A 91,672-nucleotide genomic window follows, 5' to 3' on the forward strand; every position below is an offset into this window, starting at 1 on the left:
CTTTCGTGTCCTAAGAGAGCTTCAATGCCATAGTTGTCCCAATTTTTATTATAACGCAACAACTGATTGAAAGTCAATACTGTGTTATCCGATTTGTACTTAGTAGCTGATCCGCCATAGTTTTTGCCAGCTCCGCCTAAAGGGGTAGTGAAATAGTTCACATCGTAGAAGTTGGCATAGAAATTACCATTTACCGAGAAAGTGAAGTTTTTGAGCAATTTTGCATCTAACGAAAGAGACTGGTTGAAATAATAATCGCGATTGTAGTTTAAGTTCTCGCGTTGTGTTGCGACGGGATTGGTATTATTGTTGAATTTTCGGGTAATTCCATAGTCGTAAGTATTCAAGCGATTGCCATTGGCATCGTGTTCATAGATAGGGTAAATAGGAGCGATAGTGCGTGTCCAAGAGAAAGGGTTGTCGTAGCCATTATCTTCTGTACTTCCTTGTTGTTCAGTATAAGTAATCATAGAGGAAGCATTGGTTTTAAGCCAAGAAGTGATATCCCCCTTATAAGAAAAACGAGTTGCATAGCGATTGAAATAAGTATTCATATTATACCCTTCATCGCCTAAATAACCAAAAGAAAAATAGAAACTATTGTATTCTGTGCCTTTGGTCATACTCAGGTTGTGTTCTTTGCGCACACGGCTGTTGAAGAGCGCTTTCTCCCATTGATTGAAAGTCGCTGCATCGGAATATTTGATAGTAGCCGCAGGGTTGAGTTTGCCGTTAGAGAGTACCACTTGATCATCAGCAACATTGTAGATGTTATAACCTGTACCTACATTGTTAATAAGCGACTGACTCGCATTGGTACGCGCTAAGGCGTCGGCTTGGTTTTGGGCATAGCGGTTTTGGTTGTAAAGAGCAGACCAAAGGGTTTCGTAATATTCCCCTGGACTGCTGATGATATCGTACTCAGGGATACCGCGATAGTTGAAGCCCAGCTTACTGTCTAAAGTGATGGATAAGCGTCCTTTAGAACCACTTTTGGTAGTGATGAGTACCACCCCGTTAGCACCGCGTGCCCCATAAAGTGCTGAAGAAGAAGCGTCTTTTAGTACGTTTACACTCTCTATATCGCTGTTGTTGATAGCGTTGAGCGTTCCTTCAAAAGGTACACCATCTAAGATGATAAGTGGAGCACTTGAGGCGTTGATAGAGCCAATCCCCCTAATGCGAATAGCCGAATTACTCCCAGGTTGCCCCGATGAAGTGGAGATTTGTACCCCTGCTACAGCGCCTTCTAAGGTTTTAGCTACGTCGGAAGATTGTTTAGCTTGAATAGTTTCAGCTTTGATAGTAGCCATAGAGCCAGTAAACGATTTTTTATCGGTAGTACCATAGGCTACTGCTACCACCTCAGTACCTTCGAGCTGAAGTACATCAACAGATAGAACGATGTTTAGGTTGCGTTCCTTACCTACTTTTACCTCTTTAGGAGCATAGCCGATAGTTGAGAATACTAAAATATCCCCTTGATGAGCTTTAATTTCAAAGGCTCCATTTCCATCGGTAGCTATACCTTTGTTAGTACCTTTGATAACGATAGCTGCTCCAGGCAATTCGAGACCGTCCTGATCTTTTACGGTACCTTTGATAGTTATTTCCTGTGCTACAAGCCAAAAAGGGAAAAGACAACAGAAGATAAACGAAGCGATTTTACGTGTATTATTCATACTTTTATTTGTTTTAACGGCTCAAAAGTATCAATATCTTTCGTAATGAACAAGAGAAAGTTTAAATATTAACAAAGATTAACCTTTTAACATTTTTTTGTAACATTCTTGATTTTTAAGAGAATATCAAAATAGAACCCGCTGTAAGGATATTTTTTGAAAGATTGTTAGTTTTAGATGTTTTTTTACTGAAGAAAACGCAAAATTAATGACAAAAACCGAATGACGAAGAATGACCTTTGAAAAAAACAGTAAAATATAGGGAAGTAATTTAAACTTATAAAAAATGAGTAATCCAAATATTTTATATGATATTGTACTAAAAATCAAAAATATATGGATTACTCAATTAGAATTGGTAAATAAAAGGATTCTACGTCCAAATTTCTACCTCATTTATTTCTACTAACAAAAGAAGTTTTATATCTAATTTTGATATAATAGCATCTTTAAATGAGTCAACTTTGGCAAAAGTATGTAACAATTATTAATCATTATTTGAACATTCCTTTAATCTCTTCTAACATTTTAATTTGTTTTTTTACAGATTCAGTTTGGTTTAAGCCGCGTTTGATAGTAATACCTTCATCTAATACGCTTTTTAGCATTTCTTTAGCTGCAGGATTTTCCATATCTTTAGCGATTTCTTTGAGTGATTTAGTTAATAATTCTACGTGTGAAGTATTATCTAAATGCATTGCCCATTCATAGCCTTTTTTAAAGTTGGCAGCTGTGTCGGGAGTGTCTTTTTCAAAGAAAGGATAGTATACAAAATAAGGAAGTATTGCGGGGAGATATTGCTCCATTTGGTTATCGACAATAACGCCTGATAATCCCGCTAATTGATCGGTATCGAAATCTTTGATGTTTCCTTTTTCAAGAATACTCTTAGCACGTGCGGGATCAGTACGAGCTATCCCATTGATAGCTGCATTTTTAATAGCCCCTGAAGGAGATTCAAGGTTTTTCTCGAATATAGGAGTATATTTATTTTTGTCCTTAGAAGTTGCTAATACCCACATTGCTGCCGATTTAGCTAAGTTTTGAGGATCGGAAGAGGCAATTTTTTCTACCATAGCCATTTCTTTGGCGTTGAGATCGTAGTTAGCGAGTTTTTGCAAGGCTTGTACGCGTATTTGGAAGAAAGGATCTTTGAGAGCTGCAATTAGAATATCTTTACCTTCAGATTCGGTAGGAGCACTTACCGCTTGTAATCTGCTTTTAAGTGATTTAGCGCGTTGTATTTGGAACAAGTACTCTGCCCACGATTTATGGTATTGTTCATTCATCAATATCACTCCTTCAGGGTTGATATCTATGAGGGTAGGCATTTTTCTCATTGGGAAGGTGAAAACGTTTTCTTTGCGAGCATCTACCCAAACGGTGTGTCTCATCACGCGATTGTTGATGTACAAATCTATATCCAATGGGAATTGGAACAAGAGGTCTTCACTTTGTGTTTGTATCACTTTTAGGGTGAGTTTACCTCTTTTGAAGTTCTTTTCTATATTTACAGTAGGGTTACCATTGCCGAAATACCATTGGTTGAAGAACCAGTTGAGGTCTTTACCACTCACTTTTTCTAATGAAAGGCGTAATTGGTGAGCTTCGCCAGTACCGTATTCATTGGTTTTGAGATAATCGGTAAGTCCTGCAAAGAAAGCTGCATCGCCCAAATAATTGCGCAACATATGCAAGATAGCTCCCCCTTTGTTGTAGGAAACTAAATCAAACATATCTTCGCGGGAGTTGTAACCAAAACGCACTAAATCTTTTACAAAATCGTTGGGGCGGTGCTGGTATTGGAGGGTGTTGTTGCTCAAGTGGTATTCAGCGACATCTTTGCCATATTTGTGCATCAACCACAAGTACTCGCTATAGTTAGCAAACGACTCGTTTACAGTGAGGTTTGACCAGCTTTCGGTAGTTACCAAATCGCCAAACCAGTGGTGCGCCAACTCGTGAGCGATGATAGGCTCCCAATAATTTTGGTCGGCTAAAGCACCTGCAGTTTGATAAGCGCTTTCGGCGTGGCTTACAGCTGTAGTGTTTTCCATTGCCCCACTCACAAATTCGCGTACTACCATTTGGGCATATTTAGACCAAGGGAAATCGTAGCCAAAACGTTCGGAGAAGAAAGTAATCATCTCGCTTGTATTGCCAAATATCTGTTTAGCAACAGATTCATATTCTTTTTCTACATAGTATTCAATAGGCACTGTACCACGCCAAGGGGTATCTTTAACCACGGCAAATTCTCCTGCTCCCATAAAGAAGAGGTAAGGAGCGTGAGGTTTATCCATCACCCAATAGTCGGTGCGCATATTGCCTTTCTTGTCACTGCTTTTTAGCAGACCATTAGAAAGGGTGACAAAGCTCTCGGGCACCGTGATTTCAATTTCTTGGGTTGTTTTTTGGTTAGGCTTGTCGATAGTGGGGAACCAGCAGGAAGAACCTTCGGTTTCACCTTGTGTCCACACTTGGCGCATAGGCTTATCGGCTTCTCCTTTAGGGTTGATAAAGTAGAGCCCTTTGGCATCGGTAATTGCTTCTCCTCCTTTTTCAGTTACTTTCTCAGGCTGAGCAGTGTAGCGAATATAGATGGTATAGGCTTCGTCTTTCTGGTAGGTTTTGTTGAGTTTTATTTTTAGCAAATTGTTTTTATAGCTATAAGAAAGCCCCCGTTGTTTGCCATTCTGGTCTAAGGCTACCTTGTGAATGAGCATAGCCTTGGCATCGAGTATAAGGCTATCGGTAGCATAAAAATAAGGGGCAGCGGTGAGCCATTCTTCTCCGCTGAGGGTTTGGTTGTTGAAGTTGAAACTTACCTTTAACTTGGTGTGCTTCAAGGCAGTTTTCTTCTCAGGAGTTGCACGGTAAAGACTTCTACCTGAAGTATCGGTCTGTGCAAAAGTGTAGCCCGTGAGCAATAGGGCAATGATGGTAAAAAGTGTTCTTTTCATCGGTTTATCTTATTTGCTTGAAATATACTGATAATTTATTTTTCAAGGGATGATTTCAACCGCAAAGATATATCTTTTTACCATTATACCGAAATAAAACACTAAAAAATTATAATCGCTCTACTTCTTCAAGTTCGTTTGTATGGACTTCTTTGGCTTTTCCAAACTGATAAGTGAGGTTTAGTTTGACTTGCCGGCTTTCGCTATTGCCATAAGCATAAAGGTCTAAGTTAGGCAAATGGCTTTCGCTATCCCAGCGTTGGGTGTGGAAAATATCGGTAAAACTAAGGGTAGCTGTAAGGCGATTGTTTAAGAAAATACGCTGTAACCCAAGGTCTATACCTCCTGAAGATTTAGCTATCTCGTTGATGCCTGCTAATCTGCGCGAATTGTAAACCGCTGTGAGTTCGCCTTTGAGTTGCCAAGGCAAACGAAAGTAATTTTGTATTGTTAGGCTATACTGCCAACGATTGAGGTGTAATTCGCTACCTTCTAATACAGTGCCTTTGTTCTCTATATAACTGAGATTAGGGGTAAGGGTCGTTTGGCAGCCGTTGCCCCAATTCAGTTCTTGATAGAGTGAAAAGAGCAAATGGTGCTGACTGCCTATATTTTTAGGAATTGAAATGATTTTGTTGCTTTGAAAAGGCTCACTGATACTGCTAAAAAAGTCGGTAGAGTAACTGTAAGTCATTGTGAAAGAAGTCTTTTTATACGAAGCTGAAAGAGTGGCTTTTTGTATTTTTTCGGGAGCTAAAAACGGATTTCCTTTCCAATACGACAATTCATCTAAAAGGTATTCAAACGGGTTGAGATTTTGGTATTCAGGTCGGTTGATGCGTGTGCTATAGCCTGCAAACAGCTGTAAGTCATCGTTGTATTGGTATTGCAAACTCAGGGTAGGGAAGAAGTTAGTATAGTGTTTTTTATGCTCTTGTTGGCTATTTCCACTACCTTCAATAGGCAATAAAAGTCCGTTAGAAAAAGTAGTTTCGTTGCGTACCCCTACCTCAGCAGACAAACGGTTGGTAAGAGGGTAGTGATATTGAGCATAAACGGCAAAAATACGCTCTTTGAAGTCGAATGCATTAGAGCGGTTTACATCTATAATGTTATGGGGAGCCAAGTGTCTGTAAAACTGAAAGCTATTATCCGAAAACACTTGTGAGTACTTAGCTCCTGCTGTAAGGCTGCCTCCCCATAGCGGTAATTCCGAACGAAAAGAAGTAGCGAAGATATGTATTTTGCGGTCGTTTTCGGAAAGATATAACTCGTGAGAAAGCACATTACCCGCAGGTGAACGGTAAGTATTAGGTTGCCAATTCCCTGAACCACCATCGAAAAAAGCGTAATCAATATCCAACTGGTAACGTTCGTTATCGGAAGGAGCAAAAGTGTAATAAGCATTGGCACTGTAGCGGTTCGCTTTTTGCATAAAGTAATCGTTGTAGCCCGACAATGTTTTTTCCAATACATTAGCAGCATTGAAAAAGCGAGTGGTTGTGCTGGTCGTTCCTTTGCCAAATAGCGTGTTGGCAGAGAGTTGCACGCCTAAAGTATGTTGTTCATCAGGCAAATAGTCATAGCCAATATGTCCTGCAATAGTTTTGCGTTTTTCGGTATCATCGGTGGGACTTTCATAACGCAAGCCATTTTGTAGGCGCTCGCTGCCGTAATCCATTGCGTAATGCCCTAACTGATGATTGTAACCCAAGCGCAATATGCCTTTTTTTACGCTGTGTTGCAGTTGGAGTTCCGTATTTTGGCGCAGATTCCACCAATACGACAGCCCATTGTTCAATGAGAAGAAGGTACCTTCCACCGTTTTTTTATCTAATACGATGTTCACCGCACCTGCTCCCCCTTGAGCCTCATACTCGGCAGGAGGGTTGAGCAATAATTCCGTTTTTTTGATTTGCGCCATTGGGATAGATTTCAGATAACTCGCCAAATCATCGGGTTGCATATAGGTAGGTTTCCCATTGATAAGCACCAACACATTGCTTTTTCCGCCAATGCTCAGGTGATTTTTGCTGTCTACTACTACATTTGGGGTGCTTTTTAGCGCATCGAGAGCCGTTCCAGAGGCGTGTGTTAGGCTGTTTTTAGGTGAAAACACAATCTTGCCCTGTTCCATATATACAGCAGCTTTCTTTTGAGGAGCTGTAATGACTACTTCTTCTAAAGCAACTGATGTTTTTAGTTCGATAGCAAGCATTTCAATAGACTTGTTCAGCTGAAAAGGTTCGCCTGTATACGACAGATAGTCGTTAGTACCTTCAATATAAATACGCAATTTGCGAGGGGAAGAAGTAAAGCTAAAGAGTCCGTTAGCCTCGGTAATAGGTTCACTTACAATAAAGTTTGTGTCGGCATCTAATACTTTGATAGCCACATTGGCAATGCCTTCGAGTGAAGCGTTATGCACAAAACCTTTTACGGTGTACTGTGTTTGTGCAGAAAGGGTTGTGAGCGTGCATAGCAGGCACAATAAGAAACTCAATCTTTTCATTGTACAATAGTTGTTGGTGAATAATGGTGCAAATGTAAAAAAAAAACACACTCTACAAAATAAATGTGTTTTTATTGTGATTCAATGGTTTTTATAATATGCACTAATAGTCGCAAAAATACTTTTCTATCAAAATTATTGTTTAGAATAGTGCTGCCTACAGTGTTGTACCACCATTGTTCCTCAATGGCAGTTTGCATTGCTTTGAGTTGTGTTACAATAGTTTCGGCAGAGAGTCCTACAAGCGCCTTGTGAACATCCTCAGGTATAAACGAAAACGCCTGAATACCACAACACTCTCTAACACATTCTACCTCTAACTTATCAAAAAATATATTTAGCGGTGCAATATAAAGGTCGAGATCTAATAGTTTCCCATTGTAATCTACTGGGAGTTCTTCGATAAAGAGGTTATTTCCGATGAGGATGGGCATAGGATTTACAATCTTTATATAGTTTTATGAATTTTCTATTTAGGCGGAAATATCAACCCCAGTCTTATTAACTCATTTGCATCTTCTTTAGAAAGATCATTCATATCTATGATTCCTAAAAAACAAGAGGGAAGAAATTCTATTATTTCAAAATGTGATTTTTTAGATTTTGAATTGATTTCAGCAATTAAATCTATCACTTTCTCTTCTTTGGCGTGACGAAAATAAAAATTTGAAGGTACTAAATCAGCTATATGCTTTTCTTTTCTTGTTAAGTATTCAATAAATGTTTTGTTAGAAAAATCTTCATAATTTGAAAGAAAATACGAATGTTTTTCACTTAAATAAGTTCGTAAATCAATATTAGGAACTACACATTTAGGTACGTATTCAATAATATTATATGAATGAAAATTTTCTTCTACCCACAAGTAATAGCTGTCATCATCCCTTGTTACCAATATTTCACTCATATTAATTTCTCCAAATAACTCATTTAAAGAATTAGCAATTTTTACAAGCCTATAATCAGCTTTCATAAATGATTTATAAAACACCTCACCAGTATCTTTGGTATAGTAAATACATCCCCTTTCTTCCCAATCAGCATTAACATTGTCTAAGGCAAAACAGTTCATATCCTTATAATAGGCAGACTCTTTTTCATCACAGATATAGAAAAAGCCAAAATTGGCATAATGAAAACATCTTTTTCCTTCTCTAAATTCTTTACTTTTTCGGATAGAGTTCACTATAGCATCATTACTTTTATTTGATTTCTTGCCTTTACTAAATAAATTTTTAAATAAATTCACAGCTTTTTGATAATTATTGGTTTATTGGCAGATTCAAGCCATAAAGATTACTTTCTTTCTCGTTCTAAAAGATATTTAGCAATTTCCTCTTTGAAGTTGGCTATTTTTATCAGAGTTGTAGAATAAGCTAAATACATATCTTTTCCTTTAATAGATATAGCATCTACATTAAAAATTACATCATTATACCCCAGTCCGCTTTTAGGAGTTTTCATTTCAATGTATTTACCTGATAAGTAGTCTTCTAATTGGTTAGTAGTTGGGTTAAATTTCAAAATACCTTGATTATGAGCAACTACATAAATTACTCCATTATCATCAGTAGCTAAATCTTTTATGGTTTCAGGATAGTTTCTGAGCAAAGTAGTAACTTTAAAAGATGTGCCTTCTGGTTCTATTTTACGAATACTATTTTCTCCATCAATAACATATATATTTTTTTCAAACACAGTCATTTGGGAAATACCCCGAAAACTTGCGTTTATGCCAGTCCCATCAGAAATTTCATCTCTTCCTGACCCTATTACATCAACAATAGTTCCTAAATTATGAAAATATCTTTTGATTGTTTTTGATACAAAATCAAAAAACATAAATTCATTGCTATTGTAACGAGTTAGCGCAAGGATACCTTCACGTCCTTCAAAATATGAGGGATTGTATTTTACTTTAATTTCTGTAGTTTGTTGAGTGCTTGGTGTATATTTAAAAATCTTATGAGGACCTAAAAGACCTTTTGTATAATAAACATCTCCACTGTCAGACAAAGCAACGCTTGAACCATCATTATTGAAATTAAAATTATCAGATTTTGTAACGGTTACAGAAGAAGTATTTCCTTTTGAATCCATTTTTCCAATAAAAGGGTCTTGCCTTATGAAATAAAGGTCTTCATTATGTAGTGCTATATTCTTTACCCAACCCTTTGCTTCTTCTATATATGTAACTTTTAATTTACCTTTGTAAGGGTCTTCTAAGTAACCATCTTCTTTCTTTTGACAAGAGAAAAATGTTCCAATCAATAAAAATAATAATCCTAATTTTTTCATTTGTATATATGTATTAAAAATGTTACTTGTCTAAAATATAAAGTATAGTGTATTCTTAATCATTCAGTTTCAGCACCGCCATAAACGCACTTTGTGGTATCTCTACGTTACCTACTTGGCGCATACGTTTCTTACCTGCTTTCTGTTTCTCTAAGAGCTTACGCTTACGCGAGATATCACCCCCGTAACACTTGGCAGTAACGTCTTTGCGGAGGGCTTTGATAGTCTCTCGCGAGATGATTTTAGCCCCAATAGCAGCTTGGATAGGAATGTCAAACTGCTGGCGCGGGATCAGTTCGCGGAGTTTCTCACACATCTTCTTGCCTATGTTATAAGCATTATCGGCGTGGATAAGGGCAGAGAGGGCATCTACCGATTGTGAGTTGATAAGGATATCCACTTTCACAAGGTTAGAAGCGCGCATCCCAATAGGCGAATAGTCGAATGAGGCATAGCCTTTACTCACTGTTTTAAGGCGGTCGTAGAAGTCGAATACAATTTCAGCAAGAGGCATATCAAAGTTCAGCTCTACACGCTCAGGGGTGAGGTAGTGCTGGTTGGTGATGACACCGCGTTTTTCAATACATAGCGACATCACCTGACCTATAAAATCTGATTTGGTGATGATGCTCGCCTTGATATACGGCTCTTCCACGCGGTCTAATTTCGACGGGTCAGGGAGGTCAGAAGGGTTATTTACGATAATCGCTTTTTCAGGTTCTTTTTTGGTAAAGGCGTGGTAACTTACGTTGGGCACGGTGGTAATCACGGTCATACCAAACTCGCGTTCCAAGCGCTCTTGCACAATTTCTAAGTGCAACATCCCCAAGAATCCACAGCGGAAGCCAAAGCCCAAAGCGGCAGAACTTTCGGGGGTAAACACTAAGGAAGCATCGTTCAGTTGGAGTTTTTCCATTGAAGCGCGTAACTCTTCGTAATCTTCGGTGTCTACCGGATAAATTCCCGCAAATACCATCGGTTTTACATTCTCAAAACCATCAATAGCTTCTGTACAACCGTCTACTGCCGAGGTAATCGTGTCACCCACTTTCACCTCACGCGCATCTTTGATACCAGTGATAAGGTACCCCACATCACCAGTGCTAATTACCTGCTTGGGTACTTGGTTGAGTTTGAGGGTTCCCACCTCATCGGCATCATAGATTTTGCCATTGGACATAAACTTGATTTTCTGTCCTTTGCGTATTTCGCCGTTCATCACGCGGAAGTAGGTTTCCACCCCGCGGAAAGAGTTGTACACCGAGTCGAAAATCAACGCTTGTAGCGGTGCTTTAGGGTCGCCAGTAGGGGCAGGAATACGCTCAATAATCGCCTCCAAAATTGCCTCTACGCCCAAGCCTGTTTTACCACTGGCAGGGATAATGTCATCGGGCGAGCAACCGAGCAGATCTACAATATCGTCTTTCACCTCCTCGGGGTTAGCACTCGGTAGGTCTATTTTGTTGAGTACGGGAATGATTTCAAGGTCGTTTTCGAGCGCCAAGTAGAGGTTAGAAATCGTTTGTGCCTGAATGCTTTGAGCGGCATCTACGATGAGGAGAGCCCCCTCGCAAGCAGCGATGGAACGCGATACCTCATAAGAGAAATCCACGTGACCTGGGGTATCTATAAGGTTGAGAATATATTTTTCGCCTTTGTACACATATTCCATTTGGATAGCGTGGCTTTTGATAGTAATACCACGCTCGCGCTCCAAGTCCATATTGTCCAAAAGTTGGTCTTGTTTTTCGCGTTCAGTAACGGTTTGGGTAAAGTCGAGCAAACGGTCGGCTAAAGTACTCTTGCCGTGGTCGATATGTGCAATAATGCAGAAATTACGTATGTTTTTCATCGTATAAATTAGTCGTTAGCTATTTAGTTGATAGTTGTTATTACGAGGCGATATGCCGCAACTATCAGTAATTAAGGGCGCAAAGGTAGTAAATAATTAGTGAATTAACAAATTTAGAAGAAGATAGGATTTCAGAGAAGTCTGAGCTTTGACAACTAAAAATTGTTCGTTGTTATTTGTCTATTGTTTTTTATTTTGTAATTTTGCCGCCAATTAATAACAAAGAGGACAAATTTGTACTGATTGCAACCTCTTGGGGTATTTCCCAAAAAATGCTAAAACAGTTCTTCTTTACAATGGCGTCCCCTGCTAAATCATAATTATCAATGGGATATTTATTTACCTCTGAGTCCGTTTCAGAAGGACATCCAGACAAAATCGCTGACCAAATTAGCGATGCGCTTATCGACAACTTCCTCGCTTTCGACCCCCACTCTAAAGTGGCTTGCGAGACATTAGTAACTACCGGTCAGGTTATATTGGCTGGTGAAGTAAAATCAAACACCTACATCGATGTACAACAAATCGCGCGCAACGTGATTGAGAAAATTGGCTATACCAAAAGCGACTATATGTTTGAAGCCAAATCGTGTGGAGTGCTTTCGGCTATTCACGAACAATCACCCGACATCAATCAAGGAGTAGATCGCGGAAAACCTGAAGAACAAGGTGCTGGCGACCAAGGTATGATGTTTGGCTATGCGGTAAACGAAACCGAAAATTATATGCCACTCGCTTTAGACCTTTCACACGCTTTGTTGAGAGAATTGGCCGCATTACGCCGTGAAAACAAGGAGATTACCTATTTGCGCCCCGATGCTAAAAGTCAGGTAACTCTTGAGTATAGCGATGACAACAAGCCGGTGCGTGTGAACACGATTGTGATTTCAACCCAGCACGACGACTTTGATACCGAAAAGAAAATGCTCCAGAAAATTAAAGAGGATATCGTGAAAATTCTCATTCCGCGTGTGATTAAAAAGTATCCTCAATACGCACCTTTTTTTGACGATAAAATTATTTACCACATCAACCCTACAGGTATTTTTGTGATTGGAGGTCCTCACGGCGATACAGGGCTTACTGGTCGCAAAATCATCGTGGATACTTATGGTGGTAAAGGAGCGCACGGTGGCGGTGCATTCTCTGGTAAGGATCCGAGCAAGGTAGACCGCAGTGCGGCGTATGCTATGCGTCACATCGCCAAAAACTTAGTAGCAGCAGGCGTTGCCGATGAAATATTGGTACAAGTGAGTTATGCCATAGGGGTAGCTGAGCCTACAGGTGTGTATGTAAATACTTATGGTACTGCCAAAGTAAACCTCACTGATGGTGAAATAGCGAAGAAGATACAAGAAATCTTCCCTTTGCGTCCGTATGATATAGAACAACGCCTAAAATTGCGTAATCCTATCTACAGCGAGACTGCTTCTTATGGACACATGGGGCGTACTCCTGAGGTTGTAACCAAAGTATTCTCATCTCCCTATCACAAAACAAAAACGATAGAAGTAGAACTCTTTACTTGGGAAAAATTAGATTTCGTAGAAAAAGTAAAAGCAGCATTTTTTTAATGACGAGTTACGAATTACGAGTTACGAATGATGAACTTTGCTAAAGTTGAAACTTTGGCAAAGTTTTTTATTCTTTTCATTGTCAATTGTTATTTTTTTCTTACTTTTGTGCCATCAAATAAAAAAAATAGTATGAAGTCTTTTTTACCAACTATGTTTTATTACGGGTTTCCTGTAGTACTTCTTACTACTACCGATAAAGATGGAAACGCCGATGTAACGCCTATTTCAAGCACCTTTACTTTAGGTGCGAATGCTGTGATAGCGCTTGTAAAACTAAACAAGGCTTATCATAATGTGATGGAAGTGCCCGAGGTAGTTTTTAACCTCCCTACGGCAGCTATGTGGGAAAAAGTAGAGGCAATTGCCCCTTATACCGCTCAAAACCCTGTGCCCCCTCAAAAAATGGGTAAATACACTTATACTGATGACAAGTTTAGTATTGGAGGATTTACTCAATTACCTTCAGAAAAAGTACGCCCTCCGCGTATTGCCGAATGTCCTATTCAGGCAGAAGCTAAAGTGAAAAACGTGAATGACCGCGATGCTTATGTACTTGTAGAATTGGAATTTGTGCAAGTACACGCTGAAGACCATTTGGTAATGGAAGGTAATAAAATCAATCCATTAGAGTGGGAACCTCTTATCTATAACTTTAAACATTATTACGGATTGGGAGAACACAAAGGTTTGAATTTCAGTATTAAGTAATGGCTTATCTGAGGTAAGAAAAAAGAAAGCTTTGCTAAAACTCTTACAAGGTTTAGCAAAGCTTTTTTTATATTCTTTATTGTTAATTGCTAATTATTTTTTACCTTTGCTTCATTAAACAAAAACATTATACAAGATGATGAGAAAAACAGTAAAAACCGCACTGTTGTTTTCGTCGGCAGCACTCATCGTTGCTTGTGGCGGAAATAACAAAAAATCAGAAAATGCAATGATAGACAAAAATGCTGACAAGGGGCTTTCCCTTGCTGAAATGGACACTACGGTGCGTCCGCAAGATGATTTTTACAACTATGTGAACGGCACTTGGGCTAAAACTGCCAAAATACCAGCCGATAAACCTACGTGGGGCTCTTTCCATATCCTCCGCGAGAAAACCGATGAGAATTGCTTGCTCATCTTGGATAATCTCCTCAAGGAAAACTTCGCTCAAGGTACTGAAGGTCAGAAAATAAAAGACCTCTACGAATCGTTTATCGATTGGAAAAAGCGCGATGCCGAAGGGCTTAAACCTATTGAAGGTTATTTGAATAAGATTGAGGCTATTAAAAACCTCACAGACCTTCAAAAGTATTTGGAAGAGGTAACTCGCGAGGGCGAAAACCCTATCTGTGCTTGGGGAGTATATGCCGATATGAAGGATTCTAATATGAATACTGTGTATCTCGGCAACTTTAGCATCGGTATGGGGCGCGATTACTATCAAAAAGACAACAAGGAGAATACTGAGGCTTTACAAAAGTATCAAGATTATGTAAAGGCTATCTTCAAAGTGCTTAAAGACGATAAAGCTGCTGAGAAAGCTAAACAAATGGTAGATTTTGAGCGCTCTATAGCCAAACTAATGCTCACCAATGAGGAAGACCGCAATCCTAACCTTAGCTATAACCCTCAAACAATGGCTGAGCTCAGCAAATTAGTGAAGAACCTCAATCTACCTCAGTTTCTTAAAAACGTAGGGGTGAACACTGATAAAGTAGTTGTTTCTGAAATTCGTTTGTACAAACAATACGATAAGTTTATCAACGAAAAGAACTTGCCTCTTATCAAAGATTACCTCAAATATCAATTAGTAGCTGATAACGCGAGCAACCTTACCAAAGAACTCGATGAGCTTTCTTTTAACTTCTATAGCAAAGAGTTACAAGGACAACAAGAACAACGTCCGATGAACAAACGCGCTCTAAGCGTTATCAATGGTATTTTGGGTGAAGCCTTTGGTAAATTGTATGTAGAAAAGTATTTTCCACCTAAAGCTAAAGAAGAAATGGTTACTTTGGTAGACTATCTCAAAAAGAGTTTTGCACAACACATCAAAGATGTAACTTGGATGTCAGAGGCTACTAAGGAAAAGGCTTTGACAAAACTGAATAAATTTACTGTGAAGGTAGGTTACCCCGATAAGTGGGAAGACTACTCTAAACTGACTATTGAACCGGCTGCTAAAACAGTGTATTTTGCTAACTTGCAACGCGTGAGTGAATGGGCTTACCAAAAGAGTTTGGAGAAAGTAGGCAAGCCTGTAGATAAAACTAAATGGGGTATGTCGCCTCAAACAGTGAATGCGTATTACAATCCGTTGTATAATGAAATTGTGTTCCCTGCGGCTATCTTACAACCTCCTTTCTTCAATTTCGAAGCCGACCCTGCGGTGAACTTCGGGGGTATTGGTGCTGTAATAGGTCACGAAATGACACACGGATTTGACGATAGTGGCGCTGAATTTGACGGCGATGGTAATCTAAAAAATTGGTGGACTACTGAAGATAAAAAGAACTTTGAGAACGCTACCAAAGCCCTTGCTAAACAATACGACCAATACGAACCTGTAAAAGGAGTCTTTGTAAATGGTACTTTCACCAGTGGTGAAAACATTGCCGACCTCGGTGGGGTAAACATCGCTTTTGATGCTTTGCAAATGTACTTAAAAGACAAAGGTAATATAGGTAAAATAAGCAATTTCACTCAAGATCAACGTTTCTTTATCTCTTGGGGTACTGTATGGCGTACGCTTTCTACTGATAAATACCTTACAAACCAAGTAAAAACTGACCCTCACAGCCCAGGATATTTCCGTTCATTTGGACCGCTTGTGAATGTAGATGCTTGGTATAAAGCCTTTGATGTAAAAGAAGGTGATAAACTCTATAAAAAACCTGAAGACCGCATCAAAATTTGGTAGGTAAGCACCGCACTGATAGTAACTCCTACTAATCCGTGCATTGCAACACTCTGCCCTGTAACATACAAATTTTTGATGTGAGTTTGTGGCATAAAAACGCTTTCCATTATATGGTTAGCGTTTTTTTTGTAGCCGTACAATGCTCCCGTAGGGTTGCCTATATAATCGCGGTAAGTAAGCGGTGTAGAGGTGTAGTAATGAGCAATAGCACTTTTGAGTGTAGGAAATTGTTGAGCGACTACATCTAATAAATCCATAGCACGTTGTTGCTTGAAAACTTCATACTGGTTGCCTCTTGGGTTGCCCTCGGTGTTGGTCGTGAAACTATCTTGCCAGCGTTGCAGTTCATCAGTGTTCATATAGGTGAGGATAGTAACATTATCAGTATACTCTCTGCTGTCCTTTGGTGGATTCATAGAGAGCATATACGAAATCGGGAAGTTGTTAGTAGGGTAGTTAGTAGCGTGGTAAACACTGTTATTATCCTTAAACCAATACACATTATAAGGAAAGTAGCGAAAAGAATTTGGCTTGAGTACTAAATGTAATGAAAAGGCAGCAACCGTAGGTTGTAAGCCCTGCACGCGTTTGCAAAAAGAAGGTTTAAAAGGCGTTTTGCCTGTGATGTTGAGTAGTTGCTTTACATCTATAGCCGAGATGATTTGTTTTGCAACAAACTGCTCTCCTTGCTTGGTGAGTACTGTGTTGATAGTATTCCCCTCACTGTATTCAAAGCCTATGACCTCTCTTTGGTTGAAGAGGTCAGCACCGTACTGGAGTAGTTTTTCAATGAGCAAGTTGGTGATTTGGCTACCCCCTTGTGTGAGTCGCCAAGCACTTTCTATATACGAATTGACCGAAAGTGCGTGTACGTATAAAGGTGTCTGTTCGTCAGTACCTCCATAGAGAAAGCTAGAGCCCAAGAGCACTGCTTTGAGTCGGTCGTTAGTAGTGATACCGTTGAGGAAATCTAAGAGTTTCAAAGAAAGTGTATACACATCGTAATCGGCTACTGCTTGTTTATGGCGGTAGAGAGGAAACTTATCGCAAATAGATTGCATCGTGTGGGCGTACTCTTCTAAGGCTTTCTTTTCATTAGGGAAATAGGAGAGGAGTTGTTTTACGAAGTTCTCATAGCCCTGAGCGTGAGGATACATCACGTTAGGTGTATCGCCAAAACAAATACGGTCGTAGCCGTTTATATCAAGACGTTCTAAGGAAAGATGAGTGGCAATACCTACATCTTTAAAATACTCATATAGTACCTGACCTTCTGCGAGACTTCCTATATAATGCACTCCTGTATCAAACAGCGTATTATTGCGCACAAAAGTTTGCAGGTTACCCCCATACTGCTCATTTTTCTCCAATACACACACGCTCTTTCCTGCTTTTGCCAAGAGCAAAGCCGAAAAGAGCCCCGAGAGTCCGCTACCTATCACCAAAACATCGTATTGCTTCATTGTCTATATACCAAAACTCGTCAAAAACTTATCAATATACAACTGTTTTTCTTTTGATTTATACTGTTGGATAAAGCGAGGGTGCTCTAATACTACCATTTCACCAAATAAAGTAGCTTCTTTATTCAATTTTTGTAAGAAAGTAGCGTTCTTTTTGCCTAACACAAATACCTTTTGAGTATCTACTCCTAAGGCGATGTGCTTTTTGAGAGTTGCTATCATATAGTCCTTTACCGATTTAAAAAGCGTATCCTCATCGTAATAATTAGCATTGAGCCATTTGCCGTCAGAGGCTTTTCGCACAATAGCCAAAGGGAAAGGAGAGTTGATATAAAAATCATTGTAGAATTTAGCTACTCCACCATATTGCTGTATCATATCATACATAAAAACAGATGATACTTCGTGGGTATGTGCTGAAGTCATTGCAATGCCACACTCGCTTTCTAATCGCTTGGTATCAGTAAAAGGAACGCCTGTGACCCCTGCTCCGTGTCGGCTGGGATTGATACCTATAATGAATTTCCGCTGGCGGTTATCGTTGTAGAACTTGTGATAAAAAGCACGCATTACCTCCATAGTTTCAGGGTTATCCATATAAGGATTCAACACATCAAAACCCTTAGGCAGGGCATCGTTGTATGCCAAATGTGTGTTGAAGTTAATAACTCTATCGGCAAAAGTATTATTTTTCATTATGTTTTTTAACATTATTCATTTATTCCAATACAACATTAGAGTATTCTAAATATTCACTTTTACGGATTGTCCCCCTTCCCTTCGGGGAGGGGGAACGGGGGAGAGGTTTTTAAATGAGGAGGTTCTTAATTATCTAAAGCCTCTTTACTAATCATAACTATTATTTCTCAAATTTCACTGCTACCCAATTGTTGCGTTCTAAGTTCTCGATGTATTGCAGAGCGTATGCTTCCGCTTTTTCGCGGATAAGAGGTATATCTTCCTTGTAAAAACCACTGAGCAAGAGAGTGCCTCCTGCTTTGAGAGCTGGCACATACTGCGGTATATCGTTTAAGAGAATATTGCGGTTGATATTCGCAATAATAAGGTCGAAGTTTTTTTCATTAGCCAGTGAGGAAGCATCTCCCAGCTGTACTTTGATGTGATCGCAACCATTGCGTTCTACGTTTTCAATGGAGTTCTCTACGCACCATTCGTCTACATCAATGGCGAGTACCTCAGTAGCACCGCGTTTGGCTGCCATAATAGCGAGTACGCTCGTGCCACAACCCATATCGAGCACCTTTTTGCCTTTGAGTTCTTCCTTTAAAAGGAATTGCAACATCATATAAGTAGTTTCGTGATGACCAGTACCGAAACTCATCTTAGGGTCGATAACAATTTCATAAGGGGTATGTGCTTCGGGGTGAAAGGTAGCACGTACAGTACACTTATCGTCTACGGTGATAGGCTCGAAGTGTTTTTCCCATTCCTCATTCCAATTCACCTGTTCAATAGTTTGATGTGTGTAGGTAATTTGGAACTCCTCGCTGTGAAGTATCTGTATATCAGAGAGTATATTAGCATTCCAAAAGGGTTCTTGTATATAAGCCTGCAAACCGGCTTCGGTATCTACAAAGCTCTCAAAGCCTACTTCGGCGAGTTCAGCTACTAATATTTCAGAAGCAACCCCCATAGGGGCAATGGTAAAAGTGTATTCTATGTAATTCATTCAATGAGAGGTAAAATCCATTTAGAGCGCAAAAATAAGAAATAATTGCAAATAGAATGTGATAAATAAGAAAAAAGTTATATCTTTGCGGGGTGTATGATAAACTTTAACCCAATACATAAATATGAAAAAGATAGTATTTTTGTTTTTAGTGACTTTATGGATGGTAATGCCTGCTTCGGCTCAGTTGTTACGTCATAATTTCGACGACGAGGGCAATACTTTCATTCAAGGTATTGCTCGTGCTCAGTTTTGGGCGCGTTATACCGAAACCAACCCTGGTACCGCTGTGAATGGTGAAGTGGTGAACAATGTGTTTGACTTTTCAGTGCGCCGTGTCCGTTTAGGAGTCTATGCCCAAGTAGAAAAGAAATGGTTGTTCTATGTGTTGTTAGGAAATAACAACTTCAACCAGAGCACCCTTCGCACTGCTAATTTGCGCCTCCTCGATGCTCTTGCTCAGTATACTTTTAGCGAAAAATTAAGTATTGGTATAGCCAAAACTACTTTCCTCGGTGCAGGGCGTTATTCTAACGGATTTTCTAATGCATCTATGCTTACCATCGACCCTTCAGTTTATTACCTCAATACACTCAATCACCTAGATGATATTGGGCGTAGAATAGGCGTTTATGCCAAAGGTCAGTTAGGTAAATTCGAGTATTTTGCTGCTTTACAAAATTCAACTACACCTCCTGCTTCTCTCAATTACAGTAAGGGGCATCCTCAACCCTTTACATCGGCTTACTTAAAATACGAATTTTGGGATAATGAGGGAAATCTTTTGCCTTCTAGTGGTGGAAATGGCACTTATATAGGTAATAAACATATTATGAATCTCGGTTTGGGGTATGAATATCAAGCTAAAGCCAGAACTTTTACCAATACAACTGATACTTCTTATCGCGATTATTTCAATTTAGGAGTCGATTTCTTTATGGATACCCCTATTTCCGAACGAAATGATGCTATTACAGCTTATGTAGGTTTTAATAATATCTATTTTGGTAATGATTATGTGAGATTTGTAGGAGCAAATAGCATTTTTGAAGGGGGAACTTCACTCAATGGTGCCGGTAATGCCTCTCCTGCAGTAGGTACAGGCAGTAGCTTGTTCTTGCAATTGGGGTATCTGCTTCCTAAATGGGAAAATTCTGACATCCGTCTACAGCCTAATGCAAGTTGGCGTTTTGCAAGTTATAAAGCTCTTAATAACAATATAAATATATATTCTGTTGGTGTAAATACTTATTTCAAAGGACAAAAAAGCAAACTTTCTTTAGCGTATGAGAACCGTCCTGTTTTTAGTGCTACTGACAAAAAGGTGAGTACCCGCTTAGGTACCTTTGTATTGCAATACCAAATAGAATTGTAAAAAAAACTAATTGACAAATAAATATCAACTATTATGAAAATGTACGACATCGTTATCATCGGTTCTGGTCCAGGAGGCTATGTGGCTGCAATTCGCGCCGGACAATTGGGCTTCAAAACTGCCCTTGTAGAAAAATACAACACTTTGGGGGGTACTTGTCTCAATGTAGGCTGTATTCCATCTAAAGCCTTACTTGACTCCTCTCATCATTACGAGGAAGCAACACAACATCTTGAGGCTCACGGCATCGAAATTACAGGTGAAGTGAAGTTCAACTTAGAGAAAATGATTGAACGCAAAGCGGCTGTGGTTGAACAAACTTGTACCGGAGTAAAATTCTTAATGGAAAAAAACAAAGTAGATGTTTTTACAGGCGTAGCTAGTTTTGAATCTCCTACTCAAATTAAAATTACTCCTAAAGAAGGTACTCCCGAAATTATCGAAGCTAAATATACCATCATAGCTACAGGCTCTAAACCCGCAACTTTACCTTTTATCAAACTCGATAAAGAACGTGTGATTACCTCTACCGAAGCTCTTAAACTCAGCGAAGTACCTAAACATCTTATTGTAATAGGGGGCGGTGTGATTGGCTTAGAATTAGGACAAGTGTACAGCCGTCTCGGGGCTAAAGTATCCGTAGTGGAATATACCGATAGTATTATCCCTACAATGGATAGAGGTTTAGGACGTGAGCTTACTAAAGTGCTAAAAAAACAAGGATTTAATCTCTATACAAGCCATAAAGTAACCGAAGTAACTCGCGACGGTAATATAGTGACTGTAAAAGCAAACTCTCCTAAAGGAGAAACTATCAGCTTAGAAGGTGATTACTGTTTGGTAGCCGTTGGACGTCTTCCTTATACACGTGGACTCAATCTCGAAGCTGCTGGTGTACAAAAAGATGAACGGGGTAGGGTAGTGGTAAACGACCGCTTGCAAACTAATGTGCCTAATATCTATGCTATAGGCGATGTGGTACGTGGCGCTATGCTCGCTCATAAAGCCGAAGAAGAAGGGGTATTAGTAGTAGAACAACTCGCTGGTCAAAAACCTCATATTGATTACAATCTCATACCAGGGGTGGTCTATACGTGGCCTGAAGTTGCCTCAGTAGGAAAATCTGAAGAACAGCTCAAAGCCGATGGAGTTGCTTATAAAGTAGGTCAGTTTGCATTTCGTGCCTTAGGGCGTGCGCGTGCTAGTATGGATACCGATGGCTTTGTGAAAATCTTAGCAGATTCCCAAACCGATGAAGTATTAGGAGTACATATCATTGGAGCTCGTGCTGCCGATATGATAGCCGAAGCCGTTACAGCTATGGAGTTCCGTGCTAGTGCCGAAGATATTGCTCGTATTTGCCACGCACACCCCACTTTCACCGAAGCTGTAAAAGAAGCCGCCTTAGCAGCTACCGAAAATCGTGCTATCCACGCGTAAAATAATAATAACACAAAATTTTGCCAAAGTTCTATCACCCATTATGATGCGAACTTTGGCAAAATTGAATTGTAACCATCTCACCTTTTTTTATTTTTATATCCCAATTTTGTTATTTTGGCACAATCTTGGTAGCAAACTCTTGCAGTGCGATTTTTTGTAAAGGAGTAGTTTTTTGTTTGTATGTATTTAACAATCAGTTATATAACTGTATTTTTTAAAGAATTATAAATGTTAAATAAAACAAAAAAATAATAAATGATGAGTGTTATGTCGCATAAAACACCTATATTTGCGCCTTGCATAGAATAGTATATATGTACAAAAAGTTATACATCGTATTTATAGTATTGGTGGCGCAACTCGCCTCAGCACAGCGATATGAGTTAGGGGTCTTCTTAGGAGGAAGTAACCCTATTGCTGATATTGGTCGCACTCACTACGTCTACCCTAATGAATTTGCTTTCGGAGGATTGTTCAAATGGAACTTCCACGAACGTATGTCTGCTCGTGTGCAGATTACTAAAACAGTTATCAGTGGTAATGATGCTCAATCAGATATCCCAGGGAAACGCAATCGTCAGTTTGCCTTCCGTACCGATGTTACCGATATGACCGCTGGTGTCGAATGGCATTTCTTTAGCTACAAAATCAAAAACCTGCTCGATCGCCCCATTACCCCCTATATCTTTGGAGGAATTACAGGATTTTGGCACGACGATTTGTATTTTGATCCTGCTTACCCTAAACCTACAGACGCTATTGATACCTCACGACGAGATTTTGATTTTGCCGTACCTGTAGCTTTTGGCGTAAAAGCTAAAATTACAAACCGATTGGTCTTGGCAGGTGAGGTGATGTTCCACTTTACCCTTACCAACAACTTAGATGGTACAGCGCCTAAAAACCGCCCCTTTGTTTTTGGCAATATAGGTAGAAGTTATGATTGGTATACCCTTTCAGGACTCACTCTTACCTATACTTTTGGAGAATGGCCTTGTTATTGTAGAAATTAGTAAAAATCCAATGGAAATAACCAAATACCCGAAACACTTGGCTATTATAATGGATGGCAATGGGCGCTGGGCAAAAAAACAAGGTTTGCTCAGAGCTTTCGGTCACGAAAAAGGTGTACAAACAGTAAGGCAAGTAGTGGAATATTGTGTTGAACATCAAATCCCTTATCTTACCTTATACGCTTTCTCTACTGAAAATTGGAACCGCCCCGCCTTAGAAGTAAAAGCCTTAATGGAACTATTAGTGAAGTTCTTAAAAAAAGAGATGGATAACCTACTGAAAAACAATGTGAAATTGAATACAATAGGCAATTTAGACCGCTTTCCACCCAAAGCCCGTGAAACATTGCTCGCTACTATTGATAAACTAAAAAACAACACGGGGGTTACCCTTACCTTAGCCCTTAGCTATGGAGCACGAGAGGAATTGCTCACCGCTGTTAAACAGATTGCCACTGAGGTGAAAAATGGTACCCTAACCTCTAATGAAATCACTGAGCAAACTATACAACAACATTTGTATACTAATAATCTACCCGATGTAGATTTGCTCATCCGTACCAGTGGTGAATACCGCATTAGTAACTTTTTGTTATGGCAAATAGCCTACGCCGAACTCTATTTTGCTGAGGTTCTATGGCCAGACTTTACTAAAAAACACTTAGAGGAAGCGCTCCTTAATTATCAAAATAGAGAAAGACGATTTGGAAAAACAAGCGAACAACTTACGTAAAACTATGCTGAAAAAAATTATATTACTCGCCTTTTTGGCTTTGGTAAGCCTTGTGAATGCACAAGAAGAAGAAAGAATATCATTAGGACAAGGAAAAAAATATACCATAGGTGGCATCGAAGTTACTGGTGCTAAACGTTATAACGAACAAACCATCCTCACTACTTCTGGCTTGAAAGTGGGCGATGTAATCGAAATTCCCAGTGAAAAATTTAGCGCTATTATCCATAAACTATGGAGCTATAAGTTGTTTAGCGATATCAATATCTATATTAAAAAGGTAGAAGGTGATACCGTATTTTTGGAATTAGCTATTAGAGAAACTCCTTCTCTTGTTGATGTGAAAATATCTGGTGTTAGTCAGAAAAAAGGTGAAACTCTCCTCAAAGATGCCGATATTAAAAAAGGTGTGAAAGTAAATGAGAGTTTGATTGCAAATACCCGAAACTATATCACCAATAAATACCGAAAAGACGGTTACCTAAATACTAAAGTAACTATTGATACTAAAATAGATACTACCGATGCAAACGGAGTCGATATGCTTATACATATCGATAAAGGTAACAAAGTAAAAATAGACAAAATCGTTTTCGAAGGCAACCAGCAATTCACTTCTGCTAAGTTGCGCAAAAAACTCAAAAAAACTAAACAAATACAGTTCGGTCGTTTCTGGAAACGCTCTAAATATGTTAAAAAGAATTACGATGAAGACCTCGTGAATCTTATCGATTTCTATAAAGAAAAAGGATACCGAGATGCCCGTGTGGTAAGTGATTCTCTTATTAAAGAAAAAGACGGTAATGTGAGTTTAAATATTGCTGTGGAAGAAGGAAAACGTTACTATTTTGGTGATATCCGCTTTCTTGGAAACTCCGTTTACAACGACCGTGTACTTAACCAAATTTTAGGAATCAAAAAAGGCGATGTGTATAATGGAGTCTTACTTAAAAAACGTGTGCAGGACAATACCAAACCCGATGCCGAAGATATTACCAACTTATACCAAAATAGTGGTTATCTTTTCTCTCAAGTACACCCCGTAGAAACCTCAGTGGTCAACGATACTATCAATTTTGAAATTCGTATCGTAGAAGGAAAACCTGCTTATTTCAATAAGATAACAGTAAAAGGTAACGAAAAAACTAACGACTATGTGATTTATCGCGAATTGCGTACCCGCCCTGGTTACTTATATAGTAAGGATGCTGTTGTGCGTACCGTACGTGAGTTAGGACAGTTGCAACTCTTCGATGCACAAAATATCAACCCCGAATTTAAAAACGCCGATCCTAATGCAGGAACAGTAGATATTGAGTATAACCTCACCGAAACAGGTTCAAGTCAAGTACAATTACAAGGTGGTTATGGGGGAGGCTCTTTCATCGGAACGGTAGCTCTGTCATTCAACAACTTCTCTATCAAAAATATATTTAATAGAAAAGCTTACCGACCTGTACCTATGGGCGATGGTCAAAGCTTATCACTTAGCTTACAAGTGAGTAGATACTATCGCACTTATGGATTCTCTTTTACCGAACCTTGGATGGGAGGTAAACAGCCAGTGCAGTTCTCAGTATCCTTTAGCCGTACTGAACAATTTGGCTATAGTTACAGAAGTTATAATGTCGATAAAAGCCGCCGCGTATACATCACCGAGTTTAACGTCGGTTTGGCAAAACGACTTAGAGTCCCCGACGACTATTTCCAAATAGCTCACACTCTCACCTATAAACACTACGACTTGAAAGACTATCCTAATTTAGGACTCTTTACTTTCAAAGATGGTTCGTCTAACTCATTTGCTTACACTATTGCTCTATCGCGTAACTCTAGTGGCCCTAACCCTATCTACCCTATGACGGGAAGTAGTTTCAACATCAGTGCAAAGGTTACTCCTCCTTACTCTCTGTTCAATGGAGTGGATTATGCTAAATTGTTAGACGAACGTACACAAGCTATTGCTAACAACGATAGTGATAAGATAGCCTCTATAGACCAACAACGTTTCCGTTGGTTGGAATTCTATAAACTCAAATTCACTTCAGCTTGGTACACTAATTTGTATAGTAAGTTTGTATTGAAATTTGGTGCCGATTTTGGTTATCTCGGTGCTTATAACAACAATCGCGGTATAGTACCTTTTGAACGCTTCTTTATGGGAGGCGACGGCTTAGGTTATTATTCTATGGATGGACGTGAGAACATACAAATGCGCGGTTATGAGAATTATGCTCTCTCCTCTGATAATGGTGAAACTGTATTCAATAAATTCTCATTAGAGTTGCGTTACCCTATCACCCTAAAACCTATGGCTTCTATCTATGGGTTAGCTTTCGCCGAAGGTGGTAATGTACACGATGGTCTCTCAAACTTTAATCCTTTCCAACTCAAGCGTTCTGCTGGTTTAGGATTGAGACTCTTTATGCCTCAATTCGGTATGTTAGGTATTGATTTTGGCTATGGTTTTGATAATCCGGTCAATAGTACAAACCGCAGTGGTTGGCAAACCCATTTCATTTTTGGACAACAATTCTAATTTTTGGCACGATATTTTCTATGAAAAAGTTACCAGTTCTTTTTGTAGTGCTATTGGCAACAATAACACTTTCATTCGCACAGAAGCCTTCACGTATAGGCTATGTGGATATGGACTATATTTTGGCTAATTTGGAAGACTACAAGGTTGCAAACCAACAGTTTGCATTGCAAGTAGAACAATGGCAGGCAGAAATAGAAAAACGACAAACTAAAATACAAGCTGAAAAAGATAAGTTAGAAGCTGAAAAAGCTTTGCTCACCCCCGAATTAATAAAAGATAAGGAAGAGGAAATCGCTTTGATGGAATATAATCTCAATGCTTATAAACAACAGAAATTTGACGCTAAAAATGGAGAGTATATCAATCAAAAGTTCTTGCTCGCCAAACCTATTCAAGACCAAGTGTTCAATATAGTCCAAGAAATAGGAAAAATGCGTAAGTACGACTTTATATTTGAAAAAAGCGATGCGACTATGTTGTTCTCTAATGAACAACACAATCTTAGCAAAGTAGTACTCCGTGCCTTGAAGAAAAAAGATAATGCTGCCGACCGTAATAAGGATATGGCAGAACTCTTGAAAGAAAGTTATGATTTTGAGTTTGTGGAAGAACGTGTGAAAAAACGCAAAGAAGCCGAAAAAGCACGTGAAGAACGCCGCGTACAGTATGAACAAGAGCGTTTGCGCAAAACAGAGGAAATGAAACAACAACGCGAAGCCTTTAGAACACAACGCGCTAAAGAACAAGCGGAACGCCAGCAAAAAGCACAACAAGAGCGTGAAGCTTTAAAAACTCAACGCGAAAAAGAACAAGCAGAACGTGTACAGAAAATGCAACAAGAACGTGAAGCACTAAAAGCACAACGCGAAAAAGAACAAGCAGAACGCGTACAGAAAATGCAACAAGAGCGTGAAGCTTTAAAAACTCAACGCGAAAAAGAACAAGCTGAGCGTGTACAGAAAATGCAACAAGAACGTGAAGCACTAAAAGCACAACGCGAAAAAGAACAAGCAGAACGCTTGCAAAAACAACAAGAAGTGCGAACTCAAACGCGCACTACAAACTAAGTAAAAATTTTAAAATAACTAATATTACAAACAAGATGATGAGAAACATTAGAACATTGATGATTGCATTGGCTCTATTTTTCGGAGCTACTACAATGCTCACTGCACAAGTGAAAGTTGCCCATATAAATGTGCAAAAACTCTTGGAAGAAATGCCTGAAAGAAAGTCAGTTGAAGCTCAGTTAAAAAAATTAGAGCAAGGCTATATGAACGACATTCAAGCTGCTATCAAAGAATTGCAAGCTAAAGCTCAAAAATACGACAATGAGTACGCTGCTCTCTCCGAAGCTCAAAGAAAAGCAAGAGAGGCTGAGTTCCTTAAAAAATCTGAGGAAATAAAAACAATGGAAGAAAATATCCGTAAAACTCAACAAACAGCTGCTGAAAGCTTGCAAAAAAAACAACAAGAACTCGTAGAACCATTGCTTAAAAAAGTAAAAACTGCTATCGAAAATATCGCTAAAGAAAAAGGCTTGCAATATGTGTTAGATTCAAGTGCTGGTTCAAGCGTGATTGTTGCTACTGGTGAAGACCTCTACAGCAGTGTGAAAAAGAAATTAGGCTTCTAATTGAAGAATTACATATTACAAATGGTTTTATTTTACAGAAAAAAGTGTTCCCTATCTGAACACTTTTTTCTATTTTTGCACTATCATAGATATAAAATAATAGAAAAATGAATGAGATTACATTTCGTACTGCTCCCATAGGTTTGTTTGATTCAGGGGTAGGAGGAACTACTATTTGGAAGGAAGTTAATGCCCTAATGCCTAATGAAAGTACTCTCTTTTTAGCTGATAATAAGAATGCTCCTTATGGAGAAAAAACTAAGGAAGAAATCATAGCACTCTGTGATGCCAATACTCAATTTTTGTTGGCTCAAAAAGCTAAAATTATAGTAGTAGCTTGTAATACTGGTACTACTAATGCAATTTCATATTTGAGGAATAAGTATAAGGATGTGCCTTTTATTGGTATCGAACCTGCTATCAAACCAGCAAGTTTACAGAGTGTAACAAAAAAAATAGGGGTTTTAGCTACCCGTAGCACTCTTGCGAGCGATCTTTTTGCCAAAACAAGCGAGCATCTAAAACAAGAAGAACAAGTCGAAATTATAGAACAAGTAGGCGAGGGTCTGGTAGACCTTATAGAAGCAGGACGTATAGAAAGCCCCGAAATGACTCAATTGTTGCGCCGCCACCTTTTGCCAATGGTCGCCTTAGGAATTGATTATTTAGTATTGGGCTGTACCCATTATCCCTATTTGTTACCACAGATACAACAACTCATTCCAGCTCATATCAAAGTTATAGATTCGGGCTATGCTGTTGCTAAACAAACGAGAAATATACTGTTGCAACACCATTTGCTCAACGAAGATACAACAGCAATACCACAACACCTTTGGCTTGCCAATGGTAATACAGAAGTATTAAAACAATTTGCCCCCAAAGAAAAAGGATTAGAAAACTTGCAAATTTCTAATTTCTAATTTTCAGCTCCTAACTCCTAATTCCTATCTCCTAATCCCTATCTCTTAGGAATCCTGATGTAATAGGTTTTGCCATCTTTGTTGTCAAGTTTTCTATCACGTAGCCAAGGATTGTAATTTTTTAACTCTTTGTAAGTTACGTTTTGGCTTTTAGCAAAATCAGTAAGATTTTCTATGGTGCTATCTACCATTACATTATAAGTAGGAAATTCGTTGTATAAGTGTTTTTTATCAAAAATGAATCCATACTTTTTGGGGTGTTTCATTATTTCCTTAACTGCCAAAATACGGAATACATAGCGCGAAGTCTCACTGTTTAAGTACAAATCGTAGTAGTTGTTTGTTTGCTGAAAAGTAGTCTGTTTATTCATTCCTGCTACACCAGCGTTGTAGGCAGCTGCCGCCATTGTCCACGAACCCGTACTACGTTTAGCTTTATTCAGGTAATCACAAGCTGCTTGTGTCGCTTTTTCTAGGTGGTAACGTTCATCTACTTGATCGCTTACCTCTAAACTGTACTCTTGGGCGGCAGCTTTCATAAACTGCCAAAAACCACTAGCTCCTGAGGGCGATACAGCATTGGTGAGCCCGCTTTCTATAACAGCTAAGTATTTAAAATCATCGGGAATATTATTGCGTTTGAGTATAGGCTCTATAATGGGGAAATATTTGTTAGCGCGCTTGAATAACAATAAACTGTTGGACTGCCAATAAACATTCACGAGAAATTCTCGGTCTAATCGTTCGTATACATCAGGGTCATCCATAGGCACTTTTTCACCTGCAAAATCTAACTTTTCAGGTAAGTCAATAGCGTAAACTCTATAATTATCAAAAAAATCATCTTTGTGGTGAGCAGCATCTTCAATAGCAAGAGGATTTTCTGTTAGTTCAGCTTCAGCTTGCTCAAAAATATTCTGGTCTTCTTTCTTAACCGACATAGCGTTTACTAAGAACCCTGAAAGCAGTACTACACCACCACTGATAAGAATGTATTGTAAAGTTTTTTTCATTATTGTTTTCTTTTTTAAATTAAAACTTTGCTAAAGGCAGATTATGACTTTAGCAAAGTGAAATTACGCTAAGGCGTTGAGTTTTCCAATCAAGATAGCTGCTTTTTCTTCAAACTCTCTTCTTACTTGTTTGAGATGAGCTCCTCTGTTTTCTACTGATTTATCAGCTACTTTATCAATAAGTGAGTCAAAATCATTTAGTATTTCTCCTACAAGAGCTTTACCTTCTTCAGTGCCCATCTTGCCAGTGAAATACACAGCGTCAATGATATCTCCCAACACATAGTTGATCTCTTTTTTTAAAATGCGAATGCTTGCCATACATTTTTAATTTATTGGTGATTTGCCGGCAAAGTTACAAATTAATTCTTATCTTTGCAAAAAATAAATCAGTTATGTATGTATACAATTTAACGATGGTAGTGAATGATGAAGTGTTTTTACTTTGGCAAGACTGGCTGCAATCTGTTTATTTACCAATAGTAAAAACCTCAGGAACTATAGAAAAAGTACGAGTATTCAAATTGTTAGACGCTCCCGAAAAACATTATGCAGTACATTGCGAAACCTCATCTCCCGCTCAGTTAATGCATTTTATTGAAAATACTATCCCTCAACTTTTACAACAAGCTGCCGAAACTTTTGGAGAGAAAGTTCTTTTTTGGGGAACTCAGCTCAAAGAAGTGAAAACTGAATACTAAAAAGTGAAAAGAATTTGGCATAAAAATTGATTTGTGACTATAAACTATTAACTCATCTCTATTAACTAAAATAAAAATGACTATGAAAAAGAATGCAAAACTTACAAGTGTAGTGAAACAACTTGTCTTGGCAATCGTAGTTTCATTCACATTCACTTCTTGCGTTGGCTATTACTATGCCGATGGCATTTATAACGACCCCGTGCCCGAAAGACCACGTTATGTAGAGAGAGAAATGCCTCCTCAACGTTATGATTATCCACCCGAAAATCGCTATGCCGACAATGGTTATAATAGCTATTTTAGAGATAAAGCCAAACAGTATGAAAATCCTGCTGTTGATAGCAGTTTTACCCATTTTACCGATGTAAATAGCTACCGTTCTAATGCCTATGCTTCAGGAACTTCTTCTTATGGCGGTTGGGGTTCTAACCCTTCACAAGTGAATGTAAATGTCTACAATCACAGTTGGACAAATCCTTACTATGGATATTATAATTATCCATACTACCGTCCTTATCGTTCTGGTTGGAGTATATCCTTAGGCTGGGGCTGGGGTAACTATTATGATCCTTATTGGGATAATTACTACTACTATGGTGGCTACTATCCTTACTATGGCTACTACCCTTATTATGGTTATTATCCTTATTATGGGTATAGTTATGGCTATTATCCTTATTATGGCTATCCTTACGGTTATTATCCTTATTACAGAGGATATTATGATTACTATTACCGTCCAAGAGATTACTATTATGAACCTGGAGGCTCTTATGGAAGAGAATATAGTGGTAGAGGGCGCGCTATTATAAGAGATGACAATTACAGAAGCAATGCTAATCGTTATGAAGAAGGTAGGGGCTCTTATAATCGCTCACAAAGTCAAGGTTACTACAATAACAATAATAATTATAGCGGACGACCCTCTTACCAAAATCAACAACAATACAATACACCTCCTACAGGTTATGAAAACAGAAGAAATTACGACTCTATGAACTCAGGAATGAATTCTGGTAGAAGTTCTAACTATGGTAACTCGGGAAGTGGTAATTACAGTAGTGGAGGAGGTAATTATAGTAGTGGCTCTTCTTCTAATGAAGGATACAGAAGTTCTAACCGTCGATAAATACTATTAAACAAATGAAAAGAATTAATTACATATTATTTTTAGGAGCTTCTTTGTTAGTAGCTAATGTAAAAGCACAAGAATATACCGATATCTTTCGTTATGGAACAGAAGATCTTACAGGAACAGCTCGTTTTAAAGCTATGAGTGGTGCTTTTGGAGCATTAGGAGGTGATTTTTCAGCTATTAATGTCAATCCTGCTGGGAGTGCTATTTTTAGTGGATCAGAAATTTCATTTTCTTTAACTAATAATAATCACAAGAGAAATATTACTTTTCTTGATAGAAGTAGTAAACAAACAAAAAATGATTTTAATCTAAATCATTTTGGAATAGTGCTTGTACTACCTAATGTTTCAGAAACTTGGAAAAAAATAAGCTTCGGATTTAATTATCTACAAACAAAAGTGTTAGATAATGATAAATTCTCTTATTCAGCCTATAATCGTCGAGGAATAGATAACTACTTTTTTGATTATGCTACAAATGGCAACAACGGGAATCCTTTTCCTTTAGGCACTTTTTCTGGTGGTCCCGACCGCGTTACAGCAAATAATCAAAGAGATATAGGAGAATTCTTCGCTACATTAGGTAAACGACAAGGTTATGCAGCTCAAATGGCTTATTTAGGAATTTTAAGTCAGGTGATATCGCCTAACTCTGGAGCTGCTACTGAAACTGCCTATCACGCAAATGGCGATGCTTTAGAACGATTACAGCTCTATGAAGTAGAGCGTTCTGGTTATGCTAATAAGTATAATTTCAACTTTGCCTCACAGTTGGGTGATTTTATTAACTTAGGGTTAAACTTGAATTTTCACAATATCAATGAAAAAGCTTTTTATAGTTTAAGAGATAATGATTTTCAAGCAGCTAATCCATTTTTGCGCTATGCAAATCATCAACAATATATCAATACAAAAGGAGAGGGCTTTTCATTACAATTAGGAACAATTATAAAAGCTACTGAAAATTTGCGTTTAGGAGTTAGTTACCAATCACCTACGTGGTATACAATGAAAGAAGAATCTCACCAAGAATTGAAAGCAACAGTACTCAATACAAATACTGGGAAGGAAATGGATACCGATATAGACCTTATAAATCGCTATGGTGATGAAATTTGGTACGAACGAGAATATAAATTCCGCACCCCCAGCGCTTGGACGGGAAGTATTGCTTATACTATAATGAAAAGAGCTATCCTGAGTGTAGATTATACTTATAAAGCTTATGAAAACCTGAAATACACAAGTAATAATATGAAAGGCTATAACACAGCTTTCAATAATGATTTAGGTGACACTTCTACTTTGCGCATAGGAGGAGAGTTCCGTATTCCTTTCCAACTGCTCAAAGATAATCCAGCAACTACTAACTATGTAAGCCTTCGGGCAGGTTATCGTTACGAGCAAAGTCCATATCGCAAAGCTATAGCTACTGTAGGTGACCTTACAGGTTATTCGTTTGGAGCAGGAGTTACTTTAGGTGGTATTCGTTTAGATGCCTCTTATGATATTGCTAAACAAACTAACCTATACCAAATGTACGATCGTGTACTTACTGATAATGCTCAAATCAAATCTACTTATGGTAACTTCTTGTTTACCTTTACTGCTCAGCTCTTTTAATTAAATAAATTAGAATTACTTTTGTATCATATTGTAGGGGCGAATTGTAATTCGCCCTTCAAAAAAGAGACGGTAATAAAAAAATTGCCGTCTCATTTTTAGTATAATGAAATTACACAGAAACTTAGTTGATGCCGTGATAGAGGGGCTTACCTTTATCTTCAATGAAGGGCAATATGCCGATAAAGTAGTTGAAAAACAACTCAAAAGAGATAAACGTTGGGGCGCTCGCGATAGAGCTTTCATCGCCGAAACTATTTATGACATCGTGCGTTGGAAACGCCTCTATGCCGAAATAGCAGAAGTACACGAACCCTTTACAGTACATAACCTGCGCCGTATGTTTGCCGTGTGGGCAACCCTAAAAAGTATTACTTTGCCCGATTGGGGAAATTACTTTGAGGATACCCCTGCCCGTCGTATCAAAGGCAAGTTTGATGAGCTTTCTAAGGTGAGAAAACTCCGCGAATCAGTCCCCGATTGGTTAGATACCTTGGGAGTACAAGAGTTAGGCGAAACCCTTTGGAATAACGAACTCCACGCTCTCAATAGTTTAGCACCTGTAGTGTTGCGTGTCAATACCCTTAAAACTTCTTTAGAACGCTTGCAACAGTTTTTACAACAAGAAGGAGTGGCTACTTATCCCTTGCGTGACTATCCTAATGCGTTGCAATTAGTAGAACGCGGCAATATCTTTAAAACTCAAGCCTTTGCCGATGGTCTCTTTGAAGTGCAAGATGCTTCTTCTCAAAAAGTTGCTCCTTTTATGATGATAGATAGCAACGTGAAGCGTGTAATCGACGCTTGTGCTGGGGCAGGAGGCAAAACGCTCCATATAGCCAACCTATTGCAAAATAAAGGTCAGGTGATTGCAATGGATATCTATGAGCAGAAGTTGCAAGAACTCAAACGCCGAGCACGCCGTAATGGGGCTTTCAACATAGAACCCAAACTGATAGACCCTAAACAACTCAAACGCTTGCAAGGCACTGCCGACCGTGTGCTCATTGATGCTCCTTGTAGTGGTTTGGGAGTATTGCGTCGTAACCCCGATGCCAAGTGGAAATTGCGCCCTGAGTTTTTAGACGAGATACGCGCTACCCAACAAGAAATCTTGCAACAGTATAGTAAATTACTCAAGAAAGGAGGCAAACTCGTCTATGCAACTTGTTCTATATTGCCGAGTGAAAACCACCAACAAGTAGAAAAATTCTTGGCTTCGGAAGCTGGAAAAGATTTTCGTTTAGAGGCTGAAGAAGTGATATTTGCACATCAATCAGGTTACGATGGCTTCTATATGGCAAGGATGGTTATTAATGATTAATTTTTCGCCCTATATTTTTACTATATTGATATGAAAAATACTAACGAACTGAAAATAGGTGATATATATTCTCTCTACTTAAAGAGATGGAATTTTTACGTGTCGGCACAGATAGTTGTAAAAGATGATAGCAGAGGAACCATTGCTGTTCTTTTAGATATTTTCAGCAAAGAAGTTCCCACACTTGATGCCCTGAAGAAGGCTAAACCCTTTGTTTTAGACCACCACTATTGGCATACAACAAATTTTTACCTCTACACAGGTGAGTTATGGGCTTTCAATCCTATTTTTATAGGCAATAGCACACCTATTGAAACCCCTACAAATGAACATTTTAGTACCTTTGGTATGGAGCAATTTTCTTTGCAATACCAATGGAATCAATTGCCAGATGCTTTTAAAAATAGCTTTAAAGAACAGAGACCCCGAAACAAAACTATAAAGATTACTCGTAGTGAGAATAAGGACTTTTACACTTCCTTATTACAAGAAAAACCTCTTGCCTATGAGGTTGAAAGTTGTATTTTTGATGCTCAACTACAGTCTTTTCTGAAAGAAAACCAACAAGTAAGTGATTTAGAACTTGAAGAAGTCAATGAGGCAATTGTTGATATTTCAGCAAGTGGTATATACTCGATAGTCATACGAGATAGTCATATAGAAAAAATAGTGCTAAACCGCTATATACAAACGTTTTGTACACTTGGTGATTTTTCAACAATTAAAGAAATTCTATGTCCTTTTGAGGGAGAACTTTTGCACCTTCGCTTTTCAAATTTTAATAGTGGCTATCTAAAGTTCAAAGGGCTTCGAGAAGTTAGATCTCTCAATATATTTTCTGATAAAAATTATAGTGTAGATATAGCCGAAATTGCTGATGCTTTCCCTAACTTAGAATTCCTGATGATTAATGGAGAGAATGCTTCTTTAAGAAATATAGAGGCTTTGGTTAAGTTTCAGCACTTGGAATCAGTTTGGCTTTCAAATCTTTATGATTTTGATAGTTTTGTAAAGAAAACCGAAATGCCTAATTTGAGCTCTATTACCTTATGGTCTGTACCCAAAGTAGTAGCCGATAAGGTTAAAAAAGAGTTTAAAGGCATTGATGAGCTGGACATTAAACAAGCCCGTACTGATGAATGGATAAAAGCCAACTTAGATAATCCTTTAAGAGACTGGGATGGCAGAGAGGGTACTAAACCTTCGGTAGCTAAAAAAGCAATGAAGGCATATACTGATGCTTATAAAAAACTATCAGCTAACAAAGATAAGGACGAAGCTTTGAAAACATTAGAAAATTTCATAGCCATTTTCAATGAAATAGACAAGAAACATCATATCGACACTTTGGAAAGAGAAGAGATTTGGGATGCTTTCAATATCTTGGGAGAACTCACTTCACTGACCATAAAAGAAAAAGAAGATATATTTGAAAATTTGAGAGATTTTTAAATGTTGTATAAATCATTATTTTGTTGTAATTTTGCACTCTTAAATAAAACGACTGAATGAAAAAACTCACTACATTACTGCTTATTGCTTTTGCAACTATAGCAAATGCTCAAATACACAACCCTGTAAAATGGAAAACAGCGGTTGAAAAAATCAACGATAACGAATATTATTTGGTAGCAACAGCTTCCATTGAGGCAGGTTGGAAACTCTACGGACAAAACATCCCGCCTAACGGACCTGTACCTACCTCCTTTAAATACACCCAAACGCCTACTTTTGAGTTAGTAGGAAAAACAGAAGAGTCTAAACCCATAGTAAAACACGATAAGGTGTTCGATATGGAAATTGCTTATTTCTATAAACAAGCAGTTTTCAAACAACGCATCAAACTGTTAGGCGAACTTACTTCTATCAAAGCTGAAGTTGAGTTTATGAGTTGTGACGATAGCAATTGTCTGCCTCCCGACACTGTGGATTTAGAATTTTTCCTTTCAGGAACAGCTACTACTAATCAAGGGGCAACTCCTCAGTTTACTTTTGGTAATAATACCGATGCAAATAATACAGTTCCTGCAACTACTGTGAGCCAAACAACACCAAAAGCTCCTGCTACTACCCCTATCTCACGTCAAGGTCTGTGGACAATATTCTTTATATCTTTTCTTTCGGGCTTTGCTGCCTTACTCACTCCTTGTGTTTTCCCTATGATTCCTATGACGGTGAGCTATTTTACCAAACAGAGCAAAACAAAAGCTAAAGGCATCAGAAATGCAATAAGTTATGGTATTTCTATCATTGTGATTTATGTATTATTAGGTTCGGTAGTAACAGCTATCTTTGGGGCAGATGTGCTAAACGCTTTAGCGAGTAACTCCTTGTTTAATCTTATCTTTTTCTTGATATTGGTAGTATTTGCCATTTCGTTTTTAGGTGCGTTCGAAATCACCTTGCCCAGCTCGTGGAGTACTAAGATTGATGCCCAAGCCGACCGCAGTGGTTTTATCGGAATTTTCTTTATGGCGTTGGCGTTAGCCATAGTATCTTTCTCGTGTACAGGCCCTATTGTAGGTTCGTTATTAGTACAAGCAGCTTCACAAGGGGGGATAGCTCCTATTATGGGAATGTTTGGTTTTTCATTGGCTATTGCTTTACCTTTTGCCTTGTTTGCAGCCTTCCCTGGTTGGTTGCACTCCTTGCCTAAATCAGGTGGTTGGATGAATACTGTAAAAGTAGTATTAGGTTTTTTAGAATTGGCGTTAGCATTCAAATTCCTTTCCATAGCCGATTTGGTTTGGGATTTACATTGGTTAGAACGTGAGGTGTTTATCGCTATATGGATTGCCATTTTCGGAGCTTTATCGCTCTACCTTTTTGGAAAAATACGCTTGCCTCACGACGATGCTACCGACCGTATTTCAGTAGGAAGACTATTATTGGGGTTGGTAAGTTTATCCTTTACTGTATATCTTATTCCTGGTTTATGGGGCGCCCCTTTAAGTATTATCAGCGGGTTTCCACCTCCACAATATTACAGCGAATCTCCTTACGGTGTGGGGCACAAAGGCAATACTGCTACAACAGTTACCTCTTCTGAAGAATTGCCACAAGGTGCTCACTTATTCCAACCTTATGACATTGTAACCTTTAATGATTACCAGCAAGGATTGGAATATGCCAAACAAGTAGGGAAACCTGTGTTATTAGATTTTACAGGTAAGTCGTGTGTGAACTGCCGTAAGATGGAAGATAATGTATGGGGCAAACCTGAAGTACTGAACATCTTGAAAAATAAGGTAGTACTCATCTCACTATTAGTTGATGACAAAAACGAACTGCCCGAAAATGAAGTAAAACCTTCTAAAATACGAGAAGGTAAAATGATAAAAACAATAGGGCAAAAATGGAGTGAGTTCCAAGCCTTGCGTTACCATTCTAACTCACAACCCCTATACGTGTTAATGGGGCACGACGAACAAAACTTAGTACCCCCCGTAGGTTATACCCCCGACGTAGAAAAGTTTAGCTCTTGGCTACACAGCGGAATAAGTGCCTTTGGCAAATAATATCATTCAATGAAAAACAAACTCTACATACTCCCAATTCTTATAGGTTTAAGTTTGGCATTGGGGCTTATATTAGGTCGTCAGTTGGCGAACTTTTATATTCCCAAACCGCCTCCTCCCGTGCCTATGCCTATCACCGATATAGATACGGTACCCGAAAATCCTTATAAGGTAAAGCTCGGTAAACTTATAGATTATATTGAGGAAGATTATGTGGATAAGGTAAATACCGATAGTATCGTCGATCTTACAATTAATAGCATTTTGCGCAAGTTAGACCCTCATTCTACCTATATCTCTAAAAACGATATTCAAGAGGTAGCCGAAACAATGAGTGGTAAGTTCGTTGGCGTAGGCATTAGCTTCTATATGTATAATGATACAATTGCTGTAATCAAACCTGTTGAGGGGAGCGATGCAATGCACAAAGGTATCCGCTTTGGCGACCGTATCTTGATGGCTGGACGTGATACGCTGTTTAAAAAACATTTAAACACCGATAAAATCAAAAATATCCTCAAAGGTGAAATGGAATCTAAAGTCGATTTGACAATCTACCGCAAAAGCAGTGATAGTATTTTCAAATTGTCTATACAACGTAAGTTTATCCCTATTAGGAGTATAGATTGCTTCTACAAAGTGAATGATACACTGGGCTATATTCGTATGAATCGCTTTGCCGAAACCACTACCGATGAATTTACATCTGCTTTGAAAGCCTTAGAAAAAGAAGGTATTAACAGTTTGATTTTAGACTTGCGAAACAATTCAGGTGGATTCCTCAATGTAGGTATACAAATTGCCGATGAGTTTCTGCATAAAAACAAGATGATTGTATTTACTAAAAACAATCGCAAAGAAATTGAAGAAACTTATGCTACCGATGGTGGTCTTTTTGAAAATAAACCTCTATTCGTCTTAGTAAACGAAAATAGTGCGTCTGCCAGTGAGATTGTAGCGGGAGCTTTGCAAGATAACGATAGGGGAGTGATTGTAGGGCGCAGAACTTTTGGTAAAGGATTGGTACAAAGCGAAATGCCCTTACCCGATGGTTCAGCAGTACGTCTCACCACTGCCCGTTACTACACCCCTACAGGGCGTTCTATCCAAAAACCTTATAACTTGCGCCACCAGCGCCGAAGTTTTGAAATAGATGAAGCTTCTATCCCCGATTCATTGAAGTTTATCACCCCTAAAGGGAAAGTGGTATATGGAGGTGGTGGAATTTACCCCGATGTGTATGTCCCTATAGATATGAACCCCGAAACTTATATGGTGAACGAGGTACTCAATTCGGGGCTTACCAATTTCTTTCTGTTTGAGTATTTAGATAAACACCCATCACAAAACAGACGACCCTCTAAAGCGTATTTCATCACCGATTATAAAATATCAAAAGAAATGCTAAAAGCCTTTGCCGCTTTCTTGAAAAATAGGCGTATCCAAATAGATTTTAACAGAAATATAGCCGATATTTCCAAATATCTCAAAGCGAGTTTAGCCGAAATTTGGTTCAACGATAATGTAGCGGGGCTCATTCGCAATCAAAATGATTTTTACATAGAAAAATGTTTGTATTACTACAAAACAAAGCATACTAACGTTACTCCTCACAAATCAAAAACAAGAAGAAGAACTGCTAATCTATAAAAGAGTTTAAAAAATATATGAGCAAGAATTTAACATCACGTAGTGAAGACTATTCTAAATGGTATAACGAATTGGTTGTAAAAGCCGATTTAGCCGAAAGTTCAGGCGTGCGTGGCTGTATGGTAATCAAACCTTATGGCTATGCTATTTGGGAAAAAATGCAAGCAGAACTCGACCGTATGTTCAAAGAGACGGGGCATACCAATGCCTATTTTCCGCTATTTGTTCCCAAAAGTTATTTTGAAGCTGAAGAAGAAAATGCTGAAGGGTTTGCTAAAGAATGTGCGGTAGTAACCCACTATCGTCTCAAAACCGACCCTAATGAAAAAGGTAAATTGATAGTAGACCCCGAAGCTAAATTAGAAGAAGAACTAATTGTACGCCCTACTTCCGAGGCAATTATCTGGAGTACTTATAAAAACTGGATTCAGTCTTACCGTGATTTGCCAATACTCATCAACCAATGGGCAAATGTAGTGCGCTGGGAGATGCGCACCCGCTTGTTTTTGCGCACCGCTGAGTTTCTATGGCAGGAGGGACACACCGCTCACGCTACCAAAGCCGAAGCTCTTGAAGAAGCTGAAAAAATGATGAACGTCTATGCTACTTTCGTAGAGAACTTTATGGCAGTGCCTGTGATAAAAGGACTAAAAACTGAAAGTGAGCGTTTTGCAGGTGCTGATGAAACATTTTGTATAGAGGCAATGATGCAAGATGGTAAAGCCTTGCAAGCAGGAACCTCACACTTCTTAGGTCAGAATTTTGCCAAAGCCTTTGAAGTGAAATATGCTACCAAAGAAGGTAAACAAGAATACGTATGGGCGAGCTCTTGGGGGGTCTCAACCCGCCTAATGGGGGCTTTGATTATGACTCATAGCGACGATAATGGCTTGGTATTGCCTCCTAAATTAGCCCCTATACAAGTGGTGATTGTGCCTATCTATAAAGGTGAAGAACAATTAGAGAAAGTGCGCACTCACATCCAACCTTTAGTGGAAGAACTTAAAAAACGCGGTATTAGTGTAAAATTCGATGATCGCGATACTCAATCACCAGGATTTAAATTCCACGAGTACGAACTTAAAGGGGTACCCGTGCGCTTAGCTGTAGGGCAACGTGATATAGAACACAATACCTTTGAGGTAGCTCGTCGCGATACACTTACCAAAGAAACAGTAGCTGGCGACCAAATTGTTGCTCATATTCAACAACTGTTAGAGGATATACAAGACAATATTTACAAGAAAGCATTAGAATACCGCAACACTCATATTACTGAGGTAAATAGCTATGATGAGTTTAAGGAATTGCTCGAAACTAAAGGCGGGTTTCTTTCAGCTCACTGGGATGGTACCCCCGAAACTGAAGAACGTATCAAAGAGGAAACTAAAGCGACAATACGTTGTATTCCATTGGATGCTAAAGAAGAAGCAGGCGTATGCATTTACTCTGGTAAACCCTCTACCAAACGTGTACTATTTGCTAAAGCCTATTAAAAAATGTAAAAAAAAATAATTATTGTGTAATTCTAAAATGTTGTATCTCAAACATTTTATAAAAATGGTGTAAAATTTTTCACATTTTATTTGGTAGATATAAAAATAAGATTTATCTTTGCCTTATAAATTTTAACTAAAAACATTTATACGATGAAAAAAATCATTTTATCATTAGTGGCCGTATTTGCTTTTGGCATTGCTTCAGCTCAGGACGGCGATTTTGGCTTTAAAAAAGGTAACCTTTTTTTAGACGGTAACTTTAAGATTCATTCTACCTCTGTAGGATCAACAAAAAGTAATACACTTACATTTACTCCACAGGCAGGATTCTTCCTAACTGATAAGTTTGCCTTGGGTGCAGGACTGATCATTACAAGTGAAAAACAAAAAAGTAATGGAAGCCAAGTAAGTAAGAACACCTCTTTTGGTTTTGATGTTTTTGGACGTTACTACTTCCTTGAATTAGGAAAACGTTTCAAAGTGTATGGTGAAGGTGGTGCATCTTTAAATTTCCCTAGAAGACAAGGAGCAAGTGGTACTGAAAAAGACAAATACACACAATTTGGTATTGGAGTAGGAGCAGGTGTTAATTATTTCGTAACTCCTAAACTTGCTATCAACTTTGTTTTAGCTGATGTGGTATCATTCAAATCTCTTAAGCCTGAAAATAGTGAAGCTGCTAATCAATTTAATGTAAACATCAATGAGTTTAACAACTTCTTTGGAAGCCACGCAGCATTTGGTTTAACTTACATACTTTTCTAAAAGTATAAGGCTTACCTTAATGAATTTTTCAAAAAACACCTCTAAATTAATACTTTTAGAGGTGTTTTTTACTTTTATAGATACAACTTTCATTTATTTTTTATATATTTGTAGTCGGAAAGAAAGATATAATAATATGAAAGCAAAACTATTATGGCTGTTATTGGTCAATCTTACTTTGGCTACAGCTCAAGTTCAAGTGATTCCCGCTCAACTATATCAAAAAGTAGTAGAGCGTGGTTATGAAACACAAGAAGTAGTTACGCGTTTAGCGAACTACTACTACAGTACTCATAACGAGGCGCAAGCACTTAAATACTACCAAAAATTGATGAGAGGGATAGGCTACCAATTAGAACCCATAGAGCATTATCGCTATGCTGTATTGTTGCAAAAAACTAATAAAAATAGCGAAGCTAAAAAGCAAATGAATATCTTTGATGATAAAATGCAATTGCTTTTTACTAAACACCCCAATACAACCCCAAATGATTTAATGGGATTAGTTACTGATGCCGAGAAAGGAACTGTAGTAGAGGGAGCACAAATCCTCTTAATAAATGCTGATGGCGAAACTCTCACCGATACTACCGATATAAATGGATTTTTCGTCTTTTCTGTTAATAAAATATATCCTAACTTCCAAGAAGCCTATATCGAAATACAAAAACCTAACTACGAACTGATGAGTCAGCCTATTGTTTTAACTACAGCTCAACAAAAAGTATATACCTTATTTCCTAATGTTTTTGAGGTGAACAAAGGTGATAATCTCGCAAATATATTCAATATTGATAATATTCACTTCGATTTTGGTCATACTAATATCCGTAAAGATGCCGCTGTACAATTGGCTAAAATAGTCGCTTTTTTAGAAGAAAACCCGTCCTTAAATATCATTGTAAAAGTACATACTGATAGTAGAGGAAACGATAAATACAACAGAGAACTCACTGAAACACAAGCCAAATCTATTGAACAATGGCTTATCAAACAAGGGATTGCTTCCCATCGTATCACCGCCAAAGGTTATGGGGCTACCCAGTTGGTAAATGGTTGTGAAAAAGGGGTACCTTGTACCGAAGAAGAACATCAGGCTAATAAACGTGTAGAGTTTATCGTTGATTAAAAAATACTTGTTAAATATTGATAAAAAATATTTAATGTTTTTTGTTGTTTTGTTAATGAAAAATTCCTATATTTGCACCGTATTTATTAAATGATACGAGAAAATGTGTAGGAAAATGCAAATATTTATGAACACTCTACTGCTTTTCTTTTTAATAAGCACTGTTCATAGCCAGAATATTATCAATAAACTCACTGTTAATACATCTATTCATATTGCTATGTCAAAGTTTGCCACTCCTTTAGTGGTTGAAGTAAAAATACCTAAAGGAGAGACCTCAGTGGGCTTAAAAGTTTCTTTTCCCGAAGGGATAAGCTATTCAAAAATAGAAATACCTCAACAAGAAAAAACTTCTGTCAAGATAGAAAAAACAACAACTTCTACAGCTAATCAACCTATTTTTATAATTACAGCTGCCCCCGAAAGTGTTGTGAAAATTTTAATTCATAGAAATTTTAATAAACAAGTAAAAGCCAATGTAAATTATAGTGATGTAGTAGAAGCTATACTTGGAGGTAAAACAGTAGAAAAACAAACCTCAGAATTTTACCAGCTCAAATTCCCAAAATTAACCACAGCAATGGATCCTATAGAGGTAGGCTCCAAAGGAGAAAATAGAAGAGGATTGACTGTTAAAAATTTAGGTGAGGGTTATATAAAGGAGTTTTACCTATCTATACAATATCCCGATAACATAAAAAACAAAGCTCTTTATTACAAAAAAGAACTTAACTACCATCTGCTCACCCCTGAAACAGCAGTCCCTAAAGAATTTGCTAAAAAAGGATTGTATTTGTACAAAATAAATGTAAAACTATTGAAAAAAGAAGAGGATGCTGAACTCTCTCTTGCTCAAGAATATGAGATTGACAATTGTTTTTCACCAACCCCTATACAATATCAAGTTTATTGGGGAAGTGATTTCTCAACTGAAGGTTTCTTTCAAGTTAGTGAAATAACTAAAAAGATAGTTTCTAACTATACAGTATTAAACAAATTGTCCTACCAAAAAGGAAAAATAACTGGAAAAATAACTGATGAAGTACTGTATAAAGGCAAGGCTATAATAAATACAAAAGATAAAACATTCCAAACGGGTGAAAAATCGTATTTAAAAGTGCAATTACCTAAAGGTATTACTCCTATATTTTCATTAGGAGGCGTGAAAAAAGTATTTCAGTTACCAGAAGGGTTGGTAGAACATACTTTTTTGTTACCACAAGGAAAGAAGAAAAACGATTCTTTTGATTATACCTTAAAGTTGCAAACCAATGAAAAACTATCATTTGTACCTACCTCAAAAATGGTGTATTACACCACAGAAGAAAGTGGTAATGGAGCTTGCGAGGCTGCACTCCTCTATACCTCAATCAAAAAAGAAGTAACCATTCCTATAGACGACCTCTTATTGCACCCTATACAACTAACTGTCGTCAACGATACTTTTACTCACACCACAACGACTCACACCACTGTCTTAGGTAATATCCTCACCAACGATAGTTACAACACTCAATCAATAACCACAGCGAGTGTTACTATTAGCACCACTACTGCATCGGCAAATGAGCCATACATTGCTACTCCTACGGGTGAAGTTGTTTTACCCGCAAACACTTCTGCAGGTATTTACACGTTAACCTACAGTCTTTGTGCCAAAGTAGCTCCTTATAATTGCAGTGGGTTGGCTACTGTTACAGTAGTAGTAAATCCTTCCCCTATACAACTAACTGTCGCCGACGATACTTTTACTCACACCACAACGACTCACACCACCGTCTTAGGTAATATCCTCACCAACGATAGTTACAACACTCAATCGATAACCACAGCGAGTGTTACTATTAGCACCACCACTGCATCCGCAAATGCACCATACATCGCTACTTCTACGGGTGAAGTTGTCCTACCCGCAAACACTTCTGTAGGTATTTATACGTTAACTTACAGTCTTTGTGCCAAAGTAGCTCCTTATAATTGCAGCGGGTTGGCTACTGTTACAGTAGTAGTAAATCCTTCCCCTATACAACTAACTGTTGTCAACGATACTTTTACTCACACCACAACGACTCACAGCACTGTCTTAGGTAATATCCTCACTAACGATAGTTACAACACTCAATCGATAACCACAGCGAGTGTTACTATTAGCACCACCACTGCATCCGCAAATGCACCATACATTGCTACTTCTACGGGTGAAGTTGTCCTACCGGCAAACACTTCTGCTGGTATTTATACGCTAACCTACAGTCTTTGTGCCAAAGTAGCTCCTTATAATTGCAGCGGGTTGGCTACTGTTACAGTAGTAGTAAATCCTTCCCCTATACAACTAACTGTTGTCAACGATACTTTCACTCACACCACAACGACTCACAGCACCGTCTTAGGTAATATCCTCACCAACGATAGTTACAACACTCAATCGATAACCACAGCGAGTGTTACTATCAGCACCACCACTGCATCCGCGAATGTGCCATACATTGCTACTCCTACGGGTGAAGTTGTCCTACCCGCAAAAACTTCTGCTGGTATTTATACGTTAACTTACAGTCTTTGTGCCAAAACAGCCCCTTATAATTGCAGTGGGTTGGCTACTGTTACAGTAGTAGTAAATCCTTCCCCTATACAACTAACTGTTGTCAACGATACTTTTACTCACACCACAACGACTCACACCACCGTCTTAGGTAATATCCTCACCAACGATAGTTACAACACTCAATCGATAACCACAGCGAGTGTTACTATCAGCACTACTACTGCATCGGCGAATACGCCATACATTGCTACTTCTACGGGTGAAGTTGTTTTACCCGCAAATACTTCTGCAGGTATTTATACGCTAACCTACAGTCTTTGTGCCAAAGTAGCCCCTTATAATTGCAGCGGGTTGGCTACTGTTACGGTAATTGTTAGCAAACCTCTCGTGATTGCCCGTGATGATACGTATACCGTTACAGTTGGAACGACTACCATTACCGAAAGTATATACCACAACGATAGTATAGGTGAGCAAACGGCTAACACTTCTTTGGTTAATTTTCAAGCGATTGGAGGTAACAAAGACCGTAATAACTTCTATATTCTGTCGGTTAATTTAGCGGGGAATATCCTTATTCCTCAAGGTACCCCTACGGGTACTTATACTTTGCAATATCGCATTTGTGATATGAACGACATACATAATTGTGCTACGGCTACCATTACAGTGGTGATAACTGAAATCCCGATCCTTCCCGTTGTAGCTCGCGATGATACATATACTGTTACTATAGGAACGACTACCATTACCGAAAGTATATACCACAACGATAGTATAGGCGATCAAATGGTTGATGCTTCTTTGGTTAATTTCCAAGCCATTGGCGGTAGCAAAGACAGTAATAATTTTTATATTTTGTCAGTTAGTTTAGCAGGAAATGTACTTATTCCTCAAGCTACGCCCATTGGTACATATACTTTGGAATATCGCATTTGCGATGTACATCATCGTTCTAATTGTGATAGTGCTACGGTGAGGGTGTCCGTAATTCCTCCCTCCACACCGCCTCCTACCTTGGTGGTAACACCCGATACATTCACTTATACGGGGAATACAATCGTTGGGAATATATTGGATAACGATACGATTAACGATAACCCTATCGAACTACCCGACGACGATATCAATATCGAAGCCGAAGAACCTACCGATAAAGAACCTTACATAGATACAGCCACAGGTGATGTACTTGTGCCTACTCATACACCTGCAGGTACTTATACACTTAATTATGAGTTGTGTATAGAAAATCTCACCATTTGCGACGCTACAACAGTTGAAGTAATTGTGCCTGATGTGCTTACTCCTACTACTCCTACACCTCCTCAACCTCCTCAACCTCAAGATGATAACCCTGCCACTTCACTAACTCCTTATAATGGTATCTCTCTCAATGGGGATAACAAAAATGATTATTTCCATATAGAAGGCATTGAAAAATACCCTGAGAATATAGTTCGAATTTATAATAAAAACGGACTTAAAGTATTTGAAGTAACCGGCTATGATAATAAAAACCAATCGTTTAAAGGTTTTACACAAGGGGAAGTGACTGTTAAAAAATCTTTAGAATTACCCATAGGTACTTATTTTTACTTTATAGAATATACCGATGAAAACCATCAAAAACAAAGAAAAATAGGTTGGTTATATTTGAAAAAATAAACACTAAGTGAAAATATTTTTCACGAGAAGCTGTGTTATTGCGAAAAAATATGTACCTTTGCCCGATTTTACTCCAAATTTAACAAGATAAAATAAGTATAGAAAGTTTAATAAAATGATTAAAAAAGCAGTTTTTTCAGCAGTAACAATGTTATTCTGTACCGAGATTTTTGCCCAACAAGAATCTCAATATACTCAGTATATGTATAATACGATGCTCTTTAACCCTGCTTATACAGGATCGCGTGAAGTGGGGAGCCTCTTTGGAATGTTTCGTACTCAATGGGTAGGTATCAGTGGAGCACCTACAAATGGGAGCATCAGTTATCACCAACCAATGGAACGCTTGCGCAATATAGGCTTGGGCGGGAGTATCTTCCGCGAAAGTATAGGACCTCAAACCCAAACCGATTTGGCGATAGATGTATCGTATACCCTAAACTTTGAAAATTCTAAGTTGGCTTTTGGTATCAATGGATCAGCAAGTATATTTCAAATAGATTATAACGAACTGCGCAAACAAGATAATTCTGATCCCAGTCTTGAGGGCACAGAGAGCGTATTTTCACCTAACATAGGGGCTGGAGTTTATTGGTATACCGATAAATACTACATAGGTTTTTCAGTGCCTAATATGCTCGAAACAACTCATTATAATAACAGTTCAGTATCAGTGTTAAAAAATTCACAACACCTATATTTGATAGGAGGTTATGTATTTGATCTTACTGAGAATACAAAATTCAAACCCGCTGTACTATCTAAAGTATCCTTTGGAGCTCCTTTGCAGTTAGATTTCTCAGCAAACTTTATGTTCAACGAAAAATTTGTGATAGGAGGAGCTTATCGCTGGTCGGCAGCGGTGAGTGTAATGGCAGGTTTTCAAATCAACGACCGTTGGTTTGCAGGGTATGGATATGATTTTGAAACTACCGAATTGCGCAAATACAACTCAGGTTCACACGAAATCTTCTTGCGTTATGAATTGGTAAAAACCTACAAAAAAATCGTATCTCCTCGATTCTTCTAACATCAAAAGAAAAATTCAAGCATAAAATAAAAAAGAAAATTAAACTTATGAAAAAATTTCTTTTAGCTATTACACTAATAGCTCTACAAATAGGCTATGCCCAAAATGAAAAAGATGCTCTCAAAAAAGCAGCTCAACATTATAAAAACTTAGATTATGTAGAGGCTATCAACGCTTATGAGAGTATTGCCAAAAGAGGTACTCAACCTCAAGAACTTTTAGAAAATCTCGGTAATGCTTATTACTACAACGCCGATTATCAACAAGCTAATAAGTGGTATGCCAAGCTTTTTGAAGGCAAAGATGCTAAAACTAACAAGCCTTTCAATATCAAACCTGAATATTACTATCGTTATGCCCAAACTCTCAAAACTGTGGGCGATTACGATAAATCTGATAAGATAATGGATAAGTTTGTTGAATTGGCTGGCAAACAAGATACGCGTGCTGCCCTTTTTCTCAAAAATAGAGATTATCAAGCCGAAGTAAAACGCAATTCAGGGCGTATGGAGCTCAATTTGTTAGAAATCAATACTAAAAAATCGGAATATGGCACAGCTTTCTATGGTGATAACATCGTATATGCTACTTCTAAAAGCGGATTCCTCAAGCGCCGTTCCGATTGGACAGGGGATAATTTCTACAGCCTTTACGAAGCCAATACCGATAGCTTGAAAGCTACTAAAAAATCTAAATTGAACGGTATCAACACTAAATTCAATGAATCAACAGCTGCCTTTACCAAAGATGGCAACACAATGTATTTCACTCGTAACAATTTCATCAACAACGAAGTGAAAACTAATGGAGACCAAACCGTGCTCCTCAAAATCTTTAAAGCAACTAAAGATAAACACGGCAAATGGGGTGATATACAAGAATTGCCTTTCAATAGTAATATCCACAGCGTGGCACACCCTGCTCTCAGTCCCGATGGCAAGTACATTTACTTTTCATCGGATATGAAAGGTACTTTAGGCTCTTCAGATATCTATCGCGCTAAAATCCTCAAAAGCGGTTATGGAAAACCTGAAAACTTAGGTGATCGTATCAATACTTCAGGACGCGAGTCTTTCCCTTTCGTGTCAGACGATAATATCCTTTACTATTCATCTGATGGTTTCCCTGGTTTGGGTGGTTTGGATATCTATGCAGTGAAATTAGATGAAGAAGGTAACCCTATTACTAAACCTGTGAACATAGGGCGTCCCGCCAATAGTGCTGAAGATGATTTTTGTTATGTCATCAATAGTAAAACTAAGATAGGTTATCTCACTTCTAATCGCCCAGGAGGAAAAGGAAGTGACGATATTTATAGTTTTTATGAGCATACACCTTTGCGTTTTACTTGTCAATATAGCCTATCAGGGGTGGTAAAAGATGCTGATACTAAGCAAACTATACCAATGGCAAAAGTAACGCTATGGGGAGCTAACAACACTTTGTTAGAAGAAACTACCGCCGATGAAGAAGGACGTTTTTCCCTTCTCTACACCGCCGATTGTGGTGATTTGCAATTGCTACTCAAATCGGAAAAAGAACAATACCAATCCGGACAACAATCAGTAGCTCTCAATAGCACCCAAAAAGTAACTGCAGAGGTATTGCTCACCCCGGTTCCTCCAGCAACCCCTAAAATAGAGGTAGGTACTGATTTAGCTAAAGTATTGAAAATAGAAAATATCTATTTTGATTATGACAAGGCTAATATCCGCAAAGATGCTGCAGAACAATTGGCTAAAATAGTAGCTATAATGAAAGAACACCCTACAATGAAAGTAGATGTACGCTTGCATACTGATAGCCGTGGTTCTGATAAATATAATTTAGCACTTTCTGAGCGCCGCGCTAAATCTACTATCAAATGGATTGTAAGTCACGGTATTAATAAAAGCAGAATTACAGGTAAAGGGTATGGTGAAACGCAATTGGTAAATGGTTGCTCTAATGGCGTTCCTTGTACCGAAGAGGAACACCAAGCTAACCGCCGAAGTGAGTTTATCATCGTACAATTCTAATTGTACATATCAATATTTTTACTTTGCCAAAGGTTGTAACACATTACTACAACCTTTGGCAAAGTTTTTAATTTTATAACCTATTCAAATTCAGTGTTTAGAAAAATATTTTTACAAATTGTTTCAAAAATATTTGGTAGTTACAACTATTAGTATTTACTTTGCAACACAAAGTGCTTCACCATGGAAGAAAATAAATATTTAGAGGATCTACGTGAAATACGCCAAATGATGCGTAAGTCTACCCTTTTTCTTTCGCTTAGCGGACTTTCGGGGGTATTGGCAGGAGTGTATGCTCTTATGGGAGCAGCAGGAGTGTATGCCTTATTGCAACACCATTATAACTATTATCCGTATGTATATATCGAAAGCAAAACCTTTAAAGCTATTATAGCTATTGCTTTAGCGGTGCTTGTAGCTTCTATTCTCACAGCTTACTTGTTTTCAGTGCGCAAAGCCAAACGCAATGGCGAAACTTTAGTAACACCTACTGCTAAAAGGGCATTGTATAACTTTATGATTCCACTGCTCACAGGAGGCTTGCTCAGTGTGTTGCTTATCAAAAATGAGTACTACGGATTGTTGGCTCCTATGACGCTTATTTTCTACGGTTTGGCGTGTGTGAACGTGAGCAAATACACCTTTGGTGATGTGCATTATCTCGGTATTACCGAAATTATTTTAGGCTTATTAGCTGTATATTTCCCTGGTTACGGACTCTTGTTCTGGACATTAGGTTTTGGCGTATGCCATATTCTCTATGGAGGTATTATGCACTTCAAATATGAACGAAAATAATATATGATGACCGAAATCTTAAAGCGCTATATTGATGCTTCTAATGCTTTTCGCAAAGCAGGGGGCTCTCACGAGGGAGCTATTGCTTTGTACGATTTGTTGTACGACTTGCAAGCTAAAACCCAGCGCACTAAAGAAGAAGAACGTATCCTCGCTGATACCTACACTTTATTAGAATACCACCTTTCGGCTTATGAGACTTTCTTACGCATTGCCGACACTACTAATTATAAGGAGAAAAGCAAACTATTGGTTTTGGAAGATAAAGCTAAAACGCATAAAAATACTTTTTGTATCAAGGATATTCGCAAACTGAGAGCAAAGCAAAGACAGCAACCTTTTCAAATTGGTGATTTCAAGAAAGTAGACGAATTTAGTTTGGATATTGAGTATATCCTTTCAGCGAAAAAAGTAGTGATTTTTAACAAAGAAGTAGAAGGAAAGGATTTTTCATTCTTTATAAACAAAGATACTCCTATAGAAAGCTGTTTTAACAAAATAAAGGAATACTTAGAATGGCTTTCGGATGCTAAAGCGACACTCATTAGCTATTACAATGAGCATTGTGCTGAATATACACCTCAAGCTGATGACAATTGGTACAACACTTTAGAAGTATATAGCGGTCATTTGGATATTGGGAGTATAGGAATCTCTGCTCATATAAGTGCTGGGGATATTTTCTCCCCTGATCATTTGTTAGAAATAGATTTTGAAGGAAAAGAAATTACCCATATAGGATGGGATGGATAATAAATATACTATGAAGACAAAATTTTTTATTACAACCCTATTATTCCTCATAGGAGGGCTCTGCCTAAAAGCACAAACCAATGATACGGATACCCAAAAGGCTATCGCTACTTTGAAGGAGTTTTACAAAGTAATATATGATGATAATTCATGGAAAGAAGAGCAATTTTTAAAATATGTATCTAAGGAATTGTTCAATAAAGTATTTTCTCCCTCTCGCGAAGATAATTCACCAGAATATGACCCTTTTATACAAGCACAAGACTATGAAGCAAAAACTCTTAATCGCAGTTTGAAAATTACCTCTTTAGGTAATGATAGATATAGAGTATGTTTTTTGCTTTCTGACTGGGAAAAGAAGAAAACTTGCGTAGATTATCAATTGAAGAAAAATAACAAAGGGAAATATATGATTACTAATATTTTAAGTGATAAGAATTTCTATATAGAACCCAAAAAGAAAAAGAATTAAAAGACCCCTTGCTGGTTTTATTTATCTATTACCTAAATACCTATTATCTAATTTTGAAGTCTCTTTTAGCACATATCAACAAGTCTTTTGACCATCGTATACGTCTGGCAATCATGTCCGTACTAATGGTTAATGAAAGTGCCGACTTTAATACCCTTAAAGAACTTCTGGGTGTTACAGATGGCAACTTGGCCAGCCATACCCGTGCCTTGGAAGCTGAAGAGTATATCACTATTGAAAAATCGTTTATAGGGCGCAAAACTAATACAACTTATAAAGTAACTGAAAAGGGTCGAGAGGCTTTCCAAGAACATTTAAATGCACTCGAGAAGATTATTGGGAAATTAGCAGATTAGTAAATTTGCCAATTTGCCCCCGAACCCCCGAAGGAGGACAATCTGTAAAGGAGGAATATTATCTCCTTTCTTTTTTATATACTTACTTTGAATTACAAAGCGCTTTAGTGTTAATTATTAATTGTAAATTTAAATATTATGTATCCAGAAAAACCATCAACAACATCTAATGTATGGCAATCAAACACTTTTCGTTTGATGCTTATTGGGGCACTTACTTTGGTATTGCTCATTCCGCTCTTATTAGTGCAAAACTTAGTGAGAGAACGCAAAGAACGTCAGCAGGAGGTTATCAATGAGATTGATAGCAAATGGGGGCGCGAGGTCTTTTTCTATGGACCTATTCTCAAAATCCCTTATAAGGTGTATAGCGACAAGAACAAAAATGTTTTTGAAACTCAATATGCTTATTTCTTCCCCGAGGAATTGAAAAATACTTCGAATGTAAAAACGGAGGTGAAGAAGCGCAATAACTATGAGTCGGTGGTGTTTAATGCAACTATGGATTTTACAGGTAGTTATGTAGCTCCTAACTTTACAGCTAAAGGAATTGCTAATGAGGATATCAGTTGGGATAAGGCTACAATTCTCATCCGTACTACTAACCTTGCGAGTATCAAAAACGGGGTAAGCATTCAATTAGGGGGTAAGACTTACGCTTTTGAACCTATCTATGAGCAAAGTGATAATGAAAATTATTACTCTGATTATGAGAGTAAAGCTAATGAGGTGTCCTCACTTGAAACAGGTTTTATCAACTATCAGGAGTTTTTGGCAAACCCGTCGTTTAGTTTTACGGTGCAGTACGATGGTAGCAAGAAGATAGCTATTGTACCTATCGGGAAGACGACCGAGGGCACACTTACTTCCAATTGGGCTGACCCCAGCTTTACTGGTAGCTTTTTGCCTTATACTAAACAGATAAATACCAATGGGTTTAACGCTTCGTGGAAGGTGTTGCACATCAATCGTCCGTTTGCACAACAATCGTTTGGAAGTTTGCCAAGCATTGCGCAATACACTTATGATGTAGATTTTATCATTCCTGTAGACCAATATCAACAGAATGAACGCGCTACTAAATACGGTTATTTGGTTATCTTTCTTACTTTCTTGATATTCTTCTTGATACAAAGTATCAGCAAGATAAAGATTCATATCTTTCAATATTCAATGATAGGTTTATCCCTTATCTTGTTCTACACCTTACTTATTTCTATTACTGAACACAGTAGTTTCTCGTTTGCTTACTTTATATCATCGGTAATGACGGTAGTACTAATTAGTTTCTATTCGGTTTCTATACTGAAAAATAAGAAGTTTCCTATTTTTATAGGACTTTCGTTAGCGGCACTCTACGGATTTATTTATGTGATTATTCAGCTTGAAAACTATGCTTTATTAGTGGGCAGTATTGGTTTATTTACCATTTTAGCTATTGTGATGTACGTATCGCGAAAAGTGGAGTGGGAGAGTAGGGGGTAGATGTCAGGTTATAGGTTTTAGGTCTTAGGGGATAGGTAAAAAAAGATTCCTAAAAAGTGTATTTTTTTAGGAATCCTTTTTTATATTTGTGATATATGAAATGGTTCTATTTCTTTTGATGTTCTTCCCATCGTGTGTTTTTACGCTTTTAAGTACTCTATTCTTACATTTCTATCCCACATTATTAGGGTGACTTTTTCTATTTGATCATCAGATAGATGTAGGATAATTCCGTAATCAGAGAAAGGGTATCCCATTTCATCATATCCATACCCTCTTAACTCTATGAAGTTATCGTTACTTTTAATAATTTTCATAGGTTTAGGAGCCATTTGAATATTCCCAAAAATAGGGTTATCTTCTCTTAAGTTATGAATACTTACTAAAAATGTTTTATTATCACCGAAAACATCATCGTCATATTCTTCTATTAGAATACCACGATAAGCACCTTTGTTATTAGCGTCAGACTTTACGCCATTATTGTATCTGATATGATTGTCAGATATAAAATGAGTGTTTAAATCAATACTTGTCATTTGTTTATTTTTTGTTAATACTAGATTTGTTTTATGAGAACAATGACAATTGTTGTGGTTTTTGCTCAATTGTCTTTCCATCTTTTAAAAGCTGTTTACTTACTGTTTTAAAATTGTCTTTGTTGATGATGATAAGTTTTTTATCCTCTCTTATTAACTGTCTATTCAAGTCGTATTTAGGGTTACCCTCATCAGTTAGAGGATTGTAAATAACAGCTCTTGGAATATTGTAATCTGCTGCGAACTCCATAGCTAAACGTGATCCACTATCATTGCCCAAATTATTTTTAACATAGCTTGCTGTGAGTATAATTGTATCGCTGAATAAAGCTTGGAGTCTATCTCTTTCCTTGTATCTTGCGAATAATTCCATTTTAGAGTAAGGTTCTGTGAAGTATTCAGTAACTAATAGACCTTCCTTAGCTACAATTTCTTCAGCTAAACCTTTGTTAGATGGCGGAATAATACTGTTCAGTGCACTTGGTAGAATAGCAACTGTTTTTCCGTTTGATTTTAAAGCTTGTATGTGAGCTACACTATCGCAACCTAAAGCTAGACCACTTACAATGGTAGCCCCATTTAGCACTAACTCATTCACTACTTCTTGCTCTATTTCTTCTGTGTATAGGTCTGGTTTTAACAAGCCTATGATAGCAATATTCTTATTACTTTTGTTTAATAAGTTAATATCGCCTTTATAGAATAAGAAGATAGGCTGTTCACTTGTTTTTACATTTCCTCTATGTAAAGGAAAATTGTTGTCTCCAAAAGCAACTAAGCCATCGGCAAAGCCAACCATAGTTTTAACTATGGTTTCAACTTTATTGCGTTTATCAATAAAGTCTTGTACCGTTGTTTTAAGACTCGTAGCTAATTTTTCCAAAGAGTCTTTAGGATTAAAATTTCGTACTATCCAAGCTTTTCCAACGCCTTTATAGTAAAGTGCTGTAAGTACATTTAAAGCATTTTTTGTATATAATATCATATTAGTATTTTAAATAGCCTATTGAATAAAATATTACTTTGTTAGCACCATTATCATATAGAGCTTGTATCATATCTTCATCTATATTGATACTATAGGTATACAAATCGTCTATTAACAATATGTTTTTTTCTCTAATTTCAGGTGAAAAACTACAAGTATCTTTTGAAATTCCTATATAAGGAGAGGGGAGTTCTGAATAACCTGAAAAAGGAAAATGATTTTGATGAGTTGTCATAGTTCTCACAGTCCTCTTAATATAGTCTACACCATTATTAAGCCTATATTCAGATTCTTTTACAAAAGTACGAATAGTTTCTTTAAAAAGCAATTGAGAAGGTTTATAATCATTTTCTGGTTTAGCCCTTGGAACTACACAAACATATAAAGGCAAACTTTGTTCTCTTAATATTTGAGCTAAATCTTCCTTTAAATTCTGATACAATTTTTCTGTTGCTTGCTTTAGTCTTTCTGATTCAAGAGTAAATTGATTGTTGTCATTTTTAAGATAATTAATGTGAAGAGTTTGACTCTCTGGGTTACTCATTGACTTATAGAGAGTATGATAATACCCTTCTACATCTTGTTTTAAAAAACTATTAGCTTCAATTACAAATTTTTCCATATAAATTAAAAAATTACTTTGTTAATATTCTGTTCTAAAATCCCTACTTTTATAGCATTTTCTATTTCAGTATCATCATCTTCAAATATTACCACTGAAGAAGTTGCTAACTGTAAGCTATTAATAGCTTCTTTGTATTTGTTACCCCCCTCAGAAAATACTTTATCTGTGAAATAGAGCTCAAGGTTATGATAGGAAAGCGTTTGTTTAGCTCTTTCTCTATGACATTTTGTTACTAAAATTACAGCATTAGTTTTGTGATAGTTTTGCAGTAGAATCATTAAATCTTTATTTACTACTGTCTTACTTAAATAGTCTTTGTACTTATCTTCTTTAAGTCTGACTATTTTTTCAAAATCTGAGACTTGAATATTAGGAAATATCTTTTTTAAATCATTTCTTGTGAAGCGTTTTTTTCTATCATAAGAAAGCTCAATTTCAAAGATTTTTTTTATTGCATAGTGGTACGCTAAATAGTTAGCATAATCAGTATCTACTAATGTACCATCTAAATCAATAAGAAAAATAGTTTTCTCTGAAACTTTGGTAGCATAAAATGCAGTGTATTGCTTCATAAACATAATGAGAACTTTAATAAGTTGTTTATGTTAAGCGAAGAAGTCTTTATTCTTTTTGAAGAAGCAGTTGCATACGGCAAAGGAAAGCACTTGCGTGCTTCCTTTGCTCCATAGGCTAACTCATTCTGTATTACCTAAATTGTAGAAATGTACCAGATTTCCGACAACAGAATAAAGCTAACGCTATTATAAAAACAAAAAGCGTGAATTACTTACAATCTGTTGTCAGGAGTTCTGGTAAACTTTGTAATACAGAAAGTGTAACCCACGCATATAACGCAGGCATCAACTTTTTGTAACTGTATTACTTTTGAAATTTACCAGATTTCTGACAACAGCACAAAAGCTAACGCTTTTAATATGTCTAATTTTGGTGCATAGTTACGGCGAATTTTTATACTATACAAATATTTTAACATTTATTTTTGGTAGTAAAATCGTAAGTGATTAAAATTCAATAGTTAGTAAGTGTTGCGGAGGGAGAGCAACTTTGCCAAAGTAGAAGAGATGTCAGGTATCAGGTGTTAGGTATCAGGTGTCAGGTGCAAATTAAAAAAAGGCTGCCAGATAAAATCTGGCAGCCCTCATTGTGTAATTACACAATTTTTAAATAAAAGCAATATTACGTATGAAAAATGTATCTTTCAAAATTAATTCAGTTGGATTTCATCTACGAAGAGTAGGGCAGGGGTGCCTTTGCCTTCGTGCCATTCGGGGATTATAGTACCTTTGAGCACTACTTTTACATAACGGGTTTTAGTTTTAGCAAAATTTAAACTGATAGGTACTCGCTTGATAGGGTCGGTTTTTTCGGCAATTTTCAAAGGTTGCTGAGCAATGAGCTGGAAGTTTTTGCCATCGGGGGAACTATAAATAGCAACTTCTGAGGCGGGGAATATCCAGTTAGGGGTATCGGCTAAACTACCTGCTTTTAAATTGCTGATTTCTTCTTCTTTACCCAAATCAATCACTGCTTCTACTCCTACACGACCTGGAAAGCCTACCCAATGTCCATCGATATAAGAATCTTCACCTATTTGGGCATCGACTAAGGCTGTAGCTCCTCCAAAAGTATATTTAGGGTTGGTTTCGGTGAGTAATTGTATTTTTTTGTAAGTAGCTTTGTTGAATAAGGATTGATAGCTAAACACTCCGCTTATAGTATCCTTATGTATGGCAACAGCTTTGAGTAGTAACTCATTGCTCAACTTAATAGGTTGGGTATAGAGTGTTTTGCTCGCATTGGGGGTAGAGCCATCGGTAGTGTAGTACACCTTGCCATCACCTACGGTGAGGAGCTCTACTTGAATGCCGTCTTTATTGGCAGCTGGTTGGATTACAGGGGTAACTCCCATTATGTGTTTGGCGTAGTGATAACCTTTTAACTGATAATAGTTTAGCAGGTTTCCCAAACGTTTTAGGAAATTAGGAAAATTCTTTTTCTCGGGAGCTGTCCATTGCACTTCGGCTAAGGCAGCTAATCGAGGTAAAAGCATATATTGAGCGTGTGCAGGGCTCGCGATGTATTCTGTCCATAAATTAGCTTGTGCTCCTAAAATGTATTTACCTTGTTCAGGGGTGAGTTTAGGGTCGATAGGCTCGTAGTCATACACCTTTTTTACGGGGAGGTATTCACCTATGGAAAGTGGTTCTTTGGTAGGGTCTTCTCCTTGATTATAATCGAAATACAAACTGTAGTGAGGGGTCATAATAGCACGGTTGTGGCGTTGTGCTGCTGCGATCCCCCCTTCGGTGCCTCGCCACGACATTACAATCGCATCTTGTGAGATATTGTTACCCTCTAAAATCTCGTCCCAGCCAATTACTTCTCTACCTTTCTTTTTTAGGAATTGCTCTATACGCGATACTACATAACCCTGCAATTGTTGCTCGGCAGTGTGTTTTCCATCGCCTTTTAAGCCTAAAGCTTTGATTTTAGCCTGACATTTAGGACATTCTTTCCAACGTGTTTTGGGACACTCATCACCTCCTATATGAATGTATTTAGAAGGGAAAAGTTCGGTAAGTTCATCAAAAACGTCTTCTAAAAACTTGTATGAAGCCTCGTTGCCAGCACAAAGCACATCGTCGAACACTCCCCATTTGGTGCCTACAGCATAATCTTTACCGGTACAACCTAACTCAGGATAAGCGGTGAGTACAGCGAGGGTATGCCCAGGTATATCAATTTCGGGGATAATGGTGATATAACGGTCTTGAGCGTATTTTACGATTTCCTTTATTTGCTCTTGAGTGTAGTATCCGCCATAAGGTTTGCCGTCGAATTGATGGGGTTTATCTTTGAGCAAATGCCCGATAAGCGTTTCTTTACGCATTGAACCTACCTCAGTAAGGCGAGGGTATTTTTTGATTTCAATACGCCAACCTTGGTCGTCGGTGAGATGCCAATGGAATTTATTGAGGTTGTGCAGAGCGAGTATATCAATATACTGCTTGATAAAATCTACAGTAAAGAAATGGCGACTCACATCAAAGTGCATTCCGCGATAAGCAAAGCGTGGAGCATCGTTTATAACTACGGTTGGAAAAACTAAGGCTTTAGGGTGGGTTACATCCATAGATTTGCGCAAAGTTTGAATACCGTAGAACACACCGGCAGGGCTTGCCCCATCAATAGTTATTTGGTCGCTTGTTACAGTGAGCTGATAAGCCTCTTGGTTTGCGTTTTGCAAATCGGTTTTCAATACAATGCGTTTGCCATTGGTTACTCCAGCTTGTGTTTTTATAGGCATTCCTGAAAGTTCTTGAATATAAGAAGCTAAAAAGGAAGCGTTCTTTTCCTGTAAAGCGTTGCCTTGCGGATAAGTAATAACCGTTTTGGCATCTAATTGAAAAGGCTCTTGCTCAGTGTATTCAATAGATTGTGGTAGTGGAATTACCTCATAATTCACTACAGGTTTTGTTTCTTTACAGCAAGCCATCAAACACAAGGCAAGCGTGCTGAATAAAAGTTTTTTCATTGGAAAATTGTTTAATATTGGATTGTTGGTATATAGGTTACGCGATAAAAAGTTTGTGGCAATAAGAGTGTGCGATGTATTTCAGGGGTAGTATTTCTGTTGGTAATGAGCACTTGTTTTTGAGTGCTCAAGGCAAAAAGTACGTGCTGATTATCTATGAATTGAACATTGCTGCGAGTGGTTGAAAATTGTCCTTTAGGCAAGGCGACTTCTAAAGGTACACTTACGGTTTTACTATGTTCGTTTACTTTATAGATAAGTGCTCTTGACCCTGTAGTTTTGTTTTCGCGTGCGTTGTCAATCACTAACACTTCGTTAGGAGCTTGTACGACAGCACAATGGATACCGTGAGACAAGAGGTTTTCGGTAGGTTTAATAGTGCCATTTTTACCCACGCGATACACTAATTCGCCTGTTTTACCGTTGATTTTCCAGAGCTCGCTATCGCGATTGGTGGTCATATAGTAATTGCCTTCGCTATCTTGGTCGATAGAATTGGCGTGAATCCAGTCTTCTTTCACTTTTTTAGTTGTGATATTAGGGTGGTCAAGTGGATTTAGGTGGTCAAAACAGCTCCATTTTTTTACGATTTCTCCTTGGGTATTCATAATCACAAAGCCGTCGCCTGTAACGGTATCTGTTTGCGAACCTCCTTTGCTACTGAGGTCTACCGTTTGATGAATATAGGTTACTAAACCTATATTGCCATCGGGTAGAGGGCGGCATTCGTGGTGTACTTCGCGGTTTTTCAGTTCGGGGATAGAAGCGAACTCTTTTTGTAGCACAATATTGCCAAAAAGGTCTATTATTTTTAATTTTTTAGCGTTAAACACAAAGAGTCCTTCGGAAGGTGCATCGGTGAGCAAGTAGAATTGTTGTGTACGAGGGGTGTAGTTCACTACTGCAGGAGTATCGGGTACGGGTTCATACCACACTACAGTTCCGTTCATATCCATTAGGTAAATATTATTTGATTTGCGGTCGTTTGCTAACAGATATCCTTTGATGGATTCTTTTAGTTTATCTTCTTGCAGAGTAGCATTTGGCAAAAATGATTGTACACTTTTAGTTTTGAAGTGTTTTGCTTCAGTTTCTAAGCCGTTTCCATAGCTAATTTTGCAAGCGTATTCAGTTTCGGGTTTTAGAAATAGCAGAGTTTTGTGTTCAGTTTCTTTTCCTTGATAAGTATTGGTGTGTTGTACTTGTGAGGGTTGGCTCACTTCCCAATAGAAAATGCGGAAGGACGTTTCACTGCTAAAAGTAGCAGTTACTTCGGCACGAAGGAAATTTGTTCCACTCAAAGCCACCGAAAAATCAGTTAAGGAGCCTTGATAAGTAGCGATGTTATCATCTTTTTTACAAGAGATTAAAAGTACTCCTATGGTTATAAACAAAATAATAATTGATCTTTTCATATTTATTTAGGTTTATATTTAAGTTTTTTTCAATTGTTTTAATGAGGGAAAGCGTTATTCATTATCAGGATTTACAGGTTCAATAGCATTAGTAAAAGGTTCATACATCACATAATCCCATAAAGCATAATGGTCTTTAGTAGGGATATGGTCGCCTATAAAATCTATATTTTCTACACTGCAAAAGATGCGGAAAGGATATTGTTGTCCATAGTTGAGTTCTTTCTGGAGGTGTTGTACTCCATCGATGAGCCACGTAGCAATGTAATGGTTATTTTGAGGGTTGATAGTTAATTTTATTTGGAAAGTATGCCATTGGTCACTATCTATAAGTACTTCAGCATTTTGAGCCCAAGGATTATTTTGGCTGGTCATAAACACTACGACCTGACCTTCTTTTGCGCCTAATTTCTTTCTGCGTTTAGCATCGCCTGAGCCTACTTCAAAATCTATTTCGTGTCCTTCACTGTTATACAAGAAAGAGCCTATACTTGCCCACGCTCCAGTTTCCATTGGTGGAATGTAGGTGCGCCAAGTGTAGATACCAGCCCCGTAACGGTGTACTGTTTTTTGTTTTTTGCGTTGTTCAGTATAAGCTTTTGTCCATATTTTCATAGCCCATCCATCTTTGGCGTAAGAATCACTTACCACTTTGGCATAAGTTTCTTTGTCCTTTCCTTGCGGGTAATCCTCATCCTGATTGCCTAATAACCAACCATTGAGAGATTTAAAATCCCATAGCATTACTTTGGTTTTATCAATGGTTACTTCAGGAATATCTTTTGATTGTTTGCTGCAACTCACACAAAAGCTCAAAAAGACAAATGTTAAAAATAGGTTTAGTTGTTTCATATAATTTTATTAGTTTTCTTTTTTTAAGAAAAAGGGGCTATGAGAGAGGATAGCCCCTTTTTGGAAAAAATCAATTTGCCATTTATAGAGATAAACATTGATTCACTACTAATAGGCGGTATATTCAATAAAGTTGAAAGTAGCGTTATATTTTTTAGTAGGATCTTCCAGTTTATTACCAGGTAGCCAATCGCCTCTATTAGATTCGGCACTGATACCTAATTCAAACTTAAAGTCATCTTCACCAAAGTTAGTTTTAAGTGTTTGTATTGGTTTATCATCTAAATAATATACCGCTACATATTTATTACCTGCTTTTTTCAATTCGATGGTGAATTTATAATCTTTATTAGGTTGTAAGACTTGTTTGTAGCTTGACAAACCAGGTTCGGCAGAAGCGATAAACAAGAGCATTTCACCTTGTTTAGCACCGAGGCGAGTGCGGTCTTCATCTTTTCCATAACGAGCTACCATTTGGAACAAGCGTTCTATAGTTTTTGGGGTATCGGTATAGAAATAGAGAATCATTCCCATTTGTATTTTAGCCGACTCGTTTACTTCAGGCAAACGGATAGAGCAAGTGTATTTACCATATCCTACTTGAGGTTTGTAATATGCTTTTGACACATTGCAATAGGAATTGGTGGTAAGGATTAATTTGCCGTTATCTAATTTGCTAAAGGCAGGTCCGTCAGCTCCTACATTTGTCCATTTGCCCCAATCATTAGGGAAAGTATTGAAATCCCAGCGTTTTACTTCTCCTTTATCGGGTTCAGGGGTTTCGTCTATTGGATTTGTTTGTGTAGAAGGTTCTACAGGGGCTATAGAGTAAGAATAAGGGGTATAAGTTACATAATCCCACAAGCCATAGTTCTCTTGGTAAGGCCAGTTATCACCTATAAATTTAAGGTTTTCGGTACTACAGAAGATGTGGAAAGGGTGTTCTTGGCCGTAGTTAAGCTGTTGAGCGGCACATTTTACCTCATCGATAATCCAAGTTGCAAAATATTTATCGCCAATTAATTGCAAGTCGATTTTAAAGGTATGCCAAGCATTCTTTTTGATTTTTATTTTTTGTTGTACAAAAGGATTATCTTGACTGGTGATGTAGGCAATCACTTCGTCATCGGAAGTTTTAAGGGTTTCACGTTCTTTAGCGGTACCAGAACCCACTTCAAAATCAAGTTCGTGTTTGTCGCTATTCCACAACCAAGAACCTATGCTCACGCGTTCAGTGGCTCCCAAGTCGGAAATATAGGTACGCCAAGTATAGAGCCCAGCACCGTATTGTTTTTTGGTTTTGAGCTTTTTGCGTTGTTGCGTATTGGCTTCGGTATAGATTTTCACTACTTTACCGTCTTCAGCTTGTGTATTGCTTTCGAGAGAGGTTTGTGAAACATTGGCATTTTCACCTTGACTGGCATTGATCCAATCGTTGATGTTGTCAAAATTCCATTTGATTTGTTTGGCAGTATCAGCGGAGCCTGTTTGAGGTGTGCCTATCTCACTTTTAGGGTTCTCACTAAAACGCCCGTCAACATCGCTTTTACTACAGCTGATGGTGCTGAGTATCGCTGCAACTATTAGTATAGGTTTAGTATAGGTTTTCATATTTTGTTATGTTTAAAATTATTGTTCTCTAAAGGAGCGGTTATTTTGCAAGTCGGGAAATTTATTGCTATATACGCTTGGTATAGGGTAATAACGACGCATATCGTACACTTTTAGAGGACTGTTGAACTTAGGATATACTTTCCATTGAGGGCTTAAGTCGTAAGGTTTTTTTACTACATTAGGGTCTCTTCTCGCATTGAGATTAGTTTGTTTAATTTCTAATTTTTGTTTGATAGTGTCCATATACTTATCTAAGCGATCTTTCCACAAGCCCATACGGATAAGGTCGATACGGCGCAAGCCTTCCATATTAAATTCAAAGAGGCGTTCGTCGCACAATTTGCTACGCATTTCTTCTTTTGTAGGGAAATTAGCCAAGATGTAATTGTGAGAACTACCTTGAAAAGCTCTTTGGCGTATTTGGTTTATCAAATCTACAGATTCTTGATTAGGGCCATTGAGTTCATTGAGTATTTCGGCTTTAGAGAGCAGTACATCGGCATAGCGCAATAGAGGTAGATTATTGGGTGTATTATAATTATAAGTACCTGCTTTTTCGTAGAAATACTTATCGGTATACACATTGGCGAGCTCTGTAATGCGAGGGCTTGAAGCCTCGTTGTTGAGGGTGCCCATTTGAGTTAAAGTAGGAGCGACATATTTTTGATTGGCATCATTGACATTTAAAAATTCGCCTTTGATAAATTGGGTTAGTCGTTCGTCGCTACTATCAAACTGCCAATAGAGTTCTAAAGGCACATTGAAGATGTCCCACCCTTTGTTGTAATCCCAAGAAGTGAAATAGAGTGCTAAATCGGAAGCACCTGAGGGTACTGATTCACTACTACGCACTGCAAAGATAATTTCGCTGTTGTAAAGAGAAGCACGTGTACGTGGGTCGAAAGGATCGAAGGGGTGTGCGAGCAAGGTGTATTTACCAGTAGCGATTACTTGGTTAGCATAAACTAAAGCGGCTTGCCAAGCAGCAGTAGCATCACTACCTTCTTCGCGTAGGCGGCCTGCTTTACGCATATAGAGACGCATTAAGTAACCATAAGCAGCCCCTTTGGTAGGTCGACCAGCATCACTTCCGTTTACACTCCACTCTAGAGGTAAATTATTAGTTGCGATAAGCAAGTCTTGTTCAATTTGGTTATCGAGTTCTTCTACAGTAGCTAAAGTAGGATTAGCGGTAGCAGCATAGTAACCATTGGTAATTAGAGGAACACGGTAGAAAGTGTTAGTGAGCTGATAGTAGGCAAAAGCGCGCATAAAGTGAGCTTCGGCTAAAAGTTCTACTTTCTTATCGGCGGTTTTAAAACGGGTTTCGGGTATCATTGCTATATTATCAATAGCAGTATTGGCACAACCTATCATTTGCCAATTGCCATTATAGCTTGTTAATAATTGGATGTTACCTGTAAGCCCATTATTATTTAAAATTTCGAAGTCGTTACCTTCTTTGAATCCGTCATCGGTAGAAAGGTCGTTGATGTAGAAGGTACTTGGGTGAGTGGCAGAGTTTAAATATCTATAGATACCATTTACCCCTTCTTGAGCGTTTTCTTCAGTAGTGTAGGCATTATTTACGTTGTAAACAGAGGAGAGATCCTCTTTTAGTTCACAAGCTGTAAATGATAAGCCTAAGGCAGCTACTAAGGTATATAGTTTGTAATTCGTTTTCATTTTCTTTTAGTGTTAAAATGTTAATTTCACTCCAAAGTTGATAGTGCGATAAGCAGGATAAGAGTTCAAATCTAACCCTTGTGCGATAGCACTGCTACCATTGGTACTGATATCGGGGTCAAAACCTTGATATTTGGTAAAGGTGAGCAGATTTTGACCACCTACGAACATACGCATTGTTTTGAGGGTTTTCATATTCCATTTGCTACCATTGAAAGTGTACCCTAATTCGATATTGCGGAGTTTTACAAAATCGGCATCTTCTACGAAGCGAGAGTTTACATAGGAGCCATAAAGCAAACCGTCATTTTTTTGATAGCCGTTACGAGGAACGCTATTGGAAGCGTGAGCGCGAGTCCAGCGATCGGATGAGGCGGCTAAACGATTGTTATCTTCGAGGTAGATGCGTGTAAGGTTGAGCATTTTAGCACCTAAAGAAGCTTCAAAGAAGAAAGAGAAGTCAAAATCTTTATAAGTGAAGCTATTGTTGAGCCCAATGATAGTTTTAGGGATACCAGTCCCTAGTACAGTACGGTCGTTTTCGTCTATTTTACCATCGCCATTAAGGTCTTTAAACTTAGGGTCACCAGGCACAGATTTGATTTGAGGGGCATATTGTTCTCCTTGCTGGATAATACCGTCGAACACATAACCATAGATAGCACTGAGCGGTTCACCTTCTTTGAGCATCATATATTCTTTTTCTTCATAAGAACCGTGAGGGCGTATGTATTGGAAACGAGGTTTACCATCATTGAGTTTTAACACTTCGCTGCGGTTGTGAGCAAAATTGAAAGCGGTATTCCACGTAAATCCTTTTTTATTAATATTAGTAGATTTGATAGCTATTTCATATCCGCGATTTTCTACTTCACCATCGTTTACCATCATAGCGGTATACTCGAAACGGCGGCCATCGTTTACATAGTTAGGGAAACCACCAGAAGGGTGAATAGGGTCGGGGTTTAACAAATCGTGAGTACGCTTGATGTAGTAATCAAAGCTGAGTTCAACACTTGCAATATTCAAATCAATACCTGCATTCCATTGTGCGGTAGTTTCCCAACGGAGTTTTGGATTATAGGGGTTGGAAGGATACATACCTTTAGTGCCTTCAGTACCTCCTATGTACACATCGCGTACAGAATATTGGTATTGAGAGAGTCCAAATCGGATACCATCATTACCGCTAAGGCCGTAACTGGTGCGCAATTTGATACGAGAAATTACAGGTTTTGTCCAAGCCATAAATTTTTCTTCGCCTAAGTGCCAAGCTAAAGAGCCTGCGGGGAAAATTCCCCAACGATAGTCGGCTCCAAACACTGAAGAACCATCGGCACGAACAGAAGCATTTAGGATATAACGGTTGTTAAAAATGTACTCGGCACGACCAAAAACAGAACCTTTTTTGATAGAAGATTCTCCGGAGCCTATCCAATCTAAGTGTTGGGCAGCGCCGATGTTTTTGAAGGAGAAGACATCAGAAGCGAAACCATAGGCTTGAACTTCATCACCTTTGCCCCTTTGATAAATGTAGGAAGTACCTGCGGTTACTTTTATATCGTGTTTACCTTCCATTTTAGGGTGATAAGTAGCAACACCTTCAATTTGGTGTTTTACGTTTTCTTCGTGGCTAAGGAAGGCTTGACCTTTATAAGCTTGACCGATAGAGGTAGAGCGGTCATAGTATTTTTCGGTTTTTAGATGGTCGTAAGCATAGGTGTAACGGCCGTTGATAGTAAGAGAAGGCAATAGGTCAATATCGGCATAAGCGGTAGCATACATCGTATTGAAGTGGCGATAGAGTTGAGCTCCATTCATTTCTTCAAACACTGCTGGACGACGAGCTTTAATTCCAAAGACATCAAAACCTTCTTTGTTTTTCCAAGGCTCTAAGTTAAAAATACGGTACATTATATTTTTATCGGAAGAGATAGTACCCATATCTAAGAATTTCTTTTTAGACTGGGAAAAGTTCATATTAGCTCCAGCTCTTACTTTTGGGCTAATTTTGTACTGTAAATTCACACGTCCGCCGTAACGGCTATAATCAGTATTGAGCAATATACCAGGTTCAGTGAGGTAATTAGCCGACATAAAAGCAGAAAGGCGGTCGGTACCTCCTGATACTGAAAGTTGATGTAATACAGTAAAAGCATCGTGAGTAGTTTCTTTGAGCCAATCGGTACCTTTACCGCGGTAAGTAGCTTGAGCAGCAGTCCATTTATTATATTTAGCTAACCCAGTTTCATTATATAGGCGGCGAGTAAGAGCAATGGTTTCTCCAGCATCGAGTAAATCCCAAGGGTTATACATATTTTTAAAAGCCGTTTGGTTAGAATACTCTACATTGAAAGAACCTTCTTTACCTTTTTTAGTAGTGATAAGGATGACCCCATTGGCACCACGAGCGCCATAAATAGCAGTGGTAGAAGCATCTTTTAAGATTTCTATAGACTCGATGTCGTCTATGCTAATTTGCGACATATTGTCGGTTTGAAATCCGTCGATTACATATAAGGGTTCATTATCGGCACTCACTGAAGAAGCACCACGTACACGGATAGATACATTACCACCAGGTTCTAATGAATTCTGACGTACTTGTACACCTGATGCACGCCCTTTTAACATTTGTGACATATCGGCTACTACACCAGCTTTCACATCACCTGTTTTGATAGAGGTGATAGCACCTGCTAAGTCGCGTTTTTTAGTAACTCCATAACCCACAACTACAACTTCTTCGAGCTTTTTTTGTTCATCAGCCAAAGCAATGTGCAAAGGCACAGGGGTATTGGCAGTTACTTTTACATTCTGGGTTACATACCCCATAAAAGAGACTTCTAAGGTCTGTCCCACCGCTACATCTATGGAGTATTTACCATCCATATCGGTGCTGACACCTTTGGTAGTTCCTTTCACTACTACTGAAGCACTCATCAAAGGCTCCTTAGTAGTAGCATCGCTGACAGTTCCACGAATGGTGCGTTGTTGTGCATAACTCCAACTCACTAATAATAGTAGAACTGATAAAAATAGATTTCTTTTCATACAATGGTTGTTTGTTTTTGTATCGTTTGATGACACAAAAGTATAAATAACGTGCATAAACGATTCCTTTTGTTGTCTAAAAAAGGTATAAAATCGTCTAATAGCTTCTAAACATTTGTAAATCAACAGATCATAAAAGAGGTAATTTCATAAAAAAAGCTGTCCGAAAGTATCAAACAGCTTTTAATAAGATAGTGTGTTTACTTATTTCCAATCTTTTTTCTTAGAAGTTTTACCAATACCAGGGTTAAAGCTATTGGTAGGGTCAAGGGAATTGTAGAATTTTTTCAGGTCGTCGTTAGCGTGATACAAGTGTCCGACGTTATGCTCGGCGGGGTATTGAGCGCCGCGAGTATCTAATATTTTGAGCATCTCTTCTTCTATTTCTTCACAATTGTAACCTTTTTTAATTACATAATCCTGATGGAATACATGGCACATAAAGTGTCCGTAATACAATTTGTGAAGAATTTTAGCATCGAGTTCAGGGGGGAGTTTTTCAAACCAATTCTCGTCGTTGCGGCGCAAAGCGATGTCTAAAGCGACGATATCTTCTACCTCATCTTCGTGTACGGAACGATAACGAATGGCAGCTGAAGCTACTGCAAAACGCAAAAGCATTGCCGCTTGAGCGAGCTTGGCATCACACTCTATAAACGCCCCTTTACTGCTATCGGCAAATTCTTTTTGCAAATAAGCGCGTGCTTCGTCTACCCCTTTGCCTCCCATTTTTAGAATGAGGTGGTGTTCATATTGGTTGCGGTAATCCCACAATATTTTAGGAAGGTGTTGAGGCATTAATTTAGAGGTGAATTGTAAGAATTTTTCACTGAAATGGTTAGGCATAAAAGGTAGTTTTTTGGCTACGCGGTCACCCCACGCTTTGAGAGAGAAGAGTTTAGGGAGGTATTCAGTACCGACATTTTTGATATACCAAAAAGTATCTTTACCATATTTAGCAGCGATATCAAAGGCAGTACGGTGGATATACTCACCAGAGATAGGAATTTCTTCGAAAGTACCAAGCATATCGCGGCGCAGTTTGGTGAGTACAGCTGTATTGTTAGTACCTATATAGAATACGGCAGTTTTTTTCTCGGCAGGGAAAGTATCTACACGGACAGCAAAAACTCCTAAACGACCTGCACTACCTGAGGCTTCGAATAAGCGAGCGGGGTCGGCATTGAAGCGGGCAGGGGTATTAGCATTGATTTCGCGTACGTGGTTACAATAGTCGTGGTCGTGTCCTTTTTTGTCAGTGGAATGGATGTCCTTTTGCTGGTATTTGCCTTCTTGGAGATTAGTGAGAATTTCTTTAGGAGAGCTTCCTAAATCAATGCCTAAGTGGTTGATGAGCTCTAATTTACCATCGGCATTACGTTGGGCAAAAAGAGCCATTTCGGTATAAGCAGGCCCACGTTGTACTAAAGATCCACCAGAGTTGTTGCACACACCTCCAATTACAGAAGCTCCAATACAAGAAGAGCCAATTACAGAATGAGGTTCGCGATCGTATACTTTTAGTTCTTGTTCTAAATGGTTGAGTGTAGCCCCAGTGAGGCATACAGCTTGTTTCCCTTCGTTGATAAGCTGAATGTTGTCGTTACGCATTGTGTTGATGATTACCACATCGCGGTCGTAATCGTTGCCAAAAGGGTTAGACCCACCTGTAATTCCTGTATTGGCGGCTTGAGAAATTACAATCACATCGGCTTCAACACAGGCTTCGAGTACTTGCCACTGTTCCCACAAAGTAGCGGGACGCACAACGGCAATTGCGTTGCCAGTACCAAAACGATATCCAGTGCGGTAACGTTCAGTTTTTGAGGGGTCGGTAATAACGTATTTTGCGCCAACGATGTGGCGCAAGGTTTCTAATAGGTTTTGTGTGTTCATTATTATTTCTTAGTTTTATAGGTAAGCGTTAAACCAAATTGAGGTTCAGTAAAGAAATTGTGTTGGATGAAAGGTTCTAAGGTAAGGCGTTCATCTACATTGAATTGTTTGAGATGGGCATCGACATTTGCCTCGATGATGTTTAGAGCGTATAAGCCTACTCCTATAAGAATAGAGAGTTCTTTATTACGGCGATAGAACTGTATGCCTCGGCGCAAGCCGTCGGTGCTGAGGCGCGGCTGTCCATCAGGGCGATTGCCATAAAACTCATCATCGGTAAATCCTTGTTGGCGACGTTTGTAGGCGGAGAGATAACGATCGTATTCCTTAGAGTTTTGTATATAGAAGTATATAGGGGTTCCGATAGCGATATACACCAAAGGGACTTTCCAGTAGCTTTTGTTGTATATCTGCCCTAAGCCTGGTACGACAGCTGAATAGAAAGCTGCTTTTGCAGGAGAAAGAGGGTCGGTATTCCAAGGAACTTTTTTCATATTGTCTTGCATAACGGCTACTTGTATAGAATCGGAGGGTACTTCTACCACTTCCTCTGTATTGTTTTGTGCGTACGAAATACCCACTCCGGAAAGGAGTGCCATTATGAAAACAAATGTTTTACTCATCTTTTTTGTGTAATAAGCTTTGAATACGTTTGAAATCTTCTTCTGAAGTAAAAGGGATGGTAAGGCTACCTTTTCCATCTTTGTTCACTTTTACGGCAACTTTGGTGCCAAAAAAATGATTAAAGCTACTCATATTTTCTTTGATATAAGTAGGTACTTCAGTTTTACTATTGCTTTTAGGGATTTGAATACTTACCACATTATGTGTTTCGTGGTTTTGCAAGCGGCGCACTAACTCTTCGGTATCACGTACTGATAGGTTATCGGAAATGATTCGTTGGTACACTTCAGCTTGTTGTTCGGGGTCTTCTATAGCGATAATTGCACGTCCGTGTCCCATAGATATAAAGCCGTCGCGTATACCTGTTTGAATGATAGGAGCGAGCTTCAGCAAACGCAGATAGTTAGTGATTGTAGAACGTTTTTTACCTACGCGTTTGCTCATTTGGTCTTGAGTGAGGTTTACTTGCTCGATGAGTTGTTGGTAAGAAAGTGCAATTTCTATAGGGTCTAAATCCTGTCGTTGAATATTTTCAACCAAAGCCATTGTAAGCGACTCGTTGTCGTCGGCGATGCGGATATAGGCTGGGATTGTTTTGAGTCCAGCTAATTTGGAAGCTCTGAAACGGCGTTCGCCCGATATGAGCTGATATTTGTTTTCGCCGTCGAGTTTGCGCACGGTGATAGGTTGGACGACCCCCAATTCTTTAATAGAGGAAGCGAGCCCTTGTAGTTCTTCTTCGTTAAAAGAAGTACGAGGTTGAAAGGGGTTTGTTTCTATCAGGTCGAGTTCGAGTTCTATGATATTTCCTACGATTTTATCGGCGTTCTTATCTTTTATAGAATTGATAGCCACTTCGGGGCTATTGCCAAAAATGGCTGAAATACCTCTCCCCAAGGCAGGTTTTTTAGCAGGTTTCGTCATTATGCAGTTTTATTTTTATCGATAATCTCTTGAGCTAAGTTGATATGATTGGTAGCCCCTTTACTGGTAGCATCGTAGTTGATAATGGTTTCGCCGAAACTTGGAGCTTCACTGAGGCGTACATTGCGCTGTATAATGGTTTTGAATACCATATCGCTAAAGTGTTTTTGAACCTCTTCTACTACTTGGTTAGAGAGTCGCAAGCGTGCATCGTACATAGTGAGCAATAAGCCTTCGATATCTAAATCGGGATTGAAGGTTTTTTGTACGCTTTTAATAGTATTGAGGAGTTTGCCTAATCCTTCCAGAGCGAAGTACTCGCATTGGATAGGCACGATCACTGAGTTGGCAGCTGTAAGAGCATTTAGAGTGATGAGCCCTAAGGAAGGAGCACAGTCAATTAAAATATAATCATACTCATCTTTGATAGATTCTAAGGCTTTTTTGAGCATAAACTCACGTTGTTCTTTATCAACTAACTCAATCTCGATAGCGACCAAGTTGATATGGGCAGCGATAAGGTCGAGATTGGGAGAGCTAGTGTGAACAATCATATCTTTAGCTTCCATAGTGTGCTCTAAGAGCTCGTAGGTGCCGTGTTCAATAGAATCTACATCAATACCTAAGCCAGAAGTAGCATTTGCCTGTGGGTCGGCATCAATGAGTAATACTTTTTTTTCTAATACGCCTAATGAGGCAGCTAAGTTCACGGAGGTAGTAGTTTTTCCGACGCCTCCTTTTTGGTTTGCAATAGCTATTATTTTACCCATAGATTTAGTGTTTTTAAAAGTTAAACGGAAGTCCTTGCTTGGCTACATTAGCTAATTCTAATTCATTGATTTCTGTAGCTTTGGCAATAGCCTTGTTGAGTGTGATAATCAAATAATCCTCCAAGGCTTCTTTGTCTTCTAATAAAGCCTCGTTTATTTGAATGCTTTTAATTTCTCGATTGGCAGTAATAGTTACTTTCACACTGCCATCAGCGGCAATTTCATCAACTAATACGTGATTTAAACGTGCTTTAGCCTCTTCTATTTTTTGCTGGGTTTCTTTGAGTTTTCCCATCATTCCCATCATATCTTCAAACATAATATTTTATTTTTTCAGAGGGCAAAAGTACAACTTTTTTTGAAACATCACACAAAAAATACAATCAATAATTGTGCTACCATTATTCGCAAGAAGGTAGTAAGTGGATAAACACTTGCATACGTGAGGGCTGGTACTTCGGAATTATTCATATCATTGGCAAAAGCCAAAGCAGGGGGATCGGTAGAGGCACCTGATAGCAAACCACAAATTTCTAAATAGTCCAATTTTCCTTTGATACGTCCTGCCAAAGATGTGATAATGAGAGGTATAAGAGTGATAAGTGCGCCTAATCCCATCCAATATAAACCTTGACCATGCAAGATTGTTTCTACAAAAGTAGCTCCTGCATCCAAGCCTACACTGGCGAGGAAAAGTACAATACCTATTTCGCGCACCATTAGGTTGGCACTTTGAGATACATAGTGTGTTACTGAAAATTTACCTCCATACCTACTGATAAGTATTGCTACGATAAGGGGGCCACCTGCTAATCCTAATTTTACAGGTACAGGAATTCCTGGGATAGAGAAAGGAATACAGCCTAAAAGTACTCCGAGGGTAATTCCCATAAAGAGTTCGGCGATATGAGGGGTTTGCAATCGGCGTTTGGAGTTACCAAACTCTTTGCTCACGAGTTGTATATGAGTTTCGTCGCCTATTACAGTAATGGTATCGCCAAACTGCAACTTGGTATGAGCAGAAGGTACAAACTCAATACCTGCACGGAATACACGAGTAATCGTTACTCCAAAACGCTTGCGCACATCGAGTTCGGCTAAGGTTTTAGTGAAAATAGCACGCTGGGTAACATTGATGCGACGAGAGGTGTAACGCATTTCTTTTTCGTCGGGGAAATAGTCGAGAATAGGAACACTTTCGCCCATTAGAGTAAGAAACTTCTCGTTTTCTTTTTTATTGACTACTATCAGTACGATGTCGCCTTCTTGAATAACAGTAGTTGCATCAGCCATTAGTATTTCGCCTTTTCGACACATACGAGAAACAGTAAAATCAAAATCAAGAGTTTCTCTGATGACTTTTAATTTTTTGCCATAGAGCGCAGGGTTTGTAACTTTAATAGCAAATCTATTGATAATTACTTGATCTTTAGAATGGCGCACAGCATTGAGGCGTTTTTCGGCTTCTACATTTACTTTTAGAAAAGCTTTGAGTCCTAACATCACTAATATGATTCCCAATACTCCAAATGGGTAAGCTACTGCATAGGCAGTAGAGAGGGAAGGTATTGTAGTGGGGTCGCCTTTGAATACATCTTCTAATGTAGCTTGTGCAGCACCGAGTCCTGGAGTGTTGGTTACAGCGCCTGACATTATTCCTACCAAGGTGCCCATATCAGTTTGGGTGAGGTAGTGAATAGCAATTACTGTAAACATACACGTTACAATGGAGAGTACAGCTAATAAATTGAGTTTGACACCTTCTTTTTGGAAGGAAGCGAAGAATCCAGGTCCTACTTGTAATCCGATGGTATATACAAATAGAATAAGTCCAAATTCTTTTATGAAGTGTTGTATGTGAGAATTGATAGTAAAGCCTAATTCGGCCATAGCGATACCTGCAAAAAGTACCCAAGCGATCCCGAATGAGATGCCGAATATTTTTATTTTACCTAAGGCAACTCCTACTGCGATGACTACGCTATATACTATTACGGTGTAGGCGACACTTTCGTGGTTAGTCATCAAATTCCAAAGCCATTCCATTTAATGTTTAATGATTAATGTTTAGTGTTTAATAATTAATTAAGCCTCCGAACCCACAAATACAAGTGTTTGTAAGGGAACTGTTTTTTATATAAATTTAAGAGAAACTTTGCCAAAGATGCGAACCACACGGGCAGAGAACTTTGACAAAGTTAAAATTTTATTTATTATCCTAAGAACGGATAACGGTAGTCTACGGGTGGTACAAATGTTTCTTTGATGAGGCGTGGCGATACCCAACGCAACAGATTTTGAGCTGATCCAGCTTTATCGTTAGTACCTGAGGCACGTGCGCCACCAAAAGGTTGTTGCCCAACGACAGCTCCTGTAGGTTTATCGTTTACATAGAAGTTACCAGCGGCGTTTTCAAGGGCTTTCACAGCTTCGTCTATGGCATAACGGCAAGTAGCAAATATTGCTCCTGTGAGCGCATAAGCTGAAGTTTCGTCAACGAGTTTCAAGGTTTCTTCCCATTTAGAGTCATCATATACATACACGGTTACTACAGGTCCGAAAAGTTCGGTTTCCATAGTGGTGTAATGGGGATTGGTAGTGACAATCACGGTAGGTTCAATGAAATAGCCTTTGCTCTTGTCATAGCCACCGCCGACGAATATCTCGGCATCTTTATCTTTTTTAGCTTGGTCGATATATTTAGCTAATTTATCGAAAGAATGTTCGTGAATAACGGCAGTGATGAAATTTTCGAAGTTTTCGGGAGAACCCATTTTGAAAGACAATACATCTTCTTTTACGAAGGCTAAGGTTTCATCAGCTTTTGATTTAGGCAAGTAGACACGAGAGGCGGCACTACATTTTTGCCCTTGATACTCAAAAGCACCGCGAGTAATAGCTGTAGCCACTTGTTTAGGACAAGCACTTGGGTGAGCGAGGATAAAGTCTTTACCACCTGTTTCACCTACGATTTTAGGATAAGTTCGGTAATTATGGATATTGTTGCCTATTTTTTTCCAAATATCTTGGAATACATTGGTAGAGCCAGTGAAGTGAATGCCTGCGAAGTGAGGGCTTGCAAGTAGTGTGTCGGTAATCATAGCGGCATTGCCGTGTAGTACATTGATAACGCCATCGGGTAAGCCTGCTTTTTTGAAGACTTCGACTATCATATTAGCGGAGAAGATTTGTGAAGTACTTGGTTTCCAAATTACTACATTACCCATTAAGGCAGCACTGGCGGGCAAATTGCCAGAAATAGCAGTAAAGTTGAAAGGAGTAACGGCATATACAAATCCTTCAAGTGGGCGGTATTCAACACGATTCCAAACTCCTTCAGAAGAGTTGGGTTGGTCGTTATAGATATTAGCCATAAATTCGACATTGAAGCGCAAGAAGTCGATAAGTTCGCAAGCTGAGTCGATTTCGGCTTGGTGTACAGTTTTTGATTGTGCAATCATAGTAGCAGCGTTCATTTTGGCGCGGTAAGGACCAGCGATAAGGTCAGCTGCTTTTAAGAAGATAGCGGCGCGTTCTTCCCACGCGAGAGCAGCCCATTTTTTGCGGGCTTCGAGGGCTACTGAAATAGCTTTTTCTACTTCAGCTTTATTGGCATTGTGATAAATGCCTAAGCAGTGTTTGTGGTCGTGAGGCGGGTGCATTTCACCAGTGTTGCCAGTGCGCACTTCTTCACTACCGATGTAGAGGGGAGCATCTACTGGGGTGTTCCACAATTCTTTGTAAGCTTTGAGCACCGCTTCACGCTCGGGACTTCCGGGAGCATAGCTCTTTACAGGCTCATTAACAGCCTTAGGTACTTTAAAAAATCCTTTTCCCATTGTTATTTCGTGTTTTAAGTTGTTAATAATAAAATAGAAATTTTCGGCTAAGGTACGACAATTATTTGAACCAGCAAAATTTAGGAAGGAAATCATATAAAAACTTTGCCAAAGTTCATAACACAACAAGTTATGACCTTTGGCAAAGTAATGTTATTTATTTTTGTTTTTACAAGAAAGTACCACTACTTTCAGGAGAAAGATCAGAAGCTATAATGTCGTTTTGGTCTTTTTCGATTTCAGCTTTACTCACGCCAAATTCGCGCACTGCATCTTCTATTTGTTTATCTTCTGCTATGATATCGTGGTAAATGTGTATAGGGATTTTCACCTCCATAACTTTGTTAGCAGGAAGGGTACTATAAGTTAATTCAGCGGGTTTGGTAGTGAAATAGCCTAATACGATTTTCAAATCGAAATTTACATAAGCTCTTTTGATTTCAAAGAATCCTTTCAATCCTATTTGCTCTCTACGGAGTACTCCTTTAGGGGCGTTTGGATTTTTATCATAATTACCGCCTTTGATGTACAATTCTTCAGGATTGGTATCGCGGTATTTGTAATGTAAGGCTTCTGCTTGAGTAGGGACGGTAGTATTGCTAGCTACTGCTGTGAAATTATCGGCGATAAAGAAGAATTGATAGTGATTGGGAGCCTGACCAGTAGTCAACAGTGAGTTTATACGTTTACCCTCTTTATCATAGAAGATAAGTTCTATTCCAGAGAGTGATACTCCAGCTAGATCATTACTTCCTTCCCAACGGATGGCGGTAGGATTATCGCTTGCTGGGGTAATAACACCATTTTTGTTCTCAAAATAGAAACGTTGTACTGTTTTGAGGTATTTCACGGGGTAGTCGGGGTTGCCGTGGAAATAGCCGTGAGAATGCCCTTTGGTAAAACGCACTTCAAGTCGGCTCCACTTAGCTACAAACTCTTCGGTAGTAGCTGTGGTTGTGGAAGTTGTGGTAACGGTAGTAGTAGAAGATTGAGTAGTAGAAGGAGTTATTTTATTATCGTCTTTACTGCAAGAGACAGAAAGAAAAGTAACAAATATTGAGAGCAATGAGATTTTAAAAAGGTCGTATATATTTTTCATCGTTTTTTAATGTTAAAAAGGTTATTGTTTAATTTGTATAGGGAGTGTCATATCGGAGTCTAATTGAAAGGCACTAGAATACTCCACAACGTTGTAAGGGCGTTCTTCTTGGGTTTGAGGGTTGAGTTTATTAGCAATAAGGAAGTGTGCTAACTTGATACGCAACTTATAATCGCCCGCAGTAGCCTCGTCTTTGATGTGAAAGATACCTTTTAGACCGATAGGGTCACGTAGTTCAGGATGTTTTTTATCCCAAGTACGGAAGCGCAATTTTACTCCTTGTGTGCCATAAGTACCATTTTCGGGGTCGGTATCTTGATATTCATAACTTACAGCTTTGTTCATAGCGGTTACCATCGCATCTCTTCCGTCTTTATTTTCGGGGTAATTCCCTTGAAATAACTGAAAGAAATGTTGGTGGATAGGTGCCATTTCGGCGGTTACAAACTCGTGGTTCATACGCACATTGTTGTTGTAATATACAATTTCGAAGCGGTATTCGTGTCCTACTTGCCATTGTATAGGGGTACTGATGTCGTATACAACTCCTTTAGGTGATTTGTTTGCGGTGCGCTCTTGTACTTCCTTAGTGCCTATATCGGTGATGATAAACTGCACTTTGTCGGGCATATCGTGACCTCTGTCTTTGGTTTCATCAGTAGCAGCTTTAGGTTGGGTGTTGTCTTTACTACAACTACTGAATGTAAAAGCTACTAAAACTATTAAGCTGATAGCTTTTGATAAATATGATATTCTTTTCATTTTTGATGTTTTTATTAGAAATTATAATTTAATCTTACGAATACATTTCTACCCAAATCGTGAGCATAATATCTAAAACGATTGGTGTATTCTTTGTATTCGGTGTTTAAAAGGTTTTCGGCGGAGACTCTTATTCCTAAGGTCTGTTGGTCGCCAATTTTTAAGGTAGTGCCTATATTAGCTTCAAAAAGGTGATAGGCATCGGGGGTGGTGGAAACTAACTCCTGAGAAGGTTCAAAGTGGGTTTGTTTGGCTACAAAGATATGCCCTATACCCACGGTAAAGTTTCTTAGCAACCGTCCATTGCGGTCTACGTTCCATTTTAACTGCTGACTCACACGCGGAGCAGGTATAAAAGGAAAGTAACGCTTGGTTTGCATCTCGTTGGCAAAGACTACAGAACTTTTTAGCTCATAGCTTAGTTCATAGTCGTTTAGGCGATGCCATTTTATCAGTAGTAATCTTGCCTCAAGGTCTACCCCTCTAAAGAACGCATCTGCTTGAGTGTACTGAAAGATAGGATATACGCCTGAAAAGAGCGTACGCACTTCGCCTGTAGGGTAATCGTAGATATAGTTTTTTATCCATTGCAGGTACATATCTACATTGAGCGATAACTTGGGGTGCTTGTAAGCAAAGCTGGTAAGCCACTTGATACCCGTTTCGGACTGCAACGTCTCATCACCCAAGTCATAAGTGCCCGCTCCGTGGTGTAGCCCGCTGCTATACAGCTCGTTTACGTGAGGGGCACGCCACGCTACTCCTACATTGGTGCTAAGGTCTATCCATCTATGGCAACGGTATAACATCCCTGCACTATAAGTGATATTGTGAAACTGATGTTCACCTCCATAACGTTGTGAGTACATATCATAGCCATCGGCATTGAGGTATTTGTAGTCGTACCTAAGTCCTACCTCAGCAAGCCACTTTTGGTAATCATAACGTTGTATACCAAAAGCACCATAGCTAAGTGAGGCAAAGTTAGGGATTACAGGTACTACCCCTGTGCCCGGTTGGTTGTAGTTATCCTGCTTGCCGAAACTACCACCTATCATTGTTTGCCAATGCTCATAGCTGTGCTCCCAATCAATATCGAAGGTGTGAGTAGTGAGCTCCATATTGAGGGCAGGGATGCGCGTTCTATCCATTCGGCGGAGGCTGAACTCTTGGCGTATATCTTTCTGGAAAGCGTATTGCGCAGTGAGTTTGCCACCAAAAGGCAAATAGTAAAACACTTTAGCTTTTAACAAGTGATGTACAACCTTTTGTTTAGGCGCGTTGATAGTGTACGAAAACGGATAGGTAGTGAGAGGTCTGCCGATTTCAAACCTACCCAATAAGTCGTCTAAATTACCAATATGCGACCCGTAGAACACACTACTTTCATTCTCATAACGGCTATAAAACAGCTCGGCAGTACCTTGTTTTTTTTGTACGCCTGTAGCTACCGAAAAGTCAGCCTCACGAGCAGCCGTATTGTTCAGCAAATAGTTGGCGGTACTGAGGTCGCCAGAGCGTTTTAGCGTACCTTGTACGCGCCACGCCCACGAATGAAGATTAGGTACAGAACCTTCTACACTTGCTGTTAAGGCTGTTTTTCTACCGTTGGACGCGAAAGAGGGAAGTAATCTGCCGTGCACGCCATCTCCATAGGGTAGCTTTTTAGGAGCTATGAGAATTACCCCCCCCAGTGCATCGGAGCCATAGCGCACAGCATCTGCCCCTTTTACCACAGTTATCTGGTCGGCTACCATAGGGTCTATTTCAGGAGCGTGGTCTGCCCCCCATTGTTGTCCTTCTTGGCGCACCTCGTTATTGAGTATCAAGATACGATTGCTGTGCAAGCCGTGAATTACTGGTTTGGCAATAGTAGCCCCCGTTTGTATCATTGAGACACCTGCTATTTGGGTAAGAATTTTAGATAGTTCGTCTCCTGAATGATTTACGAAGCCCTCTCTTTCAAGTGTGCGAACGATACCAGGTAAATTACAAGTCATTTGCTGTTTAATAGGACCCCCTACTACAGTTACGCCTTCTAACTGACTGACCGTTTCCTTCATTACTATCTTATAAAACTGTACGACACCTAATGAAAGAACTGTCTCATAGTCGTGAAAGCCGAGATAGGTAATTTTGAGGGGGTAAGTTCCTCTCGGTAGTTTCTCAATAGTTACTTTGCCATTACTATCGGTGAGGTAATGTTTCCCCATAAAGTGCACTACTGCCCCTACTAAAGGTAATTGTTTTGTATCTTCTACTTGCAAATCTAAGCGTCCTTGTCCGAAAGCGGAAAGCGCACAGAAGAGCAACAGAAGAGATAATATCTTTTGCATAAGAATTTAATTTGAAAATTAGCAAATTTGCCGATTTGTCAATTTGCTAATTGGCAAATTGACTCATTGATAAATTAGCAGGGGGAGCCCGTGAAGGAATGCTAAAGACAGTTTGAGAGATGCCTTTTTCAATAAAGAAGAATACGGTTGAAATGGTTTGCTCCCACAACTGATAGGTGAAAAAAGAAGGAGCGAAGAATTGATGAAGTTGTAAAAAGATACAATCAAAATGAGTGTCGGTAGCGGAAAAGTGTGCTTGGTGATGGCACTCATCGCCTGTGGCTATAGCGCATAACTCTTCCTTAGTGTGGTGATTATGGAAGAATTCGCCCACTGGAAAAGCAACTTTCAGCATACATAAAAGTAGCAGAAAGGCGAAGATGCGCGTATGTAACGATTGTCTTTTTATCATTTTCAACTTGCAAAATTAGTAAATACTTATGAAACAGCAAAGAATTATAGGGTAGTTTTTATTTGAAAAAATTGCTAAATTACTAATTTATCTATACTTTTGCCCCCTGATTTATGACAATACAGAAACTCATATCTTTCATTTATTCTACCAAGCTGATGGCAATTCTCTTCATTGCTTTTGCTATAGCTATGGCAGTAGGAACTTTTGTAGAAAACGACTGCGATACCGATACCGCTCGCATTTGGGTGTATAACACTTGGTGGTTTGAGGCGATAATGGGGCTTTTTGTGGTAAATTTTATAGGAAATATCTCTCGCTATCGATTGCTTAAAAAAGAGAATTGGGCGGTGCTGGTGTTGCACCTCTCGTGGGTGTTTATCATCGTAGGGGCTGGAGTTACGCGTTATTTTGGTGATGAAGGTATGATTTCTCTACGCGAAGGAGAAACTACAAATACTTACCTCTCCGATCGCACTTATATCACTGTAATGGTAGATGGCACTTATCAAGGAGCTCCCTTGCGCAAAAAGAAACAAAAAGAGGTACTTTTTTCTTCACATACCTCTAATCATTATCAGTGGTCGTCTGACTTTAAAGGCAAACCTTTTAGTATTACGTATAAATCGTTTAAACGCATAGGCAAGGAGATGAATGTCTTAGTATTGGAAGTTGTTTCAGGTAATCAGCGCAAGGAAGTAACAGTAATGGGCAAACGTGGCGTACAGCACCCTCCTACCACAATCACTTTGAACGGCTTGCAGTTTCACCTAAGCTATGGAGCACGCGAAGAAAAATTGCCTTTTACTCTTACCCTCAACGATTTTATAGCCGAAAAATACCCTGGTACCGAGAATAGTTATGCTTACTTTAAAAGCAAAGTAACCGTAAATGGGGGAGGGGAGACCTTCCCTTATGATATTGAGATGAACCATATCCTCAATTATCAAGGTTATCGTTTGTTTCAATCTTCTTTTCACCCCGATGAACAAGGTACTATACTCTCGGTAAATCGTGACTTTTGGGGTACTCTCATCACTTACATAGGTTATATACTGCTCTTCGGCAGTCTGCTGGCATTTATGTTTGTAGGCAAATCCCGATTTAGGAAACTCAATCAGCAACTTAAAGACCTACAAGCCAAAAGGGTTGCAATCGTTTTGGCATTATGTTTTGGATCTTTGGCTACTGCCCAAACCCCTATGGTAGTACCCAACAAAGTGCACGCTGAAAAGTTTGGTGCAATGCTTATTCAAGATGATGGACGCTTTAAGCCCGTGAATACCTTCTCTTCAGAACTCTTACGAAAACTTAGCAAACACGATACTTATAAAGGGCTCACTTCCGATCAAGTTTTGCTTTCTATGCTCCTCAGTCCGCAAGCGTGGTATGAGTCGGATATTATCTATGTGAAGAAAGCTAATGACAGTTTACATCACTTTTTGGGAGTCCTCAAAGGAACCAAATGGGTAAAGCCTAAAGATTTTTTTGATGCAAATGGACAGTACAAGCTCTCCCCTTTGCTGAAAGATATTTACAACACAAATACTCCTAACCAATTTCAAAAAGATTTTAAGGAAGTAGACCAACGTATTGGCTTGCTCAACAGAGCGTTACAAGGTGATATTTTTAAGGTCTTCCCAGTGCCTAATGACCCTAATCATAAGTGGATTTCGCACTTAGATTACGTAAACGATACCCTCCAAATCACCGACCCGCTGTACAAACAATTTGTAAAAAACGCACTGCCAGCTTACCTTATTTTGCTACAACAAGCCACTGAAACAGACGATTATAGCAAAGCTGATAAGGTGCTCAACAATATCAAACTACAACAAGAATTTTACTCGGCTGAGGTATTGCCCTCTCCAGCCAAAGTACAAACTGAATTATGGTACAATCGCATCAATATTTTTGAACAACTCTTTCAAGCGTATTTGTATCTTGGTACAGTGTTATTTATAGTACTATTATGGCATATTTTTATACCAAAACAAATTTTTAGAAGACTTACCCAAATAGGTATAGCCTTGCTGTGGCTCTGTTTTATCCTGCATACTGTAGGACTTATCGTTCGTTGGTATCTTTCGGGGCACGCACCTTTTAGCGATGCTTATGAGAGTATGATATATGTAGGATGGTCGGCTATTGGGGTAGGACTTTTCTTTTCGCGACGTTCCCCCCTCACGGTTGCTGCCACCGCTTTTGTAACCGCTATGATACTGATGATCGCTCACTGGAATTGGATGGATCCTGCTATTGGAACCCTCCAACCCGTACTCAATAGCTATTGGCTGATGCTACACGTTGCCGTGATTGTAGGTAGTTATGGACCTTTTGCCTTAGGAATGCTCTTAGGTGTAATCAACCTCCTACTGATGATAGTTACTACTCGCAAGAACGCTTATAAAATCAATCTCATACAACAAGAACTCACTATTGTAAACGAATTAGCTCTTACAGTGGGACTCGTGATGCTCACTATAGGCAACTTTTTGGGTGGTATGTGGGCAAACGAAAGCTGGGGGCGTTATTGGGGCTGGGATCCAAAAGAAACTTGGGCATTGATTAGCATTATGGTTTATGCCTTGGTGATACACCTGCGCTTGATACCCCATTGGCGTGGACGATGGGCGTTCAACTTTATGAGCATTGTTGCCTTTGGAAGTATCTTGATGACTTATTTTGGCGTGAATTTCTACCTTACAGGTATGCACAGCTATGCCACAGGCGATAAAATTATCACCCCTGCTTTTGTGTATTATGCTGTGGGCATAGTGCTGTTGTTAGGACTGGTATCGTATTTGAGAGTGAGAAAAGCATCACAAGTTTTGCCGAACTCTAATACTAATTCCTAATCCCTAATTTCTAACTCCTAAATTATTAATTATAAATTGTTAATTGAATGAAGTCTTATATCAACGGAATAGCCTGCATATCGGCTCAACCTACTTTCTTAACACCTTATTTCCTCGATGAAGCCATAAAGGTTACTCCAGAGGAAGTGTGTTACGCTCAAGAACCTTCTTATAAAGAATATATTGCCCCTAATGCCAGCCGTCGTATGGCTAAAGGTGTAAAAATGGGTATAGCCACAGCTACTGAAGCCCTTAAAGAAGCGCATATCACTACCCCTGACGCTATTTTGGTGGGTACCGGTATGGGGTGCCTACAAGATTCTGAAAAATTCCTTACAGCGCTTATCAACGACAACGAGGAGCACCTCACTCCCACGGCTTTTATACAATCTACTCATAATACTGTTGCGGGGCAGATAGCCCTTTTGTTGCAGTGCAAAGGAGAAAACTTTACCTATGTAAATGGGGCTGTATCATTTGAATCAGCTTTGTTAGATGCTAAAATGCAAATGGAGCAAGATACTATCAATACGGCTTTGGTAGGAGGTGTAGATGAACACAGTCCGCACACTTTGTATTTATATGATTTAGTAGGACTTGATCAAAAAGGGGAAGGAGCGAGTTTCTTTGCTTTATCAACAAAGGCTACCTCTAATACCTATGGAGAACTTGTGGATGTAGCTTTGTACAATGAACTCACCCCCGAGCAACAACAAACAGCTCTTAACAACTTTCTTTCTCGCCACCATCTTACCTTCTCTAATATAGATTTGATACTTACTGGTGAAGCAGAAAACCGTTCTTGGCAACGCCCTACCTTGCATTATAAAACCCTGAGTAGTGAGTATTACACAGCTTCAGCTTTCGGATTTTGGTTGGCTTGCCAAGTACTACAAAAGCAAACCCTTCCTGCCATTTGCGAGCTCACTCTCTCCACCTCTATACAATATATTTTATTAGTAAATTCATATAGAGGCAAAGATTTTAGTTTTGTATTGTTGAAGAAATAAAAGAGGGGCTGTCCTAAAAGTCTAAAAATTGCCTTTGCGTCACTACACTTTACTAAATTTGATTACTCTGATTATCAATAGTTTTTGTAGTATATTATGTAAGGGCGATTTGCAAACCGCCCTTACAAAACAAAACTTTTCTAAAAGTTTCTTATTATGAATTTGTAGTAATAAAAAATCCCCACAAGAATTGCATTAAGTCTTGTGGAGGGATTTAGTAGAATTAAAACGATTTAATCTTATTTTTTTGCAATTTTGGTATCGTAATAAGTTGGCCAGTTACCATTTACGGTGATTTCAGTTAGTGAACCTACTTGGATATTAGGACCTCTTACATCTTCTACTGAAGTTTTTTGAATTTCTTTAGTTACTAAGCCTTCATCTAAACCTTCTAGTATATCTTTTTTAGGCACATAAACTTGGAAGACTGATGATTTTACACCGTTTTTATCGGTAATTTCACCTATTTCCATTTTAAATTGACCAGGTTTCACTCCTTTGATAATAGGCAAATCACCCATAGTTTTGTAACGAGTATCGTTTTTAAACAACGAATCTTTTACTGATACATATCCTAAGGTATCAATACGCACTCCTTGACGCATCACGTCAATGTTAAAACCTTTGTCGAACTCTACCCAGCTAGTATCGCGTTGAGAAGTGATGGTAAAGCGTGCATTTTCTACAAACTTAGTAAGTTCGTCGAAATTTTTAGCGTAAACACCATTAATTTTTAAATAAGCATCTTGAGCATTACGAATGTCTTTTAACTTTTTAATGACTTCAGAGTAACGTTCTTCTTTAATTGATTCAAAGTCTTTTATCTTTTGAATTTGATAAATAGTGTTAAATACATTTGTATTAAAAGCTATGTATAGAATAAGCAAAGAAATTGCTACCCCTCCGATAGCTAATCCTATAGGTCTTTTACCTAATCCTATAGCTGATAAAATAAAGCCTAAAACCCAAAATAATAAAACTACAAGGAATAATAGGCCTACCCAAGCAACTGATGATAAAAAGAAGATTAATGATGTGCCAAATAGCACTAAAGTTGATAAAGAAATGATGAAACCAATAGTTCCAATTTTGTTTTTCTGGTTGTTATTTGTTGTATTTCTCATTTGTTAAATTAAAAATTTAAATTACTAATCCTACTCTCTTACAGGCTTTTCGGGTTCCGCCTTTATCGTTCACATAAGTACATAAAAAAAACGTGGGCACATTCCTTACTACTTTCCTTATAGAGCCCGACCAAAGGCTTTGTACTAAAGTAAAAGGAATGCCCACGCTTATAACGCAGGCATTTCCACTTCACTTTTCCTAGTACTAAAAAATGGTCGTTTTCTATAAGGAGGAAAATTGTAAAGCGAAACGCTAATTTATGTCTTTATGTAATTGTTTTTCTGTTTTTTTCTACTACTTATGCCATTTCAGCTACTTGTATAGCTTCTAATCGTTTAGAAATATGCTTAATAGCATTATGTGTTCTTTCCATATCTGATAAGAAAAAATTATATATGAATGAACGCTCTTCAGTAGTAGTATAAGTGTTTTTTAATTCTAATAACTTACTGTCAAACAAAGCACTGCCCGAAAATTGCATTAATGTTTGTAAATCTTTTTTGAGTGTTTCCATTTTAGATATTTTTTAGATTAGTATTCATTATTTTGTAACTCACTGCGTTTTTCTATCAATTTGTATAAGTCATCAAGCATAATGTTGATTTGGATTTCTATTTTCTCAGGAGCTTCGTCAAAAACTTTGGTAAATTTCAGATAATCAGACATCTTTTGTTTTAAACGTTGTATCTCATTATCTATTTCTTCTAATTCATCTTTCATAATTTTAGAGTAATAGTTTAGGTAAGTGTTTTATGTTGTTAATAATGTTTTTAAATTCGCGACAAATGTACAACTTATTTTCAAACGAAGAAAATTTTACATCGAAAAAAGTAAAAATAAAATTCCTTTAATAAAAACTGAATTCCTACGCTTAGAGAAAAAAATAACTCAAATATTTGTAAGGAAGTAAAATGTATGTTACTTTTGCCGTACTAAAACAACTTTTATTGTAGAAAAACTAAAGTATTCACTATTTAAACCATTGAACAAACACTTTTACACCTCTGTTATTTTTGTAATAGCCATAGGAACTTGCCCCCTATGGCAAGCCCCCCTATATGTCTATATTCTATTAGTAATTCTATTTTTAGGCATTATCTCTTGGGGGGTATTCGATATCCGCCTCTCTTATTTTGTTAAAACGCAATACTTCTTAAAGGGGCGTCCAGCAAAAACAGTAGCGCTAACTTTTGATGATGGTCCCTCAGAACTCACACCACAATTCTTAGACCTTTTGCAGCAATATAATGCCAAAGCAGTCTTTTTTTGTGTAGGTGAACAAATACAAAAGTATCCAGAGGTCGTCAAACGTATGCAAGCTGAAGGTCATTTAGTGGCAAACCATACTTTTACACATCAGCCTAAAAATATTCTGCACGCAAAAGCCCTTGCCAACGAAATTCGCCATACCGATGAAGTATTGGCGCACTTGGATATTGTCACCCCATATTTCCGACCTCCATACGGAATCACCTCACCACCCGTTGCTAGAGCAATTCGGGCAACAGCTAAAAAAGCTATAGGCTGGGATGTACGCTCATTAGATACTATAATACTCAATGAAGATAAGCTTTTTCATCGCATTGTGCGCAAACTTACCAATGGCAATATTATACTGATGCACGACCGTCTGCCTCATACCCTCACCGTTTTGGAACGCTTATTGCAGTATCTCAAAGAAAATAACTATACAATTACAAACAATTTAGAATGAAAAAACTCTTAATATTCCTTATTTGTGTTGCACCTTTAACAATCAGTGCCCAAGCCCTTACTGAAGTCCAAATACGCGACTTCAAAACTCAAACTATTGCTAAAAACAAGGCAATCCAAACAATGCAAGCCGATTTTACTCAGAAAAAACACTTGGATTTTATGAGTAAGGATATTGAGACTTTTGGAAAAATGGCATTCGCTAAACCCGATAAACTGAATTGGCAATACACAAAGCCTTACCATTATCGCATTATTTTTCAGAAAGATAATATCACAGTGAACGATGCAGGTAATGTCTCACAGATGAAAGCTGATAATAAAGTCTTCAAAAAAATAAACAACTTGATAGTGAGTTCTATCAGTGGTGATATGTTCAACGAGAAAGAATTTGCTATGACCTTTGCTAAATCGGGCAAAAGTACATTGGTAAAACTATTGCCTAAGGATAAGATGCTTTTGAAATATGTGAGTGAAATACATCTCTATTTCGATGTCGATAGCATAGTAGAGCGCGTAAAACTTATTGAACCTTCTAAAGACTACACCGAAATCTTATTCAGCAATAAAAAACTAAATACAAAAATTGATGAAGCAAATTTTAAAATGTAGTCTGTTTGTTATATGGCTCGGCAGCTGTTCACCTTCTTATAACCTTCCTGCTGAATACCAATCAATGGCTACAACGCCAACAACGATAGCCAATCCTCATGTAAGAGTAGGGGAGGAGTATCTCTATCGAGCTACTATTACTGCTTATGGTCACACTTTTAGCGGACTCTTAGCAGCTAAAATTACCGCAGATAATACGTGGCGAGTAGCCCTTACTACCGACTTTGGTAATACGCTTTTCGATTTTGAAAACCAAAGCGGAAAGATAAAAACCAACTATATAACCCCTGACCTCAATAGAAAAATCATTATTCGTACCTTCAATACCGACTTTAATCACCTACTGAAAACCCATTGGCAGGTTACCCAAAAATACATAAATAATACTATAGTGGTGGAACAAAGCAAAGATGGGAATGATACAGTTTATCTGTTTACCTCAGAAGATACACTCCAAAAGCAACTCAATATACAAGGTAAAAGGTTGTATACTACCTTTATATACAATCCTAACAACATAACCATAGAGCACCACACCCTTACCATTAAAATAGTTTTAGAACCCCTTGTTAATTCTTAATTGTCAATTGTTAAAGATGTTAAAAGATTTTTATACCCTCAATAGCTTAGAAAAACAAGATGCAGAAAATTACCTCTGTACCCTTACCCTAAATCCTCAACACCCTATTTTCGAAGGGCATTTTCCTAACAACCCTATCACTCCCGGGGTGTGTATGATGCAAATCATCAAAAACCTCACCGAGGAAATTACAGAACATAAACTCTTCTTAGCCAAAACAACTAATGTAAAGTTTATGGCACTTATCAACCCTATAACTCATCCTATGTTGCAACTTACGCTCGCTATTCAACATAAAGAGGCCGATATACAAGTGAAAAATACTACCTCTTTTGATGAAACAGTAGCATTAAAACTTACGAATTTATACAAAATACTATCTTAAGAAGTTCGTTTCTTTACTCATTGTGTAAAATGAAAAAAAATAGTTAAAAAAATTGCGCTATGTAAAATAAAATAACTACTTTTGCAATCATTTTAAAAAAAGCATTACAAATAAATAACACTAAAACAGCAATATTAATAGTGGAAAAGGAACGAAAAAAATTTACAGAGAAGAGTTACGAGAAGTTGAAAAATGCAATTCAAGAGATTGTGAATGAGGAGGATAAAAAAGATGTATACGCACTGTCTTTTTGCTACACCTGTGACGACGACGATTTGCGATTCCCTAAAATTACACTGAGCTATAACACCCTTTCAAATGTAAAAGAAGAAAGCTACAATGCTGCCTCTAAAGAAGAAGCCAAGTGGAATTTTGATTATTGGTTACAAACTGAAATGGAAACTATAGGAGGTAAAAAAGATAAACTGCTTAAACAGTGGTTTGCCAAAACCCCTCACTTTTACACCGATGAAGAAAATGATCGTGCTATTGAAGAAGACGAGGATTTGTACGATAAACTCCTCAAAAAAGGAGATAGATTTTGCAAAGAATTTATAAAAGAAGTGATCGCCCTCGCCAAACAATTGTTAGATGAAGGTGAAATAGAGAAAATATTCGGTCGTAATATTCCTATTATTATTCATCAGCAAGATTTTGAAGAAACTCCAATTCTTTGGACTAAAAAAGCCAATCCCGCCAAACTCATTAAAGAGTTTTTAGAATACTGGGATGGTGATGACGAAGAATAAAAACAATCTACACTTTGCCAAAGATATGAATAATCCCAAAAGTTCGTCTCTTTGGCAAAAATTTATTATTATCTTCCCAAAAAAACTCATTATCACCCATTCCCCAATCACCAATTCCCATCACCCCCCTCTCTTTCTCTAAATCTCAGCCCACCCCATCTCTGCCCGTGCGGCTCGCACCCCGCTCCCATCACTCTCACCCCTCCCATTCCCTCCGAGTTTCTCCCAGTCCCTCCGAGTTTCTCTCCCACCGCTCCCACCCCATCCTCGCCCGCACAGCTCGCACCCCTCCGACACCTCGGAGTCTCACCGAGATTCTCTTGTAAATCTCTATTGATTCTCAACCACTTAAAAAATAAATTAAAAAAATCATAAAAAAAGTTCACAAAAAATTTGCTAGTTTAAAAAAACGCCGTACCTTTGCACCCGCAAATGAGACAAAACACGGTCTCAAAACAAGAAACAACACGTACATTGACATAATGTTGTACAGCACAAAAAAGATTTAAAGAATCGAGTGAAACCTGAAGTCAATTGGTAGGGGCGTATGGTATACGCCTGCTACAAAAAAACAAATCGGTTAAAGAAATAAAAGAATTTAACGATGAAGAGTTTGATCCTGGCTCAGGATGAACGCTAGCGGCAGGCCTAACACATGCAAGTCGAGGGATAAGCCTTCGGGCTAAGACCGGCGTACGGGTGCGTAACGCGTATACAATCTGCCTTTTATCCGGGGGATAGCCCGAAGAAATTTGGATTAATACCCTATGGTATAAGAGCACGGCATCGTGCACTTATTAAAGCTACGGCGGTAAAAGATGAGTATGCGTTCTATTAGCTAGTTGGAGAGGTAACGGCTCCCCAAGGCGACGATAGATAGGGGTTCTGAGAGGGATGTCCCCCACACTGGTACTGAGATACGGACCAGACTCCTACGGGAGGCAGCAGTGAGGAATATTGGACAATGGTCGGAAGACTGATCCAGCCATGCCGCGTGCAGGATGACGGCCTTATGGGTTGTAAACTGCTTTTGTAAGGGAAGAATAAGAGCTACGAGTAGTTTGATGACGGTACCTTACGAATAAGCATCGGCTAACTCCGTGCCAGCAGCCGCGGTAATACGGAGGATGCGAGCGTTATCCGGAATCATTGGGTTTAAAGGGTCCGTAGGCGGGCTAATAAGTCAGGGGTGAAATCGTTCAGCTCAACTGAGCAACTGCCTTTGAAACTGTTAGTCTTGAATAGTTGTGAAGTAGTTGGAATGTGTAGTGTAGCGGTGAAATGCTTAGAGATTACACAGAACACCGATAGCGAAGGCATATTACTAACAATTGATTGACGCTGATGGACGAAAGCGTGGGGAGCGAACAGGATTAGATACCCTGGTAGTCCACGCTGTAAACGATGGATACTAGCTGTTTGGACGCGAGTTTGAGTGGCTAAGCGAAAGTGATAAGTATCCCACCTGGGGAGTACGTTCGCAAGAATGAAACTCAAAGGAATTGACGGGGGCCCGCACAAGCGGTGGAGCATGTGGTTTAATTCGATGATA

Annotated in this window: 72 protein-coding genes and 1 rRNA gene (2 of these 73 cut by a window edge); 37 read left to right on the forward strand and 36 right to left on the reverse strand. The window is 38.5% G+C overall.

Annotated elements, in window-relative coordinates; genetic code table 11:
• The 7 genes from CBG49_RS07010 to lepA all read right to left on the reverse strand — a co-directional run.
• On the reverse strand, positions 1–1,682 hold the 5' portion of the coding sequence (locus CBG49_RS07010; RefSeq protein ID WP_088593936.1) for a SusC/RagA family TonB-linked outer membrane protein. The gene continues 1,450 nt to the left of window position 1, outside the view; the window shows 1,682 of its 3,132 coding nt (coding positions 1–1,682); it begins with the start codon at positions 1,680–1,682; the stop codon falls past the left edge of the window.
• A 494-nt stretch (positions 1,683–2,176) separates the two neighbouring features.
• Positions 2,177–4,645 carry a M1 family aminopeptidase gene (locus CBG49_RS07015; RefSeq protein ID WP_088593937.1) on the reverse strand — a complete coding sequence of 823 codons (2,469 nt, stop codon included), beginning with the start codon at positions 4,643–4,645 and terminating at the stop codon, positions 2,177–2,179.
• A 109-nt stretch (positions 4,646–4,754) separates the two neighbouring features.
• Complete coding sequence (locus CBG49_RS07020) at positions 4,755–7,157, reverse strand: TonB-dependent receptor (protein WP_088593938.1); 2,403 nt, start codon at positions 7,155–7,157, stop codon at positions 4,755–4,757.
• A gap of 71 nt (positions 7,158–7,228) precedes the next feature.
• Positions 7,229–7,591 (reverse strand): DUF6331 family protein, encoded by a 363-nt coding sequence (locus CBG49_RS07025; protein ID WP_088593939.1) that lies wholly within the window; start codon positions 7,589–7,591, stop codon positions 7,229–7,231.
• Between the two features lie 35 nt (positions 7,592–7,626).
• Complete coding sequence (locus tag CBG49_RS07030; RefSeq protein ID WP_088593940.1) at positions 7,627–8,406, reverse strand: hypothetical protein; 780 nt, start codon at positions 8,404–8,406, stop codon at positions 7,627–7,629.
• Positions 8,407–8,453: 47 nt separating this feature from the next.
• Positions 8,454–9,455, reverse strand: a complete 1,002-nt coding sequence (locus tag CBG49_RS07035) for an NHL repeat-containing protein (protein WP_088593941.1) — start codon at positions 9,453–9,455, stop codon at positions 8,454–8,456.
• 55 nt (positions 9,456–9,510) lie between these two features.
• Entirely contained in the window at positions 9,511–11,307 is a 1,797-nt protein-coding gene (gene lepA / locus CBG49_RS07040; RefSeq protein ID WP_088593942.1) for a translation elongation factor 4, read from the reverse strand.
• A 326-nt stretch (positions 11,308–11,633) separates the two neighbouring features.
• On the opposite strand from lepA, the gene metK reads away from it, so the two are divergent.
• From metK to CBG49_RS07055, 3 genes are all read left to right on the forward strand, one after another.
• Positions 11,634–12,881, forward strand: coding sequence for a methionine adenosyltransferase (gene metK / locus CBG49_RS07045; RefSeq protein WP_009412826.1), 1,248 nt, complete (start codon positions 11,634–11,636; stop codon positions 12,879–12,881).
• 132 nt (positions 12,882–13,013) lie between these two features.
• Positions 13,014–13,592 (forward strand): flavin reductase family protein, encoded by a 579-nt coding sequence (locus CBG49_RS07050; protein WP_009412825.1) that lies wholly within the window; start codon positions 13,014–13,016, stop codon positions 13,590–13,592.
• A 136-nt stretch (positions 13,593–13,728) separates the two neighbouring features.
• On the forward strand, positions 13,729–15,792 hold the full coding sequence (locus CBG49_RS07055) for a M13 family metallopeptidase (protein WP_088593943.1): 2,064 nt from the start codon (positions 13,729–13,731) through the stop codon (positions 15,790–15,792).
• Here the strand turns inward: CBG49_RS07055 and CBG49_RS07060 are convergent.
• From CBG49_RS07060 to prmA, 3 genes are all read right to left on the reverse strand, one after another.
• Positions 15,756–17,255 (reverse strand): phytoene desaturase family protein, encoded by a 1,500-nt coding sequence (locus tag CBG49_RS07060; protein WP_088593944.1) that lies wholly within the window; start codon positions 17,253–17,255, stop codon positions 15,756–15,758. The two genes, CBG49_RS07055 and CBG49_RS07060, sit on opposite strands and share 37 nt — an antisense overlap.
• 3 nt (positions 17,256–17,258) lie before the next feature.
• Positions 17,259–17,951, reverse strand: coding sequence for an SMUG2 DNA glycosylase family protein (locus CBG49_RS07065; RefSeq protein WP_088593945.1), 693 nt, complete (start codon positions 17,949–17,951; stop codon positions 17,259–17,261).
• Positions 17,952–18,114: 163 nt separating this feature from the next.
• On the reverse strand, positions 18,115–18,945 hold the full coding sequence (prmA, locus tag CBG49_RS07070) for a 50S ribosomal protein L11 methyltransferase (protein WP_088593946.1): 831 nt from the start codon (positions 18,943–18,945) through the stop codon (positions 18,115–18,117).
• Between the two features lie 124 nt (positions 18,946–19,069).
• Here prmA and CBG49_RS07075 point away from each other — a divergent pair, with 124 nt between their 5' ends.
• The 8 genes from CBG49_RS07075 to murI all read left to right on the forward strand — a co-directional run bounded on the left by CBG49_RS07075 (position 19,070) and on the right by murI (position 28,610).
• Entirely contained in the window at positions 19,070–20,320 is a 1,251-nt protein-coding gene (locus CBG49_RS07075; protein ID WP_088593947.1) for a hypothetical protein, read from the forward strand.
• A 33-nt stretch (positions 20,321–20,353) separates the two neighbouring features.
• Positions 20,354–21,760 (forward strand): dihydrolipoyl dehydrogenase, encoded by a 1,407-nt coding sequence (gene lpdA / locus CBG49_RS07080; RefSeq protein ID WP_088593948.1) that lies wholly within the window; start codon positions 20,354–20,356, stop codon positions 21,758–21,760.
• A gap of 317 nt (positions 21,761–22,077) precedes the next feature.
• Complete coding sequence (gene porG / locus CBG49_RS07085) at positions 22,078–22,776, forward strand: type IX secretion system protein PorG (RefSeq protein ID WP_009412817.1); 699 nt, start codon at positions 22,078–22,080, stop codon at positions 22,774–22,776.
• Between the two features lie 10 nt (positions 22,777–22,786).
• Positions 22,787–23,509 carry an isoprenyl transferase gene (locus CBG49_RS07090; RefSeq protein WP_034555371.1) on the forward strand — a complete coding sequence of 241 codons (723 nt, stop codon included), beginning with the start codon at positions 22,787–22,789 and terminating at the stop codon, positions 23,507–23,509.
• Positions 23,510–23,513: 4 nt separating this feature from the next.
• Entirely contained in the window at positions 23,514–26,048 is a 2,535-nt protein-coding gene (locus CBG49_RS07095; protein WP_088593949.1) for a BamA/OMP85 family outer membrane protein, read from the forward strand.
• A 20-nt stretch (positions 26,049–26,068) separates the two neighbouring features.
• Positions 26,069–27,118 carry an OmpH/Skp family outer membrane protein gene (locus tag CBG49_RS07100; RefSeq protein ID WP_088593950.1) on the forward strand — a complete coding sequence of 350 codons (1,050 nt, stop codon included), beginning with the start codon at positions 26,069–26,071 and terminating at the stop codon, positions 27,116–27,118.
• 35 nt (positions 27,119–27,153) lie between these two features.
• Positions 27,154–27,687 carry an OmpH/Skp family outer membrane protein gene (locus CBG49_RS07105; protein ID WP_009412813.1) on the forward strand — a complete coding sequence of 178 codons (534 nt, stop codon included), beginning with the start codon at positions 27,154–27,156 and terminating at the stop codon, positions 27,685–27,687.
• Positions 27,688–27,794: 107 nt separating this feature from the next.
• Positions 27,795–28,610, forward strand: a complete 816-nt coding sequence (gene murI, locus CBG49_RS07110; RefSeq protein WP_088593951.1) for a glutamate racemase — start codon at positions 27,795–27,797, stop codon at positions 28,608–28,610.
• 38 nt (positions 28,611–28,648) lie between these two features.
• Here murI and CBG49_RS07115 read toward each other — a convergent pair whose 3' ends face one another.
• Together CBG49_RS07115 and CBG49_RS07120 are read right to left on the reverse strand one after the other, a co-directional pair.
• The gene (locus tag CBG49_RS07115) at positions 28,649–29,623 is read right to left on the reverse strand and encodes a lytic transglycosylase domain-containing protein (protein WP_193433081.1); all 975 of its coding nucleotides are present in this window, start codon (positions 29,621–29,623) and stop codon (positions 28,649–28,651) included.
• Positions 29,624–29,686: 63 nt separating this feature from the next.
• The gene (locus CBG49_RS07120; protein ID WP_088593953.1) at positions 29,687–29,944 is read right to left on the reverse strand and encodes a hypothetical protein; all 258 of its coding nucleotides are present in this window, start codon (positions 29,942–29,944) and stop codon (positions 29,687–29,689) included.
• A gap of 74 nt (positions 29,945–30,018) precedes the next feature.
• On the opposite strand from CBG49_RS07120, the gene CBG49_RS07125 reads away from it, so the two are divergent.
• From CBG49_RS07125 to creD, 18 genes are all read left to right on the forward strand, one after another.
• The gene (locus CBG49_RS07125) at positions 30,019–30,324 is read left to right on the forward strand and encodes a DUF4286 family protein (protein WP_088593954.1); all 306 of its coding nucleotides are present in this window, start codon (positions 30,019–30,021) and stop codon (positions 30,322–30,324) included.
• A gap of 82 nt (positions 30,325–30,406) precedes the next feature.
• Positions 30,407–31,456 carry a hypothetical protein gene (locus CBG49_RS07130; RefSeq protein WP_088595283.1) on the forward strand — a complete coding sequence of 350 codons (1,050 nt, stop codon included), beginning with the start codon at positions 30,407–30,409 and terminating at the stop codon, positions 31,454–31,456.
• A gap of 14 nt (positions 31,457–31,470) precedes the next feature.
• Positions 31,471–33,087 carry an OmpP1/FadL family transporter gene (locus CBG49_RS07135; RefSeq protein WP_034555380.1) on the forward strand — a complete coding sequence of 539 codons (1,617 nt, stop codon included), beginning with the start codon at positions 31,471–31,473 and terminating at the stop codon, positions 33,085–33,087.
• Between the two features lie 106 nt (positions 33,088–33,193).
• Positions 33,194–34,411 (forward strand): RsmB/NOP family class I SAM-dependent RNA methyltransferase, encoded by a 1,218-nt coding sequence (locus CBG49_RS07140; RefSeq protein ID WP_088593955.1) that lies wholly within the window; start codon positions 33,194–33,196, stop codon positions 34,409–34,411.
• A gap of 30 nt (positions 34,412–34,441) precedes the next feature.
• On the forward strand, positions 34,442–35,863 hold the full coding sequence (locus CBG49_RS07145) for a hypothetical protein (protein ID WP_088593956.1): 1,422 nt from the start codon (positions 34,442–34,444) through the stop codon (positions 35,861–35,863).
• A gap of 56 nt (positions 35,864–35,919) precedes the next feature.
• Positions 35,920–37,929 carry a protein-disulfide reductase DsbD family protein gene (locus CBG49_RS07150; protein WP_088593957.1) on the forward strand — a complete coding sequence of 670 codons (2,010 nt, stop codon included), beginning with the start codon at positions 35,920–35,922 and terminating at the stop codon, positions 37,927–37,929.
• 9 nt (positions 37,930–37,938) lie between these two features.
• Positions 37,939–39,579 carry a S41 family peptidase gene (locus tag CBG49_RS07155; RefSeq protein WP_088593958.1) on the forward strand — a complete coding sequence of 547 codons (1,641 nt, stop codon included), beginning with the start codon at positions 37,939–37,941 and terminating at the stop codon, positions 39,577–39,579.
• Positions 39,580–39,596: 17 nt separating this feature from the next.
• Entirely contained in the window at positions 39,597–41,075 is a 1,479-nt protein-coding gene (gene proS / locus CBG49_RS07160; RefSeq protein WP_088593959.1) for a proline--tRNA ligase, read from the forward strand.
• A 153-nt stretch (positions 41,076–41,228) separates the two neighbouring features.
• The gene (locus CBG49_RS07165; protein ID WP_088593960.1) at positions 41,229–41,843 is read left to right on the forward strand and encodes an outer membrane beta-barrel protein; all 615 of its coding nucleotides are present in this window, start codon (positions 41,229–41,231) and stop codon (positions 41,841–41,843) included.
• Between the two features lie 136 nt (positions 41,844–41,979).
• Positions 41,980–42,972, forward strand: coding sequence for an OmpA family protein (locus CBG49_RS07170; protein WP_088593961.1), 993 nt, complete (start codon positions 41,980–41,982; stop codon positions 42,970–42,972).
• A gap of 127 nt (positions 42,973–43,099) precedes the next feature.
• Positions 43,100–47,185, forward strand: a complete 4,086-nt coding sequence (locus CBG49_RS07175) for a gliding motility-associated C-terminal domain-containing protein (protein WP_157668375.1) — start codon at positions 43,100–43,102, stop codon at positions 47,183–47,185.
• Between the two features lie 115 nt (positions 47,186–47,300).
• Positions 47,301–48,215 carry a PorP/SprF family type IX secretion system membrane protein gene (locus tag CBG49_RS07180; protein ID WP_088593963.1) on the forward strand — a complete coding sequence of 305 codons (915 nt, stop codon included), beginning with the start codon at positions 47,301–47,303 and terminating at the stop codon, positions 48,213–48,215.
• Between the two features lie 47 nt (positions 48,216–48,262).
• On the forward strand, positions 48,263–50,233 hold the full coding sequence (locus CBG49_RS07185; RefSeq protein WP_088593964.1) for an OmpA family protein: 1,971 nt from the start codon (positions 48,263–48,265) through the stop codon (positions 50,231–50,233).
• A gap of 183 nt (positions 50,234–50,416) precedes the next feature.
• A complete protein-coding gene (locus CBG49_RS07190) occupies positions 50,417–51,031 on the forward strand; it encodes a hypothetical protein (protein ID WP_088593965.1) in 615 nt (204 codons plus the stop codon).
• Positions 51,032–51,037: 6 nt separating this feature from the next.
• Positions 51,038–51,784, forward strand: coding sequence for a hypothetical protein (locus CBG49_RS07195; protein WP_088593966.1), 747 nt, complete (start codon positions 51,038–51,040; stop codon positions 51,782–51,784).
• 10 nt (positions 51,785–51,794) lie between these two features.
• Positions 51,795–52,256, forward strand: a complete 462-nt coding sequence (locus CBG49_RS07200) for a hypothetical protein (RefSeq protein WP_088595284.1) — start codon at positions 51,795–51,797, stop codon at positions 52,254–52,256.
• A gap of 53 nt (positions 52,257–52,309) precedes the next feature.
• Positions 52,310–52,612 (forward strand): winged helix-turn-helix domain-containing protein, encoded by a 303-nt coding sequence (locus CBG49_RS07205; protein WP_088593967.1) that lies wholly within the window; start codon positions 52,310–52,312, stop codon positions 52,610–52,612.
• A gap of 138 nt (positions 52,613–52,750) precedes the next feature.
• Positions 52,751–54,097, forward strand: a complete 1,347-nt coding sequence (creD, locus tag CBG49_RS07210; RefSeq protein ID WP_088593968.1) for a cell envelope integrity protein CreD — start codon at positions 52,751–52,753, stop codon at positions 54,095–54,097.
• 140 nt (positions 54,098–54,237) lie between these two features.
• On the opposite strand, the gene CBG49_RS07215 is transcribed toward creD, so the two are convergent.
• The 21 genes from CBG49_RS07215 to CBG49_RS07315 all read right to left on the reverse strand — a co-directional run bounded on the left by CBG49_RS07215 (position 54,238) and on the right by CBG49_RS07315 (position 81,031).
• Entirely contained in the window at positions 54,238–54,636 is a 399-nt protein-coding gene (locus tag CBG49_RS07215; protein ID WP_088593969.1) for a hypothetical protein, read from the reverse strand.
• A 31-nt stretch (positions 54,637–54,667) separates the two neighbouring features.
• Positions 54,668–55,621 carry a DNA-processing protein DprA gene (locus tag CBG49_RS07220; protein WP_227002990.1) on the reverse strand — a complete coding sequence of 318 codons (954 nt, stop codon included), beginning with the start codon at positions 55,619–55,621 and terminating at the stop codon, positions 54,668–54,670.
• Position 55,622: 1 nt separating this feature from the next.
• Complete coding sequence (locus CBG49_RS07225) at positions 55,623–56,246, reverse strand: hypothetical protein (protein ID WP_227002991.1); 624 nt, start codon at positions 56,244–56,246, stop codon at positions 55,623–55,625.
• A gap of 5 nt (positions 56,247–56,251) precedes the next feature.
• Positions 56,252–56,827, reverse strand: coding sequence for an HAD family hydrolase (locus CBG49_RS07230; RefSeq protein ID WP_088593970.1), 576 nt, complete (start codon positions 56,825–56,827; stop codon positions 56,252–56,254).
• Between the two features lie 647 nt (positions 56,828–57,474).
• On the reverse strand, positions 57,475–59,805 hold the full coding sequence (locus CBG49_RS07235) for a glycoside hydrolase family 20 protein (RefSeq protein WP_088593971.1): 2,331 nt from the start codon (positions 59,803–59,805) through the stop codon (positions 57,475–57,477).
• Positions 59,806–59,816: 11 nt separating this feature from the next.
• Positions 59,817–61,220: an aryl-sulfate sulfotransferase gene (locus CBG49_RS07240; RefSeq protein ID WP_088593972.1), complete on the reverse strand. Its 1,404-nt coding sequence runs from the start codon at positions 61,218–61,220 to the stop codon at positions 59,817–59,819.
• Between the two features lie 54 nt (positions 61,221–61,274).
• Positions 61,275–62,072 carry a hypothetical protein gene (locus CBG49_RS07245; RefSeq protein ID WP_088593973.1) on the reverse strand — a complete coding sequence of 266 codons (798 nt, stop codon included), beginning with the start codon at positions 62,070–62,072 and terminating at the stop codon, positions 61,275–61,277.
• A gap of 108 nt (positions 62,073–62,180) precedes the next feature.
• On the reverse strand, positions 62,181–63,683 hold the full coding sequence (locus tag CBG49_RS07250; protein ID WP_088593974.1) for a toxin-antitoxin system protein: 1,503 nt from the start codon (positions 63,681–63,683) through the stop codon (positions 62,181–62,183).
• 18 nt (positions 63,684–63,701) lie between these two features.
• Entirely contained in the window at positions 63,702–65,372 is a 1,671-nt protein-coding gene (locus tag CBG49_RS07255; RefSeq protein WP_088593975.1) for a RagB/SusD family nutrient uptake outer membrane protein, read from the reverse strand.
• Positions 65,373–65,384: 12 nt separating this feature from the next.
• The gene (locus CBG49_RS07260; protein ID WP_088593976.1) at positions 65,385–68,426 is read right to left on the reverse strand and encodes a SusC/RagA family TonB-linked outer membrane protein; all 3,042 of its coding nucleotides are present in this window, start codon (positions 68,424–68,426) and stop codon (positions 65,385–65,387) included.
• Between the two features lie 204 nt (positions 68,427–68,630).
• Entirely contained in the window at positions 68,631–70,322 is a 1,692-nt protein-coding gene (dld, locus tag CBG49_RS07265; RefSeq protein ID WP_088593977.1) for a D-lactate dehydrogenase, read from the reverse strand.
• 2 nt (positions 70,323–70,324) lie between these two features.
• On the reverse strand, positions 70,325–70,945 hold the full coding sequence (locus tag CBG49_RS07270) for a DUF5683 domain-containing protein (RefSeq protein WP_009411989.1): 621 nt from the start codon (positions 70,943–70,945) through the stop codon (positions 70,325–70,327).
• Positions 70,938–71,870 carry a ParB/RepB/Spo0J family partition protein gene (locus CBG49_RS07275; RefSeq protein WP_088593978.1) on the reverse strand — a complete coding sequence of 311 codons (933 nt, stop codon included), beginning with the start codon at positions 71,868–71,870 and terminating at the stop codon, positions 70,938–70,940. The genes CBG49_RS07270 and CBG49_RS07275 overlap by 8 nt, the downstream gene beginning before the upstream one ends.
• On the reverse strand, positions 71,870–72,640 hold the full coding sequence (locus CBG49_RS07280) for a ParA family protein (RefSeq protein WP_009411987.1): 771 nt from the start codon (positions 72,638–72,640) through the stop codon (positions 71,870–71,872). Before CBG49_RS07280 ends, CBG49_RS07275 begins: the two co-directional genes overlap by 1 nt.
• Positions 72,641–72,653: 13 nt before the next feature.
• On the reverse strand, positions 72,654–72,959 hold the full coding sequence (locus CBG49_RS07285; RefSeq protein WP_009411986.1) for a YbaB/EbfC family nucleoid-associated protein: 306 nt from the start codon (positions 72,957–72,959) through the stop codon (positions 72,654–72,656).
• A gap of 47 nt (positions 72,960–73,006) precedes the next feature.
• Entirely contained in the window at positions 73,007–74,686 is a 1,680-nt protein-coding gene (locus CBG49_RS07290) for a putative transporter (protein ID WP_088593979.1), read from the reverse strand.
• Between the two features lie 167 nt (positions 74,687–74,853).
• Entirely contained in the window at positions 74,854–76,479 is a 1,626-nt protein-coding gene (gene pruA, locus CBG49_RS07295) for an L-glutamate gamma-semialdehyde dehydrogenase (protein WP_088595287.1), read from the reverse strand.
• Positions 76,480–76,648: 169 nt separating this feature from the next.
• On the reverse strand, positions 76,649–77,578 hold the full coding sequence (locus CBG49_RS07300; RefSeq protein ID WP_088593980.1) for a hypothetical protein: 930 nt from the start codon (positions 77,576–77,578) through the stop codon (positions 76,649–76,651).
• Between the two features lie 21 nt (positions 77,579–77,599).
• Positions 77,600–78,340, reverse strand: a complete 741-nt coding sequence (locus tag CBG49_RS07305) for a hypothetical protein (RefSeq protein ID WP_088593981.1) — start codon at positions 78,338–78,340, stop codon at positions 77,600–77,602.
• 14 nt (positions 78,341–78,354) lie between these two features.
• On the reverse strand, positions 78,355–80,676 hold the full coding sequence (locus CBG49_RS07310; protein WP_088593982.1) for a TonB-dependent receptor: 2,322 nt from the start codon (positions 80,674–80,676) through the stop codon (positions 78,355–78,357).
• 46 nt (positions 80,677–80,722) lie between these two features.
• Positions 80,723–81,031 (reverse strand): hypothetical protein, encoded by a 309-nt coding sequence (locus CBG49_RS07315; RefSeq protein ID WP_088593983.1) that lies wholly within the window; start codon positions 81,029–81,031, stop codon positions 80,723–80,725.
• A 215-nt stretch (positions 81,032–81,246) separates the two neighbouring features.
• On the opposite strand from CBG49_RS07315, the gene CBG49_RS07320 reads away from it, so the two are divergent.
• Both CBG49_RS07320 and CBG49_RS07325 read left to right on the forward strand, forming a co-directional pair.
• On the forward strand, positions 81,247–83,946 hold the full coding sequence (locus tag CBG49_RS07320; RefSeq protein WP_088595288.1) for a cytochrome c biogenesis protein CcsA: 2,700 nt from the start codon (positions 81,247–81,249) through the stop codon (positions 83,944–83,946).
• A 47-nt stretch (positions 83,947–83,993) separates the two neighbouring features.
• Complete coding sequence (locus CBG49_RS07325; RefSeq protein ID WP_088593984.1) at positions 83,994–84,956, forward strand: beta-ketoacyl synthase chain length factor; 963 nt, start codon at positions 83,994–83,996, stop codon at positions 84,954–84,956.
• A 239-nt stretch (positions 84,957–85,195) separates the two neighbouring features.
• Here CBG49_RS07325 and CBG49_RS16085 read toward each other — a convergent pair whose 3' ends face one another.
• From CBG49_RS16085 to CBG49_RS07340, 3 genes are all read right to left on the reverse strand, one after another.
• Positions 85,196–85,798: a hypothetical protein gene (locus tag CBG49_RS16085; RefSeq protein WP_335582331.1), complete on the reverse strand. Its 603-nt coding sequence runs from the start codon at positions 85,796–85,798 to the stop codon at positions 85,196–85,198.
• Between the two features lie 581 nt (positions 85,799–86,379).
• Positions 86,380–86,595: a hypothetical protein gene (locus CBG49_RS07335; RefSeq protein ID WP_088593985.1), complete on the reverse strand. Its 216-nt coding sequence runs from the start codon at positions 86,593–86,595 to the stop codon at positions 86,380–86,382.
• A 17-nt stretch (positions 86,596–86,612) separates the two neighbouring features.
• Entirely contained in the window at positions 86,613–86,801 is a 189-nt protein-coding gene (locus CBG49_RS07340) for a hypothetical protein (protein ID WP_009411973.1), read from the reverse strand.
• A gap of 262 nt (positions 86,802–87,063) precedes the next feature.
• Between CBG49_RS07340 and CBG49_RS07345 the strand changes: the two genes are divergently transcribed.
• The 6 genes from CBG49_RS07345 to CBG49_RS07375 all read left to right on the forward strand — a co-directional run.
• Positions 87,064–87,795 (forward strand): polysaccharide deacetylase family protein, encoded by a 732-nt coding sequence (locus CBG49_RS07345; protein WP_088593986.1) that lies wholly within the window; start codon positions 87,064–87,066, stop codon positions 87,793–87,795.
• The gene (gene lolA2, locus CBG49_RS07350; protein WP_088593987.1) at positions 87,792–88,406 is read left to right on the forward strand and encodes a flexirubin biosynthesis/transport protein LolA2; all 615 of its coding nucleotides are present in this window, start codon (positions 87,792–87,794) and stop codon (positions 88,404–88,406) included. Before CBG49_RS07345 ends, lolA2 begins: the two co-directional genes overlap by 4 nt.
• Positions 88,384–88,986, forward strand: coding sequence for a flexirubin biosynthesis protein LolB2 (lolB2, locus tag CBG49_RS07355; protein WP_088593988.1), 603 nt, complete (start codon positions 88,384–88,386; stop codon positions 88,984–88,986). The genes lolA2 and lolB2 overlap by 23 nt, the downstream gene beginning before the upstream one ends.
• Positions 88,987–89,002: 16 nt before the next feature.
• Positions 89,003–89,371 carry an ApeI family dehydratase gene (locus tag CBG49_RS07360; protein WP_088593989.1) on the forward strand — a complete coding sequence of 123 codons (369 nt, stop codon included), beginning with the start codon at positions 89,003–89,005 and terminating at the stop codon, positions 89,369–89,371.
• Between the two features lie 140 nt (positions 89,372–89,511).
• Complete coding sequence (locus CBG49_RS07365; RefSeq protein ID WP_009411967.1) at positions 89,512–90,120, forward strand: hypothetical protein; 609 nt, start codon at positions 89,512–89,514, stop codon at positions 90,118–90,120.
• Between the two features lie 601 nt (positions 90,121–90,721).
• Positions 90,722–91,672, forward strand: a 16S ribosomal RNA gene (locus CBG49_RS07375); it runs 562 nt beyond the window's last position.

Source organism: Capnocytophaga endodontalis (genome assembly GCF_002209445.1).
Taxonomy (GTDB): domain Bacteria; phylum Bacteroidota; class Bacteroidia; order Flavobacteriales; family Flavobacteriaceae; genus Capnocytophaga; species Capnocytophaga periodontitidis.

What these genes read in the sequence shown, in the direction of transcription:
- CBG49_RS07230 (WP_088593970.1), bottom strand. Translation starts at nt 56,827, where the DNA reads ATGTTTATGAAGCAATACACTGCATTTTATGCTACCAAAGTTTCAGAG.
- CBG49_RS07055 (WP_088593943.1), top strand. Translation starts at nt 13,729, where the DNA reads ATGATGAGAAAAACAGTAAAAACCGCACTGTTGTTTTCGTCGGCAGCA.
- creD (WP_088593968.1), top strand. Translation starts at nt 52,751, where the DNA reads ATGTATCCAGAAAAACCATCAACAACATCTAATGTATGGCAATCAAAC.
- dld (WP_088593977.1), bottom strand. Translation starts at nt 70,322, where the DNA reads ATGAACACACAAAACCTATTAGAAACCTTGCGCCACATCGTTGGCGCA.
- CBG49_RS07155 (WP_088593958.1), top strand. Translation starts at nt 37,939, where the DNA reads ATGAAAAACAAACTCTACATACTCCCAATTCTTATAGGTTTAAGTTTG.
- CBG49_RS07105 (WP_009412813.1), top strand. Translation starts at nt 27,154, where the DNA reads ATGATGAGAAACATTAGAACATTGATGATTGCATTGGCTCTATTTTTC.
- CBG49_RS07120 (WP_088593953.1), bottom strand. Translation starts at nt 29,944, where the DNA reads ATGGCAAGCATTCGCATTTTAAAAAAAGAGATCAACTATGTGTTGGGA.
- CBG49_RS07025 (WP_088593939.1), bottom strand. Translation starts at nt 7,591, where the DNA reads ATGCCCATCCTCATCGGAAATAACCTCTTTATCGAAGAACTCCCAGTA.
- CBG49_RS07300 (WP_088593980.1), bottom strand. Translation starts at nt 77,578, where the DNA reads ATGAAAAATATATACGACCTTTTTAAAATCTCATTGCTCTCAATATTT.
- proS (WP_088593959.1), top strand. Translation starts at nt 39,597, where the DNA reads ATGAGCAAGAATTTAACATCACGTAGTGAAGACTATTCTAAATGGTAT.
- CBG49_RS07015 (WP_088593937.1), bottom strand. Translation starts at nt 4,645, where the DNA reads ATGAAAAGAACACTTTTTACCATCATTGCCCTATTGCTCACGGGCTAC.
- CBG49_RS07050 (WP_009412825.1), top strand. Translation starts at nt 13,014, where the DNA reads ATGAAGTCTTTTTTACCAACTATGTTTTATTACGGGTTTCCTGTAGTA.
- lolB2 (WP_088593988.1), top strand. Translation starts at nt 88,384, where the DNA reads ATGAAGCAAATTTTAAAATGTAGTCTGTTTGTTATATGGCTCGGCAGC.
- CBG49_RS07165 (WP_088593960.1), top strand. Translation starts at nt 41,229, where the DNA reads ATGAAAAAAATCATTTTATCATTAGTGGCCGTATTTGCTTTTGGCATT.
- CBG49_RS07335 (WP_088593985.1), bottom strand. Translation starts at nt 86,595, where the DNA reads ATGGAAACACTCAAAAAAGATTTACAAACATTAATGCAATTTTCGGGC.
- CBG49_RS07220 (WP_227002990.1), bottom strand. Translation starts at nt 55,621, where the DNA reads ATGATATTATATACAAAAAATGCTTTAAATGTACTTACAGCACTTTAC.
- CBG49_RS07020 (WP_088593938.1), bottom strand. Translation starts at nt 7,157, where the DNA reads ATGAAAAGATTGAGTTTCTTATTGTGCCTGCTATGCACGCTCACAACC.
- CBG49_RS07225 (WP_227002991.1), bottom strand. Translation starts at nt 56,246, where the DNA reads ATGGAAAAATTTGTAATTGAAGCTAATAGTTTTTTAAAACAAGATGTA.
- CBG49_RS07245 (WP_088593973.1), bottom strand. Translation starts at nt 62,072, where the DNA reads ATGAAACAACTAAACCTATTTTTAACATTTGTCTTTTTGAGCTTTTGT.
- CBG49_RS07170 (WP_088593961.1), top strand. Translation starts at nt 41,980, where the DNA reads ATGAAAGCAAAACTATTATGGCTGTTATTGGTCAATCTTACTTTGGCT.
- porG (WP_009412817.1), top strand. Translation starts at nt 22,078, where the DNA reads ATGTACAAAAAGTTATACATCGTATTTATAGTATTGGTGGCGCAACTC.
- CBG49_RS07275 (WP_088593978.1), bottom strand. Translation starts at nt 71,870, where the DNA reads ATGACGAAACCTGCTAAAAAACCTGCCTTGGGGAGAGGTATTTCAGCC.
- CBG49_RS07150 (WP_088593957.1), top strand. Translation starts at nt 35,920, where the DNA reads ATGAAAAAACTCACTACATTACTGCTTATTGCTTTTGCAACTATAGCA.
- CBG49_RS07130 (WP_088595283.1), top strand. Translation starts at nt 30,407, where the DNA reads ATGAAAAAGAATGCAAAACTTACAAGTGTAGTGAAACAACTTGTCTTG.
- CBG49_RS07190 (WP_088593965.1), top strand. Translation starts at nt 50,417, where the DNA reads ATGGAAGAAAATAAATATTTAGAGGATCTACGTGAAATACGCCAAATG.
- lolA2 (WP_088593987.1), top strand. Translation starts at nt 87,792, where the DNA reads ATGAAAAAACTCTTAATATTCCTTATTTGTGTTGCACCTTTAACAATC.
- CBG49_RS07175 (WP_157668375.1), top strand. Translation starts at nt 43,100, where the DNA reads ATGAACACTCTACTGCTTTTCTTTTTAATAAGCACTGTTCATAGCCAG.
- CBG49_RS07140 (WP_088593955.1), top strand. Translation starts at nt 33,194, where the DNA reads ATGAAATTACACAGAAACTTAGTTGATGCCGTGATAGAGGGGCTTACC.
- pruA (WP_088595287.1), bottom strand. Translation starts at nt 76,479, where the DNA reads ATGGGAAAAGGATTTTTTAAAGTACCTAAGGCTGTTAATGAGCCTGTA.
- CBG49_RS07250 (WP_088593974.1), bottom strand. Translation starts at nt 63,683, where the DNA reads ATGAAAACCTATACTAAACCTATACTAATAGTTGCAGCGATACTCAGC.
- CBG49_RS07315 (WP_088593983.1), bottom strand. Translation starts at nt 81,031, where the DNA reads ATGCTGAAAGTTGCTTTTCCAGTGGGCGAATTCTTCCATAATCACCAC.
- CBG49_RS07035 (WP_088593941.1), bottom strand. Translation starts at nt 9,455, where the DNA reads ATGAAAAAATTAGGATTATTATTTTTATTGATTGGAACATTTTTCTCT.
- CBG49_RS07320 (WP_088595288.1), top strand. Translation starts at nt 81,247, where the DNA reads ATGGCAATTCTCTTCATTGCTTTTGCTATAGCTATGGCAGTAGGAACT.
- CBG49_RS07325 (WP_088593984.1), top strand. Translation starts at nt 83,994, where the DNA reads ATGAAGTCTTATATCAACGGAATAGCCTGCATATCGGCTCAACCTACT.
- CBG49_RS07360 (WP_088593989.1), top strand. Translation starts at nt 89,003, where the DNA reads ATGTTAAAAGATTTTTATACCCTCAATAGCTTAGAAAAACAAGATGCA.
- CBG49_RS07310 (WP_088593982.1), bottom strand. Translation starts at nt 80,676, where the DNA reads ATGCAAAAGATATTATCTCTTCTGTTGCTCTTCTGTGCGCTTTCCGCT.
- CBG49_RS07185 (WP_088593964.1), top strand. Translation starts at nt 48,263, where the DNA reads ATGAAAAAATTTCTTTTAGCTATTACACTAATAGCTCTACAAATAGGC.
- CBG49_RS07125 (WP_088593954.1), top strand. Translation starts at nt 30,019, where the DNA reads ATGTATGTATACAATTTAACGATGGTAGTGAATGATGAAGTGTTTTTA.
- CBG49_RS07240 (WP_088593972.1), bottom strand. Translation starts at nt 61,220, where the DNA reads ATGAAAAGATCAATTATTATTTTGTTTATAACCATAGGAGTACTTTTA.
- CBG49_RS07060 (WP_088593944.1), bottom strand. Translation starts at nt 17,255, where the DNA reads ATGAAGCAATACGATGTTTTGGTGATAGGTAGCGGACTCTCGGGGCTC.
- CBG49_RS07285 (WP_009411986.1), bottom strand. Translation starts at nt 72,959, where the DNA reads ATGTTTGAAGATATGATGGGAATGATGGGAAAACTCAAAGAAACCCAG.
- CBG49_RS07145 (WP_088593956.1), top strand. Translation starts at nt 34,442, where the DNA reads ATGAAAAATACTAACGAACTGAAAATAGGTGATATATATTCTCTCTAC.
- CBG49_RS07200 (WP_088595284.1), top strand. Translation starts at nt 51,795, where the DNA reads ATGAAGACAAAATTTTTTATTACAACCCTATTATTCCTCATAGGAGGG.
- CBG49_RS07340 (WP_009411973.1), bottom strand. Translation starts at nt 86,801, where the DNA reads ATGAAAGATGAATTAGAAGAAATAGATAATGAGATACAACGTTTAAAA.
- CBG49_RS07065 (WP_088593945.1), bottom strand. Translation starts at nt 17,951, where the DNA reads ATGAAAAATAATACTTTTGCCGATAGAGTTATTAACTTCAACACACAT.
- CBG49_RS07195 (WP_088593966.1), top strand. Translation starts at nt 51,038, where the DNA reads ATGACCGAAATCTTAAAGCGCTATATTGATGCTTCTAATGCTTTTCGC.
- CBG49_RS07135 (WP_034555380.1), top strand. Translation starts at nt 31,471, where the DNA reads ATGAAAAGAATTAATTACATATTATTTTTAGGAGCTTCTTTGTTAGTA.
- CBG49_RS07075 (WP_088593947.1), top strand. Translation starts at nt 19,070, where the DNA reads ATGAAAAAGATAGTATTTTTGTTTTTAGTGACTTTATGGATGGTAATG.
- CBG49_RS07280 (WP_009411987.1), bottom strand. Translation starts at nt 72,640, where the DNA reads ATGGGTAAAATAATAGCTATTGCAAACCAAAAAGGAGGCGTCGGAAAA.
- CBG49_RS07235 (WP_088593971.1), bottom strand. Translation starts at nt 59,805, where the DNA reads ATGAAAAAACTTTTATTCAGCACGCTTGCCTTGTGTTTGATGGCTTGC.
- lpdA (WP_088593948.1), top strand. Translation starts at nt 20,354, where the DNA reads ATGAAAATGTACGACATCGTTATCATCGGTTCTGGTCCAGGAGGCTAT.
- CBG49_RS07290 (WP_088593979.1), bottom strand. Translation starts at nt 74,686, where the DNA reads ATGGAATGGCTTTGGAATTTGATGACTAACCACGAAAGTGTCGCCTAC.
- CBG49_RS07095 (WP_088593949.1), top strand. Translation starts at nt 23,514, where the DNA reads ATGCTGAAAAAAATTATATTACTCGCCTTTTTGGCTTTGGTAAGCCTT.
- CBG49_RS07115 (WP_193433081.1), bottom strand. Translation starts at nt 29,623, where the DNA reads ATGAAAAAAACTTTACAATACATTCTTATCAGTGGTGGTGTAGTACTG.
- murI (WP_088593951.1), top strand. Translation starts at nt 27,795, where the DNA reads ATGAATGAGATTACATTTCGTACTGCTCCCATAGGTTTGTTTGATTCA.
- CBG49_RS07305 (WP_088593981.1), bottom strand. Translation starts at nt 78,340, where the DNA reads ATGAAAAGAATATCATATTTATCAAAAGCTATCAGCTTAATAGTTTTA.
- prmA (WP_088593946.1), bottom strand. Translation starts at nt 18,945, where the DNA reads ATGAATTACATAGAATACACTTTTACCATTGCCCCTATGGGGGTTGCT.
- CBG49_RS07100 (WP_088593950.1), top strand. Translation starts at nt 26,069, where the DNA reads ATGAAAAAGTTACCAGTTCTTTTTGTAGTGCTATTGGCAACAATAACA.
- metK (WP_009412826.1), top strand. Translation starts at nt 11,634, where the DNA reads ATGGGATATTTATTTACCTCTGAGTCCGTTTCAGAAGGACATCCAGAC.
- CBG49_RS07090 (WP_034555371.1), top strand. Translation starts at nt 22,787, where the DNA reads ATGGAAATAACCAAATACCCGAAACACTTGGCTATTATAATGGATGGC.
- CBG49_RS07255 (WP_088593975.1), bottom strand. Translation starts at nt 65,372, where the DNA reads ATGAAAACGAATTACAAACTATATACCTTAGTAGCTGCCTTAGGCTTA.
- CBG49_RS07180 (WP_088593963.1), top strand. Translation starts at nt 47,301, where the DNA reads ATGATTAAAAAAGCAGTTTTTTCAGCAGTAACAATGTTATTCTGTACC.
- lepA (WP_088593942.1), bottom strand. Translation starts at nt 11,307, where the DNA reads ATGAAAAACATACGTAATTTCTGCATTATTGCACATATCGACCACGGC.
- CBG49_RS07270 (WP_009411989.1), bottom strand. Translation starts at nt 70,945, where the DNA reads ATGAGTAAAACATTTGTTTTCATAATGGCACTCCTTTCCGGAGTGGGT.
- CBG49_RS07260 (WP_088593976.1), bottom strand. Translation starts at nt 68,426, where the DNA reads ATGAAAAGAAATCTATTTTTATCAGTTCTACTATTATTAGTGAGTTGG.
- CBG49_RS07215 (WP_088593969.1), bottom strand. Translation starts at nt 54,636, where the DNA reads ATGACAAGTATTGATTTAAACACTCATTTTATATCTGACAATCATATC.